Genomic DNA, 115,343 nt, shown 5'->3' on the forward strand with positions numbered 1-115,343 from the left:
CATCGAAATGTTTTACAACTCGACACGCAAGCATGGTACAAACGGATTGCTGTCACCAAGGCAGTATGAAGACCGTTTCAAATTGAATAACGGAGTGGTCTAAAGTTTTGGGGGCTATTCATAGATCGTAGATACCATCTGAGAAAGCTAGCCCCTTTGCATAAATCCTAAGATCTTGAGTCATTATATATCCTTATTCTGAAGCTCGACCGGAGTGCTAAGGCCAGTGTAATTTACGTTCTGAAGCACAGCGTAAACACGTACGGTTGACACACTTGTTAGGACTTATACTTAGCACACGGTGAAACTGTTCCATCAGGATTTGAGGCCGCCCCGCATGCATATTCAAGAAACTCGACATCAGTTTCAACCTCCCTGCCTCCAGAATAACCATGAAGCGTGTGATGCTCTCTTCTTTCCAAAGGCGCTCCGCACTTTGGACACACAAGATCATAATCTTTCATAAGCTCAGCTAAAGTTGACAGCTGTTCTTGAACACCCCTAACTTCTGATTCCTTTAGTTCAATTTCTTCTTCATGCAGAGTTCCATCGGCTCTTAGCCTTTCAATTTCTGATAGTTGACGCTCAACTCTACTTGATAAAGATTCAGCCAATGCATCTGAAGTTTGACTTTCTAATTCATTTATCTTTTCAGCCAATACATCTATGCGCTCTTTTTGTAATTCAATAAGGCTATCTTTGTTAGCAACAAGAGACCGATATATTCCAAACAAAGCCAGAACAAAAACTGACAATGAAATTATTTGAGTGTAAAAAATTATATCGTTGCTCATATAGAACTCTTATGCCCTAACAGTTACCTGAAAACTCTGGCCACATATCACTTTACCCCCCTATAAAGGAGTGAGCATCAACATTGATTGAATAATGTTAGGGAACTCAATGAAGTGGCGACTTCGCTATCAACGAATGCCGGTCAAACAAAGACTGTCCCTGTATTTCTGCCAGATATCCCTTTTCCTGATCATATCGCGTTTCTTCTGATTTTCAACGACTTAAATTACCGGTCACGATGTTAATCGGAATGACACTACAACTCCCACGCGCTGGCGATATTATCGGCTCGCTTTTGCCTGCACTTTATTATGATCTATTACAGTCTGCGCCTTAGATAAACACCCCTGCCACGTCAGTGGGTGTTCGATGACAAAAAGGCGGGCTGGTCAATAATATCCGCAAGTTGCTGAAGGCCTTCTTCCCAATTATCGCGACTGATTGGGCCGCCGTAGCAGATGCGCAGGGCATCGGGTGGATTATTGTCGGTACTGAATGCGGCACTGGCAACGGCGCTGACACCGAGGGCGCGGAGCTGCACCGCCAATTCAGAGGGGTTCCAGTTAGAGGCCTTGGGTAATTTCAGCCACAGGTGGAAAGCGCCCTTGGCTCCGGCAATACGATTGCGACCTAGATATTGTTCTGCCAGTTTTAAGCGCGCGCTGCCTTCTGTGCGCACTGCTTTTAACATGGCGTCGGCGGTGCCATCCATTATCCACGCGCTCACCAGTGCGTCGGTCAAGGGACTAGACATGACCGACAGTGCTCGCATTGCGCCTGCGGCTCGTTGGGTCTGCCGCTTGCCGGGTGTGTGCAAAAACGCTGAGCGCAGTCCCGGCCCAAAACATTTGGCGGTGCCGGTAATGTAGTAAGTTAGCTCAGGCGCCAAATCGGCAAAGGCAGTCACTGGCTCGTCGCTGAGCATGGTGTAGGCGTCATCTTCAATAATAGGGATACTGTAACGCAGGGCAACATCGGCCAAGCTTTGGCGGCGACTTAGTGGGATCGTTGTGGTGGTGGGGTTGTGAATGGTGGGGTTTACATACAATACCGCTACCCGCCCTTCCTTGCAGACCTCTTCAAACGCCCTCGGCAGTGGGCCATGCATATCGCGTTCTAGCGAATGCAGGGTTAACCCAAGTTGCGCCGCAATGGCCTTCATTCCCGGATACACCAAGCTTTCGACACACACCAGCTGGCCCGGCGAGACTAATTGCGTCATTAAGCCCACAAGGGCGCTGTGAATACCAGGGCAGATCAGAATCTGTTCTAAGCACGCATTTTCTAAACGGCGATCCAGCCACATGAGTGCGGTCTCGCGCTCGCGCTGGCCGCCACCAAAGGATTGATAGCGCAGCAGAGAATACAGGTCGTGCTGGGCGAGCACGGCAATTGCGCTGTCGCGCACTTGTTCTATTAGGGTGGGTATTGCGGGTTCAATTAAGAGGTTCATGGTCATCTCGTAACCGCCCTTAACCGAACCCAAGGCCAATACTTTGCCTTTAACGAAACTGCCCGAACCGGGATGAGACTCAATTAAGCCGCGTCGCTTGGCTTCGTTATAAGCCCGTGCCGCCGTGGTGTAATTGATATCGACTGCCGCCGCGAGATCTCGCAGCGTGGGCAGGCGGTCACGGGCTTGTAGTCGTCCCGACTCCACATCTTCAGCAATTAAATCGGCAATTAATAAATAGGCTGGCCGCCCTTTTTCTTTAGCCAGCGTCTTTGCCCAGCGCTGAAGCTCTGCCAAATTCATAAACCTACCACCTATGTCTCGATACCGCAGGGAAATTGATCGTATCATTCGTAAAAATTGATTGCATCACAAATCATGTGCCGTCTCGCTCCGCCCCACAAGCTCGCACACACCTCAAAAAAGCCCGTTCGCGGTGCAAAACCACAGAATTCAAGGATGAGTAATTTGCCAAGACAAAATCATAAAAAATAATTAGCTCAAATTTTCGGTTAGTGCGATGGCATTGATTGCATATTGATTGCATAAAACCAAAAATTGATTGGCATATTGATTGCTCTTATTACATTGCATCATCGGATCACATGCCGGTGGTATCACTTTTAAGCACTCGCTAATGGAGAGACCCAATCATGCCAAAAGTAACGCAAGCAATGCACAAAGCCGGTGACTTTTTTGTCGACTACGAAGAGAAAGTCTTTGAAGACGTTAAAGCCGAGGCGGGTCAAAAAGCCTTGGTTACCTTTCACACAGTGGCCTTTGAAGGCTCCATCGGTTTCGTCAATATGCTGCAAGCCACACGACTGCTGCGCAAAGGATTTGAAACCTCAATTTTACTCTATGGCCCCGGCGTTACCTTGGGTCTACAACGCGGTTTTCCCACCATTGGTGACGAAGCCTTTCCCGGCCATTTAAATTTTAACAATCAGCTTGGCAAGTTCATGGCCGAGGGCGGCAAAGTCTACGCCTGTCGCTTTGCCCTGCAAGCCCTTTACGGCCACGGCGAGCCATCGCTGATTGAAGGCATTCGGCCGATCAACCCTCTCGATGTGCTCGACCTCAAGCTTCTGCACATTCGTGACAATGCCGTCATCATCGATACTTGGACTGTGTAAGGACCTTATAGCATGGCGCAGAGCAACACGATTCGCGCCGCTGCCGTTCAGCTCTCTCCAGATTTGGAGAGTGCTGAAGGTACGCTGGCCAAAGTGCTAGACACCATTGATACGGCGGCCGCCAAGGGCGTCGAAATCATTGTGTTTCCTGAAACCTTCTTGCCCTATTACCCGTATTTTTCCTTTGTTTACCCGCCGGTGGCCTCCGGGCCAGAACACCTGCGACTATACGAGGAGGCCGTTGTGGTGCCCGGCCCTATCACCCGCGCGGTTGCCGAGCGCGCCCGCGCAAAAGAAATAGTGGTGGTACTGGGCGTAAATGAGCGCGACAACGGCAGCCTCTACAACACCCAACTGGTATTCGATGCCGATGGCGAACTCCTACTCAAGCGCCGCAAACTCACCCCCACATTTCATGAACGTATGATTTGGGGGCAAGGCGATGCCTCCGGTTTAAAAGTGGTCGACACCCGCGTTGGCCGTGTTGGCGCCTTGGCCTGCTGGGAGCACTACAATCCCCTAGCCCGTTACGCCCTAATGACCCAGCATGAACAGATACACTGTAGTCAATTTCCCGGCTCCTTGGTCGGCCCTATTTTTGCAGATCAGATTGAAGCCACGATCCGTCACCACGCTCTTGAAGCCGGCTGCTTTGTGGTCAATTCCACGGGCTGGTTAAGCGATGCCCAGATTGAGTCTATTTCCCCCGACCCCAAATTACAGCGCGCGCTGCGCGGTGGCTGCAACACCGCCATTGTGTCGCCAGAAGGCGTGCATCTCGCACCGCCGCTGCGCGAAGGTGAAGGCTTGGTCATTGCCGATCTCGATCTCAATTTAATCACCAAACGCAAGCGCATGATGGATTCAGTCGGCCACTACGCCAGACCGGAGTTACTCAGTTTGGCCATTAATGACAAACCGGCTAGCTATAGCCAGCCGATGCCCAGCAGTACAGCCACCGTCACAGGAGACGTCAGCGATGAAGCCGAATCCCGCATCGAAGCCAACAGCCAAATCCACGCAGCGGCTGATCACTGAGCTACAAACCCAAGGCTTGCGACTTGCCGGTGGCCAGACTGACCAGCTGCGCCGCAAAGGTGGCGCCGGCCCCAGTGATCATCAGGCCATCACGATTGCTGACACCACGGTGATGGTGCCAATTTACAGCGACGCAGCATGGGACTCCGCTTTTTCGGTGGGCGAGCACAATGGTGTGAGCACTCTCAAGCAGGGCGACATTCCCTTAAGCGATATTAGCTTTGTGACTACGCCGCGTTTTTATGATTTGCACACTGCCGAGGGCATTCCCTATTCCCATATCGCCACGCTGCACAGCCGCGATGTGCTGGCGACCACGGTATTGCAAACCTGTATCCGTTACGAGAGCCGCCGCAAAGCCTGTAAATTCTGTTCTATTGGGCAATCACTCAGGGCGGGGCGCACCATCGCCCACAAAACGCCGCAGCAACTTGCCGAGGTGGCCAAAGCTGCCGTCGAACTAGACGGCATTAAACACATGGTAATGACCACCGGCACCCCCGCCACCGCAGATCGCGGCGCCGCCGTGCTGTGCGACAGCGCCCTCGCAATTAAGGCGGCGGTGGCGCTGCCAATTCAAGGCCAGTGTGAACCGCCCCGCGACCCAATCTGGTATCAGCGCATGAAAGACGCCGGTATCGACGCCCTCGGCATGCATCTGGAAGTTGTTACCCCCGCACTGCGCAATGAACTGATGCCCGGCAAGGCCGAACTCAGCCTAGAAGTCTATATGCAGGCCTTTGCCGATGCCGTTGCGGTATTTGGTCGAGGTCAAGTCAGCACCTATATTTTGGCGGGTCTCGGCGACAGCGCCGAAGCCATTCTCAACTGCTGCGAACAATTAATTGCGCTGGGAGTTTACCCCTTTGTGGTGCCCTTTGTGCCGATTCGCGGCACGCCACTGGAAGATCACCCCAGTCCCTCTGCCGATTTTATGGAACCGCTGCTACAGGGTGTCGCGGCGCAACTCGCCAGCGGCCAACTGCGCTCCGCCGACATTAAAGCGGGCTGCGGACGCTGCGGTGCCTGCTCAACCTTAGCCAAGTACGAGCATTAAAGGAGCGCCGCCATGACCACAGCCCAATGCCAATTAACAAAGTCACAGGCCGGACCTCAAGCCCCACTGTTTGGCGCACTACCCTATAGCGGCTACACCATTAAGTGGGCGAGCTTGCCCTGGGAAATTGCCGAGGCCCAAGCCCTGCGACGCCGAGTATTTTGCGAAGAACAAGGTCTGTTTGAAGATCACGACCTTGATGCACTTGACGCAATAAGCAGTGACCTAAAGACAGGTGAGCAACAAGCCCGCACCCTCGTCGCCCTGGGCAGTCTGTGCGGCTGGCACGAACAAGTCGTGGCCACGGTGCGCATTCATCAAGAGGCACCGGGTGTTTGGTACGGTTCGCGACTAGCGGTAGACAGAGATTTCCGACGCCAAGGACAGCTCGGCGCCAGCCTAATCAAATTGGCGGTATCTAGCGCCCACGCCCTGGCTTGCAACTGCTTTTTGGCCAATGTGCAATTGCAAAACGAGACGCTATTTAAACGTCTGCACTGGCAGCGTATTGGCAACAATATTGTGCGCGACCAAGAACACGCCTTAATGCAGGCCAACTTAGATTATTACCCGCCGTTCCACACCCCCTACAGCGGTTTTATGGTGCGCAATCGCCGGGTTCGCAGCTCTTCGGCCGAGCTCGCGCCTAGCCTGCTGTCACTACAAAGCAGGCAGTTTGCCAATACCCTGCGGGTGGGAGACCAAGCGCCATGAACCTACGTCAATTACTGAATCAGGTATATCAACACTCGGGTATCGACCACAAACGCGACATCAAGCGCCTAACGCCTCATATGCCCACCTTAGCCGCTGGGCTGCACCCCAATGGCGATGACACCGCTGCACTGCCTCACCCTTACGGCCACACTTTGCTGGCAATAGAAGGCTTTATTGAGGAGTTTGTCGAACACGACCCTTGGTTTGCTGGCTGGTGCGGGGTAATGGTGAATATTAGCGATATTGCTGCCATGGGCGGTCGCCCCAGTGCCATCGTCAACGCCATTTGGGATAAGGGCGGCAGCAAGGCTGAGCTGCTTATGCAGGGCATGTGCGACGCCGCCAACACCTACGGCGTCTCGCTGGTTGGCGGCCACACCAATCTGCGCGCCAATAGCACCCAGTTAGCCGTGGCCATTCTCGGCCATGCCCACCACTTGCTCAGTAGCTTTAGCGCTCGCCCCGGACAAGTACTGGTCGCCGCCATCGACCTGCGCGGCGAGTACCGAGCGCCCTTTCTCAATTGGAACGCCGCCACCTCGGCGCCGCCAGCCAGATTGCGCGGGGATATCGCCCTGCTGCCAGAAATTGCTGAATTAAAACTGGCCACGGCGGCAAAGGACATTAGTCAGGCCGGGCTGCTCGGTACGGCGGTAATGCTACTCGAATGCTCCGGTGTCGGCGCCGAAATTGATTTGAACGCGATTCCCCGCCCGAATGCCGCGCCGTGGGCAGACTGGCTGTGCAGCTTCCCCAGCTTTGGCTATTTGCTCACCACCGATCGCGCACAGCTGCCCGCGTTATTAGAAAAATTTCAGGCCCGTGATATTGCTGCTGCCGAAATAGGCCGAATTATTCGCGAGCCGATATTGAACGTGCGCGACGGCGAAGCCTATGAATCGTTTTGGAATCTGAGCACCTCAAGCTTGACTGGACTGGGGCCGAGCCCCACCCAATTGCCGACAACCCCTTTGGAGAAACGCCCATGCCCGCTTTAAATTTTACCGTGCGCTGGCCCGACGGCAGCGTCGACGTCTGCTATTCGCCGTCTACCGTATTGTACGAACATATTGAAGCAAATCAGCGCTATAGCCTTAAGGAATTTCTACACCGCAGCAAACTGGCACTCAACGAAGCCAGCGCCCGCGTCGAACGCAAATACGGCTATCAATGCAGCAGCGCCATGGATCAGCTCAGCCGCATTAACAGCAAAGTCGCGCAATTTAAATCACTCGACGATAGCGTCGTCGAAATCATTAGCATCACCACATAAAGCCAAACCCACAAAATTTTCGTTATGCATTAGCACATTGCAGAGGCACAAACATGAATACCCCAAGCACCCCTATTCAACACCTCCCCGTCATCATTGTTGGCGGCGGCCAAGCGGGCCTGTCGGTCAGTTATTATTTGCAAGAACAGAGTATTGAACACCTGATCTTTGAACGTAAAACCCTCATGCACAGTTGGCAAAGCCAGCGCTGGGATTCCTTTACTCTAGTTACACCAAACTGGCAGTGCAATCTCCCCGGCCACCCCTATGATGGCGATGAGCCAATGGGCTTTATGAAGCGCGACGATATAGTCGCCTATCTCAAGCGCTTTGCAGATAAACTAAAACCACCTGTGCGCGAAGGTGTCACCGTCAATCGCCTTAGTGTGAACGCCGATGGCAGCTATGAAGTTTTCACCAGCGCGGGTCACTATCGCTGCGACCAAGTGGTGATCGCCTCAGGCGGCTATCAGGCCCCCATTATTCCTCGCATGGCAGAGAAACTGCCCAGCACGCTATTTCAAATGCACTCGGCGCAATACAAAAACCCAGCGCAACTCCCCGACGGCGCAGTGCTTGTAGTCGGCTCCGGACAGTCTGGCGCGCAAATCGCCGAAGACCTGCACCTGGCTGGACGCAAAGTGATTCTCGCCACCGGCGACGCGCCTAGAGTTGCCCGTCAGTATCGCGGCAAAGATGTGGTTGAGTGGTTAGATGAAATGGGTTACTACAATATTTCTGTCGACCAACATCCACTGCGTGAAGGCGTGCGTGACAACACCAATCACTACGTTACCGGCCGCGATGGCGGCCGCGAAATTGATCTGCGCCGCTTTGCCACCGAAGGTATGGAACTCTACGGAACAATGGAGGATTTCGACGGCGAAAACCTGCTATTCCGTCGCAATTTGGCCGCTAATCTCGATCACGCCGACAGCGTCTATCGCAACATCAATTCACGGATAGATACGTGGATTAACGAGCAATGCATTGACGCCCCGCTTGCCAAAGAATATTTGCCACCGTGGCAACCCGAGCTAGAACGCAGCAAGCTGAAACTCGCCGACGCTGACATTGGTTGTGTACTGTGGTGCATTGGCTATCGTCCCGACTTCGCGTGGCTGGATACCCCGGTATTCAATGGCATGGGCCACCCCCAGCACCGGCGTGGCGTCAGCCCCCAGGCGGGCCTGTATTTTATTGGTTTACCCTGGTTGCACACGTGGGGATCTGGGCGCTTCTCTGGCGTGGCCAAAGATGCTGAGTTTTTAGCCCAGCAAATTTCCGCGCAACTGACAGCAAAAAAAATGGGGGTGGAAATGGTTTAATGCCGCTGTAATTTTAGGAATCAGATTGCTCAGCGCTGGCCAAGTGTTATTGTAGGCTGGCGTTTAACACGCACTGCTTTACTGCAAAACAATAAGCGCATAGTGGTAAACTTCTAATTAAACCGCCTCAGTGAAGCCTGACTAAAACCATATTATTACTGCACAGAGGTCAATTTCTTTGCCAGAACTAAAAACAGTCGCACTTTTCTTCATTACAGCACTCGCTGAGATAGTCAGTTGTTACCTGCCCTATCTTTGGCTACGCCAAGGGAAATCTGTTTTGTTGCTTATACCAACAGCAATGAGCTTGACAGCTTAGCGAACTGCTTGAGCCAGCAATGCCGATGCCGATGCCGATATTATTGAAAAAGTCGTGCGCGACCTGCTGGATCGCTTCGGCACTGGCCGCATGTTATTCCGTAATACCCGCGCCTCGGTAGGCGGCTTCCCCCAGCGGGTCTTGCACGAACACCCGCTAGACGCCCCAGTAGAATACCAATCCGCACTCGACCTAGTCGACGAAGAATCTGACCTGCACTCGGAACTCTTGCTAGGCGATGCGTGGATTAAACTCGACCCCCGCGTCCGCTGGGTAGAGAAATTTTTGCTGCGACACCCCGACGACAATGTCTTACTGATTTGCAGCGGCAAAAACGCCGCCCAAGACTTGGAGTTGCAGCTGCGAGTACGACGCGGCATCGCCAGTGCGGTATTCGTTGAAGAGCTCAGTCTTATTGAGCGCGACCGCGCCGCGGCGTATTTTGCCGCCCCCGAAGATGGCGCCCAAGTGCTCACCTGTTCCGAGATCGGCAGCGAAGGCTGCAATTTCCAGTTTGCCCAGCATCTGATACTGTTCGACCTACCGCGGAACCCCGACCTGCTCGAGAAGCGCAAACTGATCGACAACGCCCATATTCCAGACAATCCTGCGCTGGCCAAAGACCCGCAAATTCTTGAGGCCTTAGCCAAAGGTTACTGTGTGCAGGCGTTTAGCGCGCATTGATTTTTTGGGAGATGCAGGACGCTTGATGGATGGCGGTAAACGCTAAAATCAAAGTAAAATCTAGCGAGCGCAGCGAATGCCTTTCAGCCTCAAGCATACGCCTTAAGCCGCTTAATCCAAAAGCCGACGCACAGCGTTGCGTCTCCCCTCTCCCGCCAAGCATTTAGCCAGCATCAATACTCGTCTGGCGCTTCGTAGCCAAAGGCCAAATTTTCGAAGCGCGTATGCTTGCCCACAAAGCTTAAGCGCGCGGTTCCTATGGGACCGTTACGCTGCTTGCCGATGATAATTTCGGCCATGCCCTTGTCTGCCGACTCTTCGTTATACACTTCGTCGCGGTAAATAAACATGATCACATCGGCATCCTGCTCGATGGCGCCCGATTCCCGCAAATCCGAATTGATCGGTCGCTTATTTGGCCTTTGCTCCAAGGCGCGGTTCAGCTGCGACAAGGCAACCACCGGACATTCAAATTCTTTGGCAATACCTTTTAAGGAGCGGGAGATTTCAGAAATCTCCGCGGTTCGGCCTTCGCTGCCGTTGCCGGCGACCTTCATCAGCTGCAGGTAATCGAGCATGATCATACCGACGCTGCCGTGCTCACGCACAATCTTACGCGCCCGCGAACGAACCTCGGTGGGGGTCAGCGCGGGAGTGTCATCGATGAACAACAGCTTATCTTTGAGCTTGGTCACCGCCGAGCTCAACTTGGGCCAATCCTCTTCTTCCAAACGGCCGGTCCGGATTCGAGTCTGGTCAATGCGCCCTACCGACGACAGCATCCGCATCATCAGCTGATTGGCGGGCATCTCCATACTGAACACCAGAATGGGCTGCTCGCTCTTCATCAGCGCGTTTTCAACGAGGTTCATCGCAAAAGTAGTTTTACCCATCGAGGGACGAGCGGCGACGATGATCAAATCGGAGTTTTGCAAGCCCGAGGTCATTTCGTCGAGTTTTTCAAAGCCGGTGGTTAAACCCGTTACCGCATCTTCATTACTGAACAGCTCGTCGATTTTATCAACCGCTGACTTCAATAGCGGGTTGATGGGAGTGAGGCCGCCGGTTTTAGGGCGCTCCTCAGAGATCTGCATGATGGCCCGCTCGGCTTCATCCAAAATCTCGTCGCTGTTGCGACCTTCGGGATTAAAGCTGCTGTCGGCAATGGCATTGGCCGCACTAATTAGCGAGCGAAACGTTGCGCGCTCGCGCACGGCTTGGGCGTAGGCGCGAATATTAACGACAGAGGGGGTATTATTGGCGATCTCGGCCAAATACGCGGCGCCGCCGACCTGATCTAGCTGCCCAGCCTTAGCGAGCTCCTCGGCGAGTGTTACCACGTCTATCGGCAACTCGAGGGTGATCAAGCGCGTCATTTGCGCGAATATTTTGCGATGCTCGGGGCGGAAGAAATCGCCCTCGCCAACCACGTCAGCTACCGAGTCCCAGCTTTCGTTGGCGATCATCAGACCACCAAGCACAGACTGCTCTGCCTCTACCGAATGGGGGGGCATTTTCAGTTGCGCAAAATCGCTCTCTTCTTCAAAGGGCGGCGGAGATTCAGAATAAGCTTCGGGGTACACGGAACCATCACTAGGAATAAACAGATCGGGCATTGTGGCAAAAAAAAAGCACCGCCGCTACAAAGAACGGCCGTGCTTTTTACACCGATTACAGCGCGCTTATCGCTGTTTTAAATCCTATATCCTGCCCACACAACTGGCGGACTATATATGTAAAGGCCGCCAAGCAGCCTCTGCACTCGCCAAATTAGATTTGGCGCTAGATCAAAAACAGATCAGCAAACTTACTCAGCAACAACCGCAATGCTAACGGTCTGAACTACATCGCTGTGTAGTTGAACTGCCACGTCGTAAGTGCCCAGGTCGCGAATTGGACCTTCTGGCATACGTACTTCGCTTTTGTTCACTTCAACGCCAGCTGCAGTTACTGCGTCAGCAATATCGCGAGTACCGATAGAGCCGAACAGCTTGCCGCCATCGCCAGAATTAGCTTCAATGGTTACTGTCAGCTCAGCCAGTTTAGCGGCGCGGGCATCAGCAATACTGCGCTTTTCAGCAGCAGCTGCTTCAAGATCAGCGCGACGCGCTTCAAATTCAGCTACGTTTGTTTTAGTGGCTGGTACAGCTTTGCCAAAAGGAATCAGGAAATTACGACCATAGCCGCCTTTTACATTAACCTGATCACCCAAGTTGCCAAGCTTGCCAATTTTCTCCAGCAGAATCACTTGCATGGTTCTCACCCTCTTAAATTCGCCTGCGTTTGCGCCGCTCTATGGTTGAGAGCGATTCGGCAAACGCCGCCTAATATCAATCCAACTATCCACAATCGCCACCAATATCAAGGCCGCCCACAGCGGTCCCAATAACAACAGCGCTACGTAAAAAACTATTAACCACGCGCGGCCTAACCCTAAGCGTCCCGCTGCACCATGTACCAAGGCAATACCCGATATCACTATGGGCAGTAAACACATCACACCCCAAAAGCGATAATCTCCACCAATATTACTCAACAGCAACATTAGCGCGACCAAGGTCACTGTTATGGTCGGAGGCAAACGAAACTGCCACATCTCCTGACGAAATCCGCCGGGATTGTACAGAATCGACTGCCACCACCGCGCCAACATCACTGCCAGCGTACTCCATAACACAGTGCTAACACCGATCACCGCGGCGATATCGCCATTGCCAATCTCTGGCAAACGCCCAGAAGCAGAAACCTGCATCCGCTCTAGCATGGGTTGCACCATTGCCAGAATCGAGGCCAGATAATCACCGGCCAAGTGCATCAAGATCAATGCTGTTAGCAACCCGGCGCCAACCGCGGCCAGCATTGCGTAAGCCCATTGCTGGGTACTGCGCAATACGGCGGCGGTGGCTGCGGCACCAAGAAGCATGGTCAAAGGACCAACATCCGCTCCAATAGCGGCCACCGCGATTGCCGGTAACAGTGCCCAAAAAACCACATAGGCACCTTCGCTCAAGCCTTTTCGCAACATCACTAATGTTGCGGCTGCAACGCCAACCCAAGCAAACATGAGCGTACCAACACCCAAGCCTGCAACGGCTACCGCCTGCAAGCGCCCTTTCATAATAAATTCAGCTAAGGCGCGCATGATTTTACGTCGTTTAATTACTTATGGCTGTCTGTGTAAGGCAGCAAAGCAAGGAAACGCGCGCGCTTAATTGCGGTAGACAATTGGCGCTGGTATCTAGCATTTGTACCAGTGATACGGCTAGGTACAATTTTACCTGTTTCTGAAACATAGGCTTTCAGGGTTTCCAGATCTTTGTAATCGATCTGGCTGACGCCTTCCGCGGTGAAGCGGCAAAATTTACGACGACGGAAAAAACGTGCCATAACTATTCTCCTAACTCAGCAATTATTCAGCGTCGTCTTCAGCCGTATCGGCTTCAGAGTTACTATTGTCATCAGTCGTCGACTCAGAGTCGTCACGGCTGCGCTCAACACGCTGTTCGCTGCGGCTACGACGCTCGCGGCTCTCGTTTTCTGCTTTCATGATTGGCGACTCTTCAGTCACGGCTTCATCGCAGCGAATAACGAGGTTACGCAGAACGGCGTCGTTATAACGGAAGTTAGTAGTCAATTCTTCCACAGCTTCAGCAGACGCTTCAGCATTGATCAGCACGTAGTGTGCTTTGTGGATTTTATTGATTGGATAAGCCAGTTGACGACGGCCCCAATCTTCTAGGCGGTGAACTTTACCGCCGTCTTTTTCTATGGCTTGCGTATAACGCTCAACCATACCTGGTACTTGTTCGCTCTGGTCGGGATGGACCAAGAACACTATCTCGTAGTGACGCATTTTTCAGCTCCTTACGGGTTAAGCCACCCTTTACGGTGTGACAAGGAGGACAGCTCCGCCCAAAACGGTCGGAACTACCAATAAATCAAGAGCGCGGATTTTAGGTAAGTCGGCAACTATATGCAAGGGATTAGCACAATTATTAGCCAATACCGCCTTTTTGACGCTGGCGCACGGCCTCAAACAAACAAATGCCGGTCGCAACCGACACATTTAAACTACTTACCGAACCCGCCATTGGCAGCTTAGCCAAATAATCGCAGTTCTCGCGAGTTAAACGACGCATGCCGCTGCCCTCAGCGCCCAACACCAGCGCCCGAGGCCCAGACAAGTCGTGTTCATAGAGCGACATCTCTGCCTCGCCAGCCATGCCCACCACCCAGACCCCAGCCTGTTGCAATTGCTGAAGACTGCGAGCGAGATTGGTAACCTGCACAAAGGGCACTACCTCGGCGGCGCCACAGGCGACTTTTAATACCGTGGCGCTGAGCCCCACCGAGTTATCGCGAGGTGCAATGACCACCGTAACGCCCGCGGCGTCGGCACTGCGCAGGCAGGCGCCGAGATTATGCGGGTCGGTAACGCCATCGAGCACCAACACCAGCGCAGCACTGCCCGCCGCTGCCACCAAATCTAAGAGATCTTTTTCTTGGAATTGCGGGGCCGCCTCAACCAAGGCAATCACGCCCTGATGCCGCCCCTCAACCATGCCATCAAGCTCAGGGCGCGCCCGCTGCACAACATGCACTTTCGCCGATTTAGCGAGATCGAGCACCTCTTGCAAACGCTTATCTGCGCGCCCACTCTGCACATACAATTCCTGAATGCGCTCTGGGCTGCGGGCCAACACGCTTTGTACCGCGTGAATACCAAATATTTTCTCTGCCACGTTATTAAATCTCTATCGACTACGACGCGTTCTAGGCGCGCCCGATTTCGCTTCGCCACCCGATTTTTTTGAAGCATCAGACTTTGGCGCTGCAGCTTTCGCCCCAGAGCGGCTGCGACGAGGCTTACCCTCTGCACCAGACGCCGACTCAGCTAACTTTGCAGCACCGGCTTTGACACCAGCCTTTGGCTTGGCTGTCGATTTGACTGCCGCCTTGGATTTGCTCGGCATTAAACCCTTCAAGCCCTTGGCCAGCGCCTCTCGAACCGAGGTCTTTTTCGGCGCGGCAGCAACAGGCACATCGACTATTGGCGCAGCTGGCTGACGCTTTTTGCGTGGCGCCGACTTCGCGGCAGGCGCTGCCGCATCCGCAGGCTTGCGACGGCGAGGCGCGGATGCCGGTGTAGTATCACCACCCCGACCACGACCTTGGCCTGGCTTGCGACGCTTGCGCGGCGGCGCATCACTGGCAGACTTAGCACTGTCAAACTCGACCTTGCGGCCAGCTTCGCCCTCCACCAAAACAACACCTAGATCAATTTTGCGCTGATCTAAGTTAACTGCCAAAACCTGCACGCGCAGCGTGTCACCCAACTGATAAACCCGCCGAGTTCGCTCACCCACCAAACGCTGATGAGCCTGATCAAACTGATAAAAGTCCTGCGGCAGCGCAGTAATATGCACCAAACCTTCTATATAAAGATCCTGCAGCTCAACAAACATCCCAAAGCCTGTGACCGCAGCAATGATACCGTCGTGCTCACTGCCAACGTGATCTTGCAAAAACTCACACTTCAGGAAGGCCATTACATCGCGACTGGCCTCGTCGGCGCGGCGCTCCGCCATGGACGAATTCGCACCTTGAGCAACAAGCGCATCAAAGTCGTAGGGATAAATAGCTTTGCGATCCAGCGCTGGCGCGTCATCCATTTTATGGAAACAAGCCGCCGCCTCACCGCCGCCACTGCGCACCAAATAACGCAGTGCGCGATGCACCAGCAAATCTGGGTAACGCCGAATCGGCGAGGTAAAGTGGGTATAGCCCGCATAGTGCAAACCAAAATGCCCCTCGTTCTCGGGGTGATAAACCGCCTGACTCAAAGAACGCAGCATCATGGTTTGAATTACCGCGGCATCTGGGCGATCACCCAGATTAGACAACAACATTTGATAATCTTTAGGACTAGGCTCTTCGCCGCCCTGCAAACTCAAACCAATCTCGCCGAGGAATTCCCGCAAATTAGTTAACTTCTGTTCAGAGGGTCCACTATGTACGCGATATAGCGCTTCCAGCCCTGAGCGATCAAGCGCCCTAGCAGTAGCAACGTTTGCGCACAACATACACTCTTCAATTAGCTTATGAGCATCATGACGACGAATCGGCACAATCGCTTCTATCCGCTTCTCATCGTCGAACACGATCCGCGTTTCCACGGTTTCAAAGTCAATGGCACCACGCTCGGAGCGCGCTTTACGCAGAACTTTGTAGAGATCTTGCAAATAACGCAGCTGCGGCAGCAAATGCGCATTGCGACCCGTGTTGTACTTGGGATCTACACCCTCAAGCTCCAACAACGCACCCACCTCGTTATAGGTCAAACGGGCATGGGAGCGAATCAAGCCTTCGTAGAATACATAGCCACTCAGCTTGCCGCTGGCGCTAATGGTCATTTCGCAGACCATGGTCAAGCGGTCTACATCGGGCTTTAACGAACACAGACCATTAGACAGCGCCTCAGGCAACATCGGCACTACGCGGTCTGGAAAATACACCGAAGTAGCGCGTTTATGCGCCTCTTGATCTAGGGCCGACCCCACTTGCACATAGTGAGACACATCAGCTATTGCCACCCAAAGACGGTAGCCGCCAGATTTTTTAGGCTCGCAATACACCGCGTCGTCAAAATCGCGGGCGTCTTCGCCATCGATGGTAACCAAAGGTAACTGGCGCAGATCGACGCGATGGGTTTTATCAGAGTCTTTAGGTTCAGAGCCAAAGCGCCGCGCCTCTTCCTCAACAGCCTCAGGCCACTCAAAGGGAATATCATGACTGCGAATTGCCAGCTCGGTAGCAACCCCCACCGTGCGCCGGTCGCCCAGCACCTCAGTAATTCGGCCCCGTGCTTGCTGGCGCTGACCAGGTTGCTGGGTCAGCTCGACCATCACGTAATCGCCTTCTTTGGCGCTCGCAACGTCGTTATCTTCCAGTGCCAGCCAGTTTTGAATACGGGTATTCTCGGGGACCACCTGCGGCAGACCACGGTGCATCATCAACTTACCCACTAACTGCTGGGTATTGTGCTCAACCACCTCAACAATAACGCCTTCACGGCGACCACGCTGATCTACACCGGTAACTTCAACTTTAACCGTGTCGCCGTCAAAAACTTGCTGCATCTGACGGTTGGCGAGGTATACATCCTCAGCCTCGCCTTCAATACTGACAAAACCAAAACCGTCGCGATGACCAATTACCTTACCGACCATGCTGTCCCCGCCGCTAATGGCGCGCAACTGACCACGACGACCTTCAATTATTTGGCCATCGCGCAACATTGCCTTAATTCGTCGGCGAAGGCCTTCCTCCTGCTCCTCGCCCTCAATCTCAAGCTGCCGGCGCAGCTGCGCCTGGCTAATGCCTTTTTCGCTTTCTTTTAGCTGTTCTAGGATATATTCACGGCTGGGAACCGGATTTTCGTAGTTCGAAGCCTCACGCTCAGCATGGGGATCGGGGAGATTTCGGCGTTTAGCCATTCAGTCGGACTTCCTTTATACAATGAAATTTAAAAAATATGGGTGTAGTGTAACGCAACCGTTGACAAAAATACTTTCTATCAGTAAATTGCGCGCCTCAGCTTTCGCTGTTCATCTCCTGCCCAGGTGGTGAAATTGGTAGACACGCTAGCTTCAGGTGCTAGTCCTCGCAAGGGGGTGGAGGTTCAAGTCCTCTCCTGGGCACCACAACTTTTCTCTTTTATTTCAAAAGTTTAGCCAGAGTTACCTCTGCTTTTAGCCAATGGTCGTTTAGAACGGACATTATTTTATGGCTAAAAACCCCTCTTACGTGACCCGCACCAAACACGGAATATACTACTTCCAAATTGCCGTCCCAAGGCATTTAAATTCGAAAAAGACTATCATCAGAAAGTCACTCCGCACCCGCTGTCGTCGGGATGCGCTGGCACAGGCTCGTCAGTGGTGGATAAATATGACAAAGAACAACTTTGAATGGGAAGACCAAGCACAGCTGGACGACAATCTTTACAGGCAAGGCAAAGGTGTAGCCCAGCGCATGACGGATTGGGGAATCTCCGAAGCCGACGAATTTGAATTTCGCGATTTCATTGAAAACCTTTCGGACTTGGAGCTACGCGCCTACGCTTTCTATGACGACAACCGTCATCCAAATAAGACTAACGACAACAATCCAAAGCCTAACCATACCAATGACGACATAACGCAAAAAATCACCAATTCGCTTGACGCACTCTACCGCCAAAGCAGAGGCATAAAACACTCAAGCAAAAAATTAAGCGTTCTACTGAAACAGTATGCCCAAAGCCAAAAAGGTAAAGTCGCACCTAAAACACTTTCAGGGCGCGTTACCGCCGCCGAACGGTTAATCATGTTCGCGGGAGACATTGAAGCCGACCAACTAAACTCAGAGATTATCACTGAAAAATACATTAATCGGCGCGACCTCCTCCCCAACGGCATACACCAAAAATCCATCTACCATGAGTGTAAAAAGCCCAAAATCAATCGCCTGACCGGTGAAATAGAGTTAAACGCACAAGGAAAACCGGTCTTGGAACCGGTCTACAAGCCCACCGAAAAAATCATTGAAATCGGAAAAAGCACAGAAGGCACCACCTATAATGGTGCCAAGCGTGTTTACACCGAATTCACCGAGTGCAGTCATTTCATTGGCTGGTGCAGTCAAAATGGCTACGCTGAAATTGGGTTAAAAGAACTGCTAGGTGGCGCACGAAAAAAACCGACCGAGAAGAATACAACAATATATTCAGAGACTGAGCTTCAACTAATCTTCGAATCAGAAAGCTACCAACAAGGTCTGCTAATGAAAAACCCACATTTTCATTGGCTGCCCCTAATCTCCCTTTACCATGGCAACAGGTTAGGTGAAATTACTATGCTTTATCTCGACAACCTATGCCAAGTTGAATGGACGGAAGGGGAAAGCACAAAAAAAATCTGGGTATTTGATATTGAGAATAATGCCAATCGCAAACAGCAAGTCAAAAACAGTCGGTCAGTTCGACTTCTACCCGTTCACCAAGTGCTTATTGATCTAGGACTAATTGAATATCGAAATCATTTAATGTCCACTGGCGAGGAGCGTCTTTTTCCCGCCGAAAAACCAAACAAAAATGGAAACTGGGGGGATAAAACATCGCGGTGGTTCAATAATGACCACAACAACAATAAATCTGGAATCGGATTTGCCGAATCCTGCGGATGCAAGAAATTCGAAACACTAAAAGGCACCAGCCTTAAAAAAGTGTTCCATAGCTTACGTAGTAACTTCATTACACGAAGCCGCCGATTAAGACTAGACGAAGAACTCTGCCGAGAACTGACTGGGCATACGCTCGGCAAACGCATGGATGTTCACAACATAAGCTACGATGAAGGCAGTGAAATCCATACACGCCACAAGGAAATTAACAAGCTACACTACGATATTGACGTAACAAAAATACAAAAATTTAGCACCTAGCAAGCGGCTTTTCTGTATTCACCGCACCGACCAATAAATATACAACACAGGAAATACAACCCGGAAAAACAGCTTGATAAATAACGGGAACCTTTCCCATTCATCCTCACACCCCCAAAATTGGCTAAAATCATGAATACATAATTCTGCGACAGCAAACCAGATAATAACGATCAAAACTGACAATACGATAAGCAAATTGACTACCTCCGTTATGACTGCGAAAACTCAAAAATACGGGACACCATCAATTCCCGCCATTCCTGTTCAGCCACAACATCTGGAAATATCTCACCCAACCCCTCCCCTGATATGCCAGAATTCAGCATCAGCATGATCAAATATTGATCTAATGATAAGTGAAGCTGCTCAGCAATTGCTTTGAACAACCCAACTGCCTCACTTGGTAACCCAGAAATAACAAGTCGACTCTTATTTATTTTCAATACCTTCCCCTAAATACAAAGAAGGTATTTATCATTACTTGTGAGAGGGTTATTCAGGGGTCAATCTGCACAACGCAGTAATGGCTGTACGGTGACCCACGACAAGAATTTGGACAGATACAATTTTCCCAGTATTACGAATATCAATAACCTCTCGAACTGGGTGATCGTAACGAATCTCAGAAAACCAAATATTAAAAAAGTGCTCTAGGCAATCCCGCTGGTTCAACTCAGAATAAACAAGATCACATCTCAGCAATGCATTGAGACTATCCGGTTGTCGCTGAATCCGAGATTTTGCTACATTAAATATAGTTGGTGTGCTCAGCAATGCATTAGAAAAGTCATGGGCAAATCCGGCGATTGTGGATTGCATTTCCTCATCGACTATTCCAAATCCATAAGCAGTGAGTATTGATTGAAAGTCCAGCATAAGGCTCATCCTGTTGAGTTAGTTTGCCAGATACTTTCAACTTCACTGAATCAATACATGAAGAACAGTCATGCATAACACTTATTAAAAATCATAGGTGTCATGCATATAGCCGTAATGAGCAAAAATTGATTTTAAGTCTGGGGACACGGCAATCACCATAAAGGTCTTTAAAGTTGCCAGAGTGCACCCAAGGAGGGGGAGTATTCACACATTATACAAGATTTGATGGGGCACTCAAAGCACCCCATCAACGACTACTATGCCGCTGCCGGTGATGCCAGATATCCCTTGTTCTTCAGGGAACTCAGTGCACCCTCAATATGGCTATCAAGGTTCGGATCACCATTCGCCAGCGCGTATAAATGGCGCTCAACCTCACATTGAGACAGCTTATGGTGGGTCACTAATGCAAGCGCAAAGCTGTAAACGACCTTGCGGCGACCCCAGCTCATACCATTTATTTCTTCCTTCCACTCCACAATGGGCTTCTTAACTTCATCCTTAGCCTTATCATGAATGCCAACCACCTTTGTTATCTCGGATGATGGCTTAATTGCTGTGCGCAGATATACATATGGGTCGACACCATGGCGATCTACACCACGCGTAGTGCAGCCAAAGGCATTGAAATAATGCCAATCGCGGTTTTCAGCATTAGTACACGGCATATAAAACGATTGATTTCCGGTACGGCACGCCCGATCTAGCCCCGAAGATATCGAATCATAGCCACTGTGCTCCAAACGATTCACAATCGAATCAAATACTGCTTTATGAGCATCCAGACTTGTTGCCGGCTGCTTATACAACATAAATACACGAAACCGATTGGGTTGCTCACTGCTGCGACTGAAGCTATTTGCAATCAAGAATGACCGCTTATTTCCCCGCCCCGCTTTATTCCAAAATATATCGATGAAATCATCTATAGATAGGTCACCATTGTCAAAATCTAAAATCATCATAGAGGATTCAAGATAATTTGCTTGGCAGCGTAAACCTTCATCAGCATTATTACGCTTCTCAAAAACGGTAGAATTGATCATGTAAGTTGCGGTCTTTTCCTCAATGACCTGCTTGGAATACGAGCGCATTTCACGCACGAACTCATTGGGCTCGAAGTAATCTAAGTAGAAATCATCACCAATCTTTTCATAAATATCTTTATGGAAGGTCACTGCGTACAGCGGTGCGTAGCCTGAACCCTGTTCCGCCATATGTTCTTCACGTTCCTTAGTAATTAAAGAGAAATTGTCAGAATGTGGCAGATTGAGGTTAAGGCGGTTATGGCGGTTGTGACGCTTTCCCGCATTGGCTTTACGAGTCCGCTGACTACTGGTCATAGCTATCTTTTTAACGAATTCCTCATCACCTATCCACTTAGCAGACATCGTGCCGAAGGCGCGACACAGACGCAAAGCGGATGTGAATTCAGGGACAATACATTCCACTACTACGTCAGATTCTGGGTTACGAAGAGCGGTACGCATCAATGCCTGATAAATGACCTCATGAATTGTCGAATTTTTAACCATTTCGCCATCCATACCCAATTCATTCAACATATGCAGATGGCGGGGTGCGCGATTAAGGGCTACAGGAAAATACAGAATATTGTGATCCATGTAGCTATTTAAACCATGTGAAACTACTGGAATTTGCGTTCCATTCGGCGCATTGAACAATTCACCACTGTAATCAGCGTTTACAGAAAATAAGAATGGACGACCCTTAATTGCAATTAGTGCAGCTTTATCCAGCGCCTCCATCCATGTCCGCCCGTCATCCTTCAGAGGTTTACCTGCAAGGTATTTTGAGAAACCGCGATCCCTCAATAGGTAATTAATCCGCAGCCGCTCACCTACCTGTGGCGGATGTGCCGTAAAACGAAGGTTCTTATTAATTTGATGATTCGTCTTAAACTCGGCACTGTGATAGTTACGTAGCCAGCTGTAGAGTAACGAATCTTCAATATTGGCACCAAGCAAAGTATGCCCTTCAAAGAGAAGTGGATTGAGCATTGAAATAAAATAGATACGTGTAGTCGCATCCTTTTTACCGAAATCCCCACGTTCAGCAAAATCCCCCCACGTTTTCAGGTCAACAAACACATCACGATTAGGTGACAGCACATCTGAAAGGAAGGGATGTATTGTTTTAGTCAGGTCATCTGACCGTTCAAGATGACGCTTTAATTCACCAGAATCAATTGGAATAACCGTTGCCAATGTTTCGTTGACCACTTCACCTATCTGTACAAACTTTGTCAATTCATCCATGTGCTGGCGTAGGTTCAAAGCATAAAAATTATCAACCTGCGGCACCTCATCTATGATCACACGCCAGTTTTGATTGTTTTCAAAGAATGGCAAAATTTGGTAACTCTGCCAAGTAATTAAAAGAATCGAGCCTGACTCTTCAGAACAAGCCATATGGCGCATGATCGCGCCAACGACATTATTCTTGTGGGTATCACTGGTAATCAAGACCGGCTTCAACCCATGCTCAACTAATTGTGTTTTGGTTTGACTTAACAGCTTTTTCGATGGGGCGACATACAGCCAATTGGAGCGTTTCTCCTGCTCCGCTAAATACTTGCAAGTTGAATAGGTCTTACCACTTGAACACGGCGCACTCACTGTGCGTATTACAGTATCGAGATTAATCATTTTTACTTACCTTTATTATTGTTATTTGTAGTTCAGTCGCCGCGACACCGGCGTAATATCCATCATCTAGTAGCGAGGGGTCATCAGGGCTGAACGGCAGCAACCGTTCGACCCTGTAAAATCCCTATATTTTTCATGCAGTCATAATGCCGGGCATTTCCTCCTTCTCTATATCCTGATTTCCTACCTGACAGTCATAAAGCTTATGGATTGCAGCTTCCACAATTGATGTTTCACTGGTCTGATAGAAGCGAGACAACCAATTCAGCTTGATGATCGCGAAGTTAGTCATCCGGAAATGCTTGCGATCACGGGTATACCGCATCGCACGTGAGCAGCCTTCGGGCAATATATATGGTGTTTCCATGGTTCTTCTCCTTTGTATGGTCGTTGGTGTACAAACTGGCGTACACAGGTATTTATGCGTCCAGCATCGTAAAACCCGAAAATAATTAAAATTATTTCCAGATCCTCATAAATCTGCATATTCCGGCTCAAATTCATCGAAGTACCCTTTCTTGCGCCCAATAGTACATAGCGTATTTTCGGGGGTACCTGTGGCTTCGAACCGGTGCAAGTGCTGCGACAGGGCTTGCATGACCAAATTGGACTTTGAATAGCCGGTACTGACTGATACGTGATCAAGCCAACTCATCAAGTAGGTAGGCATCGTGAAGGTTTGTTTGTCGAATTGCTGTTTCATAGCGTGAATACTCCATTAGTTTGTTAATACATGGAGTATTTATCAGATACGGATCTGGTACCGACTCAGTGAGTGCCGAGAGTGCTTAAGTCAGGTGTAGCCATAGACTTTAGTCATCGGAGACAGGTCAAAATCTGTACACTTTAACCCTGTATTATCCTATAATAGACACTTCTCCTTTCCCCCTAGACTCAAAGATGAAACTGGCTAATTCACCCACATAGGGAATGCCAATGGAATTTATCTATCGCCGAGTTTCAACGATTGACCAGAAAACAGATCGACAGCTACCGGGACTTATAGCCGACCGCGAGTTCGAAGATAAGCTGACCGGTAAACATACCGACCGACCACAACTTCAAGCAATGCTCACCATGCTTCGCCCCGGTGACGTCATTCACTGCCATGAGTTGAGTCGTCTCGCCAGAAATACCCGCGACCTCCTTGATCTGGTGGAACATATCACCGCTCTTGGTGCGACCATCAAGTTTCACAAAGAAAATATGACCTTCAACCCAGACTCTGAAAATGACCCATTTCAAAATCTAATGGTGACCATGCTTGCCGCATTATCAGCCTTCGAGCGCGAGTTAATTGTCCAGCGTGTGCGCGAAGGAGTTGCCATTGCCAAAGCAAAGGGTAAGTACAAAGGTCGAAGCTCAAAATTCACCGCTGCTCAACTGGATCAGATTCGAAAGGAATTCGATGAAACACCGAACAAGGTAAGCCTTGCTAAGCGTTGGGGTATCAGCCGGGGGTACTTATACAAGATTGCTGCCAACAAGGGGAAAGAATGACCGTCACCATGACCCGATCATCAACCACCACCATCCGGGAATCAGCATTCTGCCTGGAATTCATGTCGGACTTTGAAGTCAGGTTGCGCTTGTGCAACCCACCACACAGCCCTTTTGATGACTGGGACGACCCCGGGGATGGTTATGCACGTACTCACCGGGATTCGAATATATCCATAGCCCTGACCCGCTGGGTTATTCGTGAGATTGGATGTCACCTGAAAGCTCACCGACCACCCTTTATCTACTACACACTGGGATTCGACTTTTCGCGAACTCGACTGTATGAAAGGGTTGGTCGTGGGTTTAATAAAGTCGGGTATGAACTATCGTACATACCCAATACAAGTGGATTTTACTTGTATAAAACAGCGAGAAACTGAGTGTTTACAATGGGTAGCCTACAGAAAAAGAACTACCAATCACAAAACTCCAGGATATTATCCAATTGAATAAGGTCGACGGAATCACCAAGTTTCCGTTGCCAACATCTCAACCGCACGCCGAAGTCACCCGAATCTGTCCATTCAACCACCCTGATTCGCTTTTGCTTCGATGTGGATAGTACTCGCTGATTTAGATGCTCATCTAAACCGCCATACCCTATTAAAATTATTTCTTCCGATTCTGACAGTGCTTCACCGAGAAATTCCCAGTACCCAGAAAGCACCTTGGATGATTCAATAACTGACATTTTATGATCAATATGAGTGAGCACGATATGCGCCCTATTACAGTTAGTATCCATGCCTAACTCGTACCGCCCTAGCTTTTTGGGTAAATTTTCACCGTAAAATAATGGTGACCCATGCAAATGCAGGTAATATCCAAGTCTACGACCGGGGTTACGTTTCATGTTTTCACGCTGGTAACCCGCATTCAACATGCCATCAATCAGGTCGCCATCATATCCATTAACCAAGCCATAACTGCAGATTGCATCGTACAGCAGTCGGTCATAGTTTAGTGTTGCTATGTGCGATTTAGACTCACGGATGAATTCACACAAAGGAACAACAAAGCCATCCGGCAAATCCCTTTGGTAAAGGTGTAGATGCGTAGCAACCTTGTGAATGAACTTTGAAATCGTCGCTGGGAAATCGCGACCGTAATGACTTAACCAAGGAATTTCTTCATTTTCAACGTCTGCAAGAAATCCACAGGCTGTTACGACTAAATGCAAACGGTCTAACTCGTGCTCACCTACTGGTGGGTTTCCATCGTCGCGCTCCAAGCATTGCAAGATACATCTCTTTTCATCATCTAGTAAAATACCGGGAGTATGCCAAACGTGCTGAATTGCATTTGGAAGTAGGAAGTGTTCATGATCGTGGGCTAAACTTAGACCGTTGCCTACGATAATGGTCTTTTTAGGCATTTCTGCATATCCTAAAATAGATAAATAATTGCAAAGACCTTTGCTAAAACTTATAAAATTCTAAGAAGGTCTTTTCAAAAATCGAAAAATAGCCAAATTTAATTTGGGAATCGATGCCGAACATACTCTACGAGTTTTGGACCATGAAGCTGATCTGAAGCCGGATTAGTCCTGACATAAAACTCTATCCCGTCCAAATAACATGGAGTACTAGCAGGTCGGCAAGAAACCTCAAGTACCTTTCTCGCATCCAAATCTACAAGCCGGTAATCAAAAAATGGGTAATACTGCTCACCAATCCGCTCTTTTAGCTTGTTCTTGAAATGCTTAAAAAACTTATCCGAGTCACCGCCATAGAATTTCTCAATCTCACTATCAACACCTTTAACCTCACCTCGATCACTGACACCGACTAACAGTGTTCCACCCTCGGAGTTCAGAAAAGCAACAATCGTCTTCAATGCAGCAGTTTCAATGTATTTTTCTTTAGTACCTTTACTGATGCATAAGCTAAGCGACTCTTTAAACTCCCGGTGCTTATCTTCTCCAAAACGCGCCATTGAACGAACACGGTCAGAATCAGTTAATTTGTTCAACACATCTAAAATTGAGTCCAATTGTGCTTGAATGACGACAGAAGATGTCGGGTTTAAGGAAATTTCGCTATCAAAAACATCAATAGCTCCCTTTAGTATCCCTAGCTTCTTATGAGTGGCAATAATTTCTCGCTGAATACTAATACTCGGTACGGATACCAATATTTTAGACAATGATGATCTACTTAGTCTCAAAATCCCTATACTCGTACTTATTGACTCCAAAATAAGTTGACCTAACGTAGATTGAAAATATAACCGCAAATACTCATTATTAACAAAGGGCTTAAGAACCAGTTGAAGATAATTCCTATGACTACCAGTGATATTATCCAGCTCGGTAAACAACACTGGCTTCCCGACGATCCGAATATATATTGTATTGTCTATCACCTCGAAATCAGTTTCAGTTTTCGCACTATTAACCACTTCAGCAATTTCATTAAGGGCGTATTTTTCATAAGCTCCATATTGACTGCTAAGCACATCAATTTTCTTTGCTGCTTTTAGCTGTGAAAATCCTCCACGAAAAATCTCTGCTGGCACCATAGTTCCACAGAGAAGATCCCCTGAATCTTCATTACCTATAAAAGCATGACCCAAACTAGCCGCTTGATCACACCCCTCCATCTCGCCAACATAAAGGGAATCACTTACAGACCTCGTAATACAAACTAAAACCGGACGAAGTCCGGTTTCTGGCTCTAGGATCTTCTCCGGCATATTAAAAAAGGCGGACACAAAAAAACCTTTCATTCCTAAAAATTTCCGAAACCTCTTGCCATTTTCAAAATTAAAACAAGTTGGCTCGATAACAAACAAACCAATCCCATTATCATTGAGAAGACATAGCGAGTCATATATGAAACACCAGTTTTTCGGGAAATTTGATAGCTCATCACTTTTCTCAGTGTGCTTATCTTTTTTCAGACCTATAGGGAAATCACCAAGAACGATGTCAAACTTTGAATCTGATACTATCGGCTCTATATAATTCGAATCCATTCGCTCAATTCCAGCCAAATCCTGAAAAAGACCAAAGTTGGACTTTGATATAGCTAAAACTTCGCTCTTAGGGCGTTCACCAATCATACCCCTTAAAAAACAACCTAAAATTGCAGCTGGCTCGTTATTGATCATGATCACTCCTTTATTTCGCTATTTACCAAACACCATATTCGGAGTGTTTTAAGTAAGTCCTTAACCGCTCATAATCCGTCATCACCTTACCCACTTCTTTCCAAAATTCCGCCGAGTGGTCATGTCGTTTCAAGTGGCACAGCTCATGCACCACCACATAATCCACACAACGATTCGGTGCCATCATGATCCGCCAGTTGAACTCCAAGATCCCTTTCGCGGTACAGCTACCCCAGCGTGATTTAAAGGTCTTGATTCGCACATCAGCAGGCTCAACACCCACTATCGGAGCATAACGTTCAACCTTTTCACACAACTTCTGCTCTGCCTGTCGTTTATACCAGCGTATTAAGGCATTACGGATCATATGGGGTTGATCCTTACCTTTGGGAACCGTGACCACCAACCGCCCCTTGAGTAAGCGTACAGGCTGGAATGCACCCTCTTCGACTTTCAGGCGGTAATTTCGCCCTAGATATGAAAAGGCTTCACCTGACACAAACTGCTTTTCGCTAGCGGGTTGTGCTTCGCGATGCAGTGCAATCTTTTCTTTGATCCACGTTCGCTTGGTTTTCAATAAGGAATCCACCCGTTCAATGGGCAGGCTTATGGGTATCACTATCAACACCGCGCCGTCTTCAACTCGTATATCGGCAGTCTTGCGACGGTCTGTACGGATGACCTCGGCTATAAAGCCAGGTCGCTCAAGGTATTCTCTCACCCGTCTTCCCCTGCCATCTGTATAGAAGTCAGTCCAATTTTGGGCAACGCGTCTCCGACTGCTTCTGATAACGCCATCAGCAAGTCGTTATATAAACCATCAACATCGTCTTGGTCGGATATATGCCGGTTCACGCAATTTTCCCGATGTGCATCCAAAGCACGCTGCGACGACGTAAGGAATCCGCGTACTGTATCCAAATATTTTTTGTCCAAGTACGGCATCCACTCAAATGCCCTAAAGTGGAATTCACGGAGCATTGAGATCACTTCTTTCTGCGTATCAATCAAACTCTTTCCTGATAGTGAGAACCTTTCTCCATACTCACTTGCCAAGTAATGGTGGGATATAAAGTCAATTTTACACAGGGATGATTTTACTTGCTGCTCTGAATCCAGCCGTTGTCGCCATTGATATTCAGCTTTCTTAGCCTGCATCGGCAAGTATCTTATTGATAGCCAAGCACCAGTTCCAGAAGCAAGTAGTGTAAGAAAAAGGTCTAGCACCTCAATTTCGTTGCTCATCCAAATTTTCTCTTAGCCAAGTCCAAGAACCGCTCCTGAACCACCTTCACAATAGCTGCTTCACCATAGGAACAATCCAATATTGCCCGTTTAATTTCTTTCTTCATTCGCTTCACTTCATCATTCTTTTGGAAGAAATCAACAATCCGGGTGGCTTCGTCAAACATTTCCACCAATGACTGACTGGTGGCTTTTATTTCTTCATGCTCTTCATCGCCCACCACACCATCGTTGCTATGTGCGCTTACCTCAGCCATCAAGATGTTATAGAAGGCGTATTCAGTTTCGGTAAGCCCTAGGTCGTCCGCTGCTTGCTTATGTTCGGTTTCAATGTTGGAAACCAAATCCGATAGCAATTCCAATTGCTGATCCCACTTACCCTTGGTTTTCTCGATGATATCCCGTAGCCGCAAGCTTAATGATTTGTAGTATTCAGGGTCTTCATCCAAGTTGACGGTAATATGGTGTTTGATCGCGCTTTCAATTTCAGAAGCTCGCGATTCAGGTGACTTAACCTTCTCTACAGATTCTTTAAAGTTTGCCGCCATGAGATCAACGGGCGGAATTTTGGGGTCGACCCCCGTGCTGATGATGTGGTCTTCAACCAGCTTGCGTACCTTTTCACCGGCATCTTTGATGTTAAGTCCAGGATCACGGTAACGGTTGCGAGCGGCATTCTGCACTTTGCCCCATAGCTTCAAATCAGGCACAAACGGCTTCGCTGCCACATCAGGCAAGATCACATCCATTTGTTTGGCGAAGCGTTTAAACGCCAACTCAAACTGCTGGCGGATGTCTTCGTCTTTAAGGAATAGAACGTAATCATCAATATCATCACCCTTCACCGAGGCAAAGACCTGTGCAACGCGGGTATGGGTCGCTTTAAGCTTGGGTATTTCGTCTTTCAGTGAATGATAGGTGCCAACCACATCATCACTACTGAACATATCAAGGGCTTCAGTTAAGTGTGTGGACAAACCATGGTAATCCACGACAAAACCGGCTTGTTTGCCCTTATACGTCCGGTTCACCCGTGCAATGGCTTGCATCAAGGTGTGATCTTTCAGGCTGCGATCTATGTACATGACCTGCGCTATTGGCGCATCAAATCCGGTCAGCAGCATGTCCTTCACGATAAGGAAGGCGGTGGGGTCTTCTTTTTCTTTATCAGTCCCCAGCGGCTTGGTGAAGTTCTTGATGACCTGCTTCTGATGGGCACCATTGGTATAAGGCGCGTACATCGGTTCATCGTTGTGCTTACCGGATATAATGACTTCCGAGGGTGGCGCACCGAGGTCATCCAACGTTTTCTTGAACAGCGTTGCCGCATAACGGCTACCTACGACAATCATGCCCTTGAAGCCATTGGGCTGAATGTGTTCGCGATAATGCTTCAGCAGGTCGATACAGACCCAGCGAATACGGGCGGGAGCTTCACGTACTGCACGTTCAACCCCGTGCTTCTTTTTGATCTCACGCTTTTCATCATCGCTGTAGCTTTTGAAGTATTCTTCAAACAGGGCATCCAGTGATTCACCCACTACATCACTTTGTACTTCTCGACCTTCGTAGATAATACGAACCGTCGCCCCATCCTCTACCGCCTCATTGATCTTGTACTGATCGATATAGCCACCAAAGGCTTGATCCATCTTTTGGTTTTTTAGCAGCGGTGTGCCTGTAAAACCGACTTTAGGGGCATTGGGCAAAGCGGCATTGATCGTCGCAGCCAAATTACCGAACTGGGTACGGTGAGCCTCATCCGCCAGCACGATGATCTTGTCGCTGGGGTTTAGGTCTTTAAAGTCACCATCAGCTTCCGCATCCTGAAACTTCTGCACCATGGCGGTAACAATATCGGATGATTCACGGCTCAACAGGGATTTGAGTTCTGATACCGAACCGGCGTTATAAACCGTTTCATTCTGGGCATCGCGGAAGGTGTTGGATAACTGCGCATCAAGTTGAGTACGGTCGGTGACAAACACCAATTTGTATTTCTGCAATTCAGGATCACGGCGCATCTTCACCGCCAGCATAACCATTGTCAGCGATTTACCAGACCCTTGGGTATGCCACACTACCCCCGACTTCTCTTTGCGGTCTTTGCCGACTTTAAGGCGCTCTATGACCTTATTCACCGCACGATACTGCTGATAGCGGGCAACCTTTTTGATCAAGCGACTATCAACCGCTTCATAAATGGTGAAATTCTGAATAAGGTCTAAGAAGTTGTAAGGGCTGAACATCCCTGCAATCAATCGCTGCTGAGGTGTAACGGTACTGATCTTTTCTAATTCACCGGCATAGCAAACCGGTGAAGCCATTTCCCTGACTTCATTCTCACCAGAGAGCAAAGCTGAACCACTGATGTCGGCATCGGTTAACGGATACGCATCCTTCCAATCACCATAGTGCTGAGCACTGGAACTGATAGTGCCGACCTTGGCTTGATCCCGACAGGTACTGACCATCAATTGGTTATACCAGAATAGCCTTTGCGCCCCTTCATTTTCTTCGGGGTAACGCAGATTGGCATAGCGGCGAAGCTGATTTATTCCCTCACCAATGGCATCAGACACATACGGAGATTTGCATTCAATGACTGCTAACGGCAAGCCATTCACGAAACACAAAATATCGGGAATGATGTTTTGATCGCCCTCTATCTTGAACTGGCTGGTACACAGAAAGTCATTATTGGCAGGGTTATCAAAATCAATGATCTTGACCGTCTGCCCTTTGCGCCCTTTGCCAAGGTCTTGCTCTACAGACAGGTAATTAACCAACATCTGATAGAAGGCATGATTGTATTCCATCAAACCAACATGATTCGGGTGAGTGATCTCACGCATAACCTTGCGCAGATTCTCTTCACTGATCCATGGATTCAGCTTACGCATGGCAACTTCAAGGCGGTTAACCAACACCACCTCATTCATACGCGCACGCTCAGTTGAAGAGCCATCAGCCAATAAATAGCCGGGGGACAGCTCAGCACCAGCAACATACGTCCAGCCCAGTTTAGCCAACTGATCTATTGCGGGTTGCTCTACTTTATCGAGTTCATCCTTAAACATGACGTGCATGGATGCACTAATGCCGCGAGCGCATGGACGCGCAGGAGCGGCTACTAGACAGCCACGCGACCCTCCACTTTATTATCGATTCTGACCCGGACTTTACCGGTTAGTAGGTCTTGCATTAGGGCTTTCTTCAGCTTTTCATTTGCCTTTAGCTTATATCTATTTTTAGCTATAGTGCTTTCAATTCCATCTAAAATGAAGCTGATTTTGCATTGCTCCGATTTGGAAGTGGGGTATGCAATTTGAGCTAATTCCAAATTACTATTATACAAGTGCTGCACTTTCGAGCCCTGAGTAATTCGCTCGACGTGCTGACGAAAGAATCGACCTCGAAGCGCCCAGAATAAATATCTTTGTGAAATAATATCTTCATTTGCGGTTATTCGAGCAATACGCTGATTAAGCATGCACATAGCATTCAAGTCTGTCATACATACTCGCCCGAGAAAATCATCTTCTAAAGATTGCGCGGTGAGATTCATAAGAATTTCACCTGCACCAACACGATAGGCAGACGCAGTACCCCAGTAATCTAGCGACAACTTTGCAGTGCTTCTGTAACTCCAGTTTACTTTACCGTCTGGATCAAGATTAACAGGTTTCACTAAATAAACTCCCGAGGAATCACTAGCCAAATAATCAGAGGATGGGAATGCCTTCCCATTCTGAAATCTCGAAATCTCAGGAAGAATTTTAATATCCCACCCCACCGGTATCCGCCCCACAGGCGAATCCTTGAACTCAGTGTGACCAATCCCTTTGGTCAACAACTCTTGCATCATGCCTGCTTTAAGGTCTTTCAGCTTGTCGATCTGCGCGCGTGTTTTTTCGATTACGTCATCGACGGTGGACAGGATGGCAGCTATTTTTTGTTGTTCGGGGAGGTTGGGCGCTGGAAATTCTATGTTTTTCAATCCCGCACCTGTAATTTGAGGCTGTGCACTCCCAGAAACAGAGTCGCCAACGCCACGATATGTCAGTGCGTAATAGAGATAGTCTTGAGTAATTACCGAGCGCCTAACATTATCAAGCGCCATCGAGTTACCGGTGATATACGTTTTGGGCGGTATACGGTTAATTGTTCCGCAAGTGTTCCCACGACAAGTGATCGCAACAGTTTCTTCTTCATGGTTATAATCGTGGTAAAAGCCTACAAATCCATTAGCACCGAAAACTGGGTACCCAGATGAAGTCATTTCGTCGGAAGCAATAGTTCGCCATTGCTTTGGAGTGCATACGTCCGTGAGCTTCAGAAACGACCAGTCATCAGGTATGTCACTCGGCATGCATACTACTTGACGCAAAATATCACCAAGGTTACTCATACCCAAGCTCCACCAGATACGCCTTCATCACCTCTTCAGCTTCAGCCACCTGCGCATCCAACTCTTTCAATGACATCCGATACTTGTCCCACCAGCGTTCCAGCTGCGTAATCACCTTTGCATCGACATCGCCCACCACATCCCGAATGGCTTCTTTAGATTCAATCTCTGGCTTAAATTCGTAATACTCGGCATCGCGCTTTATAAAGACAGCACTGACATCAAAGCCTTCCAGTATTTCTTCACTGATGTACTCACTTTCCACTTCACGCACCGGAATACCACCATGCAAGATTGCGCGAACATCGTATATTTCTGGCGGCGGACTGGTATCGGCATAGCGACGGATGTTCAGGTTGTAGTCGTTCTCGGCAATATCCGCCAAAGGCACTACTTTTGAGTAGCGTTTAATTTCTTCATAGCCGTCAAAAGTCTGCACGATTTTTTCGATATCCTGCTCACGCAGCTTATTCTGGTTTTTACCTTCTTCAAATTCCAATTCGCTGTTGATGAACAGCACTTTGCCTTTACGGTCAGCAGTTTTGTTTTTGTTAATGATTAGCAAGCTAGCGGGAATACCGGTGCCGTAAAACAAACCTGACGGCAACCCTATAACCGCTTCCAGCAGATCATCAGTCAATATGCCTTTGCGGATTTCTTTCTCACTAGAACCCCTAAAAAGCACGCCATGGGGCATTACCACGCCCATCATGCCTTCTGCGTTGAGGCTGGCGATCATGTGTTGAACGAAGGCTAGATCACCAGAATCCTTTGGTGGTGTACCGTAAGGGAAGCGACCATAAGAATCCGAATCGGCTTCTTCCTTACCCCACTTTTTAAGGCTGAAGGGTGGATTAGCTATAACGCGATCAAAGGTCATCAGCTCACCAGCTTGGGTATGCTGAGGGTCACGCAAGGTATCACCCTTGCGAATGTCCGCACTGTAGACACCGTGCAAGAACATATTCATCTTGCAGATTGCCCACGTATTCAGGTTCATTTCCTGACCATACAGAGACAAGTTAGACGCGTTCTCACCATGTTTAGCTAGATGGTTACGTGTTTGCACCAACATACCGCCAGAACCCGCTGTGGGGTCATAGATACGCATTCCCGCATGGGGTTTAAGCAAAGACACCAACAGCTGAACCACTTCTGACGGGGTATAGAATTCACCACCCTTCTTACCGGCTGAGTCAGCAAACATCTTGATCAGATATTCGTAGGCGGTGCCCAACAGGTCTGAACGCTCAAAATCCGTATTACGTAAGCGGTGAGTACTGAAGTGACTGAGTAAATCACGGAGCTTTTTATCTGAAAGCTTGTTCTTAATATTGAAATCGATAGAGACCAATACGCCTTCGAGTGAAGCGTTAAATTCTTCGATGGCTTCAGTGGCTTTGTTCAGCTCAGAGCCAATGTCGTGCTTAAGGTCTTTAATGGCGTCCCAGCGGGCGACAGGTGGAATGTAAAAGGTCTTATCGTACTCATCTTCATCATCTGCTAACTCACGGGCTTGAGCTTCCGTCTTACCCTTGTCGATATAGTGCTGAATGACGTCTTCTCTGGCTTCGTCAAAGGCATCTGACAGGCGCTTTAAGAACATCATACCGAAGATGTAATCCTTGAATTCTGAGGCATCCATATTGCCGCGAAGGATGTCAGCGGCTTCCCAGAGGTAGGATTCAAGTTGTTGTAAGGTGATTTGTTGGGTCACTGATTATTCCCTTAAATTGGATGTTATTACTTCTCTGAGCGATTACCCGCATGGATATGAGAAACGCCCCTGATCTCATATCGATTTGCGCGATGCACTCCATTTTTTACCACCTTATCTAAGTGGATAAGGTCATGAGTCACCAAGAATGAGATCGCGCTCCGTATCTCATTCCTCACGATTCCAGTGTATTCAGAAATCGCTTCATACCCAATGAAAACGACGTTGCTATCATTATCTCTGAAAGCTAATAAGACGCAGTACAACTTTAACGCATTGAGTTCATTTTTTGCCCTGAGATGAAAATCCCTGACAAAGACGCCAATCTGACCTTCTTTAGATATTCCATACAAATGCTTCTTTGGCAGTTTCGCCCAAGGCGAGACATCATGGCTAACAATTTCGTATATGTTTTGCTTCCGATAGGACTTTACTCGAATCATCCCATTCGCTTCCAACTTCGTGACTGCCTTTCGAATCATCGCACGCGACAAGCCAGTAGCGTCAGCGATGTCATCATAGGTCACTCTAGCAGTCCCCACTTGAAATTCTTCCGTCCTCTTCTGGACAGCTCGAGTGCACAGCATGATATAGAGCATCAATGCAGCAATAGACGCACCTTTATCCCTTGGGGAAAAATCCGCCAACGACAGCCCTTCATCGCCCTTCATCCACCACGAAGGCATTCGCACCCATTCATATCGATTTTCGTTCCACATCGGCTATTTTTTAACCTCAATTATCACTTTAAGAACCACATGTAATGAGTACAGCGCAACACTAGCTGTCACCAGCGCCATGATGAATACCGCACCGACAGGACTCATTGAATCCACAAGTGATAGCAAAACTGACCAGTCCAAACTCTCTAACTTTTGCATTCGCACAGCCCCTATTACTGAGAATGCAACAATATTGGAGCCTGAAGAATCTTTATTCTAGAATGAGTATGATACCTATACTACATAAAAAAATTATATTATTGTTTTATATCAATATGATACATATAGAATATGTAGGCTAGATAGACTTCTATTGTAGTTCATGAAACAACAATTATATAGCTGTTATAGTTCATGAATAGGTATATGCAACTACGTTGTAGTTCATGAATTGACACACCCAAGACTTAGACGGCTAGCCGAAGTGCATTTTTGACCAAAACCGATGGTGATTCCATGCCTGATACTTGCCTCGTCACCACCCAACATAGCAAGCTGCGACACCATAGCACCGTTACCATTATTTACCTTACAAACGATCCCACGGAGCAACTGACCAGCCAAGAATTTACTGATATAATTTGGGCATTATTTTTTACCCCTAGCGGGCATTAGAACACCAACCAGACCAAAATCTAAATACTTTGAAATCAAAGGCTTAGGGTAATCGCGATTAATTAAACAAACGCATTTACCCTCTTAGGAGGTTCAAGTCCTCTCCTGGGCACCATTCTTATTTTTTTCAATAAGTTACTGTCAATTCACTCATAAGATGACCAATGCGGCCAACTTTTGGCAAAAACTCGCTGCGGCCAAATTACTCGCGCTTAGCAAAAGCTTGGCTATTTTAGCAGAAGAGCCCAATCTATTAATCCTGTTTTTTTACCAAAACCGCCGCCGGCGATAAAACCGGCAGCAACACTATGGTTATCAGCGCCATCGAGCGCAGAGAAAAAGCCTACTACGGCTGGCTCGAGCAGCGCCTATCGGAATCACCTTATTTAGCTGGCGAGGAAATTAGCTGCGCCGACATTATGACCATGGTTAACCTCACCTCACTGCCATTACTTCGCGGTCGTATCATGCAGCGCCCGCTTAAAATAGAAGCAATACAGATCACAGCCCAAAGCACAGCGCAGCAACGTCCAATTCATTACATGCCAGCTAACACCGGGTATATAGATTCATTTGACTGCGAGTAAAAGAATAATCAACACCAGCGCAGCACTCTCACTTAAGCTTTAAGCAATACTGCGCAACGAGCACACCTACGCCCAAATAATTTCACTCCGCGTTGCGTAAGATCGATGTAGCAATAAGACATTATCAACGCAGCACCAGCTTTTTAGAGAACATCGATCAAAACCTATACCGCCGCATTATTAACTGATATATTGTCAGTTAATGCATAAAATAACGACCATCACCCAAGGAGGCCAATTAAATGGCAGAGATAAAAGCACTCACAAACGTCACCCTCGCTGACCAATTAAGCTATGTCGACAAGCTACCCGCAGGCATGCCGTACATGGAAAACAATGGCTTTTTAATAATGGGTGAAACCGACGAGGGCGAAGAAATATCCCTCGTATCATGTATCTTTCGCGTCGGCGGCGGCAAAGAAGGTCCGTGGCAGGTCGACGATGTATACAAAGGACAAACTACCTTTCTGGTTGGCCCCAAAGATCACAGCGGCGGCATTCGCGACAACGAGTTTATTGGCAACCGCACCTGGGCGACCGATCACTGGGAGTCTGGCAGCGTAGAAGAAGTCGGCGACGCAGTAGTCTGGACGCTCGGCAATCGCCAGCACATTTGCCGCCCGCCCTACTGGGAGATTAAAGGCGAGCATATGGGCATTGAATTTGACCTAAAGCTCACCGGCATCGGCAATGCGCCGTATCACAAAGGCCCCTTTGCCGACCTAGAGAAAAACGGTATTGCCGGCTTTGAGCACCCCTTATGCGCCGAAGGCACGATTACCGCCGAGGGTAAAACCTACCGACTGACCAAAGAAAAGTCCTTTGGTTGCCAGGAAAAATTCACCCAGCCAGCCTGGGATCTCGCCGATATTCTGCGCGGCGAAACCTATTATTGGAACTGGTGGGCAAGTGAAAACGTTCGCGTATTTATTTACTACTACCCCTCTGTAGGCAAAACCTTTAGCCACGTGAGTGTAGACGGTGAAGAAATTCAGTTCTCTGAAAATGGCCACAGCAACATAACAATGGAAGAAAAAGAGTTTTGGATTGACCCCAAAACCCGTATGCGTATTCCGGTGAAATGGCACTTCAATCTGGAATCGAAAAACGGCGTTATTGACTTAGACATTGAAGCGGCTACGCGCACCTATTACAGCTACCTAACTACCTCCGGCGCAACAATGCATTATGGCTTGCACTCACACAGCGAAGGCAGCATGAAACTCGCCGACGGTCGCAATATCGAACTTAAAGATATGCGCACCTATATTGAGCATGGCTGGACAGCTATTCCACTCAAATCTCACGCCGAGTAAAACTCGGATTCATCGTGACAAAAAAGGCTCTGGGTGATCACCCAGAGCCTTTTTTATTACAATCTATATTTTTATTACTAACGAACAATTAATGGGCTCTTAAAATTGCGCAAGTCAGGGCTGTAATTGGCAAAGTTAAAAGGCAAAACAATGCCCGGCTCTGCACCACAGACTATCGGAATCGCCTGAATAAGCGGCACAGCCGTTGCGTAATACGCGGGCAAAGTATTGTCGCCTGGACGATGTTCTAAATCATCTTCTACCGATGCCATTAACTGGAACTGACCGCGCACCGACACCGGCTCCGCCTCAATTTTAATATTGTAGTAATCACCGCGATGCAGGCCATCTGGCAAATCGCGCTCATCTACATACCATATCTCTTCTAGGGTGATAAATTTCTTGCCGTCGACAATCGCATGGTAAAGAAAATTAACACCACAGCGCTTGCCCTTGGGCACGGTAAACGGAATTAGCTTGGTGTCTTCGCGGGCAACAAAATATTTTTTCTCAGACTCGATACGATCAAGCTTTGCACCCATCACATGACAGGTAAGCGCCAACGTTTCCTCGTAGCCACGGTCACCAACATTCTCGATCCAAGGCTTTTCCGACATCTCGGAGCCGTAGCCCAAACCGCCCATCATATCGGCGCTTTCTATGTGACTATTATCAGACAACTCCTGCACATGAATATGCTTAATACTGGTCGATGCGCCAGTAAAAGTAGAGATAATACGCTCGTACAACCAGCCAGGATTAACACCAGTACCGTGCAAGCAACTACCGCCCTTCTTGCACGCCGCGTCCAGTTTGTCGTGCAGCGCTTGCGAGTGATACGCGGGATACCACCACCCCGCTGACGTAACCAAGCTCTTGCCCGACTCCAATAAACGGCAAGCGATATTGGTGGCCTCGGAATCAACATTTAATTCCGCGCTCATATTCACCGAGAACAACACCACATCGGCGTCCATCGCAATAACCGCCTCTTGATCGGTGGTCACCTTCACACCTACCGCATCCATTCCAAGGTACTCGCCAACATCAACGCCGTTCTTGCTCTCGCTATAAGCCAATACACCCACCAGCTCCAGCTCTGGCTTTTTAATCACCTCTTTTAAACAGGCATTACCAACAATTCCCGGCCCCCAAACAATCACTTTATATGGCGCACGCATAACTGACCTCTCGTTATTTATTTGAATGACTCTCGATTATAAGCCAGCTGCAATATTATCCAATTGCAAATAATGCTAGCTTGGTATGACATTTACACATATCAAGAAAACCCCGAAAGAGAACGAGAAGCCACTAATGAAAACCCTCAACCTCCAGAAGCTATTGCACGCACTTATCATCACCGAAGAGTGTTCATTGGTGGCCGCTAGCAAGAAACTGCACATCACCCAATCGGCGCTTACTCGCAGCATTCAATCCCTCGAAGAAGATCTTGGCCTCCAAATTTTTCATCGAAAATCGAGCGGCGTCGACCTCACCAAGGAAGGCGAAGTAGTGATTGCCAGAGCCAGAGAGCTACTTGACCAAGCAGGCCAACTCCAAGCCGATGTACGCGCCCTCTCCACTGGAACACGCAGCGTAGTGGCCTTTGGCCTTGACCCCATCATCGCCCATCAAATCTTGGCCGAGCAGTTAAAAGCCATTATCGTGGACTCGCGCTTAATGCAGATACAAGTCAAAATTGAATCGCGCAGCACCTTGTTCAGCATGCTCACCCAAGGCGATATCGACTTCTTTGTTGCCGACATTAATGACTTTAAACCCGTAGACGTTAAATACATTGATGTTGAATTACTGCAAACCGTGCGCGGCAGCTTTTTTGTGCGTCGAGGTCATCCGCTGGCCGAGAAAAAATCGGTATCGCTTGCGCAAATTTATGATTTTCCGATCATCACCCCCTCCAATGTTCACGAAAACACCTGGGAAGAATTGCGCTGGAACAACATCGACAGCACTGCACCCCAGCGCAAACAACAACTGGTGTGTCCTGATATCGCCATCCTTAAAAAAATCACCGCAGAGTCAGACGCGGTATTTGCCAGTGCAGATATCTCTGTAGCAGAGGAATGCCGCGCCGGCACGCTCCGCCGCCTCAATCATGATGTCGCCAATGACGAAGATCTAAGAAGTATCGGCCTAGTTAGCCTAAAAGACGGCAACCTGTGCATACACTCGCGGGAGATTATGAGCAATCTTAGCGAGCGCATAAGAACGAGCCTAAATCCAAAATAACACCTCAGTCACAGCACACACCTACAAGTACACACCACGACCCAACAACAAAATGAGTCATACTCACCAAAAAAAGCTATAAATAACCAAATATCAATTAACTTAAAGTAAGCTGTCGCTTCATAAAGATCTCTAAAACGCCAACACTAAAAATAATATCAATAAAAAACAACACTTTAAAAGCTAAAAACGCCACCTAAAAGGAAGCGCCCAGGGATAATCTTGACATGCTGAGTATTACTCAGCTAATATAATAAACACTTGCGCTAGGCCATACCAAGCGAGCACAGGGCATCAGCATAAAATGCGCAACGCCCACAAGCTCTAACCGCAACCTACCTGCTGGCCGGCCTATTTCATGCCAATACAAGAGCAGAATATTTATGAATGAAAACCGAGCAGATGCACTCCAGACGATGAAAAACATCGCAGCTCACCCAGAGCTTTACATTGCCGACTGGAAAAGTAAGCAGAAAATGCCAGTCATTGGCATCTTCCCTATGAACTTTCCTGTAGAAATTATTGCGGCTACGGGCGCCCTACCGGTCATTATTCAAGACAGCAAAGAACCTATCTCTGAAGGTAATAGCCTGCTCGCAGAATTTTACTGTGGCTACACCCGCAGCATTGCCGACCAAGCGGCTAAAGGCATGCTCGATATTTTTGACGCCTTTATGAACGCCGACCACTGCATTCAGCTGCTAGGGTCAGTGGATGTGGTGCGCGAGCTGCTGCCCGACAAGCCGGTTTACTTTGAGCACCTAATTGCCGCCATGGACGACTCTTGGACCAAAACCCAAGTACAGGAAAAAATAGAGGCTTTTATCATTGAAGCCGAGCGAGTTACGGGGCAACCCATTAGCGACGAAGCCTTACTCGCCTGCATTCAGTCCAACAACAAGAATCGCCAACTATTAAGAAACATCTTTGCTGCACGCCGTAATGGCGACGCTCAATTCTCGCCGGCAGAGCTGCAGGCCATGATTGTGTCGAGCATGATTATGGACAAGAACGAGCATTCCGCCTTGCTAGAATCTGTCTTAGCCAACGCGGCAACAAAGCCTCGGGACCAACGCATTCGCCTCCATCTCTCTGGCCATTTCTGCCATGCCCCTAGAGTCGAATTATTTGAGCTACTGGAAGACTGCGGCGCCGTTATTGTTGACGACGACCTGTATACCGGCGCCCGCTACATCTCTACCGACATCAAAGAATCGATGCCACCAAGAATGGCGCTGGCAGACTGGTATTTTGCCAGAAACGAAACAATTCCCTGCCCAACCCGCGTACAAAAGACCGTCGACTGGGATAGCTATCTACTCAACGCGCTAGACAATAGCGGCGCCGAAGGCGTGATTGTAGTGATGGCCAAGTTCTGCGAAGCCCATATGTTTTATTACCCTGAGCTACGCAAAACCCTCAACACTCACAATATTCCCCACCTACTAATCGAAACAGAGCACGAGGGCATGCCGGTGGAAACCATCCGCACCCGAGTGGAAGCCATGATCGAGCGGATACGACGCAAGTCACCCACCCGCCAAATCACACAGGAGTCAGCGTAATGAGCAGCGCAACACCAAGCAGTGTAAACCGCCTGAAAAGCAACGACGCAGGGCGCCACATGATCGCAGATTACTGGGATCGCATTTTTACCGCCAATGAGCGAGACGCCCAACTGGTGTGGTATAACGGCGCCGCCCTCAACCCTATTTTCCAAGCCGCAGGTCTTGAATGGGCCCACGGCGAGGCCTTTGCTGCGCGGCTCTCTGCCCAAAAATTAGAGAAGTCCGCTCAGCTGGCCGCTCAAGAATACGGCTACGTAGGCGAGCTGTGCTCCTATGCTCGCACCCACCTAGGTACCGCGCTTTTAGCAAGGCAAGCTAAAGAAAAATATAGCAAAGGCATTGTTGACGACGCCGAGCGCGACGACTTAGCCAGCCGCCTACCCATGCCTAATTTTATTGTTAATTGCTATGCCGGCTGCAGCACCGGCCAGCAGTGGGACGAGATCACCCACCGGATACTGGGCAAAGAAACACCTATTTTTAATGTGTCACTCCCCTTTTTGTGGAGCAACCGACCCGACGCGGGCTATTTAAAAGGCCAAGAATGGGAAGAAGCATCCGATTACGTTGCCGCGCAACTCTATAAGTTAATCGACTTTATCGAAGTGCAAACCGGCCGCCCCTTTGACTGGGACGCCCTGCGCCAAGGTATGAAGTACATCAAAGAAGCCTCAGAAATTCGCCGCGAGGCCATGGCCATGTGCGCCAACCTGCCTGCGCCCGCCACCTTCTGGGATTGGATAGCCAGCGTTGCCCATATCAACTTCTTACCGGCCGGATCGGAATTGGTGGAGTACTTCAGCAATATTCGCGACGAAATCGCCCATCGCGTCGCCAGCGGCGAAAGCGCGATTAAGGATGAAAAATACCGCCTCTACTTTGATGGCATTATGAACTGGAACAAGCTCGGCACCCTCGCCAGAGTATTTGCCGAGCGCAAAGTAGCCATCGTTGCCGGCCGCTACACCCACAATGCCTTCTGGCAGGAACCCCAATTAATCGACACCGATGACCCAATTCGCGGCATGGCGCAACATTACTTGCTCTGCCCAACCAATCACGGTTTTCAAACTATTAAACACTTCACCAAGCACGACTGTGAACTGTATGGCCTAGACGGCATCGTATTTCATTCAACCCGCACCTGCCGTGCATTTACTGGGCCGCAACAAATGCTCGCCAAGGCCATGCAAAAAGAAATGGGCCTACCATCAATTTTCTTCGAGGGCGACGTTGCCGACGAATCATTCTATAAAGGTGAACTGCTGGAAAGCCGCTTAGAAGCCATGCTAGAGACCATTGACGTGCGCCGCTCTAGAGACTTTATAGCGTCATCCGCGTCCAACGCTTGACCTGCACGCCCCATAACAGGGGCAAGGAAACACATATGAGCACAGCGTATTTTATGGGTGTCGATCTCGGCTCAACTACCGCTAAGGCGGTCGTTCTAGACGATCAGGCCAAGGTACTGAGTGCCCACATTGTGCAAATGGGGGCAGTGAGTCGGCGCGGCATGGAGCAAGCGGTAGAAAGCGCACTTGCCAGCGCAGGCATCACTCAAAAAGATATCAGCTACACCATCGGCACCGGTTATGGCCGCCGCTTGGTACCCGAGGTCGGACGCACGTTTACCGAAATTACCTGCCATGCCCGAGGCGTGGCCGCACTGTTTCCTGAAGCCAACTTGGTTATTGACATTGGCGGGCAAGACAGCAAAGTGATTGCCTTAGACGAACAGGGGCTAGTAGATAACTTTGCCATGAATGATCGCTGCGCCAGCGGTACCGGCCGCTTCTATGAAGTGCTCGCCCGCGCGCTAGAATGCGACATTAGCGAAGTTGGCGCACTGGCAATGAAGGGGATTCAAGATTTAGAAGTGAGCACCATGTGCGCCACGTTTGCCGAAACCGAAATTATTTCACTGCTGGCCGAAGGGGCTGACCCAGCCGATGTTGCCGCCTCGGTACACCGCGCCATTGCTCACCGCGCCCTAGGCTTAGTGGCCATGGTGGGCAAGCGCGATGGCATTATCATGACCGGCGGCGTTGCCAAAAATCCCGCCGCGGTGCATTTTTTGGAAGCGGCATTAAAGCAAAAAATGCAGGTCCCCGATGACCCGCAAATTATGGGCGCCTATGGCGCGGCGCTGCTGGCCTTAGAAATCTCAAGCGGTCGGCAAATCACACTATACGATCCAGAGAAAATACAAGCCCTTGAGAGCAAAGTAGAAGCCGCGTTTAAACCCAAAAACCGCAGCATTCCCGACTGCGTAAAATGCACAACGTAAGCACACTAAACGCTTACAACAGTGTATTGATATTGCACACTGTAAAACCCAATTAGTCGAAAATTCATCGCACGCATTACATGCGGAAAAACCGGCGCTTCCCAGCTTATCAACCACAAGAAAATCGACAGTAGCGCAGCCGTATTACTCCCGCTAAGCGCCGCAATTTAGCCCCCAAAGTAATCCCCCCAAAACTTTTCAGCTAGCTTACCAACACACTGTCGCGGCGAACGGGGCAAAACCTAAATTCACCACAAAAAAAGCCCGATAATTTACCTTATCGGGCAATAGCTGGCTAAAAAGGGTGAGTTTAACCAGTTTTTAAGTAGCGCCTGAATCAAGTTCAACTCAACAGACGCTAAGCTTAAATTCACATTCGTTTGTCCATTTAAAAAATAAGTACTGGCTTAACAACCGCACCGCTCACCGACGCCTGTGCGGCTTCATTGATTTGAGCAAACGGAAATGTCTTAATCATACGATCAAAGGGAAAACGACCCTCTTGGTACCACGCCGCCATCCGTGGAATGAACTCCTGCGGATCGGAATCGCCCTCGATAATGGCCTTCACGGTAATCCCGCGGCCGAGCATACTCATCATATTAGCGGGCAGCATTGCATCTGCAGGCGGAATGCCGAGCAGCCCAAGCTGCCCGCCTGTCAACAGAGCTTCAATTCCCACCGCAACCACGTCCGGACGGCCCGTGGTGTCAAGCGCAAATTGCACCCCGCCACTTAACTTGCGCACCTCCGCCAACACATCACCCCCCGCAGACGGATCAATAACATGGGTCGCACCAAGCTCCATGGCAAGGGCTCGGCGCTCAGCATTCGGCTCAACTACAATCACCTCGCCGGCGCCCACTGCGCGTGCGCCCAGCAAAGCACTGAGGCCTACAGCGCCGCCACCAAAGATAAGTAGTGAATTTCCCGGCCCAACCCCCAAGGAGTTCACCGCTGCGCCAGCGCCAGTTTGCACGCCGCAACACAGCGGGCCCATCTGAGCTAAGGGCAGGCTCTTGTCAATAACAACTGCGTTAGACATTCGCGCTATTGCAAAGGTCGCAAAGGACGACTGCCCAAAGAACATCGCATTAATCGGTTCTCCGTTCTGCGTCAATGGTGTAGATTGATCGGCGATACGCCGACCAGAGGTATTAATTTCAAAGAAGCTATAGCAGTAAGCAGGTTTATCACTATCACAGTTCGGACACCCACCGCAGGAATCAAAGCTAAGCACAACATGATCCCCGACCTTAATTTTATCGACCTGAGCACCCGTCTCCCTAATAATTCCGGCACCTTCGTGGCCAACGACCATAGGCAGCGACACTGGGTAATCACCGTCTCGGCAGGCAATGTCAGTGTGGCACATGCCGCAGCCGACCATCTCAACAAGCACCTCGTCATCGCGTAACGGCGCGAGCTCCATGTCTTCGATTACCCACGGGGCGCCAGTGTTTCTGATTACCGCAGCTTGTATGGTTTTAGGTATTGGGGAGGCCAAAATTTTTCTCCTTATTGCTCCGTGCGGGAGCCTTCGCATAAAGTCCATCTCGGTGGGCACTATCCTCAGGGCCCGCGCCCATCGCACACCTATATTCAGCGTTAAGATAGCGCCCATACAATCTAATCACTGTGATAAAAATTGCGCTATCGGTGCGACTAATCTAGGTTCAGGGGCTTTTCATCCGCAGCAGTGCCTTGTAGCTGTTTCATCGCCGCGTCAATTTCCTTAACGCCTTTTTCTATTGCCGCCATTGAGCGATTAAAAACCTCAACATCGACCGGTGGCTCAACGGCCAAACCTTTAAACACAATATCGGTAATCAAATCTGCAGAGCCATCAAGTGAAAAATCGACGCCTGCTTGCAAGTACGACCACACCTCATGTTCGATGGTACCGAAAATCATATTTCGCACCATTGATGCCGGTACATCGCTACGAAAAACACCTTGGTTTATCGCATCCTCTATGACCATTTTGGTATGAGAGGTAAAGCGCTTATTTAAAGCGTAAATCCTTGATGAGCGGAAATCAGGCTCACTCCGAATTACCATCAACACAAACTTCGACAGCGCAGGCTCTGAGTAAATAACCCAGAGGCTGTACCAAATAACTTGACGAAGACGATTGTAAATACTGTCGTGCTCCTTCAAAACAGGCGCACCGACCAACAGCTCTTCTACCCAAAATTCAGCCACATGCACCAATAAGTCGTGCCGGCTGGCAAAATAACGATAGATAGTCGCCTCAGATACACCACAGTCCTGAGCTACTTCAACCGGCGAAAAATTTTCATGACCAACTCGGCCAAGATGACGCTTGGCCTTAACTAAAATACTGGCAATCCGGTCTTCTCTCGACATGCGGACATTAGTACTGGGTTTCTTTTCTGCCATCTGCTGCTCCTCACTTCTTACGCGCGCAAATACTATCACAGACAGCTCCGTACACTGGCGGCTTACATAACATTCTCGCTAAAATTACAGCGCGCTAACAATCCTTTGCCTGATCATTCCTTCAGCTCAAGCAAGCCCGAGCGCCCTAAGCCTTTAAGGCCGATTTTTTATCAATATCATGCAGTATCAAATCGCCTTTGACGGCCAAATCTCGGAGGGCAAATTTCTGCACCTTTCCCGACGGCGTTAGCGGAAAATCGTCGACTATAGCCCATTTAACAGGTGATTTATGAGGCGACAAATGTGCCCTACAGTGACTAAATAGCACATCGAAATTTGGCGACTCACAGCCTTTTTCTGGAATAATGATCGCAGCGATTACTTCACCCCAATACGGATCGGGAATACCGATAACACTCGCTTGGTTAATCGCCGGATGATTAAACAAAACCTCTTCGATCTCACGGGGGTAAATATTCATTCCACCGCGAATAATCATATCTTTGAGGCGGCCCGTAATTTTAATATACCCGCGCTCATCCATTACCCCAGAATCACCAGTGCAGAGCCAACCGTCCTCGCGAATGGTCTTTTTCGTCGCCTCTTCCGCATTGTAGTAAGCCAACATATTTTGGTAGCCGCGCACGCAAATCTCACCAGCCTCACCAATCGGCTGAATCTCGCCGGTTTCAGGATCAATAAGACACACTTCCGCATGCGGTAAAGGCAGGCCCAGCGTACTGCTCTGGTCCTCGGCGCTATCTTCCACGCGCGTCTGACTGACCACACCATTTACTTCGGTTTGACCAAATAGAATCACTAAATTGCAGTTAAACGCTTCTTTGGTCCGATACACCAGCTCCTTGGGCACATCAGCTGCACCGGTGAGAATAGTGGTAACCGAAGACAGATTGCGCTTGGCAAACGAAGGGCTTTCCATCATTGCCAATATCATTGTGGGAACGAGCAAAGAGACATTGCCTTTCTCGGTCTCAAACAAATCAAGTATTAATTCTGGGTCAAAGCCGGGCACAATAACGTAAGTGCCGCGCTGGGCTAATGTGCCTAACGAGGTAACCACTGTGCCAGCAATATGAAACATGGGCATCGCGTTCACCCACACTCCGCCAACAGGAAAGCCCGCTCGTTTAGCCACAAAACGCGAGGTATTTACCGCGCCAAAATGGTGTAAACAGGCGCCCTTCGGCACACCGGTTGTTCCCGAGGTAAACTGAATTTGCAAAATTGAGCGCGGCGGAATGTCTGGCAGTATTATCGACAAATCGGCGCCCTCAGAAAACTCGTCGAGCGCTTCTATAGAGATCGCTTTGCAAGCCAATTTCTCGCCAATTTTTTCAAGCATTGCACCAAGATTTCGACCGCGATACTCAGGTTTATAAAACGCCGCTTTAGCATCACACTGGCTCAAAATTGTTGCAACTTCTTGCTCACCGTAAGCGGGGTTAACCGGCACCAAAACGATGCCAGCCAAACTCATTGCATGCTGCAACAACACCCATTCTGCACAGTTTGGCGACACAATGGCGATCTTGTCGCCTTGGGTGAATTCTGACAATAGCCCGCGCGCAAGTGTTTCTGCGGTTTGCAAAAGCTCTTGATAAGTCCAGCGCCGGCGCGCATGAACATCTTCTACGCCATCAACCAAGGCAATCCGCTTAGGGCATTCAGCAGCAACTTCTCGCAATAGATCACCGGCAGACACCTCCCATAAATCTTCAGAAATATCTTTTTGCCAATACGATTGGGTTAACGGAAACGATTGCGCCATCTGAACCACCTCTAAGCCTTGTTAACTATTTTTATTTAAATCAATTTTAAAATTCGTAACGTACTTCTACGCCGTAAACTCGCCCTTCATTAAAAGCGGTAAAGCTAGGTATTGGCTTAGGACCACTACCGTCACCACCAAAACTTTCAATATCCGGAAGCAGTGAATCATTGGTGTTATTCACTTCATTAAGCAAATTTCGGGCAAATATCGCATAGCGGAATTTGCTGTCATCTGGAAGTATCGCAACATTCAAATCGAGCATATCTACCGGATTGTAGTAACCCAAATTATTCTCGAGATGATATGCCTTATCTCTATGGCTAAAGGACAAGCGCGTAGAAACCATACCAAAATCGTCAAAGGGCTGATCGACAATAATATGCGCGCCGTAAGTCAATTTTGACGCTCGGGGAAGATGCAGATTTTTGTCTTTAGAATTAATCTCACCATCGCCATCAATATCATAGCGCAGCGACTTGTATTGGTCATCTAGGTAGCCAACAAAGCCGCCCACCAAGATATGATCAGTGATTGAAACCTGCCCATCTAATTCAAACCCTTGAATTTCAACTTCGCCAACATTTTGAATAAGCTGAGCAATCCCCACGCCCTCAATTGGCACCTGAACCTCGCGCTGAATATCCTTGATGGTGTTATGGAAAACCGCCGCATTCAACTGTGCGCGGCCATCCAAGAATTTCGACTTCATGCCGATTTCAAAGGAATCTTGCTCTTCTGAGTCAAACGGGCCTGGAGGCGCACCAGGTACGGTAGAACGGAAATTATAGCCACCGCTGCGGAAACCGCGCGAGAAAGCGCCGTAAAAGTTCACGTCGTCGCTCATAAAATACTGAAAGCCAATACGCGGAGAAAGATCATACCAAGACTCGTCGTTTTCAAAGTCGGCAGTAAAATCACGACTGGCATAGCTGCCACCGCCCGCTCGAATCGTACCAATGCTGGCATCTTTCTTTTCTTCGGTATAACGCAGACCAAGGTTTAAGGTGAGCTTTTCATTAAGATGCCAATCAACGGAGTTAAAAACACCCAGCACGTCTGTGTCGCCTTCACCACCACCGCCACGAACCACGCTGCCACCACCTAAGATGCGCTCTTCAACGTACATCAAAGACTGCGTAAAGTAGTAAAGACCACTGGTAACATCGAAATCACCAAAGGTGCCAGCGAAACGCAGTTCATTGCTAAACTGTTCTTGTTCGGTAATTTGATAAAAATGAAAGGAAGTCATCGGCGTACTGTCTATATCACCCAAGGCATCGTTAGTTAATTCACGCCAAGCTAGAATATTGGTGATGGTACCAATTCCGGTTTCCCAATTTAGCTCAGTGGTTAGGCCATCAACTTCCAACTCACTAAAGCCCGATTCATTCATGGCAAAATCAAAGCTGTCGCGATCATACAAGGCGCGGTTTTGCCCTATCGAACCATCACTGGCCGCGCTGGTATGTTCATAGCGAATTATCAATTCGGCATCATCATTGATATCCCACGCCACAACCGGACGCACTGTAAATTGATGAGCTGCACCGTGATCGGAGCCATCATAGTCATTGGTATACCAGCCATCGTCATCAGTATAGTAAACCGCCAACTTAGCCCGCACACCACTATCTCCCAGCGGCCCAGACACCGTAAAGTCAGACGTTGTTTGTAAGCCCGTCTCGACGGTTACCCTAGCATCAATACTAAGCTCTTCTGTTGGTCGCTTAGTACGCACCAATACCGCACCACCAGTTACATTACGCCCAAATAAAACTCCTTGAGGGCCACGTAATACCTCTACCGCCTCAAGATCAAAGTTATCCAATAGCACCCCAGCATTAGTACCTAGGTATACACCATCGATAAACACGCCAACGGTTGGATCAATAGACGGACTACCGCTATTTACACCTAGACCGCGAATAGCAAAATTTTGAAATCCTACCGTGGCGCCATTCGTATCCAGCGCAACGTTCGGAATATTAAAACCGATCGAGCTAATATTTTTGAAATTCAGCGCTTCGAGCTGGCTCTCGCCAAACGCTTTAAGGGTCAGTGGCACATCCTGCACATCCTCTACACCGCGTTTTCGGGCAGTAACCACGACCTCTTCCATCATGGCACTCGCTGCGCCGCTTGCTGCGTATGCAGCACCAGAGCCCATACTCAACAGCACCGCTCCCGGCATGGCTAAGCTACAACTTAGTGATAATGTAGAAACGCCAAAACCTAACTTTGAAATATTTTTCATTTTCTCACCATTATTTTTTTCAGTTCGAATGTTAAAAATTCAATCAGCTTGCATAGCCTTAATACCAGCAGACCGCTCCACGCTTTATCAGCCCGCAGAGATTCCGCCGTTAACACTTATCGCCTGACCCGTCACCCGCTTGGCGCCTGGGCCTGACAAGAAAACAATCATCGCGGCCAAATCTTCTGGATCAGCCACGCCTAGATGAGCCAATTTGGCCGCATTAGAAAAGAGTTTTGCGCTAAAAGGGTCTTCCATTACTCGATCGTAAACACTGGTGCCGTCAATTAACGAAGGCGTGATCGCATTCACCCGAATACCGTCGCGTTTTGCCTCAACCGCTAAGGTCCGGCTAAATAGCGTAATTGCCGCCATCCCCGCGCCAATAATTGTTTCGCCTGGGGTCGGCGTTTTGGCCGCATCGGATGCAACGTTCGTAATCACGCCAAACTTTTGCTCTCGCATATAAGGCAGTACAGCGCGACTCATCAACAGCGGCGCAAGTGCCTGCTGATTAAGAATGACGGGGATATCGTTGATATCGGTATTAAAGAGGAGTTTTGGAACATAGGACGCCGCGGTGGTATTCACAAGGATATCCAGGCCCTCTAATTCTTGGTGAGCGACCGCCGTCACGCGCTCGGCCTCAGCGGGAATATTTGCATCAGCAGCAATAAATACTGCCACGATATCGCTGCGTATTTCGCGAAGCGCCACAATCGCCGCATTGCCTCTATCAATATTGCGACCAACCAAAGCAATTCGGCTGGCTCCCGCCTGCACAAACTGCAGCGCACTAGCCAAACCGACGCCAGAAGTGCCCCCAACAATCACAACTGCGCATTTATTGATTTCTTTCTGAAAAACCGGCTTCGTCATTAAAATAATTCTCCTAGAGAAAACCTGAGGCCTCTTATCTCAACAAGGCTAATTTTTATTCACTCTAGCTGAGGCTAACTCACTATGTCAACAATAAAAGCGTAGTTATTTACACTTAAGTGAGGTCGACTCAGCACAAATTTAGACGATTTGCCGCTAAACCGGCTTTTCTGAGCGACAGTATTATTCATATAAAACAATGGATTAGATAAATTATTGCAAGCCCGCGCGAAAATACTATTAGCTAAGTCGGCCTCAGCTAGATAACGGTAAATGCTACTTCACACCTACATATCAACGGCGCACTTATCGAGCATTAATTGAGGCCTAGCGAGATAATTCTACAGGTAACGAATGCCAACGACTTGTCGACGCTACGCGTTTAAGTAACAACTGGATATACATAGGAAGAGACGCTCTGCCTAGAACTGAAATAGCAGAACGCTATAGAAGTGATTAAGACAATTCCAGACATGCGGTTTAAATCGTAAAATTCAAACACAGAACATCAAGGGAGGCCACCCACAAAGCGGTGGCCCCGCCAAACTCACAACACCGACTTAAACCAACTCGATCGCTATTGCCGTGGCTTCACCGCCACCAATACACAAGCTGGCAATACCGCGTTTCAAGCCGCGATTACGCAGGGCGTGAATGAGGGTCACTACAATCCGCGCGCCCGAGCAGCCCAGCGGATGACCAAGCGAACACGCGCCGCCATTCACATTCAATTTCTCTAATGGCACGCCCATGAGCTTGTGCGGCAACAAGGCCACCATGGCAAAGGCTTCGTTTATTTCAAACAGATCAACGTCGGCAACCGTCCAGCCAATATTCTTCAGCAATTTTTCTACTGCGTAGACGGGGGCTATGGGGAACTGCTCTGGCGCGCCGGCGTGGCGCGAATAGCCAACAATTTTGGCCAGCGGCTGGGCATCCAATCCACTGCCAATGAGCAAGGCTGCCGCGCCATCGGAAATGGAACTGGCGTTGGCGGCAGTAATCACCCCGTCTTTTGAAAAAGCGGGGCGCAGCTGGCGAATTTTCTCGGGACGGGCATTGCCTGGCTGCTCGTCTTCGGCACAGCCATCGTGAGCGACTATTTCATTGACGAATGCACCCGCTTTTTGAGCAGCAAGAGCACGCTCCAAAGACATGAGCGCGTAATCATCTAACTCTTCGCGGCTAAACTTGTGCTCCGCCGCGACTTGCTCCGCCACAAGGCCCATCAATTTTCCAGAGTAGGCATCTTCGAGGCCATCTACAAACATGGCATCGCGCATCTGGCCGTGACCCAAGCGGTAGCCTTGGCGAGCGCGGTCCAGCAAATACGGTGCTAGACTCATGCTTTCCATACCGCCAGCAATCACCAGCTGGCTGCTGCCCGCCTTAATTTGATCGGCACCGCTCATAATTGCCTGCATACCCGAACCGCAGACCTTGCTCACGGTGACGCAAGGCGTCGCGGCGCTCAGGCCCGCTTTTAATGCGGCTTGACGTGCCGGCGCTTGGCCAACACCAGCAGAAATAACATTGCCCATCAACACTTCGTCGACACGCTCGCTAACATCAAAACCCTCGCACGCAGCCGCAATCGCCGTTGCGCCGAGTTCTGGCGCAGTCGCCTTCACAAACTGTCCGTTCAAGCCGCCCAAAGCGGTGCGCTTAGCAGAATATATAAATGTCATTACGTCGTCCTATTCAGGTTTAGCAGTCTAATTTGAATTTTCAAAAACACTAAAAAAGCAATGGGCCAGCACATAGCAATACGCCAAACCAATGCATTTACTAAAATTTATTGCTTAATTTCACAGCCGCAATTCTAGCATAGCCACACGGGCAGCCACCCAATCACAAGATTGGGTGGCTTAATGCAATGGCCTGCCCGCTTTGCTGTATTGAGTCAATTTCTAGACTTTCCAAACAGGCATCAATTTCTTTGCTGATTAAACTGGCCATGCGAATTTGCTCCAGCTTTGGCCAGCTCGCCTCTAATCCCGCCCGATATACTTCCTGTATCTCTCCGTCGTTGGCGTATTGATACAGCAAATTCCGCAGTCGTAAATGCTTGAGGTCTAAAGAGATATTAATATCACCAACATAGGATTGATCTAATACCTGATATAACCCACCAAGGGCGAGATCCATTGACGACAGCAATGGATTCCCTGCCGACCAGCGGCGCACATTGCGCACCGACTCTTTTAGCGCGGTGAAATAGACCCGCTTAGCAGACCGAAACAAGCTTTCCTGATTTTTACTGTTCAACTCTAGGGTATACAGCAGACCTGCAGGGTTAATCATACTGACCACAAAATGATTAACCCCATATAAACGTGCCAGTCGTTTAAAAGGCAAATCGTCTGCAGTTGAACCATCTACCCACAGTCGCCCAGGCAAATAAGCTTTCAAACGACCGCGAGAATCTTTGGCCTCCAACTGCACCGGCGGAGCCAAGCCACTGGGTGACGAAGAGGCTTTTACGGCGGAGCGAATGGTGACATTGGGCGAGGTCATCGCATTCATTAAACGTGACTTCTGATGCTTTTCGTGGGGCGCTATCGAGATATTAATATGGCGACCGGTATGTTCGTAGGCTTCTTCAAAGCTCATATCACCAACAAAAGAATCGATCATATCGTCGCGCGCCGACGCAACCACTTGGCCGGAGCGCGCGCGCAGTAACTCACTGGCCTTAAAGAACCGCCCGTCGTAGCGCTTAGCACTAAAATAGCCTTTTAACTCGCTGTCGCTCAAGGTGCCTATTTGTGCGCACATCCATGAACCAGCACTGGAGCCAGAAATTATTCGCGGCAGTAAGTCCTCAGCAGAGAGGGCATCGACAACCCCATGATGGAAATAAATTAACCCCGCCCCACCACTCAAACTGAGTGCCGAGCGCCCATAGCAGTGGCTAGCGCGCCGAAAGAAATTGCGCTTTTGCTCCTTGCTAATAATGGCTTCTGGCGCGTCGACCAAACTCCGCAATGCACTGGCGATCAGCTCAACAAAATCAACTATCAACTGCTTAGTACCAAGACGGGTATGGCCGTACAATTGCGCGCTGCCCATGCCAGCCATATTGCCGTGAATACCCTCATTTAAGGTAAACAACAGTTCTTCATAATTACCCTTGTCCATGCAGTCTTTCATGCGTCGATAGCGCGCGCTAATTTGATTGGCATCAAAGTATTCACTATCGGCGCTGGCCTTCCATTTATTAGCGCCCGACACCTCATCAAGTTGGCCCGCTATATCCCGCCACTCCTCATAGCTACGCGCGGCAGCCAAAGCGGACTCAAGACGCGACAGCCGACTGCTAAAGGGAAATTTAATCATTGCCACTCCATGTTCTGGACCTTAATTACCACTAGCGCCCAAGCGTGATAGATATGCTTTATCTAGACTTGCGAGCCAAGAAAGCACTGATAACAATCCTGTAAAAAATACCCTGCCAATTTATTAACCGCATCGGCTTGTGGACAATGCCCTAAGTCAAAGGCGTGCTGAGCCCTTGGCACCCTCACAAAGTGAAAAGGCGCCACACTCAAAAGCTGCTGAGCCTCGACAAAAGCGCCCGCCTCGGCAATATCAATCATGCAATCGCCAGTGCCGTGAATGACCATGCAGGGCGGCAAGTGAGCGCCAACTTGATCGATTGGCGACGCCTGTCGCCACAGCTGCTCACCCGCGCCGCTTGGCTCAGCAGGCATGACTTTATCCACCATAAACTGGCTTATCTTCGGGTCGTTAATGATGTTGAAACGATCCATAAAATCATAGCGGCCGTAGAACGGGATAATCGCTTGGACCTGCGTATTAACTTCGGCAAAACCGCGCTGCAGCTCGCGGCGATCTGCGTCTTTTAGCGATCCCGCTAAAGCCGTTAAATGGCCGCCTGCCGAGCCGCCAGTGAGGGCAATAAAATCGCCGCGACCACCGTAATCCGCCGCATTGGCCTTAACCCACGCGATAGCCTTTAACACGTCTTCAATCATAGCGGGGTAGCGATGCACCGGCCCAAGCCGGTACTCAATGTCGATCACCAACCAGCATGCAGCCGCCATACTGTGTATTAATGGCCGACCCATCTGCCCCTTTTTACCGGCAACCCAAGCCCCACCATGAATATGGATCAATATTGGTCTTGGCTCATCGGCCACAGCCAAGCGGTACATATCGAGACGCTGAGCAGCTAAGTCGCCATAGGCAATATGCTTATCAACTAGCAAGCCTGAGCGGCGACAGCGCAATACCAGCAACCAGCGCCACACATCTCCCGGCGTAAAATAAAAGTCCGCGCGCGTCGCAATACCAAGGCGCTCTGCATAGCTGGCCGCCATGCTTCGCACTTGCAACTGCTTAATCAGGCTAACAGCCGCAGTCAATACCGCGATGAAGCCGACAAATACCGGCTCAAACTCCCCCCAGCCGGCAAAAACAACGCCGAGTGCTATGATCAATATAGGCAGCACGAACAACTGCCCCACAATGGCCAACAGCCAATATAAGGCTGACCACACTTTTAACTGACGATATTTCAGTGCTACCAAGCCTGAAACAGAAAATACTGCGAGGCCAACAGCTAACCCAATAATCATATCCACCCGCCAATACTGATAAACACTAAGTGCAAGCTACTGATATAGAACAAGAAAACATTCAGCTGTAGGAAATTCATCACCGTTCAACGCCTGCAGCAAACCGCCCTAAGTGCGAAGATTTATGCGTGATCAAACACCCGGCAGCGCGGCCGTTTGATTTTTACTGCAATAACTGACAGTATGTCAATTATTGCAGTAAAGTAACATAAAAAGCTTTGACAAATTTTAGCCACATGCGCAAACTATAACTGACGACTAGTTATTTTTTTAAGCCACCTATAATAGCCTTGCCAGCCCAGCTGGCCGGAAGGAGAAGCCAGTATGAATATGGACGATATGGTCCTGATCAGTGTTGATGACCACCTGATTGAACCGCCAAACATGTTTGATCGCCACACCCCAGCCAAATTCAAAGGCCAAATGCCCAAAATCGTACAGGGTCCCCAAGGCGAAGATATGTGGATGATCGGCAATATGCCGGTGCCGAATATTGCCCTGAATGCCGTTGCTGGCCGCCGTCCCGAAGAGTACGGTTTTGAACCCACCGGCTTCGCCCAGCTACGCAAAGGCACCTATGACGTTCACTCTCGCATTGGCGATATGAATGTGAATGGTCAGCTCGCGGGCTTGAACTTCCCCTCCTTTGTTGGTGTAGGTGGTCAAACCCTAGAAAAAGTACAGGATCGTGAACTGGGTTTAGCCATTGTTCGCGCGTGGAATGATTGGCACATAGATGAATGGTGCGGCGCCTATCCCGGCCGCTTTATTCCCGTTGGTATCGTCAGCAACTGGGACCCCATTGCCGCCGCCGAAGAAGTACGCCGCATTGCCAAAAAAGGCTGCTACGCCATCTCCTTCCCACCCAACCCCAGCCTAAGCAAATTGCCTAGCCTGCACAACCCGATTTGGGATCCGCTGTGGAAGGCCTGCAGTGATACCGGTGTGGTTGTGTGTTTACACATCGCCGACGCGTCAAACGCCGTACCGTCAATAGAGTCGCCTGTTGATGTCATGATCGCCAATATGCCGGTTTCACTTTACGCAACCGCGACCGATCTGACCTTCTCACCCATTTTACGCAAATTCCCAGACATTCGTTTCGCCCTATCTGAAGGCGGCGTGGGCTGGATTCCACACTTCTTAGAGCGTATTGACTATGTTCATGAGCGCCACACTTGGACAAACCAAGACTTTGGCGGCATGAAGCCCAGCGAACTGTTCCAAAAGCACGTTTACACCTGCTTCATCGATGACAGAGTCGGTATCAAAGTACGTCACGACGTTGGCTTGTCAAAAATGACCTGGGAATGCGACTACCCGCACTCCGACTCGACTTGGCCCAAAGCCCCTGAAACGCTTTGGCCTAGCATTAAAGACATTCCAGCTGCCGAGATCGACATGATCACGCACTTGAATGCCATGAAGGCCTTCCAGTTTGACCCGTTCAAACACATCAAGAAAGAAGACTGCACCGTTGGCGCCCTGCGTGCCCAAGCTGGCGATGTCGACCTTAGCTTCACTGACACCAAAGGTAAGGGCGTTCCACCGGCCGAACACAGTGGCCCCGTGACCTTTGGCGATGTAACCGGTCAGCTAAGCAAAATGATTGATGTCGGCGCGAAGACATAATCAGGCAACAATATAGCCAGTCTTAAGACCATAAGCCTGTCCGCAGTATGCGCGACGGGCTTTGCATTGAAACAGCAACTGACACTATGTCATCTAATGGAGTGAACATGGCTCTTCTTAAAAACAAAGTCGCCATTATAACTGGCGCCGGTCGCGGCCTCGGCGAAGCCTATGCCAAATGCTTGGCCGCGCAAGGTGCTGCCGTCGTTGTTAACGATTTAGGTAAAGATGAAAGCGGTGAATATCTGGCTGAGCAAGTCGTGAACGCCATTATCGCCACTGGCGGTAAAGCTGCCGCCAACACCGCCGACATCGCCACCATGAGCGGCGGTGCCTCACTGCTGCAAACCGCGCTAGATGCCTTTGGCTCTGCCGACATTCTCATCAATAACGCGGGAATTCTGCGCGATAAAAGTTTTTTAAAGCTGACCGAAGCCGACTGGGACAGCGTTCTCGGCGTGAATCTTAAAGGCATGTTTACCGTCACCCAGCCCGTCTTTGCCTGGATGAAGGAAAACGGCGGCGGCGTGATCGTCAACACCAGTTCAACTTCTGGCCTGGTTGGTAACTTTGGCCAATTAAACTACGCCGCCGCCAAGGCCGGTGTATTTGGCATGTCCAATGTACTTACCATTGAAGGCGCCAAGGCGGGTATTCGGGTGTGGACACTCGCCCCCGCGGCAACCTCTGCTCTGACAGCACCGCTAATGAACGACGAGCAAAAGCAACTGCTAGACCCCGCCCACGTCGCTGAAGCCGTGCTGTATATGGTAAGCGAGCTGTCTGGCAACAAAACCGGTCACTGCCTGTTTGCTTCTGGCCAGAGTATTCGCGAGCTGAAACTGGTTTCTGCTGAAGGCATCCGTGGTCGCGGTGAAAATAGCGATTTAACTGCCGAGGGCATCGCCGCCGCCAGCGACGCAATTTTTCTCGATGCCCCCACCATGGTCATCAACGATTTCGCCAAATAGGCATACAAGTATTTAAAGGCAAACATTATGAGCAAAGCATTAATCGCCGGCGTTGGCATGGTGAAATTCACCAAACCCGGAAAAAGCGAAGAGTACGACGTGCTTGGCGCCCAGGCCGCTACAGCAGCATTAGCTGATGCGGGCATTGACTATAGCGATGTTCAGCAAGCCTATGCCGGATTTGTGTTTGGCGACACCTGCTCAGGCCAAACCGCACTGTACTCTGTTGGCTTGACCGGCATTCCCGTTATTAATGTTAACAACGCTTGTGCAACCGGCTCTACCGCGCTGTTTCTGGCGCGTCAAGCCGTTGAGTCCGGCGCGATTGATGTAGCGCTGGCAGTGGGCTTTGACCAAATGCCCAGCGGCGCTTTAGCCAGCAATACCAGCGACCGCAAAGCCACCACCGCACGTTTGGACCAAGCGGTGGCCAGCATTCAAGGCTGGGACGACAAAGCCATGCAAGCCGCCCAATACTTTGGCGGCGCGGGTCGCGAGTATATGGAAAAATACGGCGCCTCAGCCGAGTTGTTTGGCCGCGTCTCTGTTAAAGCCCGCGACCACGCCCGCCGCAATCCCTTTGCCATGTTTACCGACCCCCTTAGCCTTGAGCAGGTAATGGCTTCACCGGCTATTTTCGGCCCGCTAACCCGTCTTATGTGCTGCCCGCCAACCTGCGGCGGCGCAGCCGTACTGGTCGTGTCTGAAAGCTACGCCAAGAAAAAAGGCCTAAGCAATTTAATCGAAATTGCCGGCATGGCATTAACCACTGACACCGCCGCCAGCTTTGACAGCGGCAGCATGATGAATGTCATTGGCGCCGATGCTGCCAGACGCGCGTCTGCCGCAGTGTATGAGCAAGCGGGTATCGCTCCCGAAGATGTCGACGTAGTAGAGCTACACGACTGCTTCTCGACCAATGAAATCATCACCTATGAAGCCTTGGGCCTATGCCCAGAGGGCGGCGCCGAGAAATTTGTGCTCGATGGCGACAATACCTACGGCGGCAAGGTAGTCACCAACCCCTCTGGCGGCTTGCTCTCAAAAGGCCACCCGCTAGGTGCGACGGGCTTGGCACAAATCACCGAGCTGAGCTGGCATTTGCGCGGTACGGCGGGTGAACGCCAAGTACCCAATGCCAATATTGCCCTGCAACACAATATTGGTCTCGGTGGTGCCTGCGTGGTGTCAGTATTAAAACGCGCTTAAATACTGCCTCCCTATGCTAAAAATTTAAGGAACAAATATGGCTTTACTCGACGGAAAAGTAATTGTAGTGACCGGCGCCAAGGGTAACCTCGGCGCTACTATGATTAGCGTCGCACTCGGCGAAGGCGCAACCGTAATCGGTCTCGACTACGCGCAAATCGATTTTCAAGCAGACAATTTTGAAGGTTTTAGCGGCGTCGATCTCACCAATGCAGATGCGACCCATGCTGTATTCGCGCAAATCTCAGAAAAATACGGCCGTATTGACGGCCTCGCCAATATTGCCGGTGGTTTTTGCTGGGAAACACTCGCCGACGGCGAACCTAGCAGCTGGGACAAGATGTTCCGCATCAATGTGGTGACCGCCAGCAATGCCTGCCGCGCCGCCCTAGCTGCGCTCATTAAATCTGCCGGTAAAATTGTCAATATTGGCGCCGCTGGCGCAACAAAATCTGGCGCGGGCTTTGGCCCTTACGCGGCCTCAAAGGCCGGTGTTGCTAAATTGACGGAGTCCTTAGCGGAAGAGTGCAAATCGCACAATGTCTGTGTCAATGCCGTGTTGCCCAGCGTAATTGACACGCCGCTCAATCGCAGCGATATGCCCGACGCCGATTTTAGCGGCTGGGTAAGCCCCCAGCAGTTATCCGATGTTTTGTGTTTTTTACTGTCGGCCAAGGCCGACGCCATTACCGGGGCATTACTCCCGGTTACTGGGCGCGTCTAAAATAATACCGAATTAGAAGGGGCTATAAAAAAAATGCAAAGCTTCGATTACATCATTGTTGGCGCCGGTTCTGCCGGGTGTGCGCTAGCCTATCGGCTCAGCGCCAACCCGCTGTGCAATGTGCTATTACTGGAATACGGTGGCCCTGACCACGACCCGTTTATTCATATTCCCAGAGGCTTTGCCAAAATACTGTTGGGCAACAAGCTTATCCATCGCTACCCCATAGACCACCGTGGCTACGAAGGCACTCGCGAAGAATGGGTACGGGGTAAGGTGCTCGGCGGCTCTAGTTCGGTCAACGGTCAAGTTTACATGCGTGGCTTTGCCGCCGACTACGATGCCCTCGGCATTCCCGGTTGGGGCTGGAAAGAAATTGGCGGTGCCATGAAAGCCATGGAGGATCACGAACTCGGCGAGGCAGAATATCGCGGTGTCGGTGGCCCCTTAAAAGTAAGCCAACACCCCTCGCCATCGGCTATTTGTGACGCATTTATCCACGCCGCGGAATTAATTGGCGCGCCGCGCTGCGAAGACCTAAACGCCATTGATGATCAAGGCGCAGGCTACCAGCCAAGAACCATTTACAAAGGCTTTCGTCAAAGCGCCGCAAAGGCCTTTTTGGACCCTATTCGCCACCGTAAAAACCTCAGCGTCATGACCCGCTGCGATGCGCAGAAAATCATCATTGAAGGCAAGATCGCAAAGGGCGTAAAGGTAAAAAATCGCAAAGGTGACATGGTCGATTACTACGCCGCTAAAGAAGTCATTCTCAGCGCGGGTAGCATTGCCAGTCCCAAACTTTTACAACTCTCTGGCATTGGTGATGGCGAGCTGCTGCACTCACTGGGCATTGAAGTACAAGCCCACTCACCCTTAGTCGGTCAAAACCTCATTGAACAGCGCTGCGCCATGCCGACCTTCCGGGTTTCCCACGGCAGTTTAAATCGCGATTTGCGGCCACTGGGTTTAATCAAAACCCTCGGTAAATATATTGCCCAACGCAACGGCCCCATGGCTTATAGCGCCTTTGAGGTCAGCACGCTAATCAAAACCGCCAAGCACCTGCCCCGCGCCAACGCGCAGATCGGCTTTACGCCGGTGTCAGTTGATCGCCACGGCACCTCAATCACACCAGACAAAGTACCCGGCGTACTGGCCTGTAGCTATATTCTTAAGCCCAAAAGTCGCGGCCACCTGCGCATCACCTCAGCCGATGCCGATGCGCCGATGTACATCCAGCCCAACTATTTACAGCACCCCGATGACCAAAAAGATTCTGTCGACCTATTTCACCTAACCCGAAAACTTTTCGAAACCTCCGCAATGCAGGCTTACCAAGCCACTGAAATACTGCCAGGTAAAGATATTGTTAGTGACGACGAAATTCTCGATTTCTATTTAAAAATGGGCAATTCAGCGCTCCATGCAACGGGTACCTGCCAAATGGGCACAAGCGAAAAATCTGTTGTGAACGAGAAGTTGCAAGTTCGCGGTATCGCTAATCTCCGCGTCGTTGATTTATCGATTTTCCCGGAAATGATTTCGGGCAATACCAATTCGCCAGCCATGGCGGTTGGCTGGCGGGCCGCGGATTTAATTTTAGCGTCGTAAAAAATAAAAGAAGATCCATAATTAAACTAGGGTGCATTAGAATGACAAGTAAAAAAGCACGGACTGGATACAATTCCAGAACGAAATTTATTAAAAAAACACTGCCTGCGGCCATGGTGCTCATTTCATGCCAATCTACATTGCAGGCACAAGAAGTCGCGCAGGAAGAACGGCAAAGCCGCAACCGCATGATGGAAGAGGTGGTGGTTACGGCCACTAAGCGCGCCGAAAATGCGCAAGATGTTCCGGTTTCAGTTTCCGCATTTTCTGGTGACATGCTAGCGGCCATGGGGGTTGACAATCCCACCGATCTACAGGCGGTGACACCGGGTTTAACCTACAATTCTGCCACCGGATTTTCGATTATTTATCTGCGTGGTGTGGGTTCTGACGCCTTTTTAATGGCTGACCCCAGTGTCGCCACCTACATCGACGGCATTTATTATCCCTTTGCCAGCGGCCTTGCCCAGTCCTTCGGTAAAGTTGAGCGCATCGAAGTGTTAAAAGGACCCCAAGGCACCTTATTTGGTCGCAACACCACCGGCGGCGCGATTAGCATCACCACTGAGCAACCTAGTTTTGACGAGGTTTATGGCTCGATTGACGCCAGCTACGGCAGTTTTAATGCACGGCAAACTGCGGCACTTATCAATGTACCCGTCACCGATTGGTTCGCCACCAGCCTTGCCCTGTTTTATAACGAGTCAGATCAGTACTACACCTTTGACCCTGAATCCAAACAACAAAATATGGATGTTGAGCGCGCCGCCGGTGGCCGCTTTAAAATGAAATTCGCCAGTGAGCATTTCGATTTACTGCTCGCCGCCGTAAAAGTGAAACAATCTGGTTACAATACCGCGCTGGCAGCCAATACTAGAGCCTCAGACCAAGCTAAATTACAAGGCGCTGAATCCCAACCCCGCGACCACACTATCTCGGTCGATGCGCCGCTTAATTTCGACATCGACAGCGAGGTTCTGTTCGGCGAATTTAATGCCTATCTCGACCATTTTGATATTAAACTCTTAGCCAGCCACCAAACCCTAGAGAACTATGGCCAAAGCGATTTCGACGGCACCAATGCCTCAATTATCGCGTTTCAAGCCCCGCTGTTTGCCGACGTTAAAACCGCTGAACTACAGTTTATTTCCAATCAAGATAGCTGGAACGCAGATTGGCTAGAATGGATTGGCGGCCTTTACTATATTAATAGTACTGCGGGCTTACTGCCGCGCTTTGGCGCCGCCGGTGGTGAGCAGGGCAATATTGGCCCTATTCCCATAGGCTCACTGCTAGGGGATCTCACCCAACAACTACCCGCACCCGCCTTAAACGGTATTGCCCTCAATCTTGAAGGCATCTTAGATACCGACTCATGGGCCGCGTTTTTCCAAACCACCTTTACCCTCACCGATTGGGCGGAGCTGACCTTGGGTGGACGCTACCAATATGAGGAGCGCTATGTTGTGGCATCATCAACCTCAGTCGAAAACGCCGATGGCAGTAGCACCCTGCTCTTCGACTGGGCCAACGACGGTCAAGGTGTTCGCGAGGTCGACGGTGACAACTTCTCGCCAAAAATCGCAGTCAATTTACGTCCGGCAGAAGATCTACTGGTGTTTTTGTCATGGCAAAAAGGCTTTAAAAGCGGCACCTTCAATACCGTCAATATCACCGATGATATCGACTACGCCGAAGAAGAACAGGTTACCTCTTACGAGTTAGGCGCAAAATACACCTCGCCATCCGGTAATTTTGTAATCAACTCAGCCGTTTTTTATACTGAAATTGACAACATCCAGGTTCAGTTTTCCTCGATTCAATCTGGTGGTGCGGTAACCTTCGACAATGCAGGCGCAGGACGGATTCAGGGCATCGACTTTGACTCCAAAATCGTATTAATACCCACTATAGTCGATGACTTTATTCTGTCAGTGAGCGGCGCTTACCTAGACGCTATATACACTGACTACACCGACGGCTTGGGCTTTGACGAAGACAGCGGCGCCTATCAAGACGGCCAGGACTTCACTGGCAATCGCATGGTGCGCACGCCGGAATACACCGCCACCATGGCCTTGAGCAAAACCTTTCTGTTTGATGATGGCCCGCTGGAAATAACCGCCGATGCTTATTACAACTCTGGTTATGCTTATCTACCGCAAAACACGGTATTTATGGAAGAGGAGTATTACCTCGTCAATGCTAGGGCGAGCTTCTTGATTGAAGACTGGGATCTGCGTATTACCGCGTCGGGCAAAAATCTAAGCGATACGGTATACGCCTATTCACAGTTTCCTAACGATGATGGCCGCCTAGAAGCATTGGCACCACCAAGAAATTATTCACTCGCCGTGCAGTGGAATTTCTGAAGTAAACGCAGCTATACGGGCGACCAAAAATCGCCCGTATAGCTAATTTAAAAATTTTTAAGGTTATTTCCACGGCGTGGATTATAATTAAAAATTATAAACTATCTTATCTTTTATAAAAGAAGCGACTCAAACCGAAAAGGACATGTTTTCACAATCAAAATAATAAGGGCAAAAAAAAATGAAAAAACAAACCTTGCTTCAAACTAGCAGAATAACTTCAATTTTCATTGCAATTCATTTACTGACGTATCTTGGATTGTTTTCCAACAGCGCGCTTGCCCAGGAGGCTAGATCGCGAAACCGACTACTCGAAGAAGTGCTGGTTACGGCCCAAAAGCGAGAGCAAAACCTGCAAGATGTTCCCGTCTCAGTTACCGCCTTCAGTGGCGATATGCTTGCGGCTATGGGTGTCGATGACCCCACTGACCTGCAAGCCATCACCCCAGGCTTGACCTATAATTCAGCGACTGGTTTTTCTATCGTGTACCTTCGCGGTGTCGGCTCCGATGCATTTTTAATGGCCGACCCTAGTGTTGCCACCTATATCGACGGTATTTACTACCCGTTCTCTAGCGGCCTTGCGCAATCTTTTGGTCGCGTAGAGCGCATCGAAGTACTCAAGGGTCCGCAAGGCACCTTATTCGGGCGTAACACCACTGGCGGCGCAATCAGTATTACCACCGAAAAACCTAGCATCGAAGCAATGTACGGCTCTATTGAGGCCAGCTACGGCAGTTTCAATACCAAAAAAGCGAGCGGCCTTATTAACCTACCCGCAACAGATCACTGGGCGACTACGCTCGCGCTTTTCCATAATCTTTCTGATAATTACTATACTTTTGAGCCTGAATCCAAGCAGCAGGGAATTCCTCAAGAAGTCGCCAAAGGCTATCGCTTAAAAACCATGCTGGCTTACGAGAAATTCGATATCCTATTAGCTGCGGTGCGTATTGACCAATCTGGTTTTAATACCGCCTTGGCGCCAAATACAAACCCGTCCTCGCTTACTCAATCGTTGGGTGGCGAAAAGCAAGCCCGCGACTACACCGCCTCTGTTGACGCGCCGATCAATTTTGATATCGACAATAAAGTTTATTTTGCAGAAGCAAACCTCTACCTAAATAAACTTGATAGCAAACTTATACTCAGCAAGCAGTCGATTCTCAATCCCCAATGCCTCACTGATTTTGACGGAACCAACGCCCCAATAATATCCTTTGGTTCGCCAACCTTTTCGGATGTTAAGTCCGCCGAATTGCAATTCATTTCCAATGAAGATAGCTGGGGTTCAAACTGGCTAGAATGGATAGGCGGTTTTTACTATATAGACAGTGTTGCCGGTTTAGATCCAAAATTTTCACTCTTTGGCGGCGAACAGGGTGAACTCTTTGGACTTCCGATCACCGAAATTCTCGGCCTCCTTCCCGCGCCGCTTACAAATTTATTGGGTTCAGTACCGCTTACTGGCGGTGTTAACCTCGGTCTCCACGGCCTACTAGCAACTGAATCTACAGCCGTATTCCTGCAAAGCACCTTCACATTAGCTGATTGGGTTCAATTAACCCTTGGCGGACGTTATCAAGAAGAAGAGCGTGTAGTATTAAAATCCAGCACGCAACTCCTCAGCAGCGACGATTCCGAAACTCAAGTTTTTGATTGGGTAAACGACGGTGTAGGGGAGAACGCGGTAGAAACCACCAACTTCTCGCCTAAAATTGCCTTTAACTTTTTTCCCAGTGACGACCTTATGATTTATATGAGTTGGCAAGAAGGCTATAAAAGTGGCACCTTCAATACCATTAATGTCACCGACGATATCGATTATGCCGAACCGGAAGAGGTCGTGGCCTATGAGATAGGGGCCAAATATTCCAACAACAATGGTTTCACCCTTAATGGTGCTATTTTTCAAACAGAGATTAAAAACATTCAGGTACAGTTTACCTCCTTGCTAAACGGCGGCGCAGTCACCTTTGAAAATGCCGGTGCAGGTCGGATCAGAGGTGTCGATTTTGATTCGCGCATCCTTATTTTTCCCAGCACAATTGATAATTTAGTATTGTCAGTTAGTGGCGCCTACCTCGACGCAATCTACACCGACTACCAAGACGGCTCGGGCTTTAATGAAGAGACCGGAATCTATGAGGGTGGTCAAGACTTTACTGGCAATAATATGGTTCGCACCCCGGAGTACACTGCGACGATGGCAATCAGTAAGTCCTTTATTTTTAGCGCAGGGCCACTTGAGCTTACCGTCGATGGCTACTACAACTCGGGCTACCCCTACCAAGCGCAAAACACCTTATTCTACGAAGAGGAGTATCACTTAATAAATGCCCGCGCCAGTTTCCTAATAGAAGATTGGGATCTAAGAATTACCGCATCGGGAAAAAACCTGACAGACACGGTATACGCTTATTCCCAGTTCCCCAATGACTTCGGTCGCCTAGAGGCACTGGCACCACCCACTAATTACAATCTGGCCCTGCAATGGAATTTTTAATTGACTTGCGAGCCACAGATTTTCCGAATACCCAATTGTGCTGGATATAAAAATGTCGACATCAAATTTTGAGCTATTTTGGCTTTACACCTCGCTGGCATTACTCTGCTACGGCATTTTTGACTCCCACAAACAAAGGAAACTAAGTCGCCACCTACTGTATTTTATCTGTGGTGGCAGTATCTTCTGGCAGGAATTTTACGCTGACTGGGGTGCATTTTTAGTCTGGAACGAGGGGTTTTATATGATGCCCTGGGGAAAGACCCTCTGGTCTATTGAGCACAAGCCCTGGTTTAACGTCGCCGCTTATCCGGTGTTTATGTGGGCTGCTTTCACTAGTATTTCCGCGCTCATTAAGTACTTCAACACGGCAAGCAACACCAAAAAATTATTTATTATCTGCGCAACAGTCGCTGGCCCCACCTTGTATTTCTTTAATGTCGTAACAGAATACCTAGCGGTAGCCCAAGCAGGATTATGGACCTATACCAAAACGATTGGCCCAGCGCTGCGCACCGAGGCGGGTACCATGCCCCTTCTTTACCCTGGCATACCCTTTGCGTTATTTGCGGTGATTCTGGCCTTCTTACTTCACTACCAAAACGACAAGGGCCAAGCACAAATTGAGAAGATACTCTGCAAGCGCCACTTAGACGACACGCCGCTTGCCCAAGTGCTTTTTTGGATAGCTATTTGGAATAGCTGCTACTGGCTGGCGCTGTGTACTCCGCTAATTATCATTCGCCAATATTTTAGCTAGTGCGGCATTATCCCGCACTCAAACTTCAAAAATTTAAAAAGGTAGATGCATTGGCATCTACCCTTTTTAAATCAAAATTATTCAGCTACCGTTCTTTACTGACTTACGAATACGCAGTAACTCACGAAACCCCTTAAATTTATCACTCGCTTTTCTACTGTACATAGCGCGAATACCAGCGCTCGCGGTCTCATAGGTGCTCGCGCCATTGGGCAGCATACTCATAGCAAAGGGCAGGCGTACACGCTCGTCCAATACCGCTTTTGCATGGCACAGTGAACGCAAACCATCCCGCCCGCCAATACGGCCAAAACCCGATTGCTTAACGCCGCCAAAAGGCAGGTCGCCAGCAAAATAGGTCATGCCACCCAATTCATTAATTGAGCACATACCGGACTCCACCCGACGCGCGATAGCATTAGCCCGGGCATTATTAGCGGAAAACACACTATTCGATAAACCGAACGGCGTACTATTGGCAATTTCTACCGCCTCATCATCACTGTGGAAACGGCACAACACCAGCACTGGACCAAAGGTCTCTTCCTGCATAATCGGCATGCTTGAATCGACATCCGCAAGAATGGTTGGTGCATAATATTCGCCCTCCTCACTTAGCACCCGCTTGCCACCCGTTACCAGCCGAGCACCCGCTGCGATAGAGTCATTGACCAGTTTTTCCACCAAGGCAAGCTGGATAGGCGTATTCATCGACCCCATATCAGGCTGGCCACCGCCAAGAGGATTACTCTGTTTAAACGCCTTGACTGTCGCTGCGGCCTGCTTCTCAAACTCTGCGTAAATTTTGTCATGAACCAGAATACGCTCTGAGGCAACACAGTTTTGGCCGCTATTTAAAAACGTCCCCGTAATAGCTGCAGACAGCGCTTGTTGAATATTCGCGTCTTCGCAAACAATAAACGCGTCTTTGCCGCCCAGCTCCATGGTCACAGGAATTATGCGCTCAGCACTCGCCTCTATTACCCGCCGACCATTGCCGCATGAGCCAATAAAAATAATACCGTCTACCGCGCGCACTAACGCATTACCAGTGGCGCCAAAGCCCTGCACCACTTGGATAAGGTCAACTGGCGCGCCCGCTGCAGCCAATGCCTCATGAAATATTTTCATAAACTGCTGGCTAGACCACGCCACCCATTCACTGGGTTTTAATACCACCGCATTGCCCGCAAACAAGGCGGGAACAACGGGCATCATCATATTTTGAAAGGGGTAGTTCCAGGGAATAATGCCGCCAATCACCCCCCGCGGATGATATTCAATACGGGCTTTTTTATGCAGCAATATGCCCGATGACACTTTCTCGTCGCGCAGATGACGCTCGCCATTTTTCAGTGTCCAACGAATTTTTTCGCAGGCCGGCAAGATCTCGCCAAGCAGCGCATTCTCCCGAGTCTTACCCGCATCGCGAGCAACGATCTCACAAATTTCATCACTGTGATCAAGAATATAATCCAGTATATTTTCCAGTACTTTACGGCGCTGGGCAAAAGTCGAATGTTTCCACTGCGCCTGTGCTTTACGCGCCCGCGCAACAACAAGCGCAACATCTTCTTCGGTGTCTACCGGCACCTGACCAAGTGAAACCCGCGTGGCAGGTTCAAAGCAATCGATAACATCACTCTTGGGATTCGGTCCGAAGATTGTGATTGGGGCGCTAGCTGCTTGAATAGACATATACTCACTCAAAATCAAATTGTGGCTCTTGGCCAAGCGACGTTCAGTACGCTTAGCGTAAATTTAGCTCTAATTATCTACAGCGTGGAATAATACAATACCACGTGGCGATAGTTAACAAACACCCGCCATTAGAAAGATTAAAACGGCGTAATAGAACGCCGCTTTAATTAACACCTACAGCGCCGCAGACGCCGCCAATAACTCATCAAAAGACGCCTGAATACACTCCCGGTAAAACGCCGGATCAGGCATTAACTTCCGGCAAGCGGTTATATTCACCGCCATTTCACCGCAATAGCTGCTAATAACGTGAGTCAATGAAATATTCAGTAATATTGGGCCACCCCCAAACATCTTCACCGCTTTAGCACCCGTAAAATACAGCGGTACCTGGGCGCCAGGCACATTGGTCACAATGGTATTGCAGAGCAAATCTCGACCCATTCGCGCCGACAAAGACAAGGCGGTCTTGGCCATATACGCCAGTATTTGACCTGGCATAATCGTCGACAAGCCAGCCAATTCTTTCGCGCCTACCGCATTCAAATAGGCTTTGTTCTCTTGCATGGCCTCGCAAATGGCGATTAGGCGCTGCTGGGGATCTTCGATGTCGGTATACAATTTGGAGGTTTGCGCACTTATTTCATTGCCTCCGGCGCTGCCCGCGCTGCGGGTTGATACCGGCACCCCAGCGACCAGCGAACCGTCTGGCAATTCATCTTTTGCCAGCAAATATCTGCGCAAGCCGCCCGCCACAATGGCCAGCGCAACATCGTTTACCGTTGCGCCTTCTGCTAAATTTCTGATTTTTTTAATATCACTCAGCGCAAAAAAGCAGGCATCAAACGCGCGCTGAGGGCTGGGCGCATTATTAAATCGAGTGTGGGGAACCCGCAGGCCAGCAGCACGTTTTTTCTCCACCGTTTTACCAGCCCGCAGCACCGGAAAGATCTTTCTTGCCACGCCAAGAGTATGGCTCGGTCGGCTCAGTAGCTTTTTCCCCGCCCGGTAAAGCAGCTGGTATTGCCCCGGCGCAGATTTAGGCTGCCACTCGGGCGCCGCAATGAGATTGCTCGTTTCGGGTCCCAAGTCTTGCAGCACCGACATCAGCTCGGCGCCAGAAATACCATCCATGCAGGCGTGGTGAATTTTATACAATACTGCAAAAGACCCTGCTGGTAGCCCCTCGATATTATCCAGGCCTTCAATAACAATAATTTCCCAAGGCGGACGACTCAAGTCCACCCGCTGAGCAATGAGACGAGAAATCAAAATACAAAATTGGCGCCAGTCACCAGGCTTGGGCAGCGCGATATGGCGAACATGAAATTCCAAATCAAAATTTTCATCGTCCACCCAGTAGGGGTCATCCAGATTAAGCGGTGGAAAAACTAGCTTACGCCGAAAGCTCGGCGCCAAATGCAGTCGCGAGGCAATATTGTCCAGAATCTCCTTGAACCGCACGATCCCGCTCTCGGTAGACGAGGGTTCATATACAATCACTGGGTTCAGTTGATTAGGCGCACTCGCCGACTCTATGTACAACATTAAGGCGTCCATCGGACTTAGTTGCTGCATACACACTCTCCGTATTTGCCATCGCACTTAGCGATATAAGCGACATTATTATTGTTTAATAGGCCTGACTATTCAGGCATAAATCCATTTAAATCTTGTAGCACCCCCAGCATCTGCGCGGGTGAATCAAGCATGAGGTGGTGATGTCCATTGGGAATAATCTGATATGTTTCGCACTTGGCCAGTGCCGCTATGCGCTCGGCACGTGCTGGCCCTACTACCGGACTCTGACCAGCCAATAAGTAATGGCTGATCACCGGTAAATTTTCAAGTAGCGCTTCGTCATCAAGTTCAGGTGTCAATACCGGCAAGCCTGAATCATAACTCCACACCCACGCATCACCACGCCGACGTAAAGACTTATCAGCCAAGTCCCGGCGAATAGGTTCTGGTATCGGCTGGCGCGGCGATGTGCGAAATCGCGCTATTGCGTCTTCTTTATCAAGGTATTCACGGGTGTTGCCAATAGCCGCACCGGCGGGAATTTCCTCATCGACATTGACCATAAAAAAGCTGTCGACCATGACCAGCCGCGCAAAGCGCTCAGGCATCATCCGCACAACTTTTGCCATTTGGTGACCACCCCAGCTATGGGCAATCACCCAATCTAACTGCAAGTCTAAGCCTTGAATCACACCGGCTACATCAATGGCGCCCTGAATAGGCTGATAAGACTCGCGGCAGTCGCTACCCCCCATGCCCGAAAACTCTGGGAGAATAATCCGAAACTTACCAAGCAACGCCTCGACAATTGCGTCCCACCAATGGGCATTGGCGCGATAGCCATGCACAAGTAATAAGCTAGGCGCACTGGCTTTCGCCGCGGGCCAATCAAATACCTGAATCTCGGCACCATCAACATTAATACGGTGTATTTTTACTGAACTTGTATATTCCATTTACACTTTTGCCCTAACGGCCTCGCAAATTAGCGGCCGCTGAATACGGGTTTTCTGCGCTCAAAAAAAGCCTCGACCGCCTCACTAAAATCCTCGCCACTTGCGGTACTTGCAAACGCATCGGCCTCCGATTTCAGCTGCTGTTCAAGGCTGTAGCTATGGCTTTGGCGCATTAGCTTTTTAATATTAGCCATCGCCACTGGAGAATTTCCCGCAATGCGCTCGGCAAGTTTTTTCGCTTCTATCTCGTGCTGACCTTTATCGACATGGCGATTGATCAAACCCAGATTCATTGCCTGCTCTGCACTAAGATCATCAGACAGCAGGGCAATCTCTAGCGCTCTGCGCACACCAACGATTCTCGGCAAGGACCACGAACCAGAGCAATCGGGGCTATTGCCGACCTTGGCATAGGCCATATTAAAAACCGTGCCCTGCTCAGCCACAGCAAGGTCCGCGGCCATCGCCAAACTCATGCCCGCACCTGCTACTGCGCCGTGCAAGCAAGCAATAACAATTTGCGGCAGGCTGGCCAGTAAACTCACGGCCTCATGAATAGGGCCAATTAGCGCATCTGCCGCCGCAGCCTTATCGCTCGCTTGTCGGAAATAATTCAGATCACCACCAGCCATAAAGACTCGGCCTTCACCCCGTAAAATAACGGCGCGAACCTCGGTATTCTGGCCGAGCTGCGCAAAAATATCGCGCAGGGCAATCGCCATTTCAACATTAATGGCATTCAAAGACTTGGGTCGATTAAGGCTAACTTCGGCAATCGCGCCGTTAATTGTCAGCAGTGCAGGGGCTAAATCATCGCTCATACTACAAGGCCCTCAGGCAAACACTTCAAACAAACCAGCTGCGCCCATGCCGCCGCCAATACACATCGACACCACCACATACTTCACGCCGCGACGACGACCTTCAATTAGGGCGTGGCCGACCATACGCGCACCACTCATGCCATAAGGATGGCCCATTGCAATCGCGCCACCATTAACATTGAAACGCGCCGGATCAATTCCCAGCGCATCGCGGCAGTATAGGCACTGCACGGCAAAGGCCTCGTTTAGCTCCCAAAGGCCGATGTCCTCAACACTCAAACCATGACGCTCAAGTAATTTAGGAATGGCATAAATTGGACCAATGCCCATTTCTTCTGGGGCATTGCCCATCACTGCCATACCCACATAGCGACCCAGCGGCGCCAAACCGCGCCGACTGGCTTCAGCGGCTTCCATCACCACGCAGGCGGCGGCGCCGTCGGATAATTGGCTGGCATTGCCCGCCGTAACGCAACCGCCGTCAACAACCGGCTGCAATGATGCTAAGCCCGCCAAGGTGGTGCCGGGTCGGCAACCTTCATCGCGTTCGACAGTCACATCGCTATAGCTCACTTCACCGCTGCCTTTGTCTTTGAAGGCTTGATTCACTGTGACAGGAATAATCTCCTGATCAAAACGACCATCAAGCTGTGCCTGAGCCATGCGCAATTGCGAGTCCAGCGCGTAAGCATCTTGCACCTCGCGACTGACCTTATATTTTTTAGCGACAAACTCCGCAGTTTCGAGCATCGGCATATAAGCGTGCTCATGAAATTTGAGAACCGCCGGGTCACGCTCGTCCCGCGCCCATTTAAAATAAGGGGCATTCATTGCGGTAATATTCTCTACCCCACCGGCAACCACCACATTCATGCCGTCGGCCATAATTTGCCGAGACGCAATGGCAATAGCCATTAGGCCAGAGGAGCACTGACGATCAATGGTCTGCGAGGGCACGGTGACTGGTAAACCCGCCGCCAAGGTCGAAGCCCTAGCAACGTTTAAACCCTGGGTACCTGCGGTAAGTACACAGCCCAGAATCAAATCTTCGACTTCATCGCCAGCCAAACCCGCGCGGGCAACCGCTGCGCGAATTGCCGCTGCAGCAATACTGGGCGACTTGGTATTATTAAAAGCCCCTTTATAGGCTTTTGTAATGGGGGTTCGGGCTGTCGCCACTATCACCGCTTCGCGCACACTGCCTCCTGAGCATTTTGAAAAACGCTATTTTTGAATATCACAAACTAACATATAGTCATTTATTTTCACAAGTAATCTCGGCCATTTTTACACCCGCCAACTCTACACCACGCAAGCACGGCAAGCTCCCGACTTGATTTTCGGCTGACTCCGTATTTAAATCACATAAATGACACTATGTTATTTTTAAGTACCGGGGGACCCTCCTTGGCCAATAAGAAGATACAGGCGCCTTAAAATGAATACCACGCCAAGCACGCAAACCCCCACCACCCTTGCGTTTCACGGAAAAAGCCAACTAATACTCCAAGCCGACAGCCTTGGCGCGAGCGATGCACCCACGGCATTGCTTCTGCACGGCGGCGGCCAAACTCGGCAGTCGTGGCAACACACCGCCAAGCATCTGGCAGAGCAGGGCTATCGGGCGATCAGTATCGACTTGCGCGGCCACGGCGAATCTGACTGGGCCAGCGATGGCGACTACCTTTTTGAATCCATGCTTGACGATATTGAGGCCTGCTGCGAACAAATCCCCGGCCCTGCAGTCTTGGTTGGCGCCTCTATTGGCGGCGCATTATCCTTATTGCTGGCGGCACGTCGCCCAGAATTATGCCGTGCACTGGTGTTAGTGGACGTTAGCCCCACCATCGAAATTACCGGCGCCCAAGGCATTGTCGATTTTATGCGCGCCCACCCCGAGGGCTTTGCCAGCCTTGACGAAGCCGAACTCAGCATTGCCAAGCACAACCCCAGCCGCCAGCGCCAAGCCAGCCAGTCCGGCCTCAGCCGCGTACTGCGCAAGCGCGCCGATGGCCGCTGGATCTGGCACTGGGACCCCAACTTTATCGCCGGTGACTGGCAGAACAAAGTGCTTGAACTCAGCAATTTAATGCAAGCTGCCGCACCTAAAATCAAGCAGCCCTGCTTATTAATTCGCGGGCAATTGAGCACCATCGTCAGCATGGAGAGCGTGGATGAGCTTAAGCGTGACATCCCCCACCTCAATTTTGTCGACATCGCCGGTGCCGGACACATGGTTGCCGGTGATCGCAATGACATGGCCAGTCGCGCCCTAATCGATTTTCTCTCGGAGCACCCCAGCAAATGAATGCAAATGCCATGGTATTTATTCACGGTGGCCAACACGATGCCCGCTGCTGGGAGCCGACTATCGCCGCCCTTCGTCACCATACCGACATACCTCTGCTGGCAGTTAACCTACCTGGGCGCAACGGCGAGGCCGGCGACTTAAGCACCCTCACCATCGCCGACTGCGTCACTAGCATGCTAAAACAAATTAGCGGCGCCCAGCTCCAGGGCAAACTCATGCTCGTCGGCCACTCCATGGCAGGTATCAGCATGCCCGCACTGGCCGCCGCCCTCGGCGAAGCCGCCGTACACAGCATGGTATTTGTCAGCTGCTGTATTCCCAAAGAAGGCAGCAGCGTGGTCGAGTCTTTAGACCCGCCCATGGCGCCAATTGCCAAATTAGCCGCCAAACACCTAAAAACCATGCCACCGCTACCCAGCTTCTTCGCTAACTGGGTGTTTGGTAACGGCATGAATCGCGATCAAAAACAGTTTTTAGCGGCCGGTCTCTGCCGGGAAGCCACATCAATCACCCGAGAGCGAATCAGCCGCGCCAACATGCCGCATTGCCCACGGCACTGGCTGCTACTAACCCAAGATAGAGCCATCAATCCTGCCCGCCAGCACAGCTTTATCGACAATCTCGGCGGTGTTAGCAGCATATTAAGCCTAGATTGCTGCCACGACGTGATGATTGCCGCCCCAGAGCTACTCGCCACCAGCTTGATCGGCTTAAACACCCCTGCAAAGGATCAATAACAAACACATAATCAGCCAAAATCTAAGTCGAATTAATTCCCCATAACTGAGCTATAGCACCAGTTTAAAAGAATAAATAACGAATTATTAGTTTTAAAACTTACACATTATAAGTTATTATCAGTCTCATACAACGAGCGCCACGCACCATTATTTATCGGCCTCAAACAATTGAGACACAAGCTTATGAGCTCAGCAGATAAACAGAGCACACCCATGCAACTAAATTACGACGCCCTAATGAACTGGCCTTTCGAGCCATTAACTGCGTCTTACGACAAAGACGACTGCATTGCCTACGCACTAGGCATTGCCGCTGGCGACGGCCCAGCAATTACCGCTGAAGAACAGCAATATATTAGCGATAACGAGCAGCTCAAAGCGCTACCGATGATGGCCATTGTGCTAAACGAAGGCACCATGTGGACCATGGACCCCGCAACAGGCATCGATTGGCGCAAAACCCTGCACGCCGAAGAATCGATTACCATCCACAAGCCCATTGCCAGTGCAGCCACCCTCACCGCCAATTACCACGTTGAAGAAATTTACGATCGCGGCCCCGGCAAAGGCGCCTTTATGTACGAGCAGCGCGTACTGAGCGAAGCCGACAACAGCCCCGTTGCCACCATTCGCATTGGTACATTTTTAATGGGCAATGGCGGTTTTGGCGGCGCTGCCACCCACACCCCAGCACCCATTAAAGTACCGGCTGATCGCGCCCCAGACCAAAGCCTAGACCTTGCAACACCAAGCAGCGACAACACCCGCTACCACCTTGGCGAACAATTTGTTGGCGCACTTAAAAATGTTCCCGGTGCCGAAGGCAAACCGCCACTGCGCGGCGTTTGCGCCTTTGGTGTAGCCGGTCGCGCCCTGCTTCATTTGGCCTGCGCAGACCAAGCCCAGCGCCTCAAGCACATGGGCTTGCGCTACAAAGCACCCATATTTGCAGACGAAACTCTGCGCACCGAGCTCTGGTATGACGACACGCCGGGCAAAGCCTACTTTCGCGTTATATGCGTTGAACGAGACACCATTGTTATGGACAACGGCGTTTTAGAATTCGAGCCAGACTGAAGCTAGCGCGCCTATAAAAAAAAAGGGGGGGGGCCGCTTCGCGCGCCCCCTTTTTTCAACTACAAGATCCACACTTATAAGACCGCCTTCAAATACCACCTCTAGGCTCATTCCACGGCGCCACTTTGAACAGCATCAACATCCCCGGAATTGCCACTGCGGTGCACAGCAAGTAAAAACTGGTCCAGCCCACGGCTTCCACAATAATCCCCGTGGTGGCATTGGCAAAGGTGCGCGGCACCGCAGCCAGCGCTGTGAATAAGGCGAATTGGGTTGCGGCGTATGCTGGCATAGTGGCGCGAGCAATAAACGCGGTAAACGCAGCGGTGCCCAAGCCGACACCAAGGTATTCAAATACAATCACGGTCGCCAGCGCCCAACGGTCGGGGCCAATTTCGGCCAGCGCTGCAAACCCCAGAATACTGAGCACCTGCACCACCCCAAACAACCACAGCGCGCGGTTAATCCCGAGGCGAATCATAATCACCCCGCCCGCGAGGCCACCGATAATGGCCGCCGTCAAAGAGGCCGACTTCGCAATAGTGCCAATTTCTGTAAGCGAAAAGCCCAGATCAATATAAAACGGCGACGACAGCGCCGTGGCCATATTGTCACCGAGCTTATACAGGAATAAGAACAGTAATAAATACAATGCGCTGGCCCAACCCTTGCGGTTAACGAACTCTTTAAAGGGTTCGACCACGGCGGCCCGCAGGCTGAGCGGCGCGATGCTAGCGTCGACCGCCTCCTCTATCCACAGGGTCATAGCCACGCCAATCAGCATAAAGGCGGCCATGACCATAAACACCGTACTCCAGGGCAGGTAGTCACCCAGAATCACCCCAATCGAGCCCGGCACTAAACCCGCCAAGCGATAGGCCTGTACGTGAATGGCATTGCCCAACCCCAGCTCATCGTCGCGCAATAACTCGCGCCGATAGGCATCTAGCACCACGTCTTGGCTAGCACTGCAAAAAGCTACCGCCGCCGCGCCGTAGGCGACAAGGCCCACCGAAAACTTAGGGTCGATAAAGCCGAGCACCGCCATCGACGCGATCAAACCGAACTGGCTGATGATCATCCAGCCCCGCCTGCGCCCCAAAAAGGGCGGCACATAGCGATCCATCAGCGGAGCCCACACAAACTTCCAGTTATAGGGAAAGCCAATCAGCGCAAACAAGCCAATTTCGGCCAAGCCCACACCCTCACTGCGCAGCCAAGCCGGCACCAACTGAATCAAAAAATACAGCGGCAAACCGGAGGCAAAGCCAGTTAGCACGCAGATAAACATGTGGCGGTTAAAAATAGCTTGCTGCCAAGACGGCGGCGCTGGCGCTGAAGAAGAGGGCTGATCAGTCATAGACGGTTCCGCATAAAGTTGCGCTTATTCTGGCTTGCGGGGAGCAGAATGCAAGGCTGCTGAACTGGGCCCGTGCGCTGACGCAGAAAATAGCGTCGGCGCACAGCACCGCAATCAATCGCGGAAATTGGTGAACTGCAGGGGCTGATCCAACTCTTCGGCGCGCAATACCGCCATCACTTCTTGTAGGTCGTCGCGTTTTTTGCCGGTAACCCGCACTTGCTCGTCTTGAATCTGGCTCTGCACCTTTAATTTGCGGTCTTTAATCAATTTAACGATTTTGCGGGCCACATCTGAGTTCAAACCGCTTTGCATAGTGACCAACTGCTTCACCTGCTTACCTGCGCCCTTCACATCGCCCAGTTCCATGGCCAGTGGATCGATCTTCACTTTAATGAGCGCCGCACGCAGCAGATCTTCCATCTGCTGCAACTGGAACTCCGCCTCAGCGAACATGGTCACCGTCAGTGCGTCGCGCTCAAAGCGCGCATCCACGCCCTTAAAATCGAAACGGGTTTCTATGACCCGTCCCGCCTGATCAACGGCATTGGTAAAGATGTGTAAATCCACTTCTGAGACAATATCAAACGCTGGCATAGCCTAAATTCCTTTGTTATGTTGCGCCGCGCAGTTTAGCATCCCGAGACTGCGGACTGAATGTGTAGGACCAAGCAAATGTACAGAAAATCACAGTGAGCAACACCGCAAATCCAATATGGTCTATTCTTGGCGCCGGGGCCATTGGCAGCCTATGGGGCAGCTACGCTCAGCGCAGTGATCAAAGCACTGAGCTCATTTTTCGTGACCGCCGCAGCTTAGCAGCTTATCGCCAGCACGGCGGTATTAACTTTACTGCCGGTGCCAAAACCGAATTACTCAATATTGCCGCCTGCTGTCCTGAAACTATTAAAGCTCCTATCCAGCAGTTGCTGATCACCACTAAAGCCCAGCAAACCCTCACCGCATTGCAAGCCATAGAAACCCACATTCTACCCAAGGCCAGCTTGGTGATACTACAAAACGGCCTTGGCATTGCCGAGCAAGTGCAGGCGCAATTCCCCCACGCAAATATCTATCAGGCATCCACCACCGAGGGCGCCTACCGGCCCCAACCCTTTGCGGTAGTCCACGCGGGGCGCGGCCAAACCCTGATAGGCCATGCCAATACCAAAGGTTTAACGCCGCAACTAAGCAGCATTGCCAAAGCGCTGAGTTTCTCGCCGCTAGCCGTCAGCCCGAACAGCAATATAAAAGCCGTGCTGTGGCGCAAGCTGGCAATTAACTGCGCAATCAACCCGCTGACCGCCATTTATCGCTGCCGAAATGGCGAGCTGCTCGACAAACCAGCAGCCCTTGCCCAAATGAGCAGCGTGGTAAATGAGATACTTGAGCTCAGCAAAGCCCTTGGCCTAGACCAAGAGCTAGCCGATCTTCATCAGCAGGTTATTGAGGTTGCCCGCGCCACCGGGAACAATCGCTCCTCAATGCTCCAAGATATTGAAGCTGGACGAGAAACCGAGATCGACGCGATTACCGGCTATCTGTGCCAGCTGGCCACAAAGCAGGGTTTAAGCCTGCCCTGCAATCAGCAACTGCTCGACGAAGTTCGACGGATTTCACCGCAAAATCACCACTAATACCCTAGGTTTAACCTCCATTTCCCACCCCGCATAATTTGACAAAATAGCGCCATAGCCGTAGAGTGCGCGCCACGTAAGAGGTGCTCAAAACCGCGTAAAGCGCGGCGCTAAGTTAAACGGGAAGTCTGGTGAGGCGCTGTTCGCAAAGAACACCACCAAGTCCGACGCTGCCCCCGCAACGGTAAGCCACTGTCAGCCACAAGACAGGGCAAGCCCGGAACCGGCCTGTTACCGATTCACCCGATGAAGCGGAGGGCTCCATCAGCGGTCGTATACTTGTATATAACCCCTACCCCTCCCTCATTGCTTCCCTAGCTGGCTTTGAGGTTAACCATGAACAAATTCACATTAAGCGCATTAAGCGGCGCTTTAAGCATTGCGGCATCGGCAACGTCGGCCCAGTCCCACAGCGAGATGGAAACGACCATCGTCACTGCGACCCGCACCGAACAATCGATTGCCGACAGTTTGGCACCAGTCACGGTATTTGAACGCGCCGATATCGAGCGTATTCAACCTGCCGACTTACAGGAATTACTGTCTCGCGCTGTGGGCGTGAGCTTTGTTCGCAACGGTGGCCACGGCGCCAATACCAGCCTGTTTCTGCGTGGCAATCAAAGCAACCACACCTTGGTCTTAATCGACGGCGTGCGCATTGGCTCGGCCACCCTCGGCAGCCCGTCGCTAACCAATCTGCCCCCTGAGCTTATTGAGCGGGTGGAAATTGTGCGGGGCTCACGCTCTAGCCTTTACGGTTCCGAAGCCATCGGTGGCGTTGTGAATATCATTACCCGTAAATACCACGACACCGACGGCGTGCAGCCATTATTGCAACTTGGCATTGGCACCCAGGGCAGCAGCAAAGCCCTTGCCGCAATTAGCGGCGGCAATAGCCAAACGCAATTCAATCTTAGCGCCCTGCACGAGAACACCGACGGAGTGGACAACACCGAGGGCACTAGCGGCGTTCACGGCGACAAAGACGCCTTTGAACAAACCGCCTTTAACCTGAGCTTGAGCCACAAAATCAACGACCGCGCCAAGGTGTCAGCGCTTTACCAAAACAGCACCAGCGAAAGCGACTACGACAATAACTGCTACGGCACCGGCTTTGTGAAATACAGTTGCTCGCCGTATTCCGACAGCGAAGTCAGCGTTGCCAATATTCGCGGCGAATTCCAATTACTGAAAAACTGGCTACTGACCTTGTCGGCAGGCGAGTCTAAAGACCAATCACAAATTGACTATCACTACGTCGAAGCTGGCGCCATGGGCGTGAGCGGCGACAATTTTGACACCACCCGCAATATTTACAGTGTGCAAAATGACTGGCTACTCGGCAAAAACCACGTGCTCACTGCAGGCTTTGAGCGCTTGCTCGACAAGGTCAACAGCAATCTAAATTACAACGAAGACAGCCGCGCCAACAAAGCGGTGTTCGCCCAGTGGCAGGCCGACTTTGGCATAGTCGACTTAACAATCGGAGGTCGTAACGACGACAACGAACAGTTTGGCACCTACGACACCGGCAATGCCTCGGTGGGCGTTCAGATCGGCAAACCATTGAAAATCATTGCCTCCTACGGCGAAGGCTTTAACGCGCCCACCTTTAACGATCTGTATTATCCCTTCTACGGCGTGACGACATTAAAACCAGAAACATCAGAAAACCGCGAATTGGAATTGCGCGTCAATCAAGCTTGGGGCACGTGGAGCGCTAGCTACTTTAATAACGACGTCGACAAGCTCATTCAATACAACCCCGCCACCTTTGGCCCAGATCAAATTAAAGGCGCAAAAATAAAAGGCCTTGAGCTCAGCATGGCGACTAGCCTGTATCAATGGAATATCGAGGCCAATGCCACCCTGCTCGATGCCACCGACACCAGCACCGGCAAAGATTTGCGGCGTCGGGCCAGCAAGCAATTTAATATTGATGCAGATCGCCAGTGGCAACAGTGGGGCGCCAGCGCGAGCTTACGCTTTGTTGGCAAACGCTATGAAGACACCGCCAACAACGACGAGCTCGGCAGCTATGCCTTGATCGACACCGCAGTGTCCTATCGTATCAACGAACAGTTAAAACTCAATTTAGCCCTAAAAAATATCTTTGATCGCGAGTATGTCACTGCACGCAGCTTCAGCCTTGGTGACTACCAAGCAATTGGCCGCGAAGCGATGTTGAGCATCACTTACACGCCAAAATAAAGGTATTATTGGTCTTTGTCTTTCACGCCGTCTCGGGCTTACGCACGTGGCGGCGAATATTTAACAGGTGATTATATGACGACCCTGAGCGACGAAGAAAAACACCAGAAACGCATGCAAATCAAAAAGGCCATGATCGACGAAAAAGTCGCGCAGGCCACCGAAGAGCGCGGGGTACTTATCGTGCTCAGCGGCCCCGGCAAGGGCAAATCTAGCTCTGGCTTTGGCACAGTAATTCGCGCCTTGGGCCACGGCTACAAAGCCGCGGTGGTGCAATTTATTAAAGGTACTTGGGACTGTGGCGAGCGCAATTTTATTCAACAGCGCTGCCCCGAAGTCCCGTTTATTGTGATGGGTTCCGGCTTTACTTGGGAAACGCAAAACAAAGAACAAGATCGTGAAGCCGCCCAGCAAGCTTGGCAGAAAACCAAGCTGCTCTTGCAAGATGAAACCATTCATCTGGTATTGCTCGACGAAATCACCTACGTTTTAAAATACGGCTATCTCGACGCCGAAGAAGTTTACGAAGCCCTGCGCAATCGCCCCCGTGAACAAAGCGTCATTGTGACTGGCCGCGGCGCGCCCGTACCGCTCAAACAGCTGGCCGACACCGTGTCGATGATCGACGATACCAAACACGCCTTTCACAGTGGCATAAAAGCCCGCAAAGGTGTGGAGTGGTAGCGTTGAAAACCACTGTTGCAGTCATTCTCAGCGCACTATTTGCAGCCGGTTCGGCGTTAGCCGACATCTGCGTGCAGGATGATAGCGGCGCCAACGTTTGCCTGAGCAAACCCGCCCAGCGCATTATTGCCCTGTCGCCAGGCGCTACCGAATTAGTCTATGCCGCGGGTGGCGGCGACCAACTGGTAGCCGCCGTCAGTTATTGCGACTACCCCGAAGCAGCAAAAGCACTGCCCCGCGTTGGCAGCTACAATCGCTTTGACCAAGAGGCGATACTGGCGCAAAAGCCCGACCTGCTAATCGCATGGATTGAAGGCAACCCCCGCGAGCAATTGGCCAAACTAAAATCTCTGGGCCTGACTATTTACTATACCCAGCTCAATGATTTTGACGACGTAAGCTCCAGCCTAGAAAGGCTTGGCAAACTCGCGGGCAGTGAGACACAGGCCAAACTCGCGGCGGATAAATTCCGCGCGGGTATTGCCGAACTAGAAGATCGCTACAGCCAGTCGGCGCCTGTTACCGTGTTCCAGCAAATATGGAGCAACCCTCTAATGACCGTTAATAATGAGCATATTATTAGCGAGGCCACCCGCATTTGCGGCGGCGTGAATGTGTTTGGCAATTTGCCTAATCTCAGCGCCCGCATCGACAATGAAGCGGTACTGGCCGCCGACCCCGAGGCCATCATCGCCGGTGGTATGGGCGAAGAAAATCGCGACTGGCTGGACGAGTGGCTGCGCTTTAGCGGCCTTACTGCCGTGCGTCGCAACAACTTATTTTTTATTCCGCCATCGACTATTCAACGGCCAACCCCGCGCTTACTCGAAGGCACTACCTTGCTCTGCCAACATTTAGAGACTGCCCGTGGCCGCCGTTAAATCCAGCCGCGGAGCACTGCCACGCTTCCTATTGCCGCTAGGTATTTTGGCCTTGCTTACGCTTGCCACCCTCGCGCTTGCAATCACCACCGGCAGCGTCAGTATTTCCAATGCCGAACTGTGGCAGGTTCTGAGTGGCGGCGGCGAACCGCTACACCGCACCTTGGTATTTGAACTGCGCCTGCCCCGCGCCTTATCCGCGTTTGGCGCTGGCGGCTTACTCGCCGTGGCTGGCGCCTTAATGCAAGTGCTGCTGCGCAATCCACTGGCCGATCCCTATATTTTAGGCCTGTCTGGCGGCGCGGCGGTTGGCGCCCTCACCTCTATGTTGCTTGGTCTGAGCGCCGCTGCTGTTTCTGGCTCGGCGTTTATCGGCGCCATGATATCGGCGGTCACCGTGTTTGGGCTAGCCCACGGCACCGGCAGCTGGACACCAACTCGATTACTGTTGACTGGTGTGGTTATCGCCTCGGGCTGGGGTGCGGCCATCACCTTTATGCTCGCCGTCAGCCCCAGCGACCAATTGCCGGGGATGTTGTATTGGCTAATGGGCGACCTCGCCTACGCCCGCTCACCGTGGCCAGCGCTAATCGTACTCGGCTTGATTTCTATTATTATGTTGCCGCTGGGGCGCAGCTTAAATGTATTGGCTCGCGGCCAAATGCAGGCAGCGGCACTAGGGGTTTCGGTACGGGCACTGGAGTGGACGATTTATATTGCCGCCAGCCTGCTCACCGCCTTTGCCGTGGTTACCGCTGGCAGCATCGGTTTTGTCGGTTTAATAGTGCCCCATATGCTGCGCTTAGTATTGGGCAACGACCAGCGCCTGATCTTGCCCGCCGCCGCCTTAGCGGGCGGCGCGCTGCTGACCTTGGCCGACACCTTGGCACGCACCTTGATCGCACCCGAGCAATTACCGGCAGGGGTGATTACCGCACTGATCGGCGTGCCCACATTCTTATACTTGCTACACCGGAGCCGCTAATGCTTGCGGCCAAAAATCTCATCATCGACATTCCCGGGCGCAGCAGCGGCACGCCACTGTCCTTCGAAATTAAGCCCGGTGAAACCTGGGGCGTACTCGGCCCCAACGGCGCAGGCAAAACCACCTTGCTCCACACCCTAGCGGGACTGCGCAAGCCCCGCAGCGGATCGGTGGAATTAGCGGGCAAAAATATTCAGCAACTGCGCCGCAAGCAGGTCGCCCAGCAATTGGCGGTGGTTTTCCAAAACAATGGCGAGGGCTTTCCCGCCACGGTATTAGAAACTGTGATGATCGGTCGCCACCCCTTTATTTCGCCCTGGGATATCGAGAGCGCCGAGGATTTAGCCATCGCCCGCGCCGCCCTGCAAAAATTAGAACTGGCCGATTTAGAGCACCGCCTGATTAGCACTTTATCTGGCGGCGAGCGCCAGCGTTTGGCTATTGCCACTGCGCTAAGCCAAACTCCTAAACTGTGGCTGGCCGACGAGCCCAGCAACCATTTAGACTTAAAACACCAAGTGCAAATTATGGAGTTATTAGCCGAGCAGGCGACGGCTAACTGCGGCATTGTGCTGTGCTTGCACGATTTAAATTTAGCGGCCCAGTGGTGCGATAAAATTTTACTACTCTATCCCAATGGCGATGCCTGCTGGGGCGATGCCGACACTATGCTCGCCACCCCCGCCTTAGAGAAACTTTATAATCAGCCCCTGCGTAGCATTGTTAGCGACGGCCAGCGCTACTTCATTCCCCTGAGTAGCAGGAACTCAGGTTTATGAATCCAAAGGCCAATAACAACGCCTATAAGCAAGCCGACATCGACACGGTGTATCGGGTGATTGCCGAACGCCGCGACATGCGTCATTTTTGCGGCGGCGAAGTGCCCCACGACACCTTAATGAAATTACTTGGCGCCGCCCACCTCGCGCCCAGCGTCGGCCTAATGCAGCCCTGGCGCTTTATTCGAATTCAAGATCCCGAGCTGCGCAATGCGCTTTACAACACCGTGCAAGAAGAGCGCATTAAAACCGCCCACGCCTTAAACGAGCGCGAAGACGAGTTTATGCGTTTAAAGGTAGAAGGCGTTAAAGACTGCGCCGAGCTGATTGTTGTCGCCTTAATGGATCAGCGAGAAAAGCATATCTTTGGTCGCCGCACCTTGCCGCAAATGGATTTGGCTTCGGCATCCTGCGCTATTCAAAATCTGTGGCTGGCGGCCCGCGCCGAAGGCTTGGGCATGGGCTGGGTGTCGCTGTTTGATCCCGAGCAAGTAATGCAGCTGCTAAATATGCCCAGCGGCAGCCTACCCATTGCCATACTCTGTCTTGGCCCTGTAGCAGAATTTTACCCGCGACCGATGCTAGAAACCGAACAGTGGGCCAAGCGCCAAGCGCTCGAGGAACTGATTATGCAAGACGGCTGGCAAGACTAAGGTGCAGGTCTGGCGCCGGACGTGGGAGGTCAGACGCGGAGGCTGCAACACGCTGGATGGGAGACGGGAGAAGCTAAGAGCATTGGGCGGACGTCAGGTGTCGGAAGTCGGACGAACGAATTAACGGTCTACGCTAGACGGGAAACGGTAAACGCTTAAAACTCTGGTCGGAGCTCAGTTGAAGGGCGGCAAGGTCTTGCGGCTGGTCCACTTACGTCCGACACCTGACGTCCGACGTCAGACTAATTTTTAGCGTTCTCCGTCCAGCATCTCCCGTCTCCCTAAATATTTAAATTAAGTGACACACAGCTATGACCCTAACATTAATGATTCAAGGCACTACCTCGGACGCGGGTAAAAGCGTAACGGTTGCCGGCCTATGCCGTGTTTTTAAGCGGCGTGGCCTGAGTGTTGCCCCGTTTAAACCCCAGAATATGGCTTTGAACAGCGCGGTGACCCCAGAGGGCGGCGAGATTGGCCGCGCCCAAGCGGTACAGGCCCAAGCCTGCGGTCTGCCGCCACACACCGATATGAATCCGGTGCTACTCAAGCCCAATAGCGATACCGGCGCCCAGGTGATTATTCACGGCAAGGCGCTGAGCAATATGGAAGCGCAGGATTACCACGCCTATAAAAAACGCGCCATGGCCGCGGTATTAGAATCCCATCAGCGGCTTTGCCAACAGTACGATGTCATTGTAGTAGAGGGCGCAGGCAGCCCCGCCGAAATTAATTTGCGCGCCAATGACATTGCCAATATGGGCTTTGCCGAGGCGGTGGATTGCCCCGTTGTGATTGTGGCCGACATTGATCGCGGCGGTGTGTTTGCCCATTTGGTCGGCACTTTAGATTTGCTGTCGGCAACCGAACAAGCGCGAGTAGCAGGCTTTATCATCAATCGCTTTCGCGGCGACATCGCCCTGTTGCAATCGGGCCTCGACTGGCTAGAAGAGCGCACCGGCAAGCCGGTCATCGGTGTGGTGCCCTATATTCACGATTTACATTTAGAAGCCGAAGACGCTATCGACAGCCGCCAAACCCTTAGCGAGAACGCCATTAAAGTGGTGGTGCCGGTGTTCACCCGCATCAGCAATCACACCGACTTCGACGTTTTGCGTCTGCACCCGCAGGTCGATCTAAAGTTCGTGGGCAAGGGCGAAGCGATACCGCCCTGCGATTTAATTATTCTGCCCGGCAGCAAAAGCACCCGCCGCGACTTGGATTATTTGCGCAGCAACAACTGGCACAAAGATATTGAAAAACACCTGCGCTACGGCGGCAAGGTCTTGGGGATTTGCGGCGGTTTTCAAATGTTAGGCCGTGCAGTACATGACCCCGACGCCATCGAAGGCGACGCCGGATCAACTGCCGGCCTTGGTCTACTCGACATGGAAACCACCCTCGGCAGCAGCAAAACCCTGCGCCAGGTCAGCGGCCATTTATGGGCAGAACAAGCAAAAATACGCGGCTATGAAATTCACGCCGGCATCAGCACTGGCTCTGCACTGGATACGCCCTTTGCCGATTTAGGCAGCCACCGTGACGGCGCCCGCAGCCGCGACGGCCAGATTATTGGCAGCTATTTGCACGGCCTCTTTGACGAAAGCGACACCCGCGACAGCCTGCTTAAATGGGCAGGCCTCAAAGAAGTTGCCGCGCTGGATTACGCGGGAGTAATTGAAAGTAATATCGACAGACTGGCGGATTGTTTAGAGGCTAATCTGGATATTGAAGCCTTGCTAAGACCTCTCACAAGACCTAACAAAGCGCAGTAGACCAACAAATTAAAGCGTAAACGCGGCAAACAAATCATCCAGCGCCGACAAAGGCAACATACCCAGGCCCTGCAAAACCGATGGCAAGACCTGTGTATCTATGTGGTAGGCCGCTTCTTGGCTCACGAGTAGCAATCCTGTGCCTAAAAATTTGGGGCCAAGACCAATCGCATCACTCACCTCACTTGGCGCATATTCTTCGATAGGCACAACATTGAGCAAGATATTGGCGAGTAGATCATCGGTGGTCGACACTAAAACTTGGGCCATTTCGCCACTATCAACATTACCCGTTGCATCAATTAGGCGAGTAACGTCAAAAAGTAATTCGGACAATAAATCCAGCGACCCACCGGCGACCGGCACGCTACCACCTTCCTCAGCAATGCCGTCGACAATGTTTTGAATATTGCTGGCTAAATTACGCAGGGGATCGGTAAGGCCGCGCAGATCTGCACTCGCATTCTCATCATCCGCGCTAGGTGACTCGCCGCCAAACCGCTCTAACACTGCACTAAGTTGGTCTAGCGGCGCAGGCAAGGCTTGGCCATCGGCGGGAATAAGGCTGTCCTGCAAACTTTGTAAAGCATAAAGCAGCGACTGGCTGGCGCGGGCCGCACCGGCCAAGGCTAAATCTGGATTCTGTTCAGTGGCGGCGCCCTGCAAACCCGTAATTAGCGAATCGGCAACTTCCAATAGCGCAGTACCGGATTCACCCACTCCCGCCACAAGGCGGCTAATATTTTCTTCGGGAATGGCCGCAGCAAGGCTGTTAAAGCCGCTGCTAAATTGCGTTTGTACCGGATCGAGGTTACCGGTTTCGCCGTTAACGTCGAAGCTGTCGTTAGCTTGCAGTGGGCTAGTAAAACCGTCTGATTCTGGCAAGCCCTGCGCAGCTTGCTGGCTTTGCTCGCGGCGGAATGCCGGTTCGGGTTGGCTTAGCGAACCCAAGCCCAACGCGGGGTCGGTGGGGTCCACTTGGTAGATTTCGCCCACCATTTTGTCGCCCTTAATCTCGACCCAGACAAAACCATAGCTATCGCCTTTTTCATAGAATACGGGGTTATCATCGCGGTGCTCTAGGCTGCGGGTTTTACTGGCCGCACCCGAGAGAATAAAGCCGGTTTTACCGCAGGAAGCTACGGGCATCAGCCACTGTATATCATGGTCGTGGCCAGCAAAAAAGAAGTCGGCTTTGTCGCACACGGTTTCTTCTACAAAAGCCTTGTAGCGCTCCCCTGCCAACACCGGCGCTACAAAGGCCGGAGCGCCGTCGTAATTACCCGCATTGCCATGGGAGCCGTTAGAGATATAGGGGTGATGGGCAAACACTATTTTCCATTTGGCTTTACTGTCGGCCATCGCCGTCTTTAACCACTGGGCCTGAACCAAGCCGTAGTTATTGTAAGAATAGTTTTCGTCACTGTCCGGGAAGCCGCCGGCGATTTGATTGGAGTCTACGCCAAACAATTCCACCAGTGGCGCGCCGGCCTCACCACCTTGGGTGAAGCGGTAGTAGCGCGACGGCATTTTCCAGCGCGAGGTTTGCCGCGGCGAATCAGGGTGCTGGCTATCGCGGTAGTGGTAGTCAACCTCAAAATCACCCTTGGCATTATTGGCGCCATCGCCGCCAAAGAAACCGCTGTTATCGTGGTTGCCAAGTACAAAGTAAAAGGGCAAATCAATGGGCGCAAAAGGCAGCTCAAACTTCTCTTCAAACTGGGGGTCCAGCGCCGAACTCACCCCAGATTCGTAAATATTGTCGCCCAAGCCCAGCACCAAATCGCAGCCCCGCGCCGCGCACACTTTGGCCACTGCCTTGCCAACCGCATAGGCACCCTCGCTGCCACTGCCGCTGTCGCCCAGTAGTATCATTCTAACTATTGGCTCTTCAACTGCTGGAGCATCAACAACTGAATCTGACGTATCCTCAACTGGTGCCACCACCGGCGCACTATCAACAGCCGCCGAAGGTTTGGAAGAGGAACCACCACAGGCGGCCACATTAAGCAGTAATACAAGTAAGCTCGCTTTGCCTAAATAATTTAATTTATGCATGATTTTTAAACGCCAAAAGTGTGTGATATTCGCTCTATGTAGCTATGGTTTAGCCTCGGATTTAGTCCCGAGTAAAGCGGCGATTTATGTCTTAGCTCGCGACAGCGGCGTGTCTTCTTTTAAGCGGCTGCTGCCGCTCTCCACCGCCAAGCTTTTAACCTTAACTGACTCCTGCCCAGACAGTTCAGCCGTATCGATATCCTCGGCATAGTAAAACTCGGCTTGGGCGCGCTGATGGGTAACGTCCATCAATATAAAACCGTGATTTTTTAAATCGGTGTATTTCATATGAGGATTAGCTACCGGCAATACCGCCGACACTGCTTCTGCGGCGCCATCTGGAAAGCCCGGCGAGGTCACACTGGGAGTAACAAACTCCACGCCCAGCGGCTCTTCAAATACCCCCGATGTTAAAATAGCGCTGCTTTTATAAAGCTCATTAGCCCAGCTGCTGTGAATATCCCCAGTTAACACCACCATATTTTTGATGGCATTTTCTTCCACAAAATCCAGCATCTCTTCGCGCTCACTGGGGTAACCGTCCCACTGATCCATATTCACTGCCACCAGTGGACTAAAGTCCTCGGTGGGCACACCTGGCAATAAACGCTGAATTTCCAGCAATTGCAACTGGGCGAACATCACCTGTTGGCCGACAATCTTCCAGGTGTTTTGGCCAGTGGCCAATTGGTTTTTAAACCATTCTTTTTGTGCTTGGCCGAGTAAGTCGCGGGCATCGGCTCGCGCCGGATCAGCGGGGTTATCTAATTGTTTAATCCGGCCTTCAATACGAGTGTCCAACATAATGAAGTCAGCCAAGTCGCCGTAGCGGAAGCTGCGATAAATACTGTCTTCACTTTCCGCCGGCGGCCGAATAGGCAGCCATTCAAAATAAGCCTGTATGGCCTGCGTCTTGCGCTCGCGCCATTCACCCTCGCCCTCGTTGTGGTTAGCGGCGCCGTCTTTATAGGAATTGTCGGCGGTCTCGTGGTCGTCCCACACCGTGATAAAGGGATGAATCTGATGCACCGCTTGCAGATCGGCATCGCTGCGGTAGTGGGCATAGCGACGACGGTAATCGTCTAGCACCAGTATTTCGTGGCTGGGGTCGAGCAAGCGGCCTGCATTGTCGCCATACTCGCCGTCGCCGTATTCGTAAATGTAGTCACCCAAGTGAAGTACAAAATCTAAATCGCTACGATTGGCGATCATTCGGTACACCGAGAAATAGCCATGCGGGTAGCTACTGCACGAGCACACCGCAAAGCGCAAATGCTCGGCGTATTGACCAGGCATGGGCAGGGTCAATGCACGGCCAACCGGCGACTGCTGCTGACCAACCGAAAAGCGATACCAATAATGCTGTTCAGACAATAAGCCAGCGGCGTCGAACTTAACGGTATAATCTCGCTCGGGGCCTGTGACGAAGTTTTCGGCCAGTACAATACTCGCAAACTCGGGGTCTTCGGCAACTTCGCAAAGCACCGTGATACTGCTCGGCGCGGCCTCGTCCCGCACGGTCTCACTCGGTGTAAGCCGAGTCCAAAGAATAACGCGATCGTCTAAGGGATCACCGCTGGCGACACCGTGTAAAAACGACACCGAAGGGCTAGGCGCACTCGAGCTAGCAGCTGGCGCCACCGAACTCTTGCCGGTACTTGAATTGCTGTTGCTGCCGCAGGCTGTCAGTATAGGCACAGCAATAGAAACAGTGCTCATGGCGCGGAGGAAATGGCGTCGATTCACGTATAACTCACTCGTGCTGTCTTTTAAAAGTAACAGCACTATAACCAAGCTGTGTTACAAATTAATGGCAGACTTAAACAGCAAGCATGACCAACCCAAACCGAGACCAGCGATCAATGTATAAAGCTTTTATGATTTTCTTTTGCGCGGCCCTTATCGGCTGCAGTAGCAAGCCTATTCCCTTTACCGACTATATTGTGAGTAATTCGCTGCGCGATAATTTGATGAGCCTTGCCGAGCCGCCGATATTTAGCATCGAGGAAATTTCAATTTTAGAAAGCCAGCACAGCGGCGACAATGGCAGTGCGACCATTGATGTGCGCCTGCTATTCCCAGAAGATTTTGACACCGTCACCACCCTGCACAAGCTAGAGCCTTTTAATATGGCCTATAAGCAGTACCAAAGCAGTTTTGGCAAATTCGCCGCAGGTGAGCAGCAGGTCCATCACGCCCAGTACCAATTTCAGCGGCGCGACGGCAAGTGGTTTATTATTGGCAGTCGCGCCTTGTCGCCACCGGATATTATTGCGGTTCAAGCAGAAGCGGTCATAGATTAGCGATTAAATTTGCAGCGCTCAGCGCGCCTTAAAAGTGGCTCGCCAACTGCACCCAGGGCGCCTTGCCTTCTTGGTGATAAATACTAAAGCGGCTTATGCCCGCATAGGGCACATTGATACGTGTCATGGCGCCCATGGGCATACCGAGAAAATGACACATCATTACCCGAATTACCGCGCCGTGCACCACTAGCAACACCGACTTGCCCTGATGCTGCTCCACAAGCTCATCTAGACCAGTAGTAATACGCTGACAAAAATCGGGCATGGCCTCGCCATTTGGCGGACTCGCCTCGGCAGGCGACTCCCAAAACTCAGCCCACTCGCGGGTAAAACGCCGCCTCGCCTCTGAGTGGGCTAAGCCCTCCCAGTCGCCAAAATGCATTTCGCGCAGATTATCCTGCACTGTCAGCTGTGTAGCTCGCTGCGTGGATAAATTCTCTGCAAAGCGCAGGCAGCGCTGCAATGGCGAACTCACAATATGATCCCACTGCACCTCACCCAAGGCAGCGACCTTATCGCGCATTTGCTGCCAGCCTAAGTCGCTTAGCGCCACATCGGTGCTACCGCGAAAAATTTCACCGCCCTCACAGGCGCCGTGGCGCAGTAAATCAATATGGGTTTCTGTTATCTTAGTCATTACCGCGACTTACCCCGGCTTGCTCAAAGCTGGCCATTTCAATTTGCAAACGGCAGGCCGCCTGCATAATTGGCAGCGCAAGCGCCGCGCCAGTGCCTTCGCCTAAACGCATATCTAATTGCAAAAGCGGCTCCGCTTCGAGCTTATTCAATAGACGGCTGTGACCCGGCTCAGCGGAGCAATGAGAAAAGAATAACCACGGCCGTATAGAGGGGTTAATTTTTACCGCTGAAATCGCTGCTGCGGTGCAGATATAGCCATCCACCAGCACTACAATACCACGCTGGGCAGCGCGGATATAAGCGCCGGCCAAGGCATTGATTTCGTAACCGCCAATGCGCCGTAAGACCTCTACGCCGTTTTTCATATGAGGTAAATGACGGGACATCGCGCGGGTTACTACCGCCGCTTTTTTTGCCAAAACTTGATCACTAATACCGGTGCCACGGCCAACCATGGCGGTGGCCGACAAGCGGGTGTGGGCTACCGCCAATGCGGCAGCAGCAGTGCTATTGCCAATCCCCATTTCGCCGCCAATAAACACATCTATGTCGCCAGCTTGATCGATAATACCCCGCCCCACGGCCAGCGCTTCTTCGCACTGTTCTAGAGTCATGGCTTCGGTAACACACATATTTTGGGTGCCCGCGCCCACTCGCAAATCCTGCACATTGGGGAGGTCTTCTAGCGCATAAACAGTGCCGACATTCACAACCGTAAAATCAATGCCCATCGCTTTTGCTAAGACGCTGATCGCAGCGCCGCCATTGGCAAAATTGCGCACCATCTCCGAGGTAACCGTTTGGGGGTAGGCCGAAACATCTTCGGTGGTAACACCATGATCGCCGGCAAATACCGCAATCAAGGCTTTATTTGCATGGGGTTCCAAGGTGCGCTGAATCGCCGACATTTGCACCGCGACATCCTCTAGACGACCAAGGGCACCACGGGGTTTGGTTAAACTATTTTGCCGCGCAATTGCCGCCGCCCGCATCTCTTCGTCGGCCTCAGGTGCCGCTTCCTCATACCAATGACTCATGTCTAATCCCTTTTGACTTCTATCTTAATTTTTTAAAATTTGCTCTAAGCCCGCAGTAACAAATACCACTCTATTGGCTATTGCCGCGATATCTTGGTGCAAGCGCCCCGATTCATCCACAAAGCGGCGAGTGAGCGAGCCCATGGGCACAATCCCCTGCCCTACTTCATTGCTAACCAACACAATATGGCCCGGCGCCGCTTGCAAAGTATGCAAGAATTGCCCCTTCACCTGCTGCCAACTGTCATCATCCTCCTTGGCCAGCCAATTACTTAGCCACAAGGTTAAGCAGTCCACCAATATAGCTGTATTAGGGGAGGCGTATTGCCGTATCGCCGCCGACAAGTCCTCCGGCGCCTCTACAGTACGCCAATCATCAGCTTGGCGCTGCTGTTGATGATGGCTTATTCGCGCCGCCATCTCGGCGTCCCCTGGCGTAGCGGTAGCCACATAGATGCGCTGTAAATTCGCTGCACATACTCGCTCCTCGGCCAATCGGCTTTTCCCCGAGCGGGCACCACCCAAATACAATTCCAGCAAGAGTACACTCCACAACAAGGCCGAGACTGCCACCGTTTAGCGATCTGACGTATAGTAAGCCGCATATTCTACAAGACTGGGCTTCATTGAGGGAAATATGGGACATCGATTATCCAAGATTTACACACGAACCGGCGATGACGGCACCACCGGCCTCGGCGATGGCTCTCGTATCGACAAAGATCACTGCCGCATGGAAGGCATAGGCACCATCGACGAAGTGAATTCTTTTATCGGTTTACTCATGGCCGAGCTGCCGCCAGCAGACCCCTACTCGCCATTACTGGCTCGCATTCAACACGATTTATTTGATTTGGGCGGCGAATTGGCAGTCCCTGGCTACACCATGATTAGCGCCGAGCGTATCGACGAATTAGAAGCTAGCCTCGACGAATTAAACGCCGATTTACCGCCCCTAAAAAACTTTATTCTGCCAGGAGGCAGCAAAGCCGCAGCGCTCTGCCATATGGCCCGCGCTGTTTGCCGCCGCGCAGAGCGCTGCTTGGTTGCACTGAGTAAAACCGATGAAGTGAATGCCACGGGCCGCAAATATTTAAATCGTTTATCGGACTTTTTGTTTGTGATGGCGCGCTTGCTCGCTCTGCGTAACGGCGGTCAGGAAGTGTTGTGGGTGCAGGCCGATAAGCGCTAGAGGGCTGAATGCTTAACGGGAGACGAAAGACGCAAAGGCAGTTTTTCGGTTTATTGGTATACGACTGGGCTAAAGCGTAACCTCACCGGCCAGCCGTACAATTCAATTTTTTTAAGGTCGTCGCCCTTACGTGCGCGAGGGCCATGTTTTACGTCTTCCGTTCAGCAAATAGCTTAAGCGACGACCTCTGATTACGGTGTTTTTTTGTCATACGGCAATAACCGTCTTCCGTCTCCCGTCTCCCGTCCAGCATTACGCAGTTACCACAGTAGTTTCGACGTCAGACTACTTATTCCCCCCACAACCACGCGGCGCCGCGCACGCCGCTGCTATCACCGTATTTTGCAGGCAAGAGTTTAGTCACGCAGCGGTCGCTAAAAACGTAGTCGTTCCAATACAGTGGAACCGTTTCGTAGAGCTTTGCAATATTAGAGAGCCCGCCGCCCAGCACTATTGCTGCGGGGTCGACGATATTGATCACTACCGAGAGTGCTGAGGCGAGTTGTCGGCAGTAAACATCTAACACCGTATTGGCGAGCGCCTCGCCCGCGTCGGCACGTTTTACAATTTCCGGCACGAGCATGGCTTCGCCGCCTGCATTGCTGTAACTACGCGCCAAGCCCGCGCCGCAGAGATAGGTTTCAACGCAATCGACACTACCGCAGTAACACGGCCGGCCCTCCCTGTAATTTGGCATTGGGGTATGCCCCCACTCCCCAGCTATACCATTAGCGCCACTCAGCACCTGCTTATTAAACACAAGGCCACCACCGGTGCCTGTGCCAAGGATAACGCCAAATACCGAACTGTAGGCTGCGCCAGCGCCATCTACGGCCTCAGACAGGGCGAAGCAATTCGCGTCATTACTAAAACGTACGATGCGCCGCAGACGAATACTAAGATCCTCGCGCAGCGATTCGCCGTTAATGCATTGGGTATTACTATTCTTCATGCGGCCGTTCACCGCTGACTCAGCGCCCGGGCCGCCAAGCCCAACACTGGCACGGCCACCGGCGCTCGTTTCTAAGCGTGCGACTAGCTCTGCGATAGCGTCGAGAATGGCTGAATAATTTTGCGGTGTAGGGACCCGCTCCTTGGCTAACACAATACCCTTAGAAGACAGCACAACACCTTCGATTTTGGTGCCGCCAAGATCAATACCCATTCTCATTGTCAGCCCCTTTATTAACTACAACTACGCGGATAACTATAGCAGCTGCAATACCGCCACCACGCAAATCCAGCACAACAGGCTGCGCGACAATAAATGTTGCACCGCTAATAATTCATCCGCCGCAGATTTAACAAATAGCTCACCATCAATCTGTCCCTCGGGCACAAAGGTCGGCAGCGCTTGCATACCAATATCGTCTAGCACTTCGGCACTGGGTTGCTCACTGCGCAGCTGCTGGCGCCAAGCGCTAATACCGGTATCGAAATTGGCGACAATGGCGAAGGCTAAGCCCAATAAGCGCACCGGCAGCCACTCTAGATAAAACAGGGCATTCGCGGCGCGGTCGCGATCTTGTTGGGGCTGACGCTCACTGCCCGCCAACATAAACAACAGGCGATACGCCAGTGCTCCAGCGGGGCCGAGCAAAACAAACCAAAATACCACTGCAAACCAGCGTTCAAAACCCTGATAGAACACCGCTTTACGAATGCTGACATGCAATTGTGAGGCGTTGTCGATGCCACTCTCGCAAAGCTCAGTGCTAAATCCGCGGCCGTGCTGAAAGGCGCCCTCCAGATCACCGCGCTGCCAACTGTTTAAATAGAGCTTTAGTAATATCTGAAAATCACCGCGACCCAAGCTGTACAACAAAATAATCACGCTAAGTAAAAACGCCGGCAAACCAAACAGCAGAGGGCTAAGCAACCAGAGTATTACAAATATCGCGATGACGGGCAGCGCAAACAACACCAACAAGCGCGCCGCGCTGGCGGGTATTTTAGCGGTCAATAATTGCAGACGCTCAAACCAAGCGTCTTGCTGTACAACGCCGCCGCTCCCCCAAAACTGCACCGCCGCCCAAGCAATTAAAATTGCAAAAAATTCCATGGTTTATTCCAATGCGTTTTTATAATAAGTCCAATCGAAGGCTGCACCGGGGTCGGTTTTCCGTCCTGGCGCGATGTCATTATGCCCAACTATGCGCTCAGGTGTTATCGCCGGATATACGCGGCACAGCGTTTGGCTAATGGTAATAAGCTCACAGTACTGTTCATAGGTGTAAGGAATATCGTCACAGCCCTCTAGCTCAATACCAATACTAAAATCGTTACAATTTTCACGCCCAGCAAACTGGGAGACCCCAGCGTGCCAAGCGCGATCGGCAAAGGACACAAACTGGCTAACCTCGCCCTGGCGATTGATAAACAAATGCGAGGAAACCTTTAGGTCTCGCAAATCCAAAAAACTCGGATCAGCCCCGCAATCTAAACAATTAGTAAACAACTCACGAACTTGACTGCCCCCAAACTGCCCGGCGGGCAAGCTAATATTGTGAATAACCAACAAACTGATATCGCCATCGGGCGGCCGGTCATTGAAATTGGGCGAGGGATGCTTGGCGGCAGGACTAAGCCAACCGGCACTATTTATGATGTACATGCCACTACCGCGCTCTTAACTGAAAGGTGCCACTGTAAAGCAACACAGCAAAAGCACTTTGCAGCTGGTGATTGCAAAGTGCTTGGCCAAGATTACACGGAATATAGTGGGACTGTAAAACGTGGACTTAGAGTGGTTTGTCTTTCATATCGCGTAAATTGCTAATGACCGACTCAAGGGCACGGTCGAATAACCGGTCGTCCTCGATCAAAAGTACCGATTTCTTGCGCAGCGCCAGCTCAAGCTCATCGCGATTAAATTCTGCGACTTTAATCCCCGAGCGGTTAACAAATATATAACGGCCAATGCCATTGATCACTGCCGCTAGGCGGCAGCGCAACATTTTGCCGTCGTCCTGCTGAAAATCGACCCAGTTACCCACCCGTAAAGACTGCAGACGAGAAACCGATTCCGCTTCGCTCGCCTCGACTTCAGCGGCACTTTCTGAGGTAGCCTCATCGCTTTTTGATACTGTGATTGAGGCATCGGGTGATGCTGACTCCAGTTCATCACTGCCATCGCCAAGGCTTTGGGCCAGCGCGGCGTCAAGGTCGGCAATATCTGGCTCTGCAGGGCTGGCAGGCGCAGATGCCGGTGCGGTGTCTTTACGGCTTAACTTGGCAAGGTGTAAACGCTCTAGTTGCTCAAACCACTGAGCGGTCTCAAAGGTATTCAAAGACACGCGATTGAAACCCAAGCGCAGGGTTTCAATTAATACCGGTAGCGCCGAGATTAATTCGTTGCGATGCCCGCTGTCACTCGAAGGCAAAACACTCCACAGTAAGCGGTCAATTAAGCCGGTATCTTCCACAAAGCGCTCGCTGCCTTTGCCATACTGCACATAACTAAGAAATAGCACTTTGCTCCAACCTAGCTGCAAAATTTTTGTCAGCACGGGCGGGCAATCGACCCCAGCCAAGCGAGATTCGAGCACGCCAGCGATATACATGCGCGCGGCTTCTGCTGAAGCACGACCATCTTCGGTATCTACAGTGCGACGCGCGACCAGCTCGGCGCGGCGCTTAGCTTTTTCATTAAAGGTAATAAACTCTTCGTAGGCATCGACAAACACTTGGGTATCAACACCAAAATCACGCAATACCCGCATCACTACTTTTTCAATTTCGCGGTACAAGGGATCTTTGTCGACGCCGGCAACCGGCGACCAACCAATGCCCGCACTCACTAGAGCACTGAGTAACTTGCGCGCTGGATGCTCTTCGTGGGCGAAAAAGCCCTTGTCGAGCATCGCCATTTTTAAGACCGGAATTTGCAGCCTAGCGATCAATCCCTTTAAGGGCTCGGCTAAACCATCACCGTCTAAAATATATTGGAACAAAGCACCAACAAAGTTAATGGTGTCTTGATCGCGCTCGTAACTGAGCGCCGAAGCATCGGTGCTGGCAACGCGCATCACCTGCGACAAGCGCGCAATCAGCTTTTGTGCAATCGCGGTAAAATCGACACTGGCTTCGCCGTTCAGGGAAATTTGCACGTTAAACTGGGCAAACTGCTCGTTCTGCATATCTTGCAAAGCAACCATAAACGAGGGCTTAGACACCGCAGCTTTTGCGCTGCCGGCTGCCGACTCTTTACTGCCACCCAACATCGAGTCGAAGGCGTCAAACAACTGCGTAACCAGCTCGGCTGACTGAGAGCTTTGCTCAGCGGACTCATCACTTGCAGACGCCGCGCCGTCTTTCGCGCCAAACTCGTCTTTAGATGCCGACTGGGTATTTTTCGCCAACACGTCGACGGGAAGCCCCTGAGCTTGCAGCACTGGGGTGAGCGCCTTATAGAAATCACCAAAGGCACTGATAATCTGGGTATCAAAGAGCTTGAATAAAACCAACCTAGCCTTGATATCGATATCTAAACTCTGACAAGCAACACCCAGCGCCGCGGCTATTTTAGCGGGCCCCATCGGCAATTCTTTTGCGGCAACCACAGGGCCATTACTGGCCTGCTGCCATCCTGTGCACAGCACCCATATTTCCTGCAAAAATCGGCGTTCGGCCTTTTTCGCCATGCCTTCCAGCGCCACCAGCTCTTCCAGCGCTTCAGACTCAAGCAGGCGAAGCTTGGCCTTGCCGCTCTCTAGCGAGTTGGCCTTGTGGCTGCTACTGTGAAAATGAAACCCTTGGGTAAAAGACTCGGTAAAACCAACTTCAATGGCCTGCCTATTTACCCGAATTTCGCGCATCGCGTCAAAATACAGGTGTTGCTCACGGGCGTTACTCGCCTCGTCAGCCAATTCAAACAAGGCATCGTCAACATCGTCCAGCAAACCGCAAAGACGATCATTTAAAAACAAAACACACTTATCACGAATCGCGGCGAGTGGCGCGGACAGGGCAGCATCAGTCGACGTCGGCTCGCGCCGCGACTGTAAATCTACTACCTTGGGTGACTGATCAACCATAATGCTTTCGCCAAAATTTTAAAGTAAACGCAGGAAATATAAAGCGTAAGCCACTGAACTGTCGAGCAAAAGCACAACAATGACTCAATATTCACGTGAATGACATAGTTATACGGCAATTCCACCCCAAGCAACCACTGTTACAACTACTTACTAGTCTTCTGTAAACATCATGAAAATAGGCAGGCCAAGGCATGTGCTGGTAGAATAGCCGCGCTCCGAATTATCTTGCCAATAACCCCGGAAATTCAACATGCAGTTCACAGCCCAATTACAGCGCGACATCACGGAAACCGTGGCCTTCGCCCTTAAAGAAGACATCGGTAGTGGCGACATCACCGCCCAACTTATCCCCGTGTCGCAGACCGCCAAAGCCCGCATCATTACCCGCGAAAACGCGGTGATTTGCGGCACCGAATGGGTGAACGAGGTCTTTCGCCAAATTGATAACTCCGTCACAGTTCAATGGCACGTCGCCGACGGCGACCTCGTCAAGCCAGACCAACTGCTGTTCGAACTAACAGGCTCGGCCCGCTCACTGCTCACCGGCGAGCGCACCGCCCTCAACTTCTTACAATTACTCTCTGGCACCGCGACCATCTGTAAAAGCTACGCCGATATTGTCGCCCACACCCAAGTGCGCCTGCTCGACACCCGCAAAACCATCCCCGGCCTGCGCACCGCGCAAAAATACGCTGTTACCTGCGGCGGCTGCCACAACCACCGTATTGGCCTATACGACGCATTTCTTATAAAAGAAAACCACATCGCCGCCTGTGGGGGCATACCCGCAGCTATCAGTGCAGCACGAGAAATCGCGCCGGGCAAACAAGTCGAAGTAGAAGTAGAGAACTTAACCGAGCTAGAAATCGCCCTAGCAGGCCAAGCCGACATCATCATGCTCGACAATTTCAGTTTAGCCGATATGAAAACCGGCGTTGAATTGACTGCCGGAAGAGCCAAGCTAGAAGCATCTGGGAATGTCGATGCCTCCACCTTGGCGGGGATTGCTGAGACTGGTGTGGATTATATTTCGATAGGCGCGTTGACCAAGCACGCTCAGGCGGTGGATTTGTCGATGCGGTTTAATCCATAAATACTTTTTTATTGTGGTAGCGGATAAGGCTAAATGCCTTGTCCATCAAATCAGGATCGGCGGGTTGCGCGCTAAGCACCGCCCCATTTTTTTGCAGCAGATTACCTGTCACTTTTTGGCAGCGCTGCAGCTTATTAATGTCGGGCAATAACTCACCGTACTCTATTGCCACGCAATCTTGCTGAATCCCTGCACAGCCGGCACCTTCAACATAGCAGATGGTGTCGTTTTTCCGCACCACAATATCGCCCTGCTTCATCATAATAGCCCAAGGATTTTCGACCGTTTCAAATAAATTTTTACCCACAAAAAAATCGTCGTAATCTTTTACTCCCAACATATTCAGCACTGTTTCGGGCAGGTCTATTTGACTAGCGGTATCCGTCAACTCCACTGGCTCTTTAATATCTGGATGGTAGATCAATAAAGGCACCCGAAAAAACTCTTCATTTTTTTGTAGTAATGACTTATTTTCCTCATCGTCAAAAACCCAAACACCATGATCTGCAGTAATCACAACTATCGTATTATCGTAGAGCTTAGATTTTTTAAACGCCGTCCAAAACTTACCTAAAGCGTAGTCCTCATAGAAAACGGCATTTTTATAATTTCCATACACTTCCGATGCATTTTTGGGGTTAGCGTGTTCTGCTACTGGCACAGATATACCCCAATCCCAAGCATAGGGATAATGACTACTAACCGTCATGAAATGTGCAAAGAATGGTTTATCTCCTTTTGAAAGCAAAGTATCGAGCATAAACTGATACATATACTCATCTGAAATTCCCCAGCCGATTTTCGGCAGACGCCCACCCATGCCCCCGTCTTCAGGAAAATACATATTTTGAAAGCCTACAACAGGCAGGAACTCATTACGGCTATTGAACGATGCCGTATTCCCATGGAAATACGATGTATCGTAACCACGCTCAGCAAGAATTTTGGGTAGACAATGTAAGTTTTTTATCGCATCACTAGACTTAGAAATTGGCGGCGTAGCATTATGATCAAAAATACCACACCAACTGGCAACTTCACCTTTTATTGTGTAATTGCTATTAGCGTAGAAGTTTTTTGATACGATTAAGGTTTTAGCAAGTGCATCAATATTCGGTGTTAATTTATCGCCATTTCCGTATTCACCGACTAATGAAGCCCTTGTAGACTCAAGGACAATGTAAATAACGTTATACGCTTGCTGCTTAAATAAAACTGCCCCTCTATCTTTCACTGGCAAATTTAAACTAGTGAACATATCGGACGCTAAAACCTCTTCACTCTCTATCCCCGAATTTGCATAATCGGAAACAAAGAATGCATGCAAAGGGTGAACATAAGATGGCTTCAGTATTGAGATATTAAGTTTGGCATACGATTCAAGCGTAAAGTTGGCCACAAAATTAAGCACCATCGCGACCAACAACAGTACTAATCCAGTAACAAAGGCGGGTGCTCCACGTCTTGCTGGCTTACGATAAAAGAAAATTGATAGCGCAACAAAAAAACAATTGAAAATAAAGAGATAGATGCTTTCACATTTATATTGAAAGCTTTCTAACGACTTTAGAGCAGCAACAATATCGCCACCAAGACCGAGTGATTCGTAATTATAAAAAGACTGGAAATACTGGAAATACCACCAATTACTAACACAAATTAAAAAAGAAAAGCACGTAAAGCCGATCAAATACAATGCAAAGGTGACTCGTCCAAATGGAATTAGCAGATACGCCATAGCAAGACCTAACGTAAACACCATGCAATCACTAAGCAATCCTAATGGGTTCGGATTAAGAAAACCAAAATAAGAAAAAAATGAAGTGCCAATCAGTGATAACAACAATGCTATTCGAAATATCAAGCGAACATTACACCTTTAAAAAATTGCCGAAAAAAAGGGAGCCTAAGCTCCCTTTTCCGAAATAATAGCTATTTCACTTACCAATTAAGCAACATAATTAGCCTCGGCATGAACCAGGCAGGTACTGTTTAGGGATAGTAGTAGCTGGAGTTGCCGTAGAATCGCCACAAACCCACTGAAAAACAGCATCACCTTTATCATCAGCCCAAGTCATCGCAGCCTTACTGCTATCTGCTGGGTACAGTGTAAGAACATCAGCAGAACCAGCTGTTAATTCAGCAATACCCTGTGAAGTTACAACAATAGCGCCATCAGCGGTAGTTTTGACACTTTTAACGTACTTAGATGAACCACCTGCAGCGCTAGACTCACAACCCCAACCATTAGCCGCGGGAGTTGCTTCACCAGATTGATAGTACTCAGTTATAGCCGTACGGCAGGTAGATGCTGCTAATACGATTTCTGATGCTTTAGCACGCACGGTGTAATCCTGATAAGCAGGAAGTGCAACCGCAGCCAAAATACCGATAATCGCGATTACGATCATCAGTTCGATCAATGTAAAACCTTGTTGAACTTTTTTCATTGTTTTCTCCAAGCGAACAAAATTTAAATTGTTTGACGATTGAGAATTTACCAATCAGATCTAACTGAGCATTTACCATGCCAGTATCTTCAGCCCTGAAACCCTTGCGCTCATCGCAACGAATGCAATTTCCAACAGAAAACTAGCTATTTACCGGCACTAACTGACACTTTTCGTCAGTTCTGCCACTAAAAACCGCCGCACCCAAGCAAATGGCAAAGCACAGCGCCATGTAAAAACTGGCCTTACCATGATAGAAGGTACCATCGGTTAAACCATGAACGGCGAGCGCCACAACAATAGTAGCCGCGCCTAATATCTCAGCATTAATTGACGAAGCCGACACTCTAAGGCGGGCAAAAGCCTGCCGAAGACCATATAAAAATAATGACAGAAACAGCGTTGCTCCCAGTGCCCCCCACTCAACCAAAAACTGAACTATTGCATTATGCGGCATGGCGGTATTTCGCCACTTACCAGGAATAAACAAATAACTCTGCGAGCCCAGTCCCAAAAACCAATCATCGCGAATAGCCGCGAGCGAATACAGCCAGATGCTTAGCCGACCAGACGACAGCCTATTAGCATTTTCTGCTGCAACCGAGCGGCCAATCGAATTTGAAACGCCATTCCAGCTAAAAGCCGCCGCAAAATGCGCCGCAATCAAGGCACAAACCACCACACCCAGTGTTATGACGAGTAATCGCCGATCAATTATGAGCTTTTGCCTTACCCAAACAAACACAACACCTAGAGCGACGAGCGCCGACAGCATCGAGCCTCTGCCACCCAACCAGAACAGGCAAGCAGCGACCAAAAACAAGGCTGCACCAATGAAAACTCGTTGCCGAGGCAAGGGTTCACTTAGCAGTAAAAAAACTCCTGCCAACACGGCTACGAGCATATTGTAACCTGCATGACGCGCATGCCCCACAAAGGGGAAACGACTAAACCACGCACTTGATGTATGGATACCTACCTCAGGGCTAAAATGCCAAACTGAGATAGCCTGCATTACAACAAATGCATTGCTTAGCAGAAGAACATAAAACACCAAACGTAGCGGCGGCTGATATAGCCGCAAATAGACGAGCAAGCTCAAAAAGAAGAAAATATGGAGTATAGTTTCGTAGTATCGCGCCCGGCCGGTACTTAAATACGCTAAGTTATAAGGAGACAACAGCAACGACAAGGTAATACTAAATAGCCATGCGCCTAACAACACACTCACAATAGGCCGAGATTTTATTAATGTTACAAAGGGCTTTACACCCACACCAACGACACAAGCGAGCACAAACACCAGTTCATGCAACATCACGATATGAGAATTACCCAAGTCCCATATCCCAGTTGTAACTGAAATACTGAATAACAATGCAAGCAATAGCAAATACAACACTGACCCGGGTCGCGTGGTATCAAATCCAAATACCGTCCGAGATGACTCTACAAGCATACGATTAACCTTCAATGAGATGAAATTCTTTTCTACAAACAACAACGCAAGCCATTGAAAATGGCGATTTATAACATGTTCGTAAACGTTTGCTAGGAACGCCTAAGCAAGTTAGGCGCCAGATAACGACATACTTCTTCTTCTTACCAATTAAGGCTACACTGTTTAGCCTATTAGGATCGAGAAACTAAGCTATAATCGATGCATAACACTTTGATTTGTAGCAACTCTCTAAACAAACCCGACACAGGCGACACATGAACAGCTCTGTAATCCCACTAAACGGCTTAGCGCGGCGATTAGTTTACGACGAGATCCTTGACGAGGAGGCCGTTCGCAAAGCGATAGACGGAGCTCAAAAGGCTAAAAAAAGCCTTGTCGCACATTTAGTAGACAAAAAATTGGCAGACGGTGTACGTATTGCCGAGATCGCGGCAGATGAATTTGGTATTCCTTTTCTCGATTTACGCTCTTACACCACCGAGCTTTCTCCTCAAAAAATCATAGACAACAAGCTAATCAAAGCCCATCGCACCCTTCCTTTATGGAAACGGGGCAAACGTTTGTTTATTGGCATGTCTGACCCAACGAACCTTCATGCCCTAGATCAAATAAAGTTTCATACCGGTCTAACAACTGAGCCGATAGTGGTTGAGGAATCAGCACTTAACGCAGCAATTGAAAAGTATCTTGCCGCCCAAGAAGAATCTCTCGCCGATAGCCTTGGCGATATGGACGATATAAGTCTTGAAAACCTCGATATTGAAGCGGTGGATGAAGATGGCGGCGGGGAAATTGAGCTAAAAGGCGCCGATGAAGCACCGGTTGTTAAATTCGTAAACAAAGTATTACTAGATGCCATTCGCGGCGGCGCTTCAGATATTCATTTTGAGCCCTACGAGAAAATCTACCGAGTTCGCTTTCGCACCGACGGTATACTACAAGAAGTTGCTCGACCACCGTCTAGCCTAGGCTACCGGCTTGCAGCGCGCTTAAAAGTTATGTCTCAAATGGACATATCTGAGCGGCGCGTACCCCAAGATGGCCGGATAAAGATGAAGCTATCTAAGACCCGCGCTATCGACTTTCGAGTAAACACACTACCTACCCTCTGGGGCGAAAAAGTGGTTTTGCGGATACTCGACCCATCGTCCGCACAAATGGGTATCGACGCCCTAGGTTACGAGCAGGTACAGAAAGACTTGTACATGAAGGCCCTTAATCAACCCCAAGGCATGATTTTGGTTACTGGCCCTACGGGTTCTGGTAAGACCGTTTCGCTGTACACCGGCCTTAATATTCTTAACACCCCAGAGCGAAATATTTCCACCGCAGAAGACCCCGTTGAAATCAACCTTGAAGGCATCAATCAAGTTCACGTTAACGCCAAGGTTGGCCTAGGCTTTCCCGAAGCGCTGCGATCCTTCTTGCGACAAGACCCTGACATCATCATGGTTGGTGAGATTCGTGACTTAGAGACCGCTGAAATCGCGATCAAAGCGGCGCAGACTGGTCACTTAGTGCTATCCACACTACACACCAATAGTGCGCCAGAGACCCTAACCCGACTCCTTAACATGGGTGTTCCAGCTTTTAACGTGGCCACCTCTGTAAGTCTTATTATTGCCCAGCGCCTTGCACGGCGCTTATGCAAGGAATGTGCGATTCCCGCTGATGACATTCCCAAGCAAACGCTACTAGACGAGGGCTTTTCTGAGGAACTGCTAAAAACCGCCAGAATCATGCACCCCGTAGGCTGCGACCACTGTAATAATGGCTACAAAGGCCGAGTGGGTATTTATGAAGTAATTCGCATCACGCCCGATATATCTCGTATTATTATGGAAAATGGCAACTCCCTTGCCATAGCCGCTCAGGCTCAATCAGAAGGCTTTAATAATTTACGCCAATCTGCGCTGATGAAGTGCGCCCAAGGTGTTACCAGCCTAGAAGAAGTCAACCGAGTTACCAAGGATTAACGATGGCAACTGCAGCAAAAAATGAGACGTTTGTCTGGCAAGGCGTAGACAAGCAGGGTCGCAAAACCCGAGGCGAGCTAAATGCGCCGTCTTCCGCTATTGTTAAAGCCCACCTACGCAAACAAGGCATCGCTGCAAAGAACGTCAAGAAAAAGCCAAAACCGCTATTTAGTAGCAACAAACCAATTAAGCCTGCCGATGTATCTATCTTCACACGACAAATGGCTACAATGCTTAAAGCCGGCGTGCCCTTGGTGCAAAGTTTTGACATTGTTGCCGAGGGTGTTGAAAACCCTACGATGCAAGATCTTGTTATTGAAATAAAGAACGACGTCTCTTCAGGCGGTGGCTTTGCAGTCGCCTGCGCCAAGCACCCAAAATACTTTGACGACCTTTTTTGCAGCCTAATAGCATCTGGGGAGTCATCAGGCACATTAGAAATCATGCTAGACAGGGTTGCGACATATAAGGAAAAGACTGAAGCACTTAAAGCTAAGATAAAGAAAGCACTTACTTACCCAATCGCGGTTTTAGTTGTAGCAGCTATTGTTACAACTATCTTGCTAATCAAGGTAGTACCTCAGTTCGCCGTAACATTTGAAAGCTTTGGCTCAGATTTACCCGCGTTCACCAAATTAGTCGTTAGTATGTCCGAATGGATGCAGGCAAATTGGTATATCGTCCTTGGGGGGGCAGTGGTTGCGGGATTCTCTTTTGGCAAAGCACGGGAAAAATCTCAAGCGTTTTCTGATTGGGTAGACAAAATGATGCTAAAAGCACCGGTTATTGGCGACATTGTCTTTAATTCCGTCATAGCAAGATTTTCAAGAACTCTCGCAACGACATTTGGCGCTGGGGTTCCCTTAGTCGACGCACTGAACTCTGTTTCTGGCGCTGCCGGCAACGCAGTCTACAGCAAAGCTATCCTCCAGATTCGTGACGACGTAACCACTGGCCAAACGCTTTATTCCTCGATCAAGTTCACTAATTTATTTCCTAGCATGCTCCTGCAAATGGTTTCTATTGGCGAGGAATCAGGCTCATTAGATGAGATGCTCGATAAAGTCGCCACTCATTATGAAGAAGCCGTCGATAACGCCGTTGACACATTAACAGCCTTACTCGAACCCTTAATAATGTCGGTACTTGGGGTACTCGTAGGTGGCTTAATGATCGCAATGTACCTGCCCATATTCATGCTTGGTTCGGCAATGTAGCATGTCGATCTCTGGCTACAACAAAGCTCAATCCCTGCGGGGATGTGCAAAGCCCCTTACAACGAGTAAGTAATATGAGTTTCTACGAAGCCGCCGCGAATTCTCCGCTGCTTCTCATCACTTTTTTTGGCATATTTGGCCTGCTTCTTGGCAGCTTTTTTAATGTAGTTATTTATCGCCTACCCAAGATGATGGAGGCTAGCTGGAAGCACGAGTGCCAGCTGTTACTCAGCGACGACGAAAATGCTGAAGAACTTGCGCCTCCCCAGTTTAATTTGGCGATTCCCAACTCCCATTGTCCGAGCTGTAATGCGCCCGTTAAAGCTTGGCAGAATATCCCCGTGTTAAGCTATGTATTGCTGCGAGGGCGCTGCGCATCGTGTAAAGCGTCGATCGGTATTCGCTACCCGATAGTTGAGTGCGTAACGGCGTTACTAACGATATTCCCGCTACTGATGTTTGGCTTTACGCCCTACGCCTTTGGGGCGATCTTATTTAGCTGGATTTTGCTGATTCTCACGGTAATCGATATTGATCACCAGCTCTTACCAGACCAACTTACCCTGCCACTGATTTGGTTGGGGCTGTTGTTCAATAGCGTTACCGGCAGCATTCCCCTGCACGACGCAGTATGGGGTGCGATGGCGGGTTACTTGTCACTGTGGTCAGTGTTTTGGCTGTTTAAATTATTAACCGGCAAGGAAGGCATGGGCTATGGCGACTTTAAATTGCTCGCGGCGCTCGGCGCTTGGCTGGGCTGGCAGTATTTACCGTTGATAATTTTACTATCGTCTGTAGTGGGAGCGGTATTTGGCGGCGCGGTGATGATGCTGCGACGCAGCGACAGCTCAACGCCAATGCCTTTTGGCCCTTACCTCGCTGGCGCCGGCTGGATCGCGTTATTCTGGGGTGAAGCACTAATAGATGGCTATCTCCATCTCGCCGGCATTCTTTAAACGCTAATATATAATTCAAATTATGAGCAGACTCGTTATAGGACTAACCGGCGGTATTGGCAGCGGCAAGACCGCTGCGTCTAATCGCTTTGCCAAACTCGGTATCGGTATTGTCGATGCCGATATTATCGCCCGCGAAGTGGTTGAGCCCGGCAGCACTGCACTACAAAAAATCGCTGCGCATTTTGGTGAATCGCACTTACTCGCCGACGGTCAGTTGAATCGGGCTGCACTTCGGCAAACCATTTTTGCCGACCCCACAGCCAAGCACTGGCTAGAGTCACTACTCCACCCCCTGATTGCCGCAGAAACCCAGCGTCAATTACAGAGCGTACAAAGTGCCTATGCGATGTATGTGTCGCCACTGCTCGTTGAAAGCCAGCAAAAAGGTATGTGCGAACGGCTGGTGGTAGTCGATGTGCCAGAGTCGGTGCAGCTGAGCAGGACAATTGCCAGAGACAATAACGAGCAAGCTCAAGTAGAGCGGATTATTGCCAGCCAAGTTGACCGCCAAAGTCGCTTAGCCGCCGCCAGCGATGTTATTGATAACACCCAGAGCTTGTCGCAGCTAGATAAACGGGTAAGTGAATTGCATCAACTGTTCTTAAAACTCGCGGCAGCGAAACCGTAAGCCCCGCCATTTATTGCTAGGATTATCGATTGCTATGAATCAAGACCAGAACAAAGCCGCAGCCCTCACCGTGCCCTGCCCACAATGCAAAACAGAACTAGTATGGGACACAAGCAATATTTTTCGGCCGTTTTGTTCCGAGTCCTGCAAAAATCACGATCTAATAGCATGGGCAAATGAAGAGCACAATATTCCCGGCGACTCACTACACGATGACGTTTTGAGTAGAGATTTAGAGCAGGATTTTTAAGCGAAAATCAGTACAATCATCAAATCAGATTTAAACCGTTTCGGCACACTGAATGGCCTCAACAATGGCGACATTGGCTGCTGGGAACACGTAGTCAGAAAGTGATTTCGGACTAACCCAGCGTAGCGGCTGACCTTCACGCCCAACTGCTTCACCACTAAATTTAGTGACTAACCAAACATCGAGAAACACGGTTTTATCGGAATAATCGTGATTGATTTCAATTAGTGAACGGCAGCTCGCCAACTCAATATAAATCCCGAGTTCTTCGTTTAATTCGCGTGCCAGCGCCTCGCAAACACCTTCGCCAGCATCGACTTTACCGCCAGGAAACTCCCATAAGCCGCCTTGGTGGGCCTCGTTAGCACGACGGGCAATAAGAATATCCCCCAGCGGATTACGGATCACCCCAACGGCAACATGGACCCGCTTATTAGCTGCGGTATTCGGCATTAATTTTGACGTAGTCGTAAGAGAAGTCAGTGGTCCATACAGTTTCTGCATGCTGACCACGATTCAGGTTGATACGAATGCGGATTTCAGCCTGTTTCATAATCGCTGCACCCGCCGCCTCAGTATACGACTCAGCGCGACCACCGTGTTCGGTAATCAGTACATCGTCAAGGTGAACGGTTAGCGCGGAGACGTCGAGGGAATCTACACCGGCACGGCCAATGGCAGCCAGAATACGCCCCCAGTTTGGATCACTGGCAAATAACGCGGTTTTCACCAGTGGTGATTCTGCCACCGCATAGGCAACTTTTAAGGCTTCGCTCACATCATTGGCGCCACTTACTTCTACGGCAACAAACTTGGTAGCACCTTCGCCGTCGCGCACAATGGCGTGGGCCAATTCCAGAAACACTTCGTTGAATATTTGCTGAAGCTTATCAAAGACAGGACCGCTGGCTTCGCTTAGCTGCTCGCCACCGGCGCGACCAGTTGCAACCAGCACGCAGGCATCATTTGTTGAGGTGTCGCCGTCGATGGAGATGCGATTAAACGATGCATCCGCAGACTGATCCAACATTGCTTGTAGAACATTTGGCGCAATATTGGCGTCGGTGGCCACATAGCCAAGCATGGTCGCCATATTGGGCTTAATCATGCCCGCACCCTTAGAGATGCCGGTGACGGTAATGGTGCGGCCAGCAATATCGATTTGGCGAGACGTCGCTTTGGGGCGAGTATCGGTAGTCATAATACCGTTAGCGGCAGCTTCCCAGCTGTCGGCAGCAAGTGCAGTAACAGCAGCTGGCATGGCCGCAACCAGTTTATCTACCGGCAATTTTTCGCCGATAACGCCGGTGGAAAATGGCAGCACGGCCGAGGGCGCTACGCCAACCAAATCAGCCAGCGCCGCGCAGGAGTTACGGGCGTTAAGCATGCCAGCTTGACCAGTGCCGGCATTGGCATTGCCAGTATTGATCAGCAAATAACGCGGCGACGTACTGGCCAAATGTTCTTTGGCCACGGTAACCGGTGCAGCGCAAAACGCGTTGAGGGTAAACACCCCTGCAACCGAAGCACCTTCGCACAACTCAAAGACCACGGTGTCGATGCGGCCAATTTTTTTAATCCCCGCACTTGCCACCCCAATCCGCACACCATCTACAGTGTGAAGAACTGGTAACTTACCAGAACCTACCGCCATGCTTTTGCCTACCTCAGTCTAATTTGCCGTGACATTGTTTGTATTTTTTACCGGAACCACAGGGGCAAACTTCATTGCGACCGACTTTACGAGTGTCACGCACAAAGGTCTCAGGGGTATTGCTGCTATTCGCATTGGCCGCGACAGCTACATCGTCTTCGCCAGCCTCTTCCTCTAACGACAGGCCGCTGGATTCAGCATGCTGAAATTCCATTGCCCGCTGCGCCTGCTCTTCGCGACGCTGACGCGCCAGCTCTTCGGCACTCTCGTTTTGCTGGAGACGCAGATGCGAGAGGAATCGAATCACTTCGAGTTTTAAGCTGTCGAGCATTTCTTGGAAGAGTTCAAAAGCTTCGCGCTTATACTCTTGCTTCGGGTTTTTCTGGGCAAAGGCGCGCAGATGAATACCGTGACGCAGGTGGTCCATGGTCGCCAAATGCTCTTTCCACAAAGTGTCGAGCACTTGCAGCATAATATGGCGCTCGATTTTGCGCATATCAAGACCAACCTGCGCACACTTGGCCTCGTAGGCCTCGCTGATTGCCTGGTTGATCTTCTCTGTCAACACGTCTTCATTCACTGAGCGATCTTCGTCCAGCCAGGTTTGCAGGGGCAACTCTACTTCAAAATCAGTGTGCAGACGGCGCTCAAGTCCAGGTACGTCCCACTGCTCTTCCAAGCTTTGCGGCGGAATATATTCCCGCACCACATCGCCAACCACATCTTGGCGAATAGCGGCGAGCATGTCGCTGATATCCTCAGCTTCCATCAATTCATTGCGCTGCTGGTAAATAATTTGGCGCTGGTCATTGGCCACGTCATCGTATTCCAGCAACTGCTTACGCATATCGAAGTTGCGGCCTTCGACTTTGCGCTGGGCTTTTTCAATGGCGTTTGACACCATGCGGTGTTCAATCGCCTCGCCTTTTTCAAGACCCAGCGCCTGCATAATGCCGCGCACTCGGTCTGAGGCGAAAATCCGCATCAGGCTGTCTTCTAAAGACAGATAGAATCGCGATGCCCCAGGATCACCCTGACGGCCGGCTCGACCACGCAATTGATTGTCGATACGGCGCGACTCGTGGCGCTCGGTACCAACAATATGCAAACCACCGGCCTGCATTACTTTCTCGTGGCGTAATTTCCACGCCTCGCGCAGCTCGCTTATGAGTTCTTCAGAGGGGTTTTCGTGATGCGCTATTTCAACATCCACATTGCCACCCAATACGATGTCGGTACCACGACCGGCCATATTGGTTGCAATTGTTACCACACCAGGGCGACCCGCTTGGGCAATAATTTCAGCTTCTTGCTCGTGATATTTGGCGTTGAGTACTTTGTGAGGAATGCCCGCTTTTTGGAAGCGCGAAGACATTTCTTCAGACGTTTCAATTGACGCAGTACCGACCAGTATCGGCGCGCCGCTTTCCATAATAGCTTTTACGTCTTCGACGATGGCGTCGTATTTTTCTTCTTTGGTCAGATACACCAGATCATTGGCATCGCGACGCGCGCTAGGCTTGTTGGTAGGAATAACGACCACATCCAAACCGTAGATTTGCCTAAATTCAAAGGCTTCGGTATCTGCGGTACCGGTCATACCGGCCAATTTATTGAACTGACGGAAATAGTTCTGGAAGGTGGTCGATGCCAAGGTCTGGCTTTCGGCCTGAACTGTTACGCCTTCTTTAGCTTCAATGGCTTGGTGCAAGCCCTCGGATAAGCGACGACCCGCCATGGTCCGGCCGGTGTGTTCGTCAATCAATACTACTTGATCATTCTGAACAATGTATTCAACATTGTTATGAAAGAGTACGTGGGCGCGCAGCGCGGAATTCACATGGTGCAGCAAATTCAAATTACCGGCCGAATACAGGCTATCGCCCTCGGTCAGCAGGCCAGCCTCAATCAGCATATCTTCTACTTGCTGATGACCGTACTCAGTCAGTTCAACCTGACGCATTTTCTCATCAACAGTGTAGTGACCCTGTTCTGCGACGGCTTGCCCCTCATCATCACTTTCAACGAGCTGGCCAGCTTCGTCCACTTCGGCTTTTTTGAGCGAGGGAATGAATAAATTAATTTGCTTATAGAGCTTAGAGCTGTCTTCCGCTGGCCCTGAAATAACCAACGGCGTACGCGCCTCATCGATCAGGATGGAATCCACCTCATCGATAATCGCAAAGTTCAAGGAACGCTGGTAGCGATCTTCAATGGCGAAGGCCATATTGTCGCGCAGATAATCAAAACCAAATTCGTTATTGGTACCGTAGGTAATGTCGGCCAGATAAGCAGCACGCTTTTCTTCAGAATCTTGACCCGAGCGAATAACGCCAACACTAAGACCCAAGAATTCGTACAGGGGTCGCATCCAGTTGGCATCTCGCGAGGCGAGGTAGTCGTTAACGGTAACCACGAACACGCCTTTACCTTCCAGCGCATTGAGATACACAGCCAGAGTTGCCACCAAGGTTTTACCCTCACCGGTGCGCATCTCGGCAATAGTGCCTTCGTGCAAGCTGATACCGCCGATGAGCTGCACGTCAAAGTGACGCATTCCCATGACGCGGCGACTCGCTTCGCGACATACCGCAAATGCTTCGGGCAGCAGCTGATCCAAGGTTTCGCCAGCGGCGAGGCGCTCGCGAAACTCTAGCGTTTTGGCGCTGAGGGCGGCGGCGTCGAGCGCCGTCATCGCCTCTTCCAAAGCGTTGATCTTGGTCGCCACTTTGCGCATGCGCTTTAATTCGCGGTCATTTTTACTGCCAAAAACTTTTTTAACTACTGCTCTAATCATGATGAATTCGTTACTGTTCCCGGGAGCAAAAGTCCCTAATCAATGAAGGCTCTAAAGCCGCACCAAGCTACATTGTCCGAATGAAATTCTGATGACGACGCGATGACCACTGCTGAGAATGATCCCGAAAATGCCGCGAGTTTAGCTGCTGGTAAGACGTGAGCAATACCGTAACACCGAGGCGCAATATCGCATAGATAGGGGGATATTACCATGCTTAGACGAATCTCCGCCAAGCATGGTAGATAGCGGTAATCAGAGCGCAGCTACCGCGGCGGCGTAATTTATTGGCGCGTCGGCGGGATCGTCAAACGTTACCCATTCCCACGCGTCAGTGTCTTTAATTAAGGTCCGCAACGACGCATTATTTAGGCCGTGGCCCGACTTAAAGGCTTTAAACTCACCGATCAAACTGGTGCCCAGCAAATACAAATCGCCAATGGCATCCAATACCTTGTGTTTCACAAACTCGTCTTCATAACGCAGACCTTCCTCGTTAAGAATACGGTACTCATCAACCACAATCGCATTGTCGACACTGCCGCCCTGCGCCAAGCCTTTAGAACGCAGGTATTCAATTTCGTGCATGAAACCAAAGGTTCGTG

98 protein-coding genes, 1 tRNA gene, 1 pseudogene and 1 riboswitch (1 of these 101 running past the window's edge) are annotated in these 115,343 nt (G+C 50.3%); of the genes and pseudogenes, 45 read left to right on the forward strand and 55 right to left on the reverse strand.

All coding sequences use genetic code 11. The features are described from left to right. Window positions 1–278 precede the first annotated feature (278 nt). Window positions 279–794 (reverse strand): hypothetical protein, encoded by a 516-nt coding sequence (locus AB4876_RS05445; protein WP_368380635.1) that lies wholly within the window; start codon window positions 792–794, stop codon window positions 279–281. A gap of 356 nt (window positions 795–1,150) precedes the next feature. Then, the gene (locus AB4876_RS05450) at window positions 1,151–2,551 is read right to left on the reverse strand and encodes an aminotransferase-like domain-containing protein (protein ID WP_368380636.1); all 1,401 of its coding nucleotides are present in this window, start codon (window positions 2,549–2,551) and stop codon (window positions 1,151–1,153) included. 350 nt (window positions 2,552–2,901) lie between these two features. Here AB4876_RS05450 and AB4876_RS05455 point away from each other — a divergent pair, with 350 nt between their 5' ends. From AB4876_RS05455 to AB4876_RS05495, 9 genes and pseudogenes are all read left to right on the forward strand, one after another. Beyond that, window positions 2,902–3,384: an MSMEG_0572/Sll0783 family nitrogen starvation response protein gene (locus AB4876_RS05455; RefSeq protein WP_368380637.1), complete on the forward strand. Its 483-nt coding sequence runs from the start codon at window positions 2,902–2,904 to the stop codon at window positions 3,382–3,384. Between the two features lie 12 nt (window positions 3,385–3,396). Next, a complete protein-coding gene (locus AB4876_RS05460; protein ID WP_368380638.1) occupies window positions 3,397–4,422 on the forward strand; it encodes a Nit6803 family nitrilase in 1,026 nt (341 codons plus the stop codon). Beyond that, window positions 4,364–5,479, forward strand: a complete 1,116-nt coding sequence (locus AB4876_RS05465; RefSeq protein ID WP_368380639.1) for an MSMEG_0568 family radical SAM protein — start codon at window positions 4,364–4,366, stop codon at window positions 5,477–5,479. Before AB4876_RS05460 ends, AB4876_RS05465 begins: the two co-directional genes overlap by 59 nt. 12 nt (window positions 5,480–5,491) lie before the next feature. Next, window positions 5,492–6,193, forward strand: a complete 702-nt coding sequence (locus AB4876_RS05470; RefSeq protein ID WP_368380640.1) for an MSMEG_0567/Sll0786 family nitrogen starvation N-acetyltransferase — start codon at window positions 5,492–5,494, stop codon at window positions 6,191–6,193. After that, a complete protein-coding gene (locus AB4876_RS05475) occupies window positions 6,190–7,194 on the forward strand; it encodes a sll0787 family AIR synthase-like protein (protein WP_368380641.1) in 1,005 nt (334 codons plus the stop codon). The genes AB4876_RS05470 and AB4876_RS05475 overlap by 4 nt, the downstream gene beginning before the upstream one ends. After that, window positions 7,182–7,469, forward strand: a complete 288-nt coding sequence (locus AB4876_RS05480; RefSeq protein ID WP_368380642.1) for an MSMEG_0570 family nitrogen starvation response protein — start codon at window positions 7,182–7,184, stop codon at window positions 7,467–7,469. Before AB4876_RS05475 ends, AB4876_RS05480 begins: the two co-directional genes overlap by 13 nt. A 53-nt stretch (window positions 7,470–7,522) precedes the next feature. Continuing rightward, window positions 7,523–8,797 carry an MSMEG_0569 family flavin-dependent oxidoreductase gene (locus AB4876_RS05485; protein WP_368380643.1) on the forward strand — a complete coding sequence of 425 codons (1,275 nt, stop codon included), beginning with the start codon at window positions 7,523–7,525 and terminating at the stop codon, window positions 8,795–8,797. 178 nt (window positions 8,798–8,975) lie between these two features. Beyond that, window positions 8,976–9,107, forward strand: a pseudogene (locus AB4876_RS05490) (YnfA family protein); the annotation flags it as partial. Window positions 9,108–9,170: 63 nt separating this feature from the next. Beyond that, on the forward strand, window positions 9,171–9,800 hold the full coding sequence (locus AB4876_RS05495; RefSeq protein ID WP_368380644.1) for a helicase-related protein: 630 nt from the start codon (window positions 9,171–9,173) through the stop codon (window positions 9,798–9,800). Window positions 9,801–9,973: 173 nt separating this feature from the next. Here AB4876_RS05495 and dnaB read toward each other — a convergent pair whose 3' ends face one another. From dnaB to rnr, 7 genes are all read right to left on the reverse strand, one after another. Then, window positions 9,974–11,416, reverse strand: a complete 1,443-nt coding sequence (dnaB, locus tag AB4876_RS05500) for a replicative DNA helicase (protein WP_301029987.1) — start codon at window positions 11,414–11,416, stop codon at window positions 9,974–9,976. Between the two features lie 191 nt (window positions 11,417–11,607). Beyond that, complete coding sequence (rplI, locus tag AB4876_RS05505) at window positions 11,608–12,054, reverse strand: 50S ribosomal protein L9 (RefSeq protein ID WP_368380645.1); 447 nt, start codon at window positions 12,052–12,054, stop codon at window positions 11,608–11,610. 39 nt (window positions 12,055–12,093) lie between these two features. Further along, complete coding sequence (locus tag AB4876_RS05510; RefSeq protein ID WP_368380646.1) at window positions 12,094–12,942, reverse strand: YybS family protein; 849 nt, start codon at window positions 12,940–12,942, stop codon at window positions 12,094–12,096. Between the two features lie 17 nt (window positions 12,943–12,959). Further along, entirely contained in the window at window positions 12,960–13,187 is a 228-nt protein-coding gene (gene rpsR / locus AB4876_RS05515) for a 30S ribosomal protein S18 (RefSeq protein ID WP_008246166.1), read from the reverse strand. Window positions 13,188–13,209: 22 nt separating this feature from the next. Then, on the reverse strand, window positions 13,210–13,653 hold the full coding sequence (gene rpsF, locus AB4876_RS05520) for a 30S ribosomal protein S6 (protein ID WP_368380647.1): 444 nt from the start codon (window positions 13,651–13,653) through the stop codon (window positions 13,210–13,212). A gap of 142 nt (window positions 13,654–13,795) precedes the next feature. Next, window positions 13,796–14,542, reverse strand: coding sequence for a 23S rRNA (guanosine(2251)-2'-O)-methyltransferase RlmB (gene rlmB / locus AB4876_RS05525; protein WP_301029991.1), 747 nt, complete (start codon window positions 14,540–14,542; stop codon window positions 13,796–13,798). 12 nt (window positions 14,543–14,554) lie between these two features. Next, window positions 14,555–17,296, reverse strand: coding sequence for a ribonuclease R (gene rnr, locus AB4876_RS05530; protein ID WP_368380648.1), 2,742 nt, complete (start codon window positions 17,294–17,296; stop codon window positions 14,555–14,557). A gap of 120 nt (window positions 17,297–17,416) precedes the next feature. Between rnr and AB4876_RS05535 the strand changes: the two genes are divergently transcribed. Further along, window positions 17,417–17,503: transfer RNA gene (locus tag AB4876_RS05535), tRNA-Leu, on the forward strand. 82 nt (window positions 17,504–17,585) lie between these two features. Further along, complete coding sequence (locus tag AB4876_RS05540) at window positions 17,586–19,283, forward strand: DUF6538 domain-containing protein (RefSeq protein ID WP_368380649.1); 1,698 nt, start codon at window positions 17,586–17,588, stop codon at window positions 19,281–19,283. A gap of 212 nt (window positions 19,284–19,495) precedes the next feature. Here the strand turns inward: AB4876_RS05540 and AB4876_RS05545 are convergent, their stop codons facing one another. The 5 genes from AB4876_RS05545 to AB4876_RS05565 all read right to left on the reverse strand — a co-directional run bounded on the left by AB4876_RS05545 (window position 19,496) and on the right by AB4876_RS05565 (window position 23,537). Continuing rightward, complete coding sequence (locus AB4876_RS05545) at window positions 19,496–19,729, reverse strand: hypothetical protein (protein WP_368380650.1); 234 nt, start codon at window positions 19,727–19,729, stop codon at window positions 19,496–19,498. Between the two features lie 49 nt (window positions 19,730–19,778). Continuing rightward, window positions 19,779–20,162, reverse strand: coding sequence for a hypothetical protein (locus AB4876_RS05550; RefSeq protein WP_368380651.1), 384 nt, complete (start codon window positions 20,160–20,162; stop codon window positions 19,779–19,781). A gap of 260 nt (window positions 20,163–20,422) precedes the next feature. Next, window positions 20,423–22,834 (reverse strand): DEAD/DEAH box helicase family protein, encoded by a 2,412-nt coding sequence (locus AB4876_RS05555; protein ID WP_368380652.1) that lies wholly within the window; start codon window positions 22,832–22,834, stop codon window positions 20,423–20,425. Window positions 22,835–22,967: 133 nt separating this feature from the next. Further along, complete coding sequence (locus AB4876_RS05560; RefSeq protein ID WP_368380653.1) at window positions 22,968–23,201, reverse strand: hypothetical protein; 234 nt, start codon at window positions 23,199–23,201, stop codon at window positions 22,968–22,970. A 105-nt stretch (window positions 23,202–23,306) separates the two neighbouring features. After that, on the reverse strand, window positions 23,307–23,537 hold the full coding sequence (locus tag AB4876_RS05565; RefSeq protein WP_368380654.1) for a hypothetical protein: 231 nt from the start codon (window positions 23,535–23,537) through the stop codon (window positions 23,307–23,309). A gap of 233 nt (window positions 23,538–23,770) precedes the next feature. Here AB4876_RS05565 and AB4876_RS05570 point away from each other — a divergent pair, with 233 nt between their 5' ends. Continuing rightward, window positions 23,771–24,334, forward strand: a complete 564-nt coding sequence (locus AB4876_RS05570) for a recombinase family protein (protein WP_368380655.1) — start codon at window positions 23,771–23,773, stop codon at window positions 24,332–24,334. Window positions 24,335–24,749: 415 nt separating this feature from the next. On the opposite strand, the gene AB4876_RS05575 is transcribed toward AB4876_RS05570, so the two are convergent. From AB4876_RS05575 to AB4876_RS05615, 9 genes are all read right to left on the reverse strand, one after another. After that, window positions 24,750–25,712 (reverse strand): SIR2 family protein, encoded by a 963-nt coding sequence (locus AB4876_RS05575; protein ID WP_368380656.1) that lies wholly within the window; start codon window positions 25,710–25,712, stop codon window positions 24,750–24,752. Window positions 25,713–25,810: 98 nt separating this feature from the next. Beyond that, the gene (locus tag AB4876_RS05580; RefSeq protein ID WP_368380657.1) at window positions 25,811–27,448 is read right to left on the reverse strand and encodes an RNA-binding domain-containing protein; all 1,638 of its coding nucleotides are present in this window, start codon (window positions 27,446–27,448) and stop codon (window positions 25,811–25,813) included. Between the two features lie 22 nt (window positions 27,449–27,470). After that, window positions 27,471–28,169, reverse strand: a complete 699-nt coding sequence (locus tag AB4876_RS05585) for a M48 family metallopeptidase (RefSeq protein ID WP_368380658.1) — start codon at window positions 28,167–28,169, stop codon at window positions 27,471–27,473. Then, window positions 28,166–28,693, reverse strand: coding sequence for a hypothetical protein (locus AB4876_RS05590; protein ID WP_368380659.1), 528 nt, complete (start codon window positions 28,691–28,693; stop codon window positions 28,166–28,168). The genes AB4876_RS05585 and AB4876_RS05590 overlap by 4 nt, the downstream gene beginning before the upstream one ends. Then, window positions 28,690–31,782: a type I restriction endonuclease subunit R gene (locus AB4876_RS05595; protein ID WP_368380660.1), complete on the reverse strand. Its 3,093-nt coding sequence runs from the start codon at window positions 31,780–31,782 to the stop codon at window positions 28,690–28,692. Before AB4876_RS05595 ends, AB4876_RS05590 begins: the two co-directional genes overlap by 4 nt. A 44-nt stretch (window positions 31,783–31,826) precedes the next feature. Further along, a complete protein-coding gene (locus AB4876_RS05600; RefSeq protein WP_368380661.1) occupies window positions 31,827–33,104 on the reverse strand; it encodes a restriction endonuclease subunit S in 1,278 nt (425 codons plus the stop codon). Then, window positions 33,097–34,821: a type I restriction-modification system subunit M gene (locus tag AB4876_RS05605; protein WP_368380662.1), complete on the reverse strand. Its 1,725-nt coding sequence runs from the start codon at window positions 34,819–34,821 to the stop codon at window positions 33,097–33,099. Before AB4876_RS05605 ends, AB4876_RS05600 begins: the two co-directional genes overlap by 8 nt. A 26-nt stretch (window positions 34,822–34,847) precedes the next feature. Further along, window positions 34,848–35,540 (reverse strand): helix-turn-helix domain-containing protein, encoded by a 693-nt coding sequence (locus tag AB4876_RS05610; protein ID WP_368380663.1) that lies wholly within the window; start codon window positions 35,538–35,540, stop codon window positions 34,848–34,850. A 3-nt stretch (window positions 35,541–35,543) separates the two neighbouring features. Further along, window positions 35,544–35,702, reverse strand: coding sequence for a hypothetical protein (locus AB4876_RS05615; protein ID WP_368380664.1), 159 nt, complete (start codon window positions 35,700–35,702; stop codon window positions 35,544–35,546). A gap of 764 nt (window positions 35,703–36,466) precedes the next feature. Here AB4876_RS05615 and AB4876_RS05620 point away from each other — a divergent pair. Both AB4876_RS05620 and AB4876_RS05625 read left to right on the forward strand, forming a co-directional pair. Further along, window positions 36,467–36,745: a glutathione S-transferase family protein gene (locus AB4876_RS05620; RefSeq protein WP_368380665.1), complete on the forward strand. Its 279-nt coding sequence runs from the start codon at window positions 36,467–36,469 to the stop codon at window positions 36,743–36,745. 242 nt (window positions 36,746–36,987) lie between these two features. Continuing rightward, window positions 36,988–38,061, forward strand: a complete 1,074-nt coding sequence (locus tag AB4876_RS05625) for a hypothetical protein (RefSeq protein ID WP_368380666.1) — start codon at window positions 36,988–36,990, stop codon at window positions 38,059–38,061. Window positions 38,062–38,138: 77 nt separating this feature from the next. Here AB4876_RS05625 and AB4876_RS05630 read toward each other — a convergent pair whose 3' ends face one another. Next, a complete protein-coding gene (locus AB4876_RS05630; RefSeq protein ID WP_368380667.1) occupies window positions 38,139–39,242 on the reverse strand; it encodes an NAD(P)H-dependent amine dehydrogenase family protein in 1,104 nt (367 codons plus the stop codon). 136 nt (window positions 39,243–39,378) lie between these two features. Here AB4876_RS05630 and AB4876_RS05635 point away from each other — a divergent pair, with 136 nt between their 5' ends. The 4 genes from AB4876_RS05635 to AB4876_RS05650 all read left to right on the forward strand — a co-directional run bounded on the left by AB4876_RS05635 (window position 39,379) and on the right by AB4876_RS05650 (window position 44,169). Then, window positions 39,379–40,314, forward strand: coding sequence for a LysR family transcriptional regulator (locus AB4876_RS05635; RefSeq protein ID WP_368380668.1), 936 nt, complete (start codon window positions 39,379–39,381; stop codon window positions 40,312–40,314). A 383-nt stretch (window positions 40,315–40,697) separates the two neighbouring features. After that, window positions 40,698–41,879: a 2-hydroxyacyl-CoA dehydratase subunit D gene (locus AB4876_RS05640; RefSeq protein ID WP_368380669.1), complete on the forward strand. Its 1,182-nt coding sequence runs from the start codon at window positions 40,698–40,700 to the stop codon at window positions 41,877–41,879. After that, window positions 41,879–43,234 carry a 2-hydroxyacyl-CoA dehydratase subunit D gene (locus AB4876_RS05645; protein ID WP_368380670.1) on the forward strand — a complete coding sequence of 452 codons (1,356 nt, stop codon included), beginning with the start codon at window positions 41,879–41,881 and terminating at the stop codon, window positions 43,232–43,234. Before AB4876_RS05640 ends, AB4876_RS05645 begins: the two co-directional genes overlap by 1 nt. A gap of 35 nt (window positions 43,235–43,269) precedes the next feature. Then, window positions 43,270–44,169, forward strand: a complete 900-nt coding sequence (locus AB4876_RS05650) for an acyl-CoA dehydratase activase (protein WP_368380671.1) — start codon at window positions 43,270–43,272, stop codon at window positions 44,167–44,169. Window positions 44,170–44,557: 388 nt separating this feature from the next. On the opposite strand, the gene AB4876_RS05655 is transcribed toward AB4876_RS05650, so the two are convergent. The 8 genes from AB4876_RS05655 to AB4876_RS05690 form a co-directional block, all read right to left on the reverse strand. Beyond that, on the reverse strand, window positions 44,558–45,676 hold the full coding sequence (locus AB4876_RS05655; protein ID WP_368380672.1) for an NAD(P)-dependent alcohol dehydrogenase: 1,119 nt from the start codon (window positions 45,674–45,676) through the stop codon (window positions 44,558–44,560). A 158-nt stretch (window positions 45,677–45,834) separates the two neighbouring features. After that, window positions 45,835–46,572, reverse strand: a complete 738-nt coding sequence (locus AB4876_RS05660) for a TetR/AcrR family transcriptional regulator (RefSeq protein ID WP_368380673.1) — start codon at window positions 46,570–46,572, stop codon at window positions 45,835–45,837. A gap of 145 nt (window positions 46,573–46,717) precedes the next feature. Continuing rightward, a complete protein-coding gene (locus AB4876_RS05665) occupies window positions 46,718–48,361 on the reverse strand; it encodes a class I adenylate-forming enzyme family protein (protein ID WP_368380674.1) in 1,644 nt (547 codons plus the stop codon). A 46-nt stretch (window positions 48,362–48,407) separates the two neighbouring features. Beyond that, the gene (locus AB4876_RS05670; protein ID WP_368380675.1) at window positions 48,408–50,618 is read right to left on the reverse strand and encodes a TonB-dependent receptor; all 2,211 of its coding nucleotides are present in this window, start codon (window positions 50,616–50,618) and stop codon (window positions 48,408–48,410) included. An 87-nt stretch (window positions 50,619–50,705) separates the two neighbouring features. Then, the gene (locus tag AB4876_RS05675; protein ID WP_368380676.1) at window positions 50,706–51,497 is read right to left on the reverse strand and encodes an SDR family NAD(P)-dependent oxidoreductase; all 792 of its coding nucleotides are present in this window, start codon (window positions 51,495–51,497) and stop codon (window positions 50,706–50,708) included. Between the two features lie 560 nt (window positions 51,498–52,057). After that, window positions 52,058–53,185 carry a thiolase family protein gene (locus AB4876_RS05680; RefSeq protein ID WP_368380677.1) on the reverse strand — a complete coding sequence of 376 codons (1,128 nt, stop codon included), beginning with the start codon at window positions 53,183–53,185 and terminating at the stop codon, window positions 52,058–52,060. Window positions 53,186–53,348: 163 nt separating this feature from the next. Next, window positions 53,349–54,836 (reverse strand): patatin-like phospholipase family protein, encoded by a 1,488-nt coding sequence (locus AB4876_RS05685; protein WP_368380678.1) that lies wholly within the window; start codon window positions 54,834–54,836, stop codon window positions 53,349–53,351. A gap of 62 nt (window positions 54,837–54,898) precedes the next feature. Further along, window positions 54,899–56,098: an alpha/beta hydrolase fold domain-containing protein gene (locus tag AB4876_RS05690; protein WP_368380679.1), complete on the reverse strand. Its 1,200-nt coding sequence runs from the start codon at window positions 56,096–56,098 to the stop codon at window positions 54,899–54,901. Window positions 56,099–56,422: 324 nt separating this feature from the next. Between AB4876_RS05690 and AB4876_RS05695 the strand changes: the two genes are divergently transcribed. From AB4876_RS05695 to AB4876_RS05730, 8 genes are all read left to right on the forward strand, one after another. Continuing rightward, window positions 56,423–57,730, forward strand: coding sequence for an amidohydrolase family protein (locus tag AB4876_RS05695; RefSeq protein ID WP_368380680.1), 1,308 nt, complete (start codon window positions 56,423–56,425; stop codon window positions 57,728–57,730). Between the two features lie 107 nt (window positions 57,731–57,837). Then, a complete protein-coding gene (locus AB4876_RS05700) occupies window positions 57,838–58,701 on the forward strand; it encodes an SDR family NAD(P)-dependent oxidoreductase (RefSeq protein ID WP_368380681.1) in 864 nt (287 codons plus the stop codon). 27 nt (window positions 58,702–58,728) lie between these two features. Further along, a complete protein-coding gene (locus AB4876_RS05705; protein WP_368380682.1) occupies window positions 58,729–59,910 on the forward strand; it encodes a lipid-transfer protein in 1,182 nt (393 codons plus the stop codon). Window positions 59,911–59,947: 37 nt separating this feature from the next. Beyond that, complete coding sequence (locus AB4876_RS05710; protein WP_368380683.1) at window positions 59,948–60,634, forward strand: SDR family NAD(P)-dependent oxidoreductase; 687 nt, start codon at window positions 59,948–59,950, stop codon at window positions 60,632–60,634. A 33-nt stretch (window positions 60,635–60,667) separates the two neighbouring features. Continuing rightward, a complete protein-coding gene (locus AB4876_RS05715) occupies window positions 60,668–62,248 on the forward strand; it encodes a GMC family oxidoreductase (RefSeq protein WP_368380684.1) in 1,581 nt (526 codons plus the stop codon). 41 nt (window positions 62,249–62,289) lie between these two features. Further along, complete coding sequence (locus tag AB4876_RS05720; protein WP_368380685.1) at window positions 62,290–64,620, forward strand: TonB-dependent receptor; 2,331 nt, start codon at window positions 62,290–62,292, stop codon at window positions 64,618–64,620. Window positions 64,621–64,801: 181 nt separating this feature from the next. After that, window positions 64,802–67,126 carry a TonB-dependent receptor gene (locus AB4876_RS05725; RefSeq protein ID WP_368380686.1) on the forward strand — a complete coding sequence of 775 codons (2,325 nt, stop codon included), beginning with the start codon at window positions 64,802–64,804 and terminating at the stop codon, window positions 67,124–67,126. A gap of 52 nt (window positions 67,127–67,178) precedes the next feature. Further along, the gene (locus tag AB4876_RS05730; protein ID WP_368380687.1) at window positions 67,179–67,886 is read left to right on the forward strand and encodes a spirocyclase AveC family protein; all 708 of its coding nucleotides are present in this window, start codon (window positions 67,179–67,181) and stop codon (window positions 67,884–67,886) included. 81 nt (window positions 67,887–67,967) lie between these two features. On the opposite strand, the gene AB4876_RS05735 is transcribed toward AB4876_RS05730, so the two are convergent. The 5 genes from AB4876_RS05735 to AB4876_RS05755 form a co-directional block, all read right to left on the reverse strand. After that, window positions 67,968–69,584, reverse strand: a complete 1,617-nt coding sequence (locus tag AB4876_RS05735) for an aldehyde dehydrogenase family protein (RefSeq protein WP_368380689.1) — start codon at window positions 69,582–69,584, stop codon at window positions 67,968–67,970. Between the two features lie 177 nt (window positions 69,585–69,761). After that, window positions 69,762–71,165, reverse strand: a complete 1,404-nt coding sequence (locus AB4876_RS05740) for a WS/DGAT/MGAT family O-acyltransferase (RefSeq protein ID WP_368380691.1) — start codon at window positions 71,163–71,165, stop codon at window positions 69,762–69,764. Window positions 71,166–71,233: 68 nt separating this feature from the next. Continuing rightward, window positions 71,234–72,064, reverse strand: a complete 831-nt coding sequence (locus AB4876_RS05745) for an alpha/beta fold hydrolase (protein ID WP_368380692.1) — start codon at window positions 72,062–72,064, stop codon at window positions 71,234–71,236. A 29-nt stretch (window positions 72,065–72,093) separates the two neighbouring features. Further along, window positions 72,094–72,885 carry an enoyl-CoA hydratase/isomerase family protein gene (locus AB4876_RS05750; RefSeq protein WP_368380693.1) on the reverse strand — a complete coding sequence of 264 codons (792 nt, stop codon included), beginning with the start codon at window positions 72,883–72,885 and terminating at the stop codon, window positions 72,094–72,096. Between the two features lie 12 nt (window positions 72,886–72,897). Beyond that, a complete protein-coding gene (locus AB4876_RS05755) occupies window positions 72,898–74,085 on the reverse strand; it encodes an acetyl-CoA C-acyltransferase (protein ID WP_368380694.1) in 1,188 nt (395 codons plus the stop codon). Between the two features lie 241 nt (window positions 74,086–74,326). Between AB4876_RS05755 and AB4876_RS05760 the strand changes: the two genes are divergently transcribed. The 3 genes from AB4876_RS05760 (at window position 74,327) to AB4876_RS05770 (ending at window position 77,016) form a co-directional block, all read left to right on the forward strand. Continuing rightward, window positions 74,327–75,196, forward strand: a complete 870-nt coding sequence (locus AB4876_RS05760) for an alpha/beta fold hydrolase (RefSeq protein WP_368380695.1) — start codon at window positions 74,327–74,329, stop codon at window positions 75,194–75,196. Beyond that, the gene (locus AB4876_RS05765; RefSeq protein WP_368380696.1) at window positions 75,193–75,936 is read left to right on the forward strand and encodes an alpha/beta fold hydrolase; all 744 of its coding nucleotides are present in this window, start codon (window positions 75,193–75,195) and stop codon (window positions 75,934–75,936) included. The genes AB4876_RS05760 and AB4876_RS05765 overlap by 4 nt, the downstream gene beginning before the upstream one ends. A 186-nt stretch (window positions 75,937–76,122) precedes the next feature. After that, complete coding sequence (locus AB4876_RS05770) at window positions 76,123–77,016, forward strand: FAS1-like dehydratase domain-containing protein (RefSeq protein ID WP_368380697.1); 894 nt, start codon at window positions 76,123–76,125, stop codon at window positions 77,014–77,016. Between the two features lie 88 nt (window positions 77,017–77,104). Here the strand turns inward: AB4876_RS05770 and AB4876_RS05775 are convergent, their stop codons facing one another. Both AB4876_RS05775 and AB4876_RS05780 read right to left on the reverse strand, forming a co-directional pair. After that, a complete protein-coding gene (locus tag AB4876_RS05775; RefSeq protein ID WP_368380698.1) occupies window positions 77,105–78,376 on the reverse strand; it encodes an AmpG family muropeptide MFS transporter in 1,272 nt (423 codons plus the stop codon). A gap of 114 nt (window positions 78,377–78,490) precedes the next feature. Continuing rightward, on the reverse strand, window positions 78,491–78,973 hold the full coding sequence (locus tag AB4876_RS05780) for a YajQ family cyclic di-GMP-binding protein (protein WP_301030019.1): 483 nt from the start codon (window positions 78,971–78,973) through the stop codon (window positions 78,491–78,493). Window positions 78,974–79,068: 95 nt separating this feature from the next. On the opposite strand from AB4876_RS05780, the gene AB4876_RS05785 reads away from it, so the two are divergent. From AB4876_RS05785 to AB4876_RS05820, 8 genes are all read left to right on the forward strand, one after another. Next, window positions 79,069–80,013, forward strand: a complete 945-nt coding sequence (locus tag AB4876_RS05785) for a ketopantoate reductase family protein (protein ID WP_368380699.1) — start codon at window positions 79,069–79,071, stop codon at window positions 80,011–80,013. Between the two features lie 64 nt (window positions 80,014–80,077). After that, a riboswitch (cobalamin riboswitch) is annotated at window positions 80,078–80,259 on the forward strand. A gap of 90 nt (window positions 80,260–80,349) precedes the next feature. Further along, window positions 80,350–82,224 (forward strand): TonB-dependent receptor domain-containing protein, encoded by a 1,875-nt coding sequence (locus AB4876_RS05790; protein WP_368380700.1) that lies wholly within the window; start codon window positions 80,350–80,352, stop codon window positions 82,222–82,224. Window positions 82,225–82,299: 75 nt separating this feature from the next. After that, on the forward strand, window positions 82,300–82,908 hold the full coding sequence (cobO, locus tag AB4876_RS05795) for a cob(I)yrinic acid a,c-diamide adenosyltransferase (RefSeq protein WP_368380701.1): 609 nt from the start codon (window positions 82,300–82,302) through the stop codon (window positions 82,906–82,908). Continuing rightward, window positions 82,902–83,789, forward strand: a complete 888-nt coding sequence (locus tag AB4876_RS05800) for a cobalamin-binding protein (protein ID WP_368380702.1) — start codon at window positions 82,902–82,904, stop codon at window positions 83,787–83,789. Before cobO ends, AB4876_RS05800 begins: the two co-directional genes overlap by 7 nt. Beyond that, on the forward strand, window positions 83,776–84,774 hold the full coding sequence (locus AB4876_RS05805) for a FecCD family ABC transporter permease (RefSeq protein ID WP_368380703.1): 999 nt from the start codon (window positions 83,776–83,778) through the stop codon (window positions 84,772–84,774). Before AB4876_RS05800 ends, AB4876_RS05805 begins: the two co-directional genes overlap by 14 nt. After that, window positions 84,774–85,553 carry an ABC transporter ATP-binding protein gene (locus AB4876_RS05810; protein WP_368380704.1) on the forward strand — a complete coding sequence of 260 codons (780 nt, stop codon included), beginning with the start codon at window positions 84,774–84,776 and terminating at the stop codon, window positions 85,551–85,553. The genes AB4876_RS05805 and AB4876_RS05810 overlap by 1 nt, the downstream gene beginning before the upstream one ends. Beyond that, window positions 85,550–86,206, forward strand: coding sequence for a 5,6-dimethylbenzimidazole synthase (bluB, locus tag AB4876_RS05815; RefSeq protein WP_368380705.1), 657 nt, complete (start codon window positions 85,550–85,552; stop codon window positions 86,204–86,206). The genes AB4876_RS05810 and bluB overlap by 4 nt, the downstream gene beginning before the upstream one ends. A 311-nt stretch (window positions 86,207–86,517) precedes the next feature. Then, on the forward strand, window positions 86,518–87,981 hold the full coding sequence (locus tag AB4876_RS05820) for a cobyric acid synthase (RefSeq protein WP_368380706.1): 1,464 nt from the start codon (window positions 86,518–86,520) through the stop codon (window positions 87,979–87,981). A 9-nt stretch (window positions 87,982–87,990) separates the two neighbouring features. Here the strand turns inward: AB4876_RS05820 and AB4876_RS05825 are convergent, their stop codons facing one another. Together AB4876_RS05825 and AB4876_RS05830 are read right to left on the reverse strand one after the other, a co-directional pair. Then, window positions 87,991–90,039 carry a metallophosphoesterase gene (locus AB4876_RS05825; RefSeq protein WP_368380707.1) on the reverse strand — a complete coding sequence of 683 codons (2,049 nt, stop codon included), beginning with the start codon at window positions 90,037–90,039 and terminating at the stop codon, window positions 87,991–87,993. An 84-nt stretch (window positions 90,040–90,123) separates the two neighbouring features. Next, entirely contained in the window at window positions 90,124–91,785 is a 1,662-nt protein-coding gene (locus AB4876_RS05830) for an alkaline phosphatase D family protein (protein WP_368380708.1), read from the reverse strand. A gap of 116 nt (window positions 91,786–91,901) precedes the next feature. Between AB4876_RS05830 and AB4876_RS05835 the strand changes: the two genes are divergently transcribed. Further along, a complete protein-coding gene (locus AB4876_RS05835; RefSeq protein WP_368380709.1) occupies window positions 91,902–92,342 on the forward strand; it encodes a hypothetical protein in 441 nt (146 codons plus the stop codon). A 28-nt stretch (window positions 92,343–92,370) separates the two neighbouring features. On the opposite strand, the gene AB4876_RS05840 is transcribed toward AB4876_RS05835, so the two are convergent. Genes AB4876_RS05840 through cobU form a run of 3 tightly spaced genes read right to left on the reverse strand, consistent with a single transcriptional unit; the run spans window position 92,371 to window position 94,561 of the window. Beyond that, window positions 92,371–92,982 carry a histidine phosphatase family protein gene (locus AB4876_RS05840; protein ID WP_368380710.1) on the reverse strand — a complete coding sequence of 204 codons (612 nt, stop codon included), beginning with the start codon at window positions 92,980–92,982 and terminating at the stop codon, window positions 92,371–92,373. Next, window positions 92,975–94,021, reverse strand: coding sequence for a nicotinate-nucleotide--dimethylbenzimidazole phosphoribosyltransferase (gene cobT, locus AB4876_RS05845; protein ID WP_368380711.1), 1,047 nt, complete (start codon window positions 94,019–94,021; stop codon window positions 92,975–92,977). Before cobT ends, AB4876_RS05840 begins: the two co-directional genes overlap by 8 nt. 24 nt (window positions 94,022–94,045) lie before the next feature. Continuing rightward, window positions 94,046–94,561: a bifunctional adenosylcobinamide kinase/adenosylcobinamide-phosphate guanylyltransferase gene (cobU, locus tag AB4876_RS05850; protein WP_368380712.1), complete on the reverse strand. Its 516-nt coding sequence runs from the start codon at window positions 94,559–94,561 to the stop codon at window positions 94,046–94,048. Between the two features lie 97 nt (window positions 94,562–94,658). On the opposite strand from cobU, the gene AB4876_RS05855 reads away from it, so the two are divergent. Beyond that, window positions 94,659–95,213 carry a cob(I)yrinic acid a,c-diamide adenosyltransferase gene (locus AB4876_RS05855; protein ID WP_368380713.1) on the forward strand — a complete coding sequence of 185 codons (555 nt, stop codon included), beginning with the start codon at window positions 94,659–94,661 and terminating at the stop codon, window positions 95,211–95,213. A gap of 289 nt (window positions 95,214–95,502) precedes the next feature. Here AB4876_RS05855 and AB4876_RS05860 read toward each other — a convergent pair whose 3' ends face one another. From AB4876_RS05860 to AB4876_RS05875, 4 genes are all read right to left on the reverse strand, one after another. After that, window positions 95,503–96,384 carry an ROK family protein gene (locus tag AB4876_RS05860; RefSeq protein WP_368380714.1) on the reverse strand — a complete coding sequence of 294 codons (882 nt, stop codon included), beginning with the start codon at window positions 96,382–96,384 and terminating at the stop codon, window positions 95,503–95,505. 36 nt (window positions 96,385–96,420) lie between these two features. Then, complete coding sequence (gene ampE / locus AB4876_RS05865) at window positions 96,421–97,275, reverse strand: regulatory signaling modulator protein AmpE (RefSeq protein ID WP_368380715.1); 855 nt, start codon at window positions 97,273–97,275, stop codon at window positions 96,421–96,423. Between the two features lie 3 nt (window positions 97,276–97,278). After that, entirely contained in the window at window positions 97,279–97,827 is a 549-nt protein-coding gene (gene ampD, locus AB4876_RS05870; RefSeq protein WP_368380716.1) for a 1,6-anhydro-N-acetylmuramyl-L-alanine amidase AmpD, read from the reverse strand. A 127-nt stretch (window positions 97,828–97,954) separates the two neighbouring features. Beyond that, a complete protein-coding gene (locus AB4876_RS05875; RefSeq protein WP_368380717.1) occupies window positions 97,955–100,249 on the reverse strand; it encodes a DUF1631 domain-containing protein in 2,295 nt (764 codons plus the stop codon). A 253-nt stretch (window positions 100,250–100,502) separates the two neighbouring features. On the opposite strand from AB4876_RS05875, the gene nadC reads away from it, so the two are divergent. Then, window positions 100,503–101,345 (forward strand): carboxylating nicotinate-nucleotide diphosphorylase, encoded by an 843-nt coding sequence (nadC, locus tag AB4876_RS05880; RefSeq protein ID WP_368380718.1) that lies wholly within the window; start codon window positions 100,503–100,505, stop codon window positions 101,343–101,345. Here the strand turns inward: nadC and AB4876_RS05885 are convergent. The 3 genes from AB4876_RS05885 to AB4876_RS05895 form a co-directional block, all read right to left on the reverse strand. Beyond that, complete coding sequence (locus AB4876_RS05885) at window positions 101,335–103,209, reverse strand: LTA synthase family protein (RefSeq protein ID WP_368380719.1); 1,875 nt, start codon at window positions 103,207–103,209, stop codon at window positions 101,335–101,337. The two genes, nadC and AB4876_RS05885, sit on opposite strands and share 11 nt — an antisense overlap. Before the next feature lie 97 nt (window positions 103,210–103,306). Beyond that, a complete protein-coding gene (locus AB4876_RS05890; protein WP_368380720.1) occupies window positions 103,307–103,795 on the reverse strand; it encodes a pilin in 489 nt (162 codons plus the stop codon). A gap of 142 nt (window positions 103,796–103,937) precedes the next feature. Continuing rightward, complete coding sequence (locus AB4876_RS05895; protein WP_368380721.1) at window positions 103,938–105,134, reverse strand: O-antigen ligase family protein; 1,197 nt, start codon at window positions 105,132–105,134, stop codon at window positions 103,938–103,940. A gap of 377 nt (window positions 105,135–105,511) precedes the next feature. Between AB4876_RS05895 and pilB the strand changes: the two genes are divergently transcribed. The 5 genes from pilB to AB4876_RS05920 all read left to right on the forward strand — a co-directional run bounded on the left by pilB (window position 105,512) and on the right by AB4876_RS05920 (window position 110,287). Next, a complete protein-coding gene (gene pilB, locus AB4876_RS05900) occupies window positions 105,512–107,233 on the forward strand; it encodes a type IV-A pilus assembly ATPase PilB (RefSeq protein WP_368380722.1) in 1,722 nt (573 codons plus the stop codon). 2 nt (window positions 107,234–107,235) lie between these two features. Beyond that, window positions 107,236–108,450 (forward strand): type II secretion system F family protein, encoded by a 1,215-nt coding sequence (locus tag AB4876_RS05905; protein ID WP_368380723.1) that lies wholly within the window; start codon window positions 107,236–107,238, stop codon window positions 108,448–108,450. Between the two features lie 74 nt (window positions 108,451–108,524). Further along, complete coding sequence (locus AB4876_RS05910; RefSeq protein ID WP_368380724.1) at window positions 108,525–109,406, forward strand: prepilin peptidase; 882 nt, start codon at window positions 108,525–108,527, stop codon at window positions 109,404–109,406. 22 nt (window positions 109,407–109,428) lie between these two features. Continuing rightward, entirely contained in the window at window positions 109,429–110,037 is a 609-nt protein-coding gene (gene coaE, locus AB4876_RS05915; RefSeq protein WP_368380725.1) for a dephospho-CoA kinase, read from the forward strand. A gap of 34 nt (window positions 110,038–110,071) precedes the next feature. Beyond that, a complete protein-coding gene (locus AB4876_RS05920) occupies window positions 110,072–110,287 on the forward strand; it encodes a DNA gyrase inhibitor YacG (RefSeq protein ID WP_368380726.1) in 216 nt (71 codons plus the stop codon). A 30-nt stretch (window positions 110,288–110,317) separates the two neighbouring features. Here the strand turns inward: AB4876_RS05920 and mutT are convergent, their stop codons facing one another. The 4 genes from mutT to lpxC all read right to left on the reverse strand — a co-directional run. After that, window positions 110,318–110,740 (reverse strand): 8-oxo-dGTP diphosphatase MutT, encoded by a 423-nt coding sequence (mutT, locus tag AB4876_RS05925; protein ID WP_368380727.1) that lies wholly within the window; start codon window positions 110,738–110,740, stop codon window positions 110,318–110,320. Beyond that, window positions 110,721–111,941: a bifunctional glutamate N-acetyltransferase/amino-acid acetyltransferase ArgJ gene (gene argJ, locus AB4876_RS05930; protein ID WP_368380728.1), complete on the reverse strand. Its 1,221-nt coding sequence runs from the start codon at window positions 111,939–111,941 to the stop codon at window positions 110,721–110,723. The genes mutT and argJ overlap by 20 nt, the downstream gene beginning before the upstream one ends. 13 nt (window positions 111,942–111,954) lie before the next feature. Then, a complete protein-coding gene (gene secA / locus AB4876_RS05935; protein ID WP_368380729.1) occupies window positions 111,955–114,738 on the reverse strand; it encodes a preprotein translocase subunit SecA in 2,784 nt (927 codons plus the stop codon). 255 nt (window positions 114,739–114,993) lie between these two features. Continuing rightward, window positions 114,994–115,343, reverse strand: partial view of a UDP-3-O-acyl-N-acetylglucosamine deacetylase gene (gene lpxC, locus AB4876_RS05940; RefSeq protein WP_368380730.1) — the end only. 562 nt of this gene lie beyond the right edge of the window; the window shows 350 of its 912 coding nt (coding positions 563–912); its start codon lies beyond the right edge, outside the window — the gene reads right to left on this strand; the stop codon is at window positions 114,994–114,996.

This window comes from Zhongshania guokunii (assembly GCF_040892635.1).
Classification (GTDB): domain Bacteria; phylum Pseudomonadota; class Gammaproteobacteria; order Pseudomonadales; family Spongiibacteraceae; genus Spongiibacter; species Spongiibacter guokunii.

Excerpts from the sequence above, each read along its gene's own strand:
- AB4876_RS05445 (WP_368380635.1), bottom strand. The coding sequence starts at position 794 with ATGAGCAACGATATAATTTTTTACACTCAAATAATTTCATTGTCAGTT.
- AB4876_RS05450 (WP_368380636.1), bottom strand. The coding sequence starts at position 2,551 with ATGAATTTGGCAGAGCTTCAGCGCTGGGCAAAGACGCTGGCTAAAGAA.
- AB4876_RS05455 (WP_368380637.1), top strand. The coding sequence starts at position 2,902 with ATGCCAAAAGTAACGCAAGCAATGCACAAAGCCGGTGACTTTTTTGTC.
- AB4876_RS05460 (WP_368380638.1), top strand. The coding sequence starts at position 3,397 with ATGGCGCAGAGCAACACGATTCGCGCCGCTGCCGTTCAGCTCTCTCCA.
- AB4876_RS05465 (WP_368380639.1), top strand. The coding sequence starts at position 4,364 with ATGAAGCCGAATCCCGCATCGAAGCCAACAGCCAAATCCACGCAGCGG.
- AB4876_RS05470 (WP_368380640.1), top strand. The coding sequence starts at position 5,492 with ATGACCACAGCCCAATGCCAATTAACAAAGTCACAGGCCGGACCTCAA.
- AB4876_RS05475 (WP_368380641.1), top strand. The coding sequence starts at position 6,190 with ATGAACCTACGTCAATTACTGAATCAGGTATATCAACACTCGGGTATC.
- AB4876_RS05480 (WP_368380642.1), top strand. The coding sequence starts at position 7,182 with ATGCCCGCTTTAAATTTTACCGTGCGCTGGCCCGACGGCAGCGTCGAC.
- AB4876_RS05485 (WP_368380643.1), top strand. The coding sequence starts at position 7,523 with ATGAATACCCCAAGCACCCCTATTCAACACCTCCCCGTCATCATTGTT.
- dnaB (WP_301029987.1), bottom strand. The coding sequence starts at position 11,416 with ATGCCCGATCTGTTTATTCCTAGTGATGGTTCCGTGTACCCCGAAGCT.
- rplI (WP_368380645.1), bottom strand. The coding sequence starts at position 12,054 with ATGCAAGTGATTCTGCTGGAGAAAATTGGCAAGCTTGGCAACTTGGGT.
- AB4876_RS05510 (WP_368380646.1), bottom strand. The coding sequence starts at position 12,942 with ATGCGCGCCTTAGCTGAATTTATTATGAAAGGGCGCTTGCAGGCGGTA.
- rpsR (WP_008246166.1), bottom strand. The coding sequence starts at position 13,187 with ATGGCACGTTTTTTCCGTCGTCGTAAATTTTGCCGCTTCACCGCGGAA.
- rpsF (WP_368380647.1), bottom strand. The coding sequence starts at position 13,653 with ATGCGTCACTACGAGATAGTGTTCTTGGTCCATCCCGACCAGAGCGAA.
- rnr (WP_368380648.1), bottom strand. The coding sequence starts at position 17,296 with ATGGCTAAACGCCGAAATCTCCCCGATCCCCATGCTGAGCGTGAGGCT.
- AB4876_RS05540 (WP_368380649.1), top strand. The coding sequence starts at position 17,586 with ATGGCTAAAAACCCCTCTTACGTGACCCGCACCAAACACGGAATATAC.
- AB4876_RS05550 (WP_368380651.1), bottom strand. The coding sequence starts at position 20,162 with ATGCTGGACTTTCAATCAATACTCACTGCTTATGGATTTGGAATAGTC.
- AB4876_RS05555 (WP_368380652.1), bottom strand. The coding sequence starts at position 22,834 with ATGATTAATCTCGATACTGTAATACGCACAGTGAGTGCGCCGTGTTCA.
- AB4876_RS05560 (WP_368380653.1), bottom strand. The coding sequence starts at position 23,201 with ATGGAAACACCATATATATTGCCCGAAGGCTGCTCACGTGCGATGCGG.
- AB4876_RS05565 (WP_368380654.1), bottom strand. The coding sequence starts at position 23,537 with ATGAAACAGCAATTCGACAAACAAACCTTCACGATGCCTACCTACTTG.
- AB4876_RS05570 (WP_368380655.1), top strand. The coding sequence starts at position 23,771 with ATGGAATTTATCTATCGCCGAGTTTCAACGATTGACCAGAAAACAGAT.
- AB4876_RS05575 (WP_368380656.1), bottom strand. The coding sequence starts at position 25,712 with ATGCCTAAAAAGACCATTATCGTAGGCAACGGTCTAAGTTTAGCCCAC.
- AB4876_RS05580 (WP_368380657.1), bottom strand. The coding sequence starts at position 27,448 with ATGATCAATAACGAGCCAGCTGCAATTTTAGGTTGTTTTTTAAGGGGT.
- AB4876_RS05590 (WP_368380659.1), bottom strand. The coding sequence starts at position 28,693 with ATGAGCAACGAAATTGAGGTGCTAGACCTTTTTCTTACACTACTTGCT.
- AB4876_RS05595 (WP_368380660.1), bottom strand. The coding sequence starts at position 31,782 with ATGCACGTCATGTTTAAGGATGAACTCGATAAAGTAGAGCAACCCGCA.
- AB4876_RS05600 (WP_368380661.1), bottom strand. The coding sequence starts at position 33,104 with ATGAGTAACCTTGGTGATATTTTGCGTCAAGTAGTATGCATGCCGAGT.
- AB4876_RS05610 (WP_368380663.1), bottom strand. The coding sequence starts at position 35,540 with ATGTGGAACGAAAATCGATATGAATGGGTGCGAATGCCTTCGTGGTGG.
- AB4876_RS05615 (WP_368380664.1), bottom strand. The coding sequence starts at position 35,702 with ATGCAAAAGTTAGAGAGTTTGGACTGGTCAGTTTTGCTATCACTTGTG.
- AB4876_RS05620 (WP_368380665.1), top strand. The coding sequence starts at position 36,467 with ATGGTTATCAGCGCCATCGAGCGCAGAGAAAAAGCCTACTACGGCTGG.
- AB4876_RS05625 (WP_368380666.1), top strand. The coding sequence starts at position 36,988 with ATGGCAGAGATAAAAGCACTCACAAACGTCACCCTCGCTGACCAATTA.
- AB4876_RS05630 (WP_368380667.1), bottom strand. The coding sequence starts at position 39,242 with ATGCGTGCGCCATATAAAGTGATTGTTTGGGGGCCGGGAATTGTTGGT.
- AB4876_RS05635 (WP_368380668.1), top strand. The coding sequence starts at position 39,379 with ATGAAAACCCTCAACCTCCAGAAGCTATTGCACGCACTTATCATCACC.
- AB4876_RS05640 (WP_368380669.1), top strand. The coding sequence starts at position 40,698 with ATGAATGAAAACCGAGCAGATGCACTCCAGACGATGAAAAACATCGCA.
- AB4876_RS05645 (WP_368380670.1), top strand. The coding sequence starts at position 41,879 with ATGAGCAGCGCAACACCAAGCAGTGTAAACCGCCTGAAAAGCAACGAC.
- AB4876_RS05650 (WP_368380671.1), top strand. The coding sequence starts at position 43,270 with ATGAGCACAGCGTATTTTATGGGTGTCGATCTCGGCTCAACTACCGCT.
- AB4876_RS05660 (WP_368380673.1), bottom strand. The coding sequence starts at position 46,572 with ATGGCAGAAAAGAAACCCAGTACTAATGTCCGCATGTCGAGAGAAGAC.
- AB4876_RS05665 (WP_368380674.1), bottom strand. The coding sequence starts at position 48,361 with ATGGCGCAATCGTTTCCGTTAACCCAATCGTATTGGCAAAAAGATATT.
- AB4876_RS05670 (WP_368380675.1), bottom strand. The coding sequence starts at position 50,618 with ATGAAAAATATTTCAAAGTTAGGTTTTGGCGTTTCTACATTATCACTA.
- AB4876_RS05675 (WP_368380676.1), bottom strand. The coding sequence starts at position 51,497 with ATGACGAAGCCGGTTTTTCAGAAAGAAATCAATAAATGCGCAGTTGTG.
- AB4876_RS05680 (WP_368380677.1), bottom strand. The coding sequence starts at position 53,185 with ATGACATTTATATATTCTGCTAAGCGCACCGCTTTGGGCGGCTTGAAC.
- AB4876_RS05685 (WP_368380678.1), bottom strand. The coding sequence starts at position 54,836 with ATGATTAAATTTCCCTTTAGCAGTCGGCTGTCGCGTCTTGAGTCCGCT.
- AB4876_RS05690 (WP_368380679.1), bottom strand. The coding sequence starts at position 56,098 with ATGATTATTGGGTTAGCTGTTGGCCTCGCAGTATTTTCTGTTTCAGGC.
- AB4876_RS05695 (WP_368380680.1), top strand. The coding sequence starts at position 56,423 with ATGAATATGGACGATATGGTCCTGATCAGTGTTGATGACCACCTGATT.
- AB4876_RS05700 (WP_368380681.1), top strand. The coding sequence starts at position 57,838 with ATGGCTCTTCTTAAAAACAAAGTCGCCATTATAACTGGCGCCGGTCGC.
- AB4876_RS05705 (WP_368380682.1), top strand. The coding sequence starts at position 58,729 with ATGAGCAAAGCATTAATCGCCGGCGTTGGCATGGTGAAATTCACCAAA.
- AB4876_RS05710 (WP_368380683.1), top strand. The coding sequence starts at position 59,948 with ATGGCTTTACTCGACGGAAAAGTAATTGTAGTGACCGGCGCCAAGGGT.
- AB4876_RS05715 (WP_368380684.1), top strand. The coding sequence starts at position 60,668 with ATGCAAAGCTTCGATTACATCATTGTTGGCGCCGGTTCTGCCGGGTGT.
- AB4876_RS05720 (WP_368380685.1), top strand. The coding sequence starts at position 62,290 with ATGACAAGTAAAAAAGCACGGACTGGATACAATTCCAGAACGAAATTT.
- AB4876_RS05725 (WP_368380686.1), top strand. The coding sequence starts at position 64,802 with ATGAAAAAACAAACCTTGCTTCAAACTAGCAGAATAACTTCAATTTTC.
- AB4876_RS05730 (WP_368380687.1), top strand. The coding sequence starts at position 67,179 with ATGTCGACATCAAATTTTGAGCTATTTTGGCTTTACACCTCGCTGGCA.
- AB4876_RS05735 (WP_368380689.1), bottom strand. The coding sequence starts at position 69,584 with ATGTCTATTCAAGCAGCTAGCGCCCCAATCACAATCTTCGGACCGAAT.
- AB4876_RS05740 (WP_368380691.1), bottom strand. The coding sequence starts at position 71,165 with ATGCAGCAACTAAGTCCGATGGACGCCTTAATGTTGTACATAGAGTCG.
- AB4876_RS05745 (WP_368380692.1), bottom strand. The coding sequence starts at position 72,064 with ATGGAATATACAAGTTCAGTAAAAATACACCGTATTAATGTTGATGGT.
- AB4876_RS05750 (WP_368380693.1), bottom strand. The coding sequence starts at position 72,885 with ATGAGCGATGATTTAGCCCCTGCACTGCTGACAATTAACGGCGCGATT.
- AB4876_RS05760 (WP_368380695.1), top strand. The coding sequence starts at position 74,327 with ATGAATACCACGCCAAGCACGCAAACCCCCACCACCCTTGCGTTTCAC.
- AB4876_RS05765 (WP_368380696.1), top strand. The coding sequence starts at position 75,193 with ATGAATGCAAATGCCATGGTATTTATTCACGGTGGCCAACACGATGCC.
- AB4876_RS05770 (WP_368380697.1), top strand. The coding sequence starts at position 76,123 with ATGAGCTCAGCAGATAAACAGAGCACACCCATGCAACTAAATTACGAC.
- AB4876_RS05775 (WP_368380698.1), bottom strand. The coding sequence starts at position 78,376 with ATGACTGATCAGCCCTCTTCTTCAGCGCCAGCGCCGCCGTCTTGGCAG.
- AB4876_RS05780 (WP_301030019.1), bottom strand. The coding sequence starts at position 78,973 with ATGCCAGCGTTTGATATTGTCTCAGAAGTGGATTTACACATCTTTACC.
- AB4876_RS05790 (WP_368380700.1), top strand. The coding sequence starts at position 80,350 with ATGAACAAATTCACATTAAGCGCATTAAGCGGCGCTTTAAGCATTGCG.
- cobO (WP_368380701.1), top strand. The coding sequence starts at position 82,300 with ATGACGACCCTGAGCGACGAAGAAAAACACCAGAAACGCATGCAAATC.
- AB4876_RS05810 (WP_368380704.1), top strand. The coding sequence starts at position 84,774 with ATGCTTGCGGCCAAAAATCTCATCATCGACATTCCCGGGCGCAGCAGC.
- bluB (WP_368380705.1), top strand. The coding sequence starts at position 85,550 with ATGAATCCAAAGGCCAATAACAACGCCTATAAGCAAGCCGACATCGAC.
- AB4876_RS05820 (WP_368380706.1), top strand. The coding sequence starts at position 86,518 with ATGACCCTAACATTAATGATTCAAGGCACTACCTCGGACGCGGGTAAA.
- AB4876_RS05825 (WP_368380707.1), bottom strand. The coding sequence starts at position 90,039 with ATGCATAAATTAAATTATTTAGGCAAAGCGAGCTTACTTGTATTACTG.
- AB4876_RS05835 (WP_368380709.1), top strand. The coding sequence starts at position 91,902 with ATGTATAAAGCTTTTATGATTTTCTTTTGCGCGGCCCTTATCGGCTGC.
- AB4876_RS05840 (WP_368380710.1), bottom strand. The coding sequence starts at position 92,982 with ATGACTAAGATAACAGAAACCCATATTGATTTACTGCGCCACGGCGCC.
- cobT (WP_368380711.1), bottom strand. The coding sequence starts at position 94,021 with ATGAGTCATTGGTATGAGGAAGCGGCACCTGAGGCCGACGAAGAGATG.
- AB4876_RS05855 (WP_368380713.1), top strand. The coding sequence starts at position 94,659 with ATGGGACATCGATTATCCAAGATTTACACACGAACCGGCGATGACGGC.
- AB4876_RS05860 (WP_368380714.1), bottom strand. The coding sequence starts at position 96,384 with ATGAGAATGGGTATTGATCTTGGCGGCACCAAAATCGAAGGTGTTGTG.
- ampE (WP_368380715.1), bottom strand. The coding sequence starts at position 97,275 with ATGGAATTTTTTGCAATTTTAATTGCTTGGGCGGCGGTGCAGTTTTGG.
- ampD (WP_368380716.1), bottom strand. The coding sequence starts at position 97,827 with ATGTACATCATAAATAGTGCCGGTTGGCTTAGTCCTGCCGCCAAGCAT.
- AB4876_RS05875 (WP_368380717.1), bottom strand. The coding sequence starts at position 100,249 with ATGGTTGATCAGTCACCCAAGGTAGTAGATTTACAGTCGCGGCGCGAG.
- nadC (WP_368380718.1), top strand. The coding sequence starts at position 100,503 with ATGCAGTTCACAGCCCAATTACAGCGCGACATCACGGAAACCGTGGCC.
- AB4876_RS05890 (WP_368380720.1), bottom strand. The coding sequence starts at position 103,795 with ATGAAAAAAGTTCAACAAGGTTTTACATTGATCGAACTGATGATCGTA.
- pilB (WP_368380722.1), top strand. The coding sequence starts at position 105,512 with ATGAACAGCTCTGTAATCCCACTAAACGGCTTAGCGCGGCGATTAGTT.
- AB4876_RS05905 (WP_368380723.1), top strand. The coding sequence starts at position 107,236 with ATGGCAACTGCAGCAAAAAATGAGACGTTTGTCTGGCAAGGCGTAGAC.
- AB4876_RS05910 (WP_368380724.1), top strand. The coding sequence starts at position 108,525 with ATGAGTTTCTACGAAGCCGCCGCGAATTCTCCGCTGCTTCTCATCACT.
- coaE (WP_368380725.1), top strand. The coding sequence starts at position 109,429 with ATGAGCAGACTCGTTATAGGACTAACCGGCGGTATTGGCAGCGGCAAG.
- AB4876_RS05920 (WP_368380726.1), top strand. The coding sequence starts at position 110,072 with ATGAATCAAGACCAGAACAAAGCCGCAGCCCTCACCGTGCCCTGCCCA.
- mutT (WP_368380727.1), bottom strand. The coding sequence starts at position 110,740 with ATGCCGAATACCGCAGCTAATAAGCGGGTCCATGTTGCCGTTGGGGTG.
- argJ (WP_368380728.1), bottom strand. The coding sequence starts at position 111,941 with ATGGCGGTAGGTTCTGGTAAGTTACCAGTTCTTCACACTGTAGATGGT.
- secA (WP_368380729.1), bottom strand. The coding sequence starts at position 114,738 with ATGATTAGAGCAGTAGTTAAAAAAGTTTTTGGCAGTAAAAATGACCGC.